Origin of the sequence: Achromobacter marplatensis, assembly GCF_002209535.1 — a bacterium.
GTDB lineage: Bacteria > Pseudomonadota > Gammaproteobacteria > Burkholderiales > Burkholderiaceae_B > Achromobacter > Achromobacter marplatensis.
The window spans coordinates 393,433-495,373 of record NZ_NJIG01000005.1; the positions used below are offsets into that span (position 1 = coordinate 393,433).

The 101,941-nt window shown below is 64.2% G+C and carries 105 protein-coding genes, 2 tRNA genes and 1 pseudogene (1 of these 108 cut by a window edge); 33 read left to right on the forward strand and 75 right to left on the reverse strand.

The features are described from left to right. From bamC to CEY09_RS14755, 4 genes are all read right to left on the reverse strand, one after another. A protein-coding gene (gene bamC / locus CEY09_RS14740) for an outer membrane protein assembly factor BamC (protein WP_088589179.1) crosses the window boundary here: on the reverse strand, positions 1-361 show its beginning. 764 nt of this gene lie to the left of the window's left edge; 361 of the gene's 1,125 nt are visible here — the first part of the coding sequence; the start codon lies at positions 359-361; its stop codon lies off the left edge, out of view. 17 nt (positions 362-378) lie between these two features. Then, a complete protein-coding gene (dapA, locus tag CEY09_RS14745; RefSeq protein WP_006224028.1) occupies positions 379-1,284 on the reverse strand; it encodes a 4-hydroxy-tetrahydrodipicolinate synthase in 906 nt (301 codons plus the stop codon). An 87-nt stretch (positions 1,285-1,371) separates the two neighbouring features. Continuing rightward, complete coding sequence (locus CEY09_RS14750; protein ID WP_088589180.1) at positions 1,372-2,019, reverse strand: site-2 protease family protein; 648 nt, start codon at positions 2,017-2,019, stop codon at positions 1,372-1,374. A gap of 72 nt (positions 2,020-2,091) precedes the next feature. Beyond that, positions 2,092-2,718 carry an L-threonylcarbamoyladenylate synthase gene (locus CEY09_RS14755; protein WP_006224030.1) on the reverse strand — a complete coding sequence of 209 codons (627 nt, stop codon included), beginning with the start codon at positions 2,716-2,718 and terminating at the stop codon, positions 2,092-2,094. A gap of 86 nt (positions 2,719-2,804) precedes the next feature. Here CEY09_RS14755 and ypfJ point away from each other — a divergent pair, with 86 nt between their 5' ends. From ypfJ to CEY09_RS14770, 3 genes are all read left to right on the forward strand, one after another. After that, entirely contained in the window at positions 2,805-3,659 is an 855-nt protein-coding gene (ypfJ, locus tag CEY09_RS14760) for a KPN_02809 family neutral zinc metallopeptidase (protein ID WP_088589181.1), read from the forward strand. 184 nt (positions 3,660-3,843) lie between these two features. Continuing rightward, positions 3,844-4,380 carry a hypothetical protein gene (locus CEY09_RS14765; protein WP_006224032.1) on the forward strand — a complete coding sequence of 179 codons (537 nt, stop codon included), beginning with the start codon at positions 3,844-3,846 and terminating at the stop codon, positions 4,378-4,380. After that, the gene (locus CEY09_RS14770) at positions 4,377-5,141 is read left to right on the forward strand and encodes a DUF1828 domain-containing protein (RefSeq protein WP_006224033.1); all 765 of its coding nucleotides are present in this window, start codon (positions 4,377-4,379) and stop codon (positions 5,139-5,141) included. The genes CEY09_RS14765 and CEY09_RS14770 overlap by 4 nt, the downstream gene beginning before the upstream one ends. Here CEY09_RS14770 and CEY09_RS14775 read toward each other — a convergent pair. The 3 genes from CEY09_RS14775 to CEY09_RS14785 form a co-directional block, all read right to left on the reverse strand. Further along, positions 5,138-5,410 carry a hypothetical protein gene (locus CEY09_RS14775; RefSeq protein ID WP_088589182.1) on the reverse strand — a complete coding sequence of 91 codons (273 nt, stop codon included), beginning with the start codon at positions 5,408-5,410 and terminating at the stop codon, positions 5,138-5,140. The two genes, CEY09_RS14770 and CEY09_RS14775, sit on opposite strands and share 4 nt — an antisense overlap. Positions 5,411-5,631: 221 nt before the next feature. Beyond that, a complete protein-coding gene (locus tag CEY09_RS14780; RefSeq protein ID WP_088589183.1) occupies positions 5,632-6,297 on the reverse strand; it encodes a glycosyltransferase family protein in 666 nt (221 codons plus the stop codon). A 135-nt stretch (positions 6,298-6,432) separates the two neighbouring features. Beyond that, entirely contained in the window at positions 6,433-7,167 is a 735-nt protein-coding gene (locus tag CEY09_RS14785; RefSeq protein WP_088589184.1) for an ArsR/SmtB family transcription factor, read from the reverse strand. Positions 7,168-7,253: 86 nt separating this feature from the next. Here CEY09_RS14785 and CEY09_RS14790 point away from each other — a divergent pair, with 86 nt between their 5' ends. Further along, a complete protein-coding gene (locus CEY09_RS14790; protein WP_088589185.1) occupies positions 7,254-8,525 on the forward strand; it encodes an MFS transporter in 1,272 nt (423 codons plus the stop codon). Here CEY09_RS14790 and CEY09_RS14795 read toward each other — a convergent pair. Together CEY09_RS14795 and CEY09_RS14800 are read right to left on the reverse strand one after the other, a co-directional pair. Further along, positions 8,485-9,117, reverse strand: coding sequence for an FMN-binding negative transcriptional regulator (locus CEY09_RS14795; RefSeq protein WP_088589186.1), 633 nt, complete (start codon positions 9,115-9,117; stop codon positions 8,485-8,487). The two genes, CEY09_RS14790 and CEY09_RS14795, sit on opposite strands and share 41 nt — an antisense overlap. Positions 9,118-9,241: 124 nt before the next feature. Next, the gene (locus CEY09_RS14800) at positions 9,242-9,436 is read right to left on the reverse strand and encodes a hypothetical protein (RefSeq protein ID WP_006224039.1); all 195 of its coding nucleotides are present in this window, start codon (positions 9,434-9,436) and stop codon (positions 9,242-9,244) included. Between the two features lie 219 nt (positions 9,437-9,655). Between CEY09_RS14800 and CEY09_RS14805 the strand changes: the two genes are divergently transcribed. The 5 genes from CEY09_RS14805 (at position 9,656) to CEY09_RS14820 (ending at position 14,079) form a co-directional block, all read left to right on the forward strand. Continuing rightward, on the forward strand, positions 9,656-10,342 hold the full coding sequence (locus tag CEY09_RS14805; RefSeq protein ID WP_035212891.1) for a DUF3313 domain-containing protein: 687 nt from the start codon (positions 9,656-9,658) through the stop codon (positions 10,340-10,342). Positions 10,343-10,588: 246 nt separating this feature from the next. Then, complete coding sequence (locus tag CEY09_RS32300) at positions 10,589-10,756, forward strand: hypothetical protein (RefSeq protein WP_167390079.1); 168 nt, start codon at positions 10,589-10,591, stop codon at positions 10,754-10,756. Next, positions 10,753-11,370 carry a YiiX family permuted papain-like enzyme gene (locus CEY09_RS14810; protein WP_088589187.1) on the forward strand — a complete coding sequence of 206 codons (618 nt, stop codon included), beginning with the start codon at positions 10,753-10,755 and terminating at the stop codon, positions 11,368-11,370. The genes CEY09_RS32300 and CEY09_RS14810 overlap by 4 nt, the downstream gene beginning before the upstream one ends. A 27-nt stretch (positions 11,371-11,397) precedes the next feature. Further along, entirely contained in the window at positions 11,398-12,387 is a 990-nt protein-coding gene (locus CEY09_RS14815; protein ID WP_088589188.1) for an Lnb N-terminal periplasmic domain-containing protein, read from the forward strand. Between the two features lie 9 nt (positions 12,388-12,396). Next, the gene (locus CEY09_RS14820; protein ID WP_088589189.1) at positions 12,397-14,079 is read left to right on the forward strand and encodes a hypothetical protein; all 1,683 of its coding nucleotides are present in this window, start codon (positions 12,397-12,399) and stop codon (positions 14,077-14,079) included. Here CEY09_RS14820 and CEY09_RS14825 read toward each other — a convergent pair. The 25 genes from CEY09_RS14825 to CEY09_RS14940 form a co-directional block, all read right to left on the reverse strand. Next, positions 14,076-14,531, reverse strand: coding sequence for a GGDEF domain-containing protein (locus CEY09_RS14825; RefSeq protein ID WP_234818305.1), 456 nt, complete (start codon positions 14,529-14,531; stop codon positions 14,076-14,078). The genes CEY09_RS14820 and CEY09_RS14825 overlap by 4 nt on opposite strands. Before the next feature lie 59 nt (positions 14,532-14,590). Continuing rightward, complete coding sequence (locus CEY09_RS14830) at positions 14,591-15,055, reverse strand: carboxymuconolactone decarboxylase family protein (protein WP_088589190.1); 465 nt, start codon at positions 15,053-15,055, stop codon at positions 14,591-14,593. A 223-nt stretch (positions 15,056-15,278) separates the two neighbouring features. Beyond that, positions 15,279-15,545, reverse strand: a complete 267-nt coding sequence (locus CEY09_RS14835; protein WP_006224047.1) for a hypothetical protein — start codon at positions 15,543-15,545, stop codon at positions 15,279-15,281. Then, positions 15,529-16,023, reverse strand: coding sequence for a hypothetical protein (locus tag CEY09_RS14840; protein WP_088589191.1), 495 nt, complete (start codon positions 16,021-16,023; stop codon positions 15,529-15,531). Before CEY09_RS14840 ends, CEY09_RS14835 begins: the two co-directional genes overlap by 17 nt. Continuing rightward, entirely contained in the window at positions 16,013-16,468 is a 456-nt protein-coding gene (locus CEY09_RS14845; protein ID WP_088589192.1) for a hypothetical protein, read from the reverse strand. The genes CEY09_RS14840 and CEY09_RS14845 overlap by 11 nt, the downstream gene beginning before the upstream one ends. A gap of 109 nt (positions 16,469-16,577) precedes the next feature. Beyond that, positions 16,578-17,213: a tail fiber assembly protein gene (locus CEY09_RS14850; RefSeq protein WP_158218673.1), complete on the reverse strand. Its 636-nt coding sequence runs from the start codon at positions 17,211-17,213 to the stop codon at positions 16,578-16,580. A gap of 11 nt (positions 17,214-17,224) precedes the next feature. Further along, complete coding sequence (locus CEY09_RS32400) at positions 17,225-19,642, reverse strand: phage tail protein (RefSeq protein WP_208625059.1); 2,418 nt, start codon at positions 19,640-19,642, stop codon at positions 17,225-17,227. Beyond that, positions 19,642-20,307: a baseplate wedge 1 family protein gene (locus CEY09_RS14860; RefSeq protein WP_088589194.1), complete on the reverse strand. Its 666-nt coding sequence runs from the start codon at positions 20,305-20,307 to the stop codon at positions 19,642-19,644. The genes CEY09_RS32400 and CEY09_RS14860 overlap by 1 nt, the downstream gene beginning before the upstream one ends. Next, positions 20,307-21,758, reverse strand: coding sequence for a hypothetical protein (locus tag CEY09_RS14865; protein WP_088589195.1), 1,452 nt, complete (start codon positions 21,756-21,758; stop codon positions 20,307-20,309). The genes CEY09_RS14860 and CEY09_RS14865 overlap by 1 nt, the downstream gene beginning before the upstream one ends. A 27-nt stretch (positions 21,759-21,785) precedes the next feature. Then, positions 21,786-22,154, reverse strand: coding sequence for a contractile injection system sheath initiator (locus CEY09_RS14870; RefSeq protein WP_088589196.1), 369 nt, complete (start codon positions 22,152-22,154; stop codon positions 21,786-21,788). Then, positions 22,154-22,849: a Gp138 family membrane-puncturing spike protein gene (locus CEY09_RS14875; protein WP_088589197.1), complete on the reverse strand. Its 696-nt coding sequence runs from the start codon at positions 22,847-22,849 to the stop codon at positions 22,154-22,156. Before CEY09_RS14875 ends, CEY09_RS14870 begins: the two co-directional genes overlap by 1 nt. Then, complete coding sequence (locus tag CEY09_RS14880) at positions 22,846-23,799, reverse strand: phage protein (protein WP_088589198.1); 954 nt, start codon at positions 23,797-23,799, stop codon at positions 22,846-22,848. Before CEY09_RS14880 ends, CEY09_RS14875 begins: the two co-directional genes overlap by 4 nt. Further along, positions 23,786-24,118 (reverse strand): phage baseplate plug family protein, encoded by a 333-nt coding sequence (locus CEY09_RS14885; protein ID WP_088589199.1) that lies wholly within the window; start codon positions 24,116-24,118, stop codon positions 23,786-23,788. Before CEY09_RS14885 ends, CEY09_RS14880 begins: the two co-directional genes overlap by 14 nt. Continuing rightward, positions 24,115-24,723: a phage baseplate protein gene (locus tag CEY09_RS14890; protein ID WP_088589200.1), complete on the reverse strand. Its 609-nt coding sequence runs from the start codon at positions 24,721-24,723 to the stop codon at positions 24,115-24,117. The genes CEY09_RS14885 and CEY09_RS14890 overlap by 4 nt, the downstream gene beginning before the upstream one ends. Positions 24,724-24,731: 8 nt before the next feature. Continuing rightward, complete coding sequence (locus CEY09_RS14895; protein WP_088589201.1) at positions 24,732-27,059, reverse strand: tape measure protein; 2,328 nt, start codon at positions 27,057-27,059, stop codon at positions 24,732-24,734. A 2-nt stretch (positions 27,060-27,061) separates the two neighbouring features. Continuing rightward, entirely contained in the window at positions 27,062-27,211 is a 150-nt protein-coding gene (locus CEY09_RS32180; RefSeq protein WP_006224060.1) for a hypothetical protein, read from the reverse strand. After that, positions 27,208-27,693 carry a phage tail assembly chaperone gene (locus CEY09_RS14900; RefSeq protein WP_006224061.1) on the reverse strand — a complete coding sequence of 162 codons (486 nt, stop codon included), beginning with the start codon at positions 27,691-27,693 and terminating at the stop codon, positions 27,208-27,210. The genes CEY09_RS32180 and CEY09_RS14900 overlap by 4 nt, the downstream gene beginning before the upstream one ends. Next, positions 27,693-28,121: a phage structural protein gene (locus CEY09_RS14905; RefSeq protein ID WP_006224062.1), complete on the reverse strand. Its 429-nt coding sequence runs from the start codon at positions 28,119-28,121 to the stop codon at positions 27,693-27,695. Before CEY09_RS14905 ends, CEY09_RS14900 begins: the two co-directional genes overlap by 1 nt. Positions 28,122-28,134: 13 nt before the next feature. Continuing rightward, positions 28,135-29,493 carry a DUF3383 family protein gene (locus CEY09_RS14910; protein WP_088589202.1) on the reverse strand — a complete coding sequence of 453 codons (1,359 nt, stop codon included), beginning with the start codon at positions 29,491-29,493 and terminating at the stop codon, positions 28,135-28,137. A gap of 61 nt (positions 29,494-29,554) precedes the next feature. Continuing rightward, a complete protein-coding gene (locus CEY09_RS14915; protein ID WP_088589203.1) occupies positions 29,555-30,079 on the reverse strand; it encodes a phage neck terminator protein in 525 nt (174 codons plus the stop codon). Positions 30,080-30,168: 89 nt separating this feature from the next. Then, positions 30,169-30,450, reverse strand: coding sequence for a hypothetical protein (locus tag CEY09_RS14920; RefSeq protein WP_088589204.1), 282 nt, complete (start codon positions 30,448-30,450; stop codon positions 30,169-30,171). Continuing rightward, entirely contained in the window at positions 30,447-30,839 is a 393-nt protein-coding gene (locus tag CEY09_RS14925; protein WP_088589205.1) for a hypothetical protein, read from the reverse strand. The genes CEY09_RS14920 and CEY09_RS14925 overlap by 4 nt, the downstream gene beginning before the upstream one ends. 80 nt (positions 30,840-30,919) lie before the next feature. Beyond that, entirely contained in the window at positions 30,920-31,603 is a 684-nt protein-coding gene (locus tag CEY09_RS14930; protein ID WP_088589206.1) for a hypothetical protein, read from the reverse strand. Continuing rightward, positions 31,590-32,411 (reverse strand): YdaU family protein, encoded by an 822-nt coding sequence (locus CEY09_RS14935; RefSeq protein ID WP_088589207.1) that lies wholly within the window; start codon positions 32,409-32,411, stop codon positions 31,590-31,592. The genes CEY09_RS14930 and CEY09_RS14935 overlap by 14 nt, the downstream gene beginning before the upstream one ends. Continuing rightward, positions 32,408-32,647 carry a transcriptional regulator gene (locus CEY09_RS14940; RefSeq protein ID WP_088589208.1) on the reverse strand — a complete coding sequence of 80 codons (240 nt, stop codon included), beginning with the start codon at positions 32,645-32,647 and terminating at the stop codon, positions 32,408-32,410. Before CEY09_RS14940 ends, CEY09_RS14935 begins: the two co-directional genes overlap by 4 nt. 71 nt (positions 32,648-32,718) lie before the next feature. On the opposite strand from CEY09_RS14940, the gene CEY09_RS14945 reads away from it, so the two are divergent. Continuing rightward, positions 32,719-33,792, forward strand: coding sequence for a S24 family peptidase (locus CEY09_RS14945; protein ID WP_088589209.1), 1,074 nt, complete (start codon positions 32,719-32,721; stop codon positions 33,790-33,792). A 138-nt stretch (positions 33,793-33,930) separates the two neighbouring features. On the opposite strand, the gene CEY09_RS14950 is transcribed toward CEY09_RS14945, so the two are convergent. Beyond that, positions 33,931-35,295, reverse strand: a complete 1,365-nt coding sequence (locus tag CEY09_RS14950; RefSeq protein ID WP_088589210.1) for a glycosyl hydrolase family 28-related protein — start codon at positions 35,293-35,295, stop codon at positions 33,931-33,933. A gap of 158 nt (positions 35,296-35,453) precedes the next feature. Beyond that, positions 35,454-36,311, reverse strand: coding sequence for a hypothetical protein (locus CEY09_RS31940; protein WP_143219559.1), 858 nt, complete (start codon positions 36,309-36,311; stop codon positions 35,454-35,456). Between the two features lie 372 nt (positions 36,312-36,683). Here CEY09_RS31940 and CEY09_RS14955 point away from each other — a divergent pair, with 372 nt between their 5' ends. Together CEY09_RS14955 and CEY09_RS14960 are read left to right on the forward strand one after the other, a co-directional pair. Then, positions 36,684-37,715, forward strand: a complete 1,032-nt coding sequence (locus tag CEY09_RS14955) for a LexA family transcriptional regulator (protein ID WP_088589211.1) — start codon at positions 36,684-36,686, stop codon at positions 37,713-37,715. A gap of 5 nt (positions 37,716-37,720) precedes the next feature. Continuing rightward, positions 37,721-38,203, forward strand: a complete 483-nt coding sequence (locus CEY09_RS14960) for a hypothetical protein (protein ID WP_088589212.1) — start codon at positions 37,721-37,723, stop codon at positions 38,201-38,203. A gap of 134 nt (positions 38,204-38,337) precedes the next feature. Here CEY09_RS14960 and CEY09_RS14965 read toward each other — a convergent pair. Continuing rightward, positions 38,338-38,413, reverse strand: a tRNA-His gene (locus CEY09_RS14965). Positions 38,414-38,632: 219 nt separating this feature from the next. On the opposite strand from CEY09_RS14965, the gene cls reads away from it, so the two are divergent. Both cls and CEY09_RS14975 read left to right on the forward strand, forming a co-directional pair. Then, positions 38,633-40,090 (forward strand): cardiolipin synthase, encoded by a 1,458-nt coding sequence (gene cls, locus CEY09_RS14970; RefSeq protein ID WP_088589213.1) that lies wholly within the window; start codon positions 38,633-38,635, stop codon positions 40,088-40,090. Between the two features lie 32 nt (positions 40,091-40,122). After that, complete coding sequence (locus tag CEY09_RS14975; RefSeq protein WP_088589214.1) at positions 40,123-41,037, forward strand: LysR family transcriptional regulator; 915 nt, start codon at positions 40,123-40,125, stop codon at positions 41,035-41,037. Here CEY09_RS14975 and CEY09_RS14980 read toward each other — a convergent pair whose 3' ends face one another. The 3 genes from CEY09_RS14980 to CEY09_RS14990 are packed head-to-tail and all read right to left on the reverse strand — an operon-like array spanning position 41,038 to position 44,013. Next, positions 41,038-41,829 (reverse strand): enoyl-CoA hydratase, encoded by a 792-nt coding sequence (locus CEY09_RS14980; RefSeq protein ID WP_088589215.1) that lies wholly within the window; start codon positions 41,827-41,829, stop codon positions 41,038-41,040. It lies immediately after the preceding gene. An 11-nt stretch (positions 41,830-41,840) separates the two neighbouring features. Continuing rightward, positions 41,841-42,812, reverse strand: a complete 972-nt coding sequence (locus CEY09_RS14985; RefSeq protein WP_088589216.1) for a Bug family tripartite tricarboxylate transporter substrate binding protein — start codon at positions 42,810-42,812, stop codon at positions 41,841-41,843. Positions 42,813-42,831: 19 nt separating this feature from the next. After that, positions 42,832-44,013, reverse strand: coding sequence for a CaiB/BaiF CoA transferase family protein (locus CEY09_RS14990; protein WP_088589217.1), 1,182 nt, complete (start codon positions 44,011-44,013; stop codon positions 42,832-42,834). 259 nt (positions 44,014-44,272) lie between these two features. Between CEY09_RS14990 and CEY09_RS14995 the strand changes: the two genes are divergently transcribed. Next, on the forward strand, positions 44,273-45,247 hold the full coding sequence (locus CEY09_RS14995; RefSeq protein WP_088589218.1) for a Bug family tripartite tricarboxylate transporter substrate binding protein: 975 nt from the start codon (positions 44,273-44,275) through the stop codon (positions 45,245-45,247). Between the two features lie 36 nt (positions 45,248-45,283). Here CEY09_RS14995 and CEY09_RS15000 read toward each other — a convergent pair whose 3' ends face one another. The 8 genes and pseudogenes from CEY09_RS15000 to CEY09_RS15030 all read right to left on the reverse strand — a co-directional run bounded on the left by CEY09_RS15000 (position 45,284) and on the right by CEY09_RS15030 (position 53,181). After that, positions 45,284-45,712, reverse strand: a complete 429-nt coding sequence (locus tag CEY09_RS15000; protein WP_088589219.1) for a PaaI family thioesterase — start codon at positions 45,710-45,712, stop codon at positions 45,284-45,286. A gap of 130 nt (positions 45,713-45,842) precedes the next feature. Further along, positions 45,843-47,945 (reverse strand): 3-hydroxyacyl-CoA dehydrogenase NAD-binding domain-containing protein, encoded by a 2,103-nt coding sequence (locus CEY09_RS15005; protein WP_088589220.1) that lies wholly within the window; start codon positions 47,943-47,945, stop codon positions 45,843-45,845. A gap of 24 nt (positions 47,946-47,969) precedes the next feature. Then, the gene (locus tag CEY09_RS32520; RefSeq protein ID WP_272938460.1) at positions 47,970-49,118 is read right to left on the reverse strand and encodes an acyl-CoA dehydrogenase family protein; all 1,149 of its coding nucleotides are present in this window, start codon (positions 49,116-49,118) and stop codon (positions 47,970-47,972) included. Then, a pseudogene (locus tag CEY09_RS32525) lies at positions 49,092-50,282 on the reverse strand (acyl-CoA dehydrogenase family protein); the annotation flags it as partial. The gene CEY09_RS32520 and the pseudogene CEY09_RS32525, both read right to left, overlap by 27 nt. After that, entirely contained in the window at positions 50,272-50,934 is a 663-nt protein-coding gene (locus CEY09_RS15015) for a 3-oxoacid CoA-transferase subunit B (protein WP_088589222.1), read from the reverse strand. The gene CEY09_RS15015 and the pseudogene CEY09_RS32525, both read right to left, overlap by 11 nt. Then, positions 50,931-51,620, reverse strand: coding sequence for a 3-oxoacid CoA-transferase subunit A (locus tag CEY09_RS15020; protein ID WP_377785536.1), 690 nt, complete (start codon positions 51,618-51,620; stop codon positions 50,931-50,933). Before CEY09_RS15020 ends, CEY09_RS15015 begins: the two co-directional genes overlap by 4 nt. Before the next feature lie 8 nt (positions 51,621-51,628). Next, the gene (locus tag CEY09_RS15025) at positions 51,629-52,792 is read right to left on the reverse strand and encodes a thiolase (protein ID WP_088589224.1); all 1,164 of its coding nucleotides are present in this window, start codon (positions 52,790-52,792) and stop codon (positions 51,629-51,631) included. Beyond that, positions 52,789-53,181 carry a Zn-ribbon domain-containing OB-fold protein gene (locus CEY09_RS15030; protein WP_088589225.1) on the reverse strand — a complete coding sequence of 131 codons (393 nt, stop codon included), beginning with the start codon at positions 53,179-53,181 and terminating at the stop codon, positions 52,789-52,791. Before CEY09_RS15030 ends, CEY09_RS15025 begins: the two co-directional genes overlap by 4 nt. A gap of 223 nt (positions 53,182-53,404) precedes the next feature. On the opposite strand from CEY09_RS15030, the gene CEY09_RS15035 reads away from it, so the two are divergent. Beyond that, positions 53,405-54,277 (forward strand): NAD(P)-dependent oxidoreductase, encoded by an 873-nt coding sequence (locus tag CEY09_RS15035; RefSeq protein WP_006221955.1) that lies wholly within the window; start codon positions 53,405-53,407, stop codon positions 54,275-54,277. Between the two features lies 1 nt (position 54,278). On the opposite strand, the gene CEY09_RS15040 is transcribed toward CEY09_RS15035, so the two are convergent. Further along, a complete protein-coding gene (locus tag CEY09_RS15040; protein WP_006221956.1) occupies positions 54,279-55,541 on the reverse strand; it encodes an MFS transporter in 1,263 nt (420 codons plus the stop codon). 341 nt (positions 55,542-55,882) lie between these two features. On the opposite strand from CEY09_RS15040, the gene CEY09_RS15045 reads away from it, so the two are divergent. The 3 genes from CEY09_RS15045 (at position 55,883) to CEY09_RS15055 (ending at position 59,904) form a co-directional block, all read left to right on the forward strand. Further along, positions 55,883-56,401 carry a sigma-70 family RNA polymerase sigma factor gene (locus CEY09_RS15045; protein ID WP_088589287.1) on the forward strand — a complete coding sequence of 173 codons (519 nt, stop codon included), beginning with the start codon at positions 55,883-55,885 and terminating at the stop codon, positions 56,399-56,401. Continuing rightward, on the forward strand, positions 56,398-57,414 hold the full coding sequence (locus tag CEY09_RS15050) for a FecR family protein (RefSeq protein WP_088589226.1): 1,017 nt from the start codon (positions 56,398-56,400) through the stop codon (positions 57,412-57,414). The genes CEY09_RS15045 and CEY09_RS15050 overlap by 4 nt, the downstream gene beginning before the upstream one ends. Before the next feature lie 81 nt (positions 57,415-57,495). Beyond that, positions 57,496-59,904 (forward strand): TonB-dependent siderophore receptor, encoded by a 2,409-nt coding sequence (locus CEY09_RS15055; RefSeq protein WP_088589227.1) that lies wholly within the window; start codon positions 57,496-57,498, stop codon positions 59,902-59,904. 1 nt (position 59,905) lies between these two features. Here CEY09_RS15055 and CEY09_RS15060 read toward each other — a convergent pair whose 3' ends face one another. The 4 genes from CEY09_RS15060 to CEY09_RS15075 form a co-directional block, all read right to left on the reverse strand. Next, positions 59,906-62,374 (reverse strand): TonB-dependent siderophore receptor, encoded by a 2,469-nt coding sequence (locus CEY09_RS15060; protein ID WP_088589228.1) that lies wholly within the window; start codon positions 62,372-62,374, stop codon positions 59,906-59,908. A 134-nt stretch (positions 62,375-62,508) separates the two neighbouring features. Next, on the reverse strand, positions 62,509-63,450 hold the full coding sequence (locus CEY09_RS15065; protein WP_088589229.1) for a FecR domain-containing protein: 942 nt from the start codon (positions 63,448-63,450) through the stop codon (positions 62,509-62,511). Positions 63,451-63,482: 32 nt separating this feature from the next. After that, positions 63,483-63,986, reverse strand: a complete 504-nt coding sequence (locus tag CEY09_RS15070; RefSeq protein WP_088589230.1) for a sigma-70 family RNA polymerase sigma factor — start codon at positions 63,984-63,986, stop codon at positions 63,483-63,485. 160 nt (positions 63,987-64,146) lie between these two features. Then, a complete protein-coding gene (locus tag CEY09_RS15075) occupies positions 64,147-64,716 on the reverse strand; it encodes a helix-turn-helix domain-containing protein (RefSeq protein WP_088589231.1) in 570 nt (189 codons plus the stop codon). A gap of 38 nt (positions 64,717-64,754) precedes the next feature. Between CEY09_RS15075 and CEY09_RS15080 the strand changes: the two genes are divergently transcribed. Beyond that, entirely contained in the window at positions 64,755-65,642 is an 888-nt protein-coding gene (locus CEY09_RS15080; RefSeq protein ID WP_088589288.1) for a DMT family transporter, read from the forward strand. 16 nt (positions 65,643-65,658) lie between these two features. On the opposite strand, the gene CEY09_RS15085 is transcribed toward CEY09_RS15080, so the two are convergent. After that, a complete protein-coding gene (locus CEY09_RS15085) occupies positions 65,659-66,315 on the reverse strand; it encodes a GntR family transcriptional regulator (protein WP_006221965.1) in 657 nt (218 codons plus the stop codon). A 216-nt stretch (positions 66,316-66,531) separates the two neighbouring features. Between CEY09_RS15085 and CEY09_RS15090 the strand changes: the two genes are divergently transcribed. Both CEY09_RS15090 and ggt read left to right on the forward strand, forming a co-directional pair. Beyond that, positions 66,532-67,515, forward strand: a complete 984-nt coding sequence (locus CEY09_RS15090; RefSeq protein WP_088589232.1) for a Bug family tripartite tricarboxylate transporter substrate binding protein — start codon at positions 66,532-66,534, stop codon at positions 67,513-67,515. Between the two features lie 24 nt (positions 67,516-67,539). Beyond that, positions 67,540-69,135: a gamma-glutamyltransferase gene (ggt, locus tag CEY09_RS15095; protein ID WP_088589233.1), complete on the forward strand. Its 1,596-nt coding sequence runs from the start codon at positions 67,540-67,542 to the stop codon at positions 69,133-69,135. Between the two features lie 13 nt (positions 69,136-69,148). Here ggt and CEY09_RS15100 read toward each other — a convergent pair whose 3' ends face one another. Then, a complete protein-coding gene (locus CEY09_RS15100) occupies positions 69,149-69,850 on the reverse strand; it encodes a response regulator (protein ID WP_088589289.1) in 702 nt (233 codons plus the stop codon). 131 nt (positions 69,851-69,981) lie between these two features. On the opposite strand from CEY09_RS15100, the gene CEY09_RS15105 reads away from it, so the two are divergent. Further along, positions 69,982-70,398: an Hpt domain-containing protein gene (locus CEY09_RS15105; RefSeq protein ID WP_088589234.1), complete on the forward strand. Its 417-nt coding sequence runs from the start codon at positions 69,982-69,984 to the stop codon at positions 70,396-70,398. Here the strand turns inward: CEY09_RS15105 and CEY09_RS15110 are convergent. Both CEY09_RS15110 and CEY09_RS15115 read right to left on the reverse strand, forming a co-directional pair. Further along, the gene (locus tag CEY09_RS15110; protein ID WP_088589235.1) at positions 70,395-71,330 is read right to left on the reverse strand and encodes a dihydrodipicolinate synthase family protein; all 936 of its coding nucleotides are present in this window, start codon (positions 71,328-71,330) and stop codon (positions 70,395-70,397) included. The two genes, CEY09_RS15105 and CEY09_RS15110, sit on opposite strands and share 4 nt — an antisense overlap. Before the next feature lie 31 nt (positions 71,331-71,361). Beyond that, positions 71,362-72,147, reverse strand: coding sequence for an SDR family oxidoreductase (locus CEY09_RS15115; RefSeq protein ID WP_088589236.1), 786 nt, complete (start codon positions 72,145-72,147; stop codon positions 71,362-71,364). Positions 72,148-72,372: 225 nt separating this feature from the next. On the opposite strand from CEY09_RS15115, the gene CEY09_RS15120 reads away from it, so the two are divergent. Further along, a complete protein-coding gene (locus CEY09_RS15120; protein ID WP_088589237.1) occupies positions 72,373-73,281 on the forward strand; it encodes a LysR substrate-binding domain-containing protein in 909 nt (302 codons plus the stop codon). A 9-nt stretch (positions 73,282-73,290) separates the two neighbouring features. Here the strand turns inward: CEY09_RS15120 and paoC are convergent, their stop codons facing one another. Genes paoC through paoA form a run of 3 tightly spaced genes read right to left on the reverse strand, consistent with a single transcriptional unit; the run spans position 73,291 to position 77,085 of the window. Beyond that, the gene (gene paoC, locus CEY09_RS15125; protein WP_088589238.1) at positions 73,291-75,492 is read right to left on the reverse strand and encodes an aldehyde oxidoreductase molybdenum-binding subunit PaoC; all 2,202 of its coding nucleotides are present in this window, start codon (positions 75,490-75,492) and stop codon (positions 73,291-73,293) included. 4 nt (positions 75,493-75,496) lie between these two features. Next, positions 75,497-76,447: an FAD binding domain-containing protein gene (locus CEY09_RS15130; RefSeq protein ID WP_088589239.1), complete on the reverse strand. Its 951-nt coding sequence runs from the start codon at positions 76,445-76,447 to the stop codon at positions 75,497-75,499. Continuing rightward, a complete protein-coding gene (gene paoA, locus CEY09_RS15135; protein WP_088589240.1) occupies positions 76,444-77,085 on the reverse strand; it encodes an aldehyde dehydrogenase iron-sulfur subunit PaoA in 642 nt (213 codons plus the stop codon). The genes CEY09_RS15130 and paoA overlap by 4 nt, the downstream gene beginning before the upstream one ends. A 259-nt stretch (positions 77,086-77,344) precedes the next feature. Between paoA and CEY09_RS15140 the strand changes: the two genes are divergently transcribed. Then, on the forward strand, positions 77,345-78,301 hold the full coding sequence (locus CEY09_RS15140; protein ID WP_088589241.1) for a glycosyltransferase family 9 protein: 957 nt from the start codon (positions 77,345-77,347) through the stop codon (positions 78,299-78,301). After that, positions 78,276-79,394 (forward strand): glycosyltransferase family 4 protein, encoded by a 1,119-nt coding sequence (locus CEY09_RS15145; RefSeq protein ID WP_088589242.1) that lies wholly within the window; start codon positions 78,276-78,278, stop codon positions 79,392-79,394. The genes CEY09_RS15140 and CEY09_RS15145 overlap by 26 nt, the downstream gene beginning before the upstream one ends. Positions 79,395-80,241: 847 nt before the next feature. On the opposite strand, the gene CEY09_RS15155 is transcribed toward CEY09_RS15145, so the two are convergent. Beyond that, the gene (locus CEY09_RS15155) at positions 80,242-80,739 is read right to left on the reverse strand and encodes a low affinity iron permease family protein (RefSeq protein ID WP_088589290.1); all 498 of its coding nucleotides are present in this window, start codon (positions 80,737-80,739) and stop codon (positions 80,242-80,244) included. Positions 80,740-80,895: 156 nt separating this feature from the next. Between CEY09_RS15155 and CEY09_RS15160 the strand changes: the two genes are divergently transcribed. The 4 genes from CEY09_RS15160 to CEY09_RS15175 all read left to right on the forward strand — a co-directional run bounded on the left by CEY09_RS15160 (position 80,896) and on the right by CEY09_RS15175 (position 82,169). After that, positions 80,896-81,132: a CrpP-related protein gene (locus CEY09_RS15160; RefSeq protein WP_006221985.1), complete on the forward strand. Its 237-nt coding sequence runs from the start codon at positions 80,896-80,898 to the stop codon at positions 81,130-81,132. 88 nt (positions 81,133-81,220) lie between these two features. Then, positions 81,221-81,499 carry a hypothetical protein gene (locus tag CEY09_RS15165; protein WP_088589243.1) on the forward strand — a complete coding sequence of 93 codons (279 nt, stop codon included), beginning with the start codon at positions 81,221-81,223 and terminating at the stop codon, positions 81,497-81,499. Positions 81,500-81,619: 120 nt separating this feature from the next. Further along, positions 81,620-81,865, forward strand: a complete 246-nt coding sequence (locus CEY09_RS15170; RefSeq protein WP_088589244.1) for a hypothetical protein — start codon at positions 81,620-81,622, stop codon at positions 81,863-81,865. Between the two features lie 64 nt (positions 81,866-81,929). After that, positions 81,930-82,169: a hypothetical protein gene (locus CEY09_RS15175; protein ID WP_088589245.1), complete on the forward strand. Its 240-nt coding sequence runs from the start codon at positions 81,930-81,932 to the stop codon at positions 82,167-82,169. Positions 82,170-82,292: 123 nt separating this feature from the next. Here CEY09_RS15175 and CEY09_RS15180 read toward each other — a convergent pair whose 3' ends face one another. The 7 genes from CEY09_RS15180 to CEY09_RS32750 form a co-directional block, all read right to left on the reverse strand. Beyond that, complete coding sequence (locus tag CEY09_RS15180; RefSeq protein ID WP_174544694.1) at positions 82,293-82,496, reverse strand: cold-shock protein; 204 nt, start codon at positions 82,494-82,496, stop codon at positions 82,293-82,295. A gap of 167 nt (positions 82,497-82,663) precedes the next feature. Next, entirely contained in the window at positions 82,664-84,196 is a 1,533-nt protein-coding gene (locus CEY09_RS15185) for a M81 family metallopeptidase (protein ID WP_088589246.1), read from the reverse strand. A gap of 107 nt (positions 84,197-84,303) precedes the next feature. Continuing rightward, positions 84,304-85,965, reverse strand: a complete 1,662-nt coding sequence (locus CEY09_RS15190; protein WP_088589247.1) for a dipeptide ABC transporter ATP-binding protein — start codon at positions 85,963-85,965, stop codon at positions 84,304-84,306. Positions 85,966-85,990: 25 nt separating this feature from the next. Then, positions 85,991-86,893, reverse strand: coding sequence for an ABC transporter permease (locus CEY09_RS15195; RefSeq protein WP_377785533.1), 903 nt, complete (start codon positions 86,891-86,893; stop codon positions 85,991-85,993). A 13-nt stretch (positions 86,894-86,906) separates the two neighbouring features. Next, positions 86,907-87,848, reverse strand: coding sequence for an ABC transporter permease (locus CEY09_RS15200; protein WP_088589249.1), 942 nt, complete (start codon positions 87,846-87,848; stop codon positions 86,907-86,909). A 7-nt stretch (positions 87,849-87,855) separates the two neighbouring features. Beyond that, positions 87,856-89,454 (reverse strand): ABC transporter substrate-binding protein, encoded by a 1,599-nt coding sequence (locus CEY09_RS15205; protein ID WP_088589250.1) that lies wholly within the window; start codon positions 89,452-89,454, stop codon positions 87,856-87,858. Positions 89,455-89,490: 36 nt separating this feature from the next. After that, positions 89,491-91,998: a nitrilase-related carbon-nitrogen hydrolase gene (locus tag CEY09_RS32750; protein WP_208625060.1), complete on the reverse strand. Its 2,508-nt coding sequence runs from the start codon at positions 91,996-91,998 to the stop codon at positions 89,491-89,493. On the opposite strand from CEY09_RS32750, the gene CEY09_RS15215 reads away from it, so the two are divergent. Further along, positions 91,980-92,987 carry a LysR family transcriptional regulator gene (locus tag CEY09_RS15215; protein WP_234818306.1) on the forward strand — a complete coding sequence of 336 codons (1,008 nt, stop codon included), beginning with the start codon at positions 91,980-91,982 and terminating at the stop codon, positions 92,985-92,987. The genes CEY09_RS32750 and CEY09_RS15215 overlap by 19 nt on opposite strands. Before the next feature lie 62 nt (positions 92,988-93,049). Here CEY09_RS15215 and CEY09_RS15220 read toward each other — a convergent pair. From CEY09_RS15220 to CEY09_RS15250, 7 genes are all read right to left on the reverse strand, one after another. Beyond that, positions 93,050-93,126, reverse strand: a tRNA-Arg gene (locus CEY09_RS15220). 82 nt (positions 93,127-93,208) lie between these two features. Then, positions 93,209-93,793: a helix-turn-helix domain-containing protein gene (locus CEY09_RS15225; protein WP_006221996.1), complete on the reverse strand. Its 585-nt coding sequence runs from the start codon at positions 93,791-93,793 to the stop codon at positions 93,209-93,211. Between the two features lie 13 nt (positions 93,794-93,806). Next, positions 93,807-95,099 (reverse strand): NAD(P)/FAD-dependent oxidoreductase, encoded by a 1,293-nt coding sequence (locus CEY09_RS15230; protein WP_088589252.1) that lies wholly within the window; start codon positions 95,097-95,099, stop codon positions 93,807-93,809. A gap of 16 nt (positions 95,100-95,115) precedes the next feature. Further along, positions 95,116-95,805: an amino acid ABC transporter permease gene (locus CEY09_RS15235; protein ID WP_088589253.1), complete on the reverse strand. Its 690-nt coding sequence runs from the start codon at positions 95,803-95,805 to the stop codon at positions 95,116-95,118. A gap of 2 nt (positions 95,806-95,807) precedes the next feature. Continuing rightward, positions 95,808-96,500 carry an amino acid ABC transporter permease gene (locus CEY09_RS15240; RefSeq protein ID WP_088589254.1) on the reverse strand — a complete coding sequence of 231 codons (693 nt, stop codon included), beginning with the start codon at positions 96,498-96,500 and terminating at the stop codon, positions 95,808-95,810. 71 nt (positions 96,501-96,571) lie between these two features. Next, positions 96,572-97,363: an ABC transporter substrate-binding protein gene (locus tag CEY09_RS15245; protein WP_006222000.1), complete on the reverse strand. Its 792-nt coding sequence runs from the start codon at positions 97,361-97,363 to the stop codon at positions 96,572-96,574. Between the two features lie 106 nt (positions 97,364-97,469). Further along, positions 97,470-98,219 (reverse strand): amino acid ABC transporter ATP-binding protein, encoded by a 750-nt coding sequence (locus tag CEY09_RS15250; protein ID WP_088589255.1) that lies wholly within the window; start codon positions 98,217-98,219, stop codon positions 97,470-97,472. 195 nt (positions 98,220-98,414) lie between these two features. On the opposite strand from CEY09_RS15250, the gene amaB reads away from it, so the two are divergent. Next, entirely contained in the window at positions 98,415-99,917 is a 1,503-nt protein-coding gene (gene amaB, locus CEY09_RS15255) for an L-piperidine-6-carboxylate dehydrogenase (protein WP_088589256.1), read from the forward strand. A gap of 221 nt (positions 99,918-100,138) precedes the next feature. After that, positions 100,139-101,431 (forward strand): phospholipase A, encoded by a 1,293-nt coding sequence (locus CEY09_RS15260; protein WP_088589257.1) that lies wholly within the window; start codon positions 100,139-100,141, stop codon positions 101,429-101,431. Positions 101,432-101,941: the final 510 nt, after the last annotated feature.

Here is a 101,941-nt window from a genome sequence, read left to right on the forward strand (position 1 = left end):
GACGCGGGAAGACGTCTTCGGGAGCACGGTCCACGACCAGCCAGCGCAGGTCGCCGTCACGCTCGACACGCATGTCCTGGCGGCCGGGAAGCACGTTGCTGGACTTCGGGGCGCTGGCTTGCGCCTGGCCCTGTTGCTGGAACTGCGAGTACGTCGTCGAGCCCGAAGCGGGCGCGCGGTAACGCGGATCGCTGTTGGCCTGAGTCAGATCCGGCGGGATGCTCAGAGGCTCTCCCCGCTGGGTGACGGCGCTCTTGTAGTTGACGGATTCTTCATTGCCCAGGAATTGGTTGACCTCGCTGCAGCCGGCCAACAACACCACAGACATCAATGCCGACAAACCGGCATGACGCTTGTTCATACGTATCCTCACGATATTTAGAGCAGGCCCGTTTCCTGGAGCGCGCGACGCACGACTTCGTGGTTCTGCGTGCCCAGTTCAACCAGCGGAAGCCGGTAGCCCAGTGCGCTACGGCCCATTTCGGCCAACGCCCACTTGACGGGGATGGGATTGGCTTCAACAAACAAAGCCTTGTTCAGACGCGCCAGGTACGCGTTAAGTTCACGGACCTTCGGTACGTCGCCAGCCAGCGCGGCAGCGCACAGGTCGCGCATGAGCTTGGGGGCCACGTTGGCGGTCACGGAGATGTTGCCGCGCGCACCCAGCAGGATCAGGGCGGCAGCCGTGGGATCGTCCCCGCTGAACACCTGGAAGCTTGCCGGCGCTTCGCGCAGCAGGAGGCCGCCGCGGGCGATATCTCCGGTGGCGTCCTTGATGCCGATGATGCCGGGCACCTGCGCCAGGCGCAGAACCGTGTCGTTGCTCATGTCGGCAACGGTGCGGCCCGGCACGTTGTACAGGATCGTCGGCAGATCGACGGCTTCCGCGATGGTGCGGAAGTGGCGATACAGGCCCTCTTGCGAAGGCTTGTTGTAATAGGGAACGACCGACAGGCCGGCCTGTGCGCCGACTGCCTTGGCATGGCGCGTCAGGTGAATGGCTTCGTCGGTGGAGTTGGCGCCCACGCCAGCAATGACCGGAATGCGGCCAGCGGCATGTTCAACCGCGACGCGGATCAATTCCGCGTGCTCTTCCATCGAGACAGTGGGTGACTCCCCGGTGGTGCCCACCACCACCAGCGCGTCGGTTCCTTCCTGGACGTGCCAGTCGATCAAAGACCGGTAGGCAGCGTAATCCAGGCTGCCATCGGGCTGCATGGGAGTGACCAGGGCCACCAAGCTGCCCTGGAAATTAACGCCTGCGGCGGTTGCAGGGGATGCCATAAATGTAGGGCTCCAACGCCCCACGGCAGGATGCCTCAGGGCCAGAATCAATGAAACCGCTGAGTTTAACGGAAATTGGCCGAAATCCTACAGAAACCACTGAACGATAGTCGTTCCAAATTCGTACACCGGACGCATCAGAAGCCAAAGCACATCGGTGACCAGAAGGACGATGACGATCATCAAGCCGTAGGGCTCGATTTTCGAGTATTGCCAGGCCAGGCGGTTCGGCAGCAGGCTGAACAGGATGCGTCCCCCATCCAGCGGCAGGATCGGCAGCAGGTTCAGCGCCATCAGCACCAGGTTGATGTTCACGCCGGCCACGCCCATCTGGAACCAGAAAGATTCCTGCATGCCGGATTCCAGCATCAGGCGCAGCGAAAACGCCCAGAGAATCGCCATCAGCAGGTTGGCCGCGGGGCCGGCCAGCGCCACCCACAACATGTCGCGCTTGGGACGGCGCAAGCGGCCGAAATCCACCGGCACGGGTTTGGCCCAGCCGAACAGCATGCCCGGGCTGCCCAGCAGCTTGGATGCCAGCAGGATGACGACGGGCACCAGCAAGGTCCCGACGGGATCGATGTGGCGCATCGGATTCAGGCTGACGCGGCCGGCCTGGAAGGCCGTGGGGTCGCCGAACATTCGTGCCACGTAGCCGTGCGCGGCTTCGTGCAAGGTGATGGCGAAGATGATCGGGATCGCGTAGACCGCAATGGTTTGGATGATGTCGTTCATGGCGAGCCGGATTGTAGATGAGCCACGTGCCGGCAGGGGCCGGCACGCAAGGCACTACGGTGGGGGATTGATTCAGGCAAGGCCAAGCGTGGCCGGGTCGCCACGACCCACGCGCACGACCACCGGATCATCGCTGGTCAGGTCGATCACTGTGGTCGGCGATTGCGGGCAGGCGCCCGCGTCGATGATGGCGGCCAGATCGTGGTCGTAGCGTTCGCGGATGTCTTCGGCGTCATTCAACGCTTGCGTATCGTCTTTGGGGATCAGCGTGGTGGAAAGCAACGGCGCGCCCACTTGCTCGAGCAGGCCCAGCATAACCGCATGATCCGGCACGCGGATGCCGATGGTCTTGCGCGACGGGTGCGACACACGCCGCGGCACTTCCTTGGTGGCTTCCAGGATGAAGGTCCAGGGGCCGGGCGTCGCGGCCTTCAACAAGCGGTATTGCTTGTTGTCCACGCGGGCGAAGTGGCCGATTTCAGCCAGGTCGCGGCACAACAGTGTCAGATGGTGTCTTTCGTCCAGGCCGCGTAACCGGCGCAGGCCGTCCGCGGCGTCCTTGTCGTCCAGACGCGCGACGACGGCGTAGCTGGAATCGGTGGGTACGGCTACAAGGCCTCCATCGTTCAGCCATTGGGCTGCCTGCTTGAGCAGGCGAGGTTGAGGATTCGCAGGATGAATAGATAAATACAAGGCCATGGGATTATCCTAACACTCTTGAATGCCGCCCAACATGGCGCGGCGATGCAAAATGGCGGGAACGCCGACCCGCCCGGAGAAACAGTATGCGCCTCGATGACTCGCGTGAAAGCGACAATGTGGAAGACCGACGTGCCAGTGGTCCACGTATCGGCGGCCGTGGAACCATCGGCATCGGTACGATAGTACTTGCCTTGGTGGCCATGTACTTTGGCGTGGATCCCAACGTGGTCCTGCAAATGGCCGAAGGGCCGCCCCAGACGCAGCAGCAGTCGCCCGCCAGCCGGCCGCCGGTCGACGACCCGCAGGCGCGCTTTGTCGCCAAGGTGCTGGGCGAAACCGAAGACACCTGGAGCGCGATCTTCCAGAAGGATTTGAACCGCCAGTACGTCGCGCCCAAGCTCGTGCTGTTCCGCGGTGCCACGCCCACGGCCTGCGGCACGGGCCAATCCGCGATGGGCCCCTTCTACTGCCCCGGCGACAGCAAGGTCTATATCGACCTGGCCTTCTTCGACGAATTGCAGAACAAGTTCAAGGCGCCGGGCGACTTCGCCCAGGCCTATGTGATTGCGCATGAAGTGGGACACCACGTGCAGCATCTGCTGGGCATTTCGGACCAGGTCGACCAGCTGCGCCGCCGCAATCCGGCGCAAGCCAATGCGCTGTCGGTGCGGGTGGAACTGCAGGCCGACTGCTTTGCCGGCCTGTGGGCGCAACGCGCCAACGCCGCGCGCAACATCCTGGAAGGCGGCGACGTCGAAGAAGCGCTGGCCGCGGCCACAGCCATCGGCGACGACCGGCTGCAAAAGCAGGCCCAGGGCTATGCCGTGCCGGACTCCTTCACGCACGGTTCCTCTGCCCAGCGCGTGCGCTGGTTCAAGCGGGGACTGGAAAGCGGCAACATCAAGCAATGCGACACGTTCGCAGCCAGCTCGCTCTGATCCGCCACTGACCCGTTTTCACGCGCGGACCCTTTAGCTGTATGGATATACAGCTAAAGGGTCCGCACCGTCTTCATCTTGTAAGATTACGCCCCCTCGCCCTGTTGCGCGCATGAGTTCCCTGCGCCCTTGGCGAGCGGCGCAGCGCATCCGTAGCGCAATTCCAAGACCCTAGATCAGTTCCATGGCCAACAAGTTCGAACCGTTAATCACCGTTGATGAGGTGCAAGAGATCCTTGCCGAACCCAAGGAAACCGTAAAACCGATCTCCTGGATCCCGAAGCCCGCCGCCAACAACATCCAGTGGATGGAGTTCGCCAGCGCGTGCAAGGTCAAGGGCGAAGTGCGCGACGACGTGATTTTCCGCGTGATCTACCGCGGGGCGCGCACCGCGGTACACGGCCAGGCCACGATCTTCCTGACGGAAGCGTTCTGTGCCAGTCTTTTCGTCGGCCCGCATCGGGTGTTTGGCGTGGATACGGATGACTCCTTCCACACCAGCCTGGTGGGCGTGGGCCGACCGCAGTACCGCAAGCCGCTTGCGGACCGCAGCCATGAACATATCTGGGTGGACGAAGGCGAAGGCTATGCCGAACCCATCGTGCCCGCCCTGCACAATATCGGCGCGCTGATGCAGTACTTCCTGCCGCGGGCGAACCTGACGCTTGCCGGCGGATTTGCGCATCCCCTCAAAGGCCGCCAAATCGAACTGATCCTATGAGCAATTTTCTGGAAGCCTCCGGCTGGACCGTCCTGCCGGCCGGTGAACACGCCATCCGCGCGGTGTCCCCCATGACCCTGGGGCTGGACGGCCAGCACGCCGCCTTTTTCATCGCGCACCCTGACGACACGTCGTTCTACCTGACCGACGCCTGTGAGACCTCGATGCACGCGTCCAGCTACGGCATCGACGTGGGGGCCAAGCGCATCGACCTGCTGAACGAAACGCCTGGCGTGAGCCTGGCGCACTTCGACCGTGACGGCGCCATCGTCGCCTCGGGCCCCAATGAACAGCTGCAGGAAGCCTTGTGGGACGCGGTGAAACTGGCCATGGCCCTGTCGTTCCAATGCGCCAAGTGGATGCCCCGATTCAGCCAGTTGCGCTTTCGCGCCCAGGTCGGCCGCGCGCTGGCTGAAGGCGTGGGCCCCAACCGCATGGTCAAGGGCGCGCGCGCCAAAGGCAGCAGCGGACATACGGCTGATTTCGCGTTCGCCGTCCGCGCGGCGGGCAGCACGGCGCTGACCTACATCGAACCGATCGCGCTCAAGGCCGGCAAGAAGATGGATTGGACGCAGGTCTACCAGACCCACGGCAAGATGTCGGACGTGAAGATGGCGGATGCGCGCAATTCGCGCATGGTCATCCTGGAAGACGGCGCGTCGGCAGAGGAATTCAAGAAGGCCGTGACCATCCTGGAACAGTCCGCAACCGTGCAGACGCTGGCCAAGACGCGGGACTGGCGGGAAGTCTTTTCCGGCTAGGACGGCATGTTCGTCAGGCCGTCGACGATCTCGCGGCCATGCAATATGGCCGCGTGCACGGCCTCTCGCGGACTGAAGACGAAGCCGCCTTCGGCGAAACGGGGAACCGGGTATTCGTCGCCGCCTTCCAGCACGGCGCCTGCCTGAACCACCATTACCGATGCGACGAATACGGGGCCGCTGGGCAGCGCCGGAATCTCAGTGTCCGCGCCCCGGGACACCTTGGCCGTCAGCCGGTATCCCTTGTAGATCAAGTTGTTTTGATGCACTTCGGATGCCCTCTTTCTGCGATCGAGCATACCTCGCCTGTCCATGACAGTTCAGATATGTTTTGTAACCCAGGCAGAAAATAGAAACATTGTTGCAGCACAACAAGTGCGTCCCCGATTCTCGAATAGCAAGAAAGCCGACGGCTGACCGGCCGCAACGGCAAGCCTGATGCGGCCCGCAGCCCGGCGCGGCGAATACGCCGCACCGCCCAGCCGCTGATTTACGGGGATTTCCCTAAGTCCTGTTGCGAAAGCGCATCTTCGGACGGAGTCATGCCTGTTGCCTGCATGTATTCGGGCAAGGTCCAGCCCCGACCAAGCAGGAACATCCGGGTATGCAGGTCCTCCAGGACCTGGGGCCGCACGTCAGCCCCGAGATAACGCAATTGCTTGCGCCGCAGATCGACGTGACCCAGCTCGTAATACCGCGCCAGCCCCATCCAGAGCCGGTGCGCACCGGTGGATTGGCGGGCGCCGCTGAAGATGCACAGCCCCGCATCCAGCCCCCACCGGTACACCGCGGTAGCCAGGCCCATGCCTTGATAGGCGGCGGCATATTTGGAGTGCGGGGCGCGCACGTACGGATCTGCCCGCCTGCCCACTTCGATCAGCCGGTTGAACACCGTGTAGCCCGCCACCCGGTCCCGCCGCACATCCACCACATACACGTAGTACTCGCCGTCGGCTTCGCGATAGCGAAGCACGATGCCAGGGATGTCGGTCTTGACCTCCGGCAGTCCGTGCAAGCGATCCAAAGGGCGATGCATCCGATCGTGTATGGCATCGAGTTCTTTCTCCACGTCTTGCGGAGCATGATTGACGTCGATGCGAAGTTCCGTCACGAAACGCGAGAAGGAACGGAATGCGTGCAGTGCCAACGTAGGCAAGGCCACCTCCTGTACAGGGTTGATTAACGAGCGTTGATGAACGAAAAAAAAGCCGCATTCGCGGCTGGGAATGGATGTGTTCGAAGTGCCGTCTACAAGACGGAACCTTGATGGCGCAGCAGGGACGATTTGAGGCTATGCCGCGGCATGCGTGCCCTCCTGCCAGCCGCCGGCCGCCTGCGCGTCGGCCTTGCCGAAAAAGGCCGGAAACTGCTGCGTGCCCTTGCGCGTGACCGCCAGCGCGCGCGAATCCAGGTCCTTGGTGATCCAGCCGCGCTGCACCAGCGCGTCCAGCAAGGCCGCGCCCAGCGCGCCCCCCAGATGCGAACGGCGCTCGCTCCAGTCCAGGCAAGCGCACGCGAAACGCCGGCGGCGCTGCCGCGCCTGCGCGGCGTCCACGCCGATTTGCGCCAGCGACGCTTCGCCCAGCGGGGTCAACGCGTAGTCGCGGCCATCGGCCACCAACCATTGGCGCGCCAGCATGGCGTCATGGATACGAACGGCAAGCGTGCCGGCCATGTGGTCGTAGCAGGTCCGGGCCTCGCGCAGCGCGGAGGGCGTATTGGGTTTGAACGGCACACGTTCGGCGCCCGCCACGACAAGCAGGGCCTCCAGTGCATGCGCGACCTCGCTGTTGGCCAGCCGGAAGTAGCGGTGCTTGCCCTGCACCGCCATATCGACCAGCCCTTGCTCGCGCAGCCGCTGGAAATGGCTGCTGGCCGTAGAGGCGCCGATGTCGGCGGCCGCGGCCAGTTCAGTCGCCGTGCGGGCACGGCCATCCAGCAGCAGGCAGAGCATGCGCGCGCGGGCCGGGTCGGCGATGGCGCCCGCTACCCCGGAGAGATTGATGTCGGCGAACTCGGATTCCATGATTCGCTGCAGACCAAAGTGTTGTGTGCAAGACCTAAGCATACTGCGACTCATCCCGATAAGACACCGGACTCGTCCCAAATCCCATGCCTGCTGCCCACTCCTTCTTCGGCTGGAAAGTCCTTGCCGCCACATTCACGCTGGCCATCTTTGGCTGGGGCGTCGGCTTTTACGGCCCGCCCGTGTTCCTGCATGCCGTGGTGCAACGCACCGGCTGGAGCGTGGCGCTGGTGTCCGGCGCCGTCACCCTGCACTTTCTGGCGGGCACGGTGGTGGTCGCCAACCTGCCCCGCCTGTATCGCCGCGCCGGCGTCCCACAAACCACGTTCGGCGGGGCCGTGCTGCTGGCGCTGGGGGTCGCGGGCTGGGCCGTGGCCCAAGCGCCGTGGCAGTTGTACGCCGCGGCGGTGGTGAGCGGCATGGGTTGGGTGGCCTTGGGCGCGGCGGCGGTCAACGCGCTGATCGCACCGTGGTTCGTGCGGCGGCGGCCCGCCGCGCTGGGCATGGCCTATAACGGCGCCAGCGTGGGCGGCATCGTATTTTCGCCGCTGTGGGTGTTCCTGATCGCGCAGGCCGGCTTCGCGCAGGCCGCGCTGTGGGTGGGGGTAGTGATGGTGGGCGTGATCGCGGTGCTGTCCCGCAAGGTGTTCGCCGTCACGCCGCAGCAACTGGGGCAATTGGCCGACGGCGACGGTGCGGCAGCGCCGGCATCGGTGGCGGCGACCGCCCTGCCCCGCGTGGGAAACCTATGGCGCGATCGCGCCTTCCTGACGCTGTCCGGCGGCATGGCACTGGGGCTGTTCGCGCAGATCGGGTTGATCGCGCATCTGTTGTCGCTGCTGGCGCCGCTGCTGGGCGCCCAGATGGCGGGCGTGGCGATGGGCGTGGCCACCGCGGCCGCCATCGCGGGCCGCACGCTGGTGGGATGGCTGATGCCCCAGGGCGCAGACCGCCGCAAAGTGGCCTGCCTGGCCTACGCAATCCAGATCTGCGGATCGCTCACGCTGATGCTGGCCCCAGACCATGGCTGGGCGATATGGCTCGGCGTGGTGTTGTTCGGATCGGGCATCGGCAACGCCACATCGTTGCCGCCTCTGATCGCGCAAACGGAATTCGCGCGCGAGGACACGATGCGTGTGGTGCCCTTGATCGTCGCGCTGTCGCAAGGCGCCTACGCCTTCGCCCCGGCGCTGTTCGGCCTGCTGCGCGCCGTACTGGACGGGACAGGGCAGTCGATGGTGGGCTTCCTGGCGACGGCCGCCTTGTTGCAAGCGGCCGCCATCGTCTGCTTTGCCGCCGGGCTGGGCGTCGCCGCCTTCAGGCCAGCCCGCCCCGCCGCGCCACCAGTCCTGCCATGACGGCGTTGCCTCCCTCGCTGGCCAGGCCCTCGGCCACCCCTTGCCGGTCGGCCGCCGTGCGGTTCTGGCTGACCTTCCATTTGCCTTCGATGCGCGAGATCGGGATTTCGACGCCGATGATGGCGCGCATCTGCGCGGCAATGAAATCGGGCGGCGCCTGATCTACGCTCCAGGGCTGCGTGCGCGCCTTTTCCTGGCTGTCCGTCAGGGCTTCAAGCTGGGCGCGCAACCATGCCGGGTCATCCTGGATCACCGGGGTGCCCCAGACGTGCACCGCCACGAAATTCCACGTCGGCACCACTTTGTGGGTTTCCGCCTTCGTGGCGTACCAGGACGGCGTGATGTAGGCCTGCGCCCCGTGGAACGCCACCAGACATTCCTGGCCCGCCGCCAGTTGCGCCAGTTGCGGGTTGGCACGCGCCACGTGCAGCCGCAGCACGCCGTGCGGGCCTTCGGGATAGAGCAGACAGGGGATGTGGTTGGCCATCAGCCCGCCCTCCCCGCTGGTCATGATGACGCCCAGCGGATGGGCGCGGATGAAGTCGTGCTGGATGGCAAGATCGTCTTCACGGAAAGCGGACGGCAGATACATGATGGGGCGCTAGGAAGGCGTAGAAAAACACAACATACCGCCTTCGTGGCCCCATGCACAGGGCCATCGGAATTGTGTTTTATGGAGCCAGCCAAGCCGTTCCGGCAAACCCGCGAACGCCGATCTACCGTCGGACGCGCTCATAGGCCTGATTCATGCGGTCGCGCGCCTCGGTTTCCCGCGCGTACGCGAGGTCGTAGCTCTCCAGGCACCCCTGCGTGGGGTTCGGCCATTTGATCGCGGCGATCGCTGCGGTGAGCTCGTCGCGGGCGCGCTGCCATTCCTTGACTGCGGCATACCATTCCTTGGCGGTGTCCATAGTTTCCTCCCTATGTGCACGCCTTCCATCGTAGTCCTGGCGCCGCCTGCGCGAACGCGCCGTCGCCACGGAAAAAAGGATGAGCTCCATTTCCCGAGAGGGTTTACCCAAACGCCGCCGGCGCCGCCGCCGCAGATTCCTGCGCCACCGGGCGGGAACCGGCAGATAATCGACAAACGCGTCGGCACGGTTGCCGTCACTGCCTGGAAAGGAACGATCATGATCTCTCGATTGACCTTGGCCGCTGGCTGCGTCGCCATCGCCCTGGCGGGCTGTACCAACCTGCCGCGCGCGCAGGACTACTCCACCTCGCTGGGCGAGGATCAGACGCAGCTTCAGCCCGACCCGAGCTGGAGCGCCGGCCGCATCTGGACCCGCCCGGGCCCGCCGATCGGCAGCGTGTACGAGAAAAAGCTCATCCTCGAACCGATGACCTACATTGCCGGTGACCGCCCGGACGACCTGGAATTCAAGGACAACGCGGCGTTACGCGAGCGTGTGCTGGCCTACATGAACGAGGCCGTACGACGCGAATTTTCGGAAGCAGGCTATCAATTGCTGAATGCCCCCGCACCTCATGCGCTGCGCATCCGCGCGGCGATCACGGGCACGTTCAAGAACGACCGAGACCCCCGGGCGATGGAGTACATTCCGATCGGCTACGTGATCGGGCAGACCGCCAAGGCCGCCGGCTACCGCGATGAATCGGCGCGGCTGCTCATCGAGGCTTCGGTGCGCGACGCCAACACCAACGAGCTCCTGATCGCGTCGCTGGGCACCGTCACCGGCAGCAATCTTCCGCCGGACCGCAAGCCCACGGCAGACGACGTGCGCACGGCGATCGACGATTGGGCGCGCCAGGTGCGCCTGCAGTTCGACCGCAATTGGCAGGGCGCAACACCCTGAACGGCAAAGCGCGCCGCGCCGCCACGCCGGATCCGCGATAACATGCGCCGCCGCGTCACGCGGTTGCGAGGCTTGCGGGAACCGAAAGGGCAATCACCGCAAGCGGGGAACATTCCGGCCGCCCGTGCGGTCCAATCCCCGAAATTTTTACTTAAAAATCACGATGTGATGAATATTGACGTCAACCCTCACTTACTCACGGCCACGGCTAATGCTACTGTTCCGCCTGTGCAAGGAGTACATGCAATGGATCAGAAAACGAAGCCCTGGGCTTTTCCCAAACCCCATCCGGAAAATACCCCACGTGGTGAGCGCAACAAGCAGGAGTTCGACGCTCCGACCGAAACCCCGAAGCCTGCGCCTAAACCGCGTAGCAAAAAAGAACCGCCGGCCGCCAGCCGGGCGCGTTCATGACACTGTCTGCCTGGTCACGCGCCGCCGTCCTGGCAGCGCTGTCCTTGCTTTCCCTGGCCGCCGTGGCCGCCCCCGATGTGCAGACCGGCGACCTGGTATTCCAGCAATCCCGGTCAGCGCAAAGCCTGGCCATCCAGCAAGCCACCCACTCCCCCTACAGCCACATGGGCATGATCGTGACGCGTCAGGGCCGCCCCTACGTGCTGGAGGCGGCTTCCCGCGTCAGCTACACGCCGTTGGACCAATGGGCGGCGCAAGGGGAACGCGGCCACTACGTCGTCAAGCGCCTGCGTGACGCTTCGACGCTGACACCCGCCGTGCGCGAACAGCTGGCAACCGCGGGCGCCGCCTATGTGGGCAAGCCTTATGACCTGGTGTTCGCCTGGTCGGACGACCGGATCTATTGTTCGGAACTTGTCTGGAAGATCTACCAGCGCACGCTGGGCCTGGAAATCGGAGCGCTTGCGCCGCTGAAGGGCTTTGACTTGAGCTCGCCCGCCGTGCAGGCCAAGATGCAGGAACGCTACGGCCGCGACATCCCCTGGGATGAGCCGATCATCTCGCCCGCGGCCATGTACGATTCAGACTTGCTGACAACGGTCGCCGACCGCTGAGCCCTCTCTGGAGCGCGCCGGACCCCCATGGCTGCTTCCCTTCTGATTGGCATCGCCATCGCGCTGGTTGCAGCCTGGGGCGCACTCGCGCTGTGGATACGCGCGCCCTTGCCTCGCGCCGCACGCGCTGCGCTGACGATAGGCTGGCTGGCCTTGGCGCTTGCCGCCATCGCCGCACTGGTCTGGCTGGACTGGCAGCCTGCTGCCTACGGATTCGCCGCGGCGGTCGTGGCGTTGCTGGTGTGGTGGCACACCATCCGGCCGTCCAATGACCGCGACTGGATTCCGGAAGTGGCGCGGCAGACGCACGGCGAGGTCGACGGCAACCGCGTCACCCTGCACAACGTGCGCAACTTCGCGTGGCGATCCCGCACCGACTTCACGCCCCGCTGGGAAACGCGGCATTACGCGCTGGACGAACTGCAATCCGTGGATGTGGCGCTGTCTTACTGGAACCGCCCCGCCATCGCCCACGCCCTGGTGTCTTTCGGATTCGGCCACGAGCGCTACGTGGTGTTCTCGGTGGAGATCCGGCGCAAGCAAGGCGACAAGTTTTCAGAGATCGGCGGCTTCTTCAAACAGTACGAACTGAGCGTCATTGCCTCCACCGAGGAAGACAGCCTGCGCGTACGCACGAATGTGCGTGGCGAAGACGGGTATCTGTACCGCGTCAACATGCCGTTGGAGGCCGCGCGGTCGCTATTCATGGCGTATGTGGACAGCGCCAACCGGCTGCGGGACACGCCGCGTTTCTATCACACGCTGACCGCCAACTGCACCACCATCGTGTTCCAGATGGCCCGGCGCATCGTGCCGGGCCTGCCGCTGGATTACCGGCAACTGGTATCGGGCTACCTGCCGGAATATCTTTACGGCCTGGATGTGCTGCAGGGCGCGGACAACGTCGGGCAATACCGCCGGCTGGGCCGCTATACGGACCGGGCGCGTGCCAGTGGAATACCCACGGCGTTTTCGCGGACTATCCGGCAAGGCGTGCCAGGCATAGAATCTTCGTAAGTGCTTGCAATGACCACCATCATGGATCCCACGCTGCGTGGCAGCGGAAAAATCACCGGCGTGTTCTTCAACGCGAACAAGGACGTGGTGGCCGTCGCCTCGGAATTCCCCTTGTTGGCCAACCCGCGCGCCCGCGCCGCCTACGGGGGCCGGACGCTGCGCTACCGCGTTGCGCTTTACCGGTGCGACAGCCTTGTCCCTTTCGCCGCGTTCGACGACCTGGCGTTTCCCGTCAACGACGTCGGCTTTCATCCCAGCGGCACGTCTGTGGTGATCGGCGCCGGCAGCTATGACGGCGGTTACCTCTTCGAAGGCGATCTGGTGGTCTGGGACTGGCAAAGGCCACGCGGCAGGCGCCTGTTCAACAATGTCCCAGAAGTCAGGCGCTGCCGTTTTGACGCCGCCGGAGACAAGATCGAAGCCTGGGTGCGCCCTTGGGACGAAGAGTGGGGCGCGCCGGACGACAAGCCCGACGCAGCATTCGACACCTTGCTCGTCGTCCGCGCAGACGCGCCTGGCACGGCCGCCGCCCCGCGTTATCCCGTAGACCTGGAGCTTGATGCCGCAGCCATCGCCCCGCGCATTGAGCCGGCGGCCGATTCGCGCACGCCGCAGGCACGCCTCATGGAATGGTTCGGGCTGGACGCCTGGACCGAACGGGGCGCCATCAGGGACATCGCCTGGCTCGACGACGACCGCATCGCCGTCGTACACGATGCCTGTCAACTTGAGATCTACCGAAGCGACGGCGAACGCCTTGCCGCGTACGCCGGCCCCGGCCACGGCGCTGAACTCCTCCGGTGCCCGGGCCTGCTCGTGCACGTCGTGCAGACGTCCGACCATCCGGGTACTTTCGGCCGGCAGGATTCCCGGCTGTACGCCCTGACGAAAGATGGGCTGCATCTGACTCGCGCCTACGACGGCGAACTCACCTTTTCCAGCACGCCTCAAGGCGCGCTGCTGGGGCGCCAGAACCGCTTTCATCTTGCAGGCACGCGGGCGCAGGATGTCCTGCTGGAGGTGACTACCGGTGAGGAACGCCGGCTGGATCTGGGCCATTACGACTGCTTCAACCACTACATCGGCATACGCGACGCCCCCTGCTTATTCATGCTGCAGGGCACGCCGGCCAGCTCGCACGAACACAAGTATCTGTGCATCGTCCAGACTAATGGCAGCGTGCGCCGGCTTTGGCCCTTGCTGAAAGCGGACCGCACGCCGGCCAGCCATGCGATGGAACTCTGCGGCTGCTACGTCGACGACGCGCAAGGCGCCGGCGTGATCGTGTCCGGCAAACACTACGCGCCCCAAGCTGGCAACGAGTACACGGGATTCCTCTACCGCAAGCCGCTGGAACGCGACCGCGAGCTGTGGCGCCAGCCTACCCGCGCATCGGCCAGCGCCATCGTCCCTATGCCAGAGGCCGGCCTGATCGCGGCGGCCTTCCTGGATGGCAGCTTGCAGCTGATCGACGCGCAAACAGGCGCGTTGCGGCTGGACGCCAAGGTGCGCGTGGATGGACTGCCCACCCTGATCTTCGCGCTGGATGCCGCCGGCGACAGGCTGGCGGTGGGCACGGTGGATGGCCGCATCGCCATCGTGAATGCCAGCGCGCTATGCGCCAGCGCCACCGACGCTAGACCCGCGCCGCTGCGCACCGTGGATCTGGACGCGGACCTGCGCGCCTCTTAGCCCGCCCAGGCCACCACTTTGTCCCGCCCGGACGTCTTGGCCTGATACAAGGCCTGATCCGCGCACTTCAAAACCGTGTCCGGGTCATTCCCATCGTCCGGCCAGCGGGCGGCTCCGATCGAGACGGTGACATGGCCCACGCCGCCCAGCATCGCGTGCGCGCGGGTGGCCTCGCGGATCCTTTCGGCCACGGCGCTTGCCGCGTCAGCCGATGCGCCCGGCATCAGCACCAGGAACTCCTCGCCGCCCACGCGGCAACAGGCGTCCTCCGCCCGGACGCTGCCACGCATGATGTCCGCCAGCGCCATCAAGACCTGGTCGCCGGCCGCATGGCCAAAGGTATCGTTGACCTGCTTGAAATGGTCCAGGTCCAGCGCCAGAACCGCAAAGGGCTGACGGGACGCCATCAGCCGGGCGAGTTCGCTGGTGACGCCCGAAGGCGGATCAACCACCAGAACTCGCTTGGCCCGAAAAAAACAACAGCGAGGACTTCGATGCCGTGGGCGTGGAATTACACCCTGCCCGCAGCGGCGGTCGCAGCCGGCGTGGCGCGGAACGAGATGCCCAGGCGATTGAACGCGTTCATCAGCCCGATCGCGTAGGTCAGGTCGGCAAGCTCCTTGTCGCTGAACTCGGCCGCGGCCGCGGCATAGTCTTCGTCGGGAACACCGGTTTCCGACACGCGTGTGACGGTCTCCGCCCAAGCCAGCGCGGCGCGTTCACGGCCGCTGAACACGGCGCCCGCCTCGTGCCAGACGGGCACGAGCACCAGCTTGTCGACGGTCAGTCCCGATTTGACCAGGTCGCGGGAATGCATGTCGATGCAATAGGCGCAGCCATTGATCTGGGATACCCGCAAATAGACCAGGTCGATTAGCGTTTTAGGAAGCCCGCATTTCTGCAGGTAGACATAGACGCCGCCAAAGGCTTTGTAACCGTCGGGGGAGGCATTGGCGTAATCAAGGCGGGAGGTCATGGTGGGGTCCTGATAGATGAATTTGGAGCCTCAATAGTGCACCGTCTTGGCCTATACATATAGAGCCATAATCGACAATAACGACTAGACCATGAATCAACGCTCCGCGCACAGGGCACGCCAAGTGGCATTCCCATCCCGGATCTGCCGACGGATATCGGCGGGCGTGGCGTCGACCTGGCCCGCATCGGCGAAATAGACCGGTCTTGCATGGTCGCAGTATTCAACGCCGACCCGGGCCGGCGCCACGCACCCAGTCACGCTTAAGCTCATCAGCAATAGCGGCATCATCCATGCGCGCCGTCTGGCCTTGTACATCCCTTGCCTCCTTGCGGGCACGATCGGCCTGCCTGGTAATACTCGCATCGCGTTCTTGGCGCTCGTCTTCTCGCCCGGCACCTCGCCCGCGCAGATACGCCGCGACCAGCAGAATGACCGCCCCGCTCGCGGCAATTACTCCAGCCTTAAAGCGGTTAAGCCAGTCGCGCATGTTCACCCTCCACCCCTGCAGCGGCCCGGGCGTAGAGCGCCGGCCACGTCCGCGGATGCGGCTTCCCTGGACGCCAGGTCCGCAGATAGAGCTCCCACGCGGCTTGTGCATCGCCGAACGGCGGCAGACGCTGGGCATCGGTCCACAGCAACAGGCGCGCGAAAGCGCAAGCGAGTACATCGTCCGCCTCCAACGCCGCGTAGACGGCCGCCGTCACCGGCGCCACCCCGCGCAGAGCGCACATCCTGCTTGCCTCATCCCGGCTGGCGGAATGCGTCAGCACGCCGCGCACACCTCCGCCCTGTTCGAACTGCCAGAATCCGCGCGCCGGGCCCCCGATCTGACGCCGGTGCAGAAAGCGGCTTTCCTGCAGGCCGATGGCCAGCAGCATGACACGCGCCTCGGGTGTGTCCATCCGCGGCGGCAGCAACGCCAGTGCCGGGTTGATGGCATTCCGCGTGAGCACGTCAAGATCCATGGCCGTCTCCACCGCCCTGCCGCAAACCCAGCACTTTGGCGCGTACTTCCGCCAACCACGCCAGCACGCCCTTTTGCCGTATGCTTGCCATCCACCGCATATAGGCGCCCAACACCCACCAAGCGGGCAGTCCCGCCAGCAGCATGCTGGGGCCAAGCACGTAGAACTTTGCAAGCAAGGCGTCATCGCTGCCGGCGCCGTGATGCGCCAGCCAGGTCATGGCTTGCATCAGCCCAGGCTTCCAGGCAATGACGGCGCCGGCCAGCGCGGGCCCGAACAGGAACGAACACGCAACGGTGGACACGGTACGCACGGTGAATTCCCTGACCGTGCGCGGCGGCATGATAAGCAGGCCGAGCATGGCGGTAATCGCCGCGGGAATGCCGTACGCCATGGCGACCTTCAAGGCCGCGAGGCCTCCTAGGCTGGTTGAGCCAGGTTCCATTTTGAGGGTACTCCTGTGTAGCGTATGCAGGATGACCTCCTGTAGGGACGGAAAAAAGCCCGCGTTATGCGGGCGGGTGGTACGACACGTCGCGGACGAAATGGATCATTCAACCTGGCTGGGCTGGCCAACTGGCAGTCGGTTCCGCAGGATCGATGCGCGACAGTTCCACGCGATAGCGCCTCCATCGCTGCAGCAAGTCCAGTTCTTCTGGCGTGGCGATATTCAGGCTTTGGGCATCTTGCAGCAGGAGAATCTGCTGAGACGCGTAAGCCAGCTTTCCCGCCCGTTCATCCGCCCGCTGGCGCGTCATATCAGCGGCAAGCAACGACTCATCTGCAATCCAGGCCGAGCCACTCCAGACATTCCATTCATTGGGGCGCGCCTGGAGCGTCAACCATTCTGGAAACGGGCCAATGCCCTCATATCGTTGTCCGTTGATCTCCGCGCCAAGGTGGTACGGCTGACCATCAGTGACAGAGTAAAGCGTGCGCTGCCGAAGATCTTCCACGCTTGTCCAACCTCCGCCTTCGGCGGGGCGATAAAGCCGGCCCCGCTCCATCGAGCTCGGAGGGGCGCGGTCTATAGCTCCCCCCGGAATCAGATAGTGCCCGGGCTTATCGAGGGGAGAAAGATCAGCCATGACCGGACCCACAAAATAGCCTTGCGCATCCAATTGAGACACTCGCTTTTGCAACCCGAATTTCTCCATCATTGCCTCTTCGTTCATTTCACTCGCCTTCATAGCGTCTCCGTTCAGTATTTGATGCATGCCAAAAGGGCAATATTCCGCGGTCGCGATTCATTACCTCCGTCGTACTGGATGGTAATGTTCGTCTTGCTGCTGAAGGTATTTGGAATAATAGGGTCGTCTATCGAGAAGTGACTGGCATTGCCGAGCCCGCGGTCAATGTCCACAGTGTTCAACGGCACCTGATAATTCAGTTGATGCATATGCCCAGGGTCTACGACGCCGTGAACGTGCGCCAAATTCTGGCTGCCCTGAAACGTTCCCAACAAACGGCTCGCATCTCCACCACGGCCGTCATCCCATCCTCGAAGAAATTCTGCGCGCAAGTCGGGAAGCGTAAAAGTGGTAGTCCCGTTACCCGCACCCCAAGTTGTGCCAATGGAGGTAAAGAGGTCAGCGTAGGTTGTGCGTGAAACAGTCGCTCCATTCGCCTTCAGCCAGCCAGTGGGGGCTGTCGCACGCCCAAAATAGGCAATCATGCCGGCCCACGCGTTGATGGGGTTACTGTCGACGGTCACGACTTCTTTCCACGCTGACCATGTGCCGTTGTAGCAACCACGGCTATAGATTGCACCCGTGTTGTAGACGGTGTACTTCTGTGTCGAAATCTGGGTTCCGCCAGATTCCACCAGAAGCGTTCCCGCCAGGGAAACAGGATAGTTGCGCGCCGATGTGGCGTTGGCATTCGCGAACTGACCGTAGAAGCCCGAAGCCACCACAGCGTTCAAATCCAGAGTACCCAGCGGGTTATCAGCACCAAGACCAAATGCATTACCCACCGTCAGAATCCGACCAGGTGTGGCGTCGTTCGGCGCAGCCTGCGTATCCAGTTCATGGGAATGACTCGTCCCCGTCACGGCATTGGCCGTTGCCGCGGTCAGCCGAGAAGGCGTGCCGAGCGACAGCGTACGATTCGCAGCCAATGTGCCGCCTCCGCTCAGTCCGTTCCCGGCAACAAGGGACACTGCCGCGTTGGCCTTCAAATTCATCGCGTCCTGCAACCCATTGACGCGTGCGATGTCCGCGCGCCCAAACGCCAAATTCCCGGCTGCCAACGTTTGCGACACGGTTTCAAATGCCGTAACCGGCTCAACCTTCCAGCCGACACCCCATGCCGCGACCGTCGCGCCGGCCGTGTTGTACTTGGCCAGGACTTCGGACACGGTCACGCTAGGGTACGACCAGGACTTGGTCGTATCGCCCAGCCAGATGCACAGGTTTCCCGCCGCGTCCGATCCGAACCGGACCGGAAGGTCGGAAACCACGTTCCCCGCCAGCACCGTCGCGCCGCATCGCCCCCACGCCTTCGTCGTCTGGACGTAACCGTGAATCAGCACGGATACCGGTGGCACACCGTCCAGATACTCGAATATGTCGACGCGAAGGCGCAGCATCGTGTTCGCCCCGACTGCGGCCGCGGGCAACGTGATCTTCATCGCGCCAGCAACCGTTCCAGTGTGAGTGGAATATCCGCCGCCGTCAGGCAACAACACATGCGCCGTGCGCGCCGACGACGCGTTCACGCCATACTGCGCGCCGATCGTCGCCCCCGTGCCCAGCAGCACCGGACCGCTGACGTCGCCGCCCGCCTTCGGCAAGGCCTGAATATCCTCCAGCACCTGCACCGGCGTGCGTGACAACAACGCCCCGGTGCCAGCGCCGGTCAAATAGGCCCCGGCCGCCACCGTCGCCACGCCCGTGCCGCCGCGCGCCACGGGCAAGGTTCCGGCATTCGCCTTCGACACATCCAGCGCCGTCACGTTAAGCGCCACATTGCCAGATCCGTCGAAGGCCACCCCGCCCGCCGTTGCGCCGCCCGTGACCGAGAAGGTGCGTGCAGTGGCTAGTTTGGTCGCGGTCGACGCGTTGCCAATGGCGGCTTCTCCAGCCGCCGACACGCGTCCTTTCGCATCCACCGTGAAGGTCGGGACCGCGTTGGCGTTGCCGTAGCTGCCCGCCGTGACGCCACTCGGGCTTAGCGTCAGGCCCAACGACAAGTTGGCGGAGCCGTCGAACGATCCGGAGCCCGTCGCGTCGCCCGAGGTGGCGATGGTTCGAGCGGTCGCCAATTTCTGCGCCGCGCCCGCCGTCAGCGTCGAGGCCGTCCCCGACAAGCGCGCCACCGGCACCGTGCCGGTTTTCAGGTTTGTCGCGTTCAGGTTCTGTTGCGCGTAGCTCAGCGCATCAATACCCGTCGCCGCCAGCGGCCGGCCCGTCACCGCGGCAAGGCCATCGAGCTGCTTGTACAGCCACGCCAGGCGTTCATCGGTCGTTTGCTGGACCTTGTTGAACTGTTCGACGGAAGGCGGAACGGATCCGATGAACGACCAACCCGTCTTGTATTGCAGGTCGGTAATGCCTTCGGTCAGGCCGTTTTGCGCCCAAGTCGATTTGAAGAGGTCGAAGAAAGTAGGGTCTGCCATCAGTAGATACCTCGCGCCAGCACGCCGACGCCAAAGCCAAAGAAACCTTGCTCGCGGAAGCCGAAAGGCTTCTCGGTCGAGCCGGTGATGAGTTGCACGCCGACGCCGGCGGCTTGGGGGACCCACTTGTAGGGGTTTGCCATCAGTGGGTCGTTGGGACCGGGAATCCGGCTGACCCAGATCCGTATCTTTGCGTTGCCCGCGTTCTGCACGACCACGCGGCTCACATCGAAGATCGGCTTCAGCGAACTTGCGATCTCCGGGGCCGTGCCATGCCCATTGTTCAGGGCGATCTTCCAGTACAGCAACTTGCGGTACTCGGCATCGAGTAGTGTGGTGGACCCGGCGACGGCTCGCTCGTTGGCCCGGCGAAAGCGCGCGTCGCCAAAACCACCGACATTCGGTTGCCCCTGGAATCCGAAGAAGCGGATATAGATCGCCTCGTCGAGGACGCGAGGCAGGCCCACGATCTCGCCGATGCCGTCGAGTTGTCTGCCGACGGCCGTGTCCAGCCAGCGGTCTTCGTAAAGCGCGCGCAACGCGCCTTGCAGCCCTTCGGCCGGCTTCAGCAGGGCTTTGACCAACGCCTCCAACCGCCGCTTCGTCTGGAACTGGCCGAGCCAGTGGCCCCATGCGACCTGCCCATGGTCTTGAGTCAGATCCATCAGGTCACCTCGATGCGCGACAGGTCGAAGGCCGCGACCTGGAAGTCCTGAATCGCGACGTTCGCGGCGCGATAGTCGGCAGGACTTGGCGTGAACGCCGGGTTCGCGGAAAACGCCAGTTTCAGATCGACTGACGCCAGGCCAGGCGTACGATAGATCGCGCCGTAGAGCCGTTGCAGAATGACGTCCTCGCCAATGCTGGAGGCCTCGCCCACGGCCACCAGATCCTCGGCGATCCGTTGGAAACCGTCCGGCGGAAACGCTTGCTCCGACGGCGGCAGCAACGTCGTGGCGCAGCCCACCCACAAGTACACGCGTTCTGGCCGGTCAAAGCGGATGACCTGATCCGCGCCGTCTTCATCCTTGACCACCACCCGCTGCCGGCCATGCGTATCGATGCCCGCCGCCACCACGCGGAAGATGGCGTTCGCCACCTCGTCGTCCAGGCCGCCATCGGCGACCACATGCACGCTATGCGGCGGCCGGCCCAGCTCATCCGGCGTATCGGCGCTGTTCATGAACACCTTCACGGTGCGCACGCCGGCCACGCGGTCCCGGACGTTGGGCCCAATGCTGGGCAATGTCGCCGCTCCCAGGCGGAACAGGCCGGTGGGATACCGCGCGCGCAGCTCGGCCGCGCTTTCCGCCAACCGCCCCGCCACGCCGGCCTGAAGGTTGCTCACCGCCGCCCAGCCGTCGATCTGCGTGACGATGGCATCCAGATCCCCCTGCGCAGCGCCTTCCGTCGACGCGCCTGCCGTCACCACCAGGCCAGGCGATCCCAGACGGACCAACGCCAGGTTGGCGGACCACGTGAAGGCCGCTGCCGTTCGGCCGTCCGTGTGAATGCGCACTGCGGCGCCATCGCTCGATACGGCCAAGCCACTGCGTGTCAGGGCGGTCACCAGCCCGGCCAGGATCTGCGGCAGATTCGTCGTCGCGCCAGTCGCGTAGGAATAGGAAATGCCATCGATCGACACGCTGTACGTCACCAGCGGAACGACGGAAGGTTGAAGGACCACATCCGCCGCGGCGCCGGCCAGGATCTGCGTGGTGCTTTCCAGGGCCCAGAGATTCTGGCTGACACGGTGCCGCACCAGGGCGCCCGCCGGGACCGTGGCGCCGGGGGTGCCGTAAAGCACCACATACGCCTGCGACGGCTCGTCGCGGTAGCGCGACACCCCGGTGAACGACACCGATCGGTCCAGGGACACCCCAGTCGCCGACCCGGGGTACATCGCGTAGTAGACGCCTTCCGCCTGCTCCCACAACGTCGCTTCGCGCTCCGCAAACGTATCGATCAGCAGACCGGTAATGCTGTCCGGGCGGGTTTCCACCGCGCCATTGAAGCCGGCGGATTGCATGCGGGCGCGCAGGTCCGCCACGATCTCCTGGCGGATTTCGGGCAGGCGCGGGCGTACGAACCCGTCCGGTGTGACACCGTAGGCCATAGGTACCTCAAGAAAAAAAAGTAGGGGTTAAGACTGGCGCAGTTCGACGACGCGTTCGAGCCGTCCCGCCGCCGTGTCCACGTCATACGCGACGCGCAATACGCGCAGTTGGCGTTCGATCTGCAGATCAAGGCCCCGCACACGCGCGACGCCCGGCACAGCACGGATCCGGGCGCGGAAGACGGCTTCGATGCCGGCCCGGTCCGGCGCCTTCACTAGCACGTCCTCGAAGTACGGAACGCCAAATGTGGTGTCCAGGAACCACTCGCCCAGGAACGCCAGCAAGGTAGTTTTGATCTGCTGCGCGATGCGGTCTGCGCCCTCCACGAAGGCGGTGCGGCCGAGCAGGTCCAGATCCAGATCGTGGTCGGCGGATAGAGCAAGGTCCAGAGTCATCAGACAGGGTTCTCCGTTATGCCGCCGGCATAAGCGTGGCGATGCGTGTCGCCGATGTTCTTGCCGTTATGGGTGATGGCGCCGCCTTCGTAGGCCACGCCGCCCCGGATCCGCATGGACGCGCCGCCTTCGCCTCCCTCGCCCGCCATGCCTTGCGTGTACAGAAGGGGCCCATTGATCGTGACGGGCGTGTTGAACGTGGCTTGATCGGCCTGCACGGTCCAGGTCTTGACCTGAAACGTCAGATCGCCGGCCGGCGAGAGCTTCAACGTCCCCGGGCCGTATTGAATGCTGACGTTTTGCGTATCAGCGGCCATCGTTCCGGGGCGCAACAAGGGCGTAGCGAAGGCATCGGACAGATCGAATTGCCTGGGGTCGTCCGGCGGGCCGTTGTCGCCCGCCAGCCAGTTTTCCAGCGCGCGGGCGGAAAACGACAGCTTGATCGCGTCGCCCGCCCTCAACGGCACCGAAATCAGCGCTTGCGCGCCCTTCACGTCGCCCACCGGCCAGCACACCGGCACACGCACCACCTGCGGCGGGGGCAAGACATCGCCATTGGCCAGGCGCTTGGCAAGCGTGGGCCTCGCCGTCACGAATATTCCGTCATAGGCGACGACTTCCCCGGGAAGCGTCGTGTAGACGTCGGCCAGTTCCGTCGCAATGATGCGGCGGATCAGGGTGACTGCATTGCTCATTTCTGTTCCTTCTTCTTGGGCGGTGCATTGCGATCGACCAGGCTCAACTCTGTTTGCCAATCTCCGCCCTCGCTGTCGCCCTTATGGTGCACGGTCTCAACACGCTGAAACGCCTCGACCGTCCGGCTTTCCAGCTTGACCAGGTCGCCGGGGCTGATCGTCGGCAGCAACAGCGACGTCACCTTCCAGCCAGCACGCTGCTGGCTGCCAATGGCCGGTTGGGCGCTGGAAACCGCACCCTGCCCCGGTGGAGACCCGGCCCCGTTCCCGTTGGTCGGACGCTTGGATCGCGCCTTCTCATTGGCCGCTTCACGTGTGCGCTCAGGACGTCCCAGCAATCCGGTGTCCAGCGCCAGCACGACAGCTTGCCGCCGCGTGGTGCCCAGCCGTTGGACGACTTGCAGCTGCTGGTTCTGGATGGACCATTCCAGGCCCGTGCCCTGCGTGACCTTGTGCAGCGCCGTGCGCGCGGCGCCGTAGAAGGAAAAGCCCTGCTCCCATCGCCGGTCGGGCACGTCATCCGCTATCACGAGCGGCAGGCCCATCTGGCGCGCGATGTCGCGGATGATGGCGCTGGCCTGGGCCCCGGGGCCCAGGCCGATCGACACCGCCGTGTCGCGAACCTCGGTATAGCCGTCCTTGACCGTCAACTCGGTCAAAACGTCTGGCTGCTCGAATCGGGTATAGGCGAACACGACACTACCCGATGCCATCAGCAAAGCGCCGCCCTCTTCCGCATAGCCCGCGTACAGCACGCAGCGCAGGCCGGGCTCCTCCAAAGCCCGGCGCGTGTCCGCCGCCAGGTTGTAGAGGGTGATCTTGGCGTCGTTGGGCTCTTCCTCGGCATTTTTCGCGATGTCGAACGTGATGCGGATGGGAGGCACGATCTCCAGTCCCTGGCCACCGCCCTTGCCGACAAGCAGTCGGTAGACCCGATCAAACCTGGCCATCGGCCACCTCCTGGGCATCCACGTAAATCAAGGCGACTTCGCCTGACGGCAGCGCATCGCGACTGATGGTGTCGCGCCGGTCCGGCGCCAGCGCAACCATCTCCCCGGCGGGCACCGTCAGATGCCGGTAACCCGCCAGCAACGGTGAGCCTGGCACCACGGCGATGCCGGCCACGATCAGCTCGTTGTAGGCGTTTTCGATCGACAGCGCCCACAGTTCCGCCTCGCTGTTCCACGACAGGCGCAGGAAGTAGGTGACGCCGTCCAGCTCGACTTCGGTGAGGCTGTCGTTGACGTCAGGAATGGGGATTTGGATCATGCTGAAAGTATCGGTTTGTTGTTGATGCCATTGCGCTGCGTCGGGCTGACGGGCGTTCCGTTGGCCTTTCCGGCATTCGTCTTGGTCGTGCCGGCCTTGCCGGTGGCGCTGCCGGATGTCTTTTCCGGCGGAATGTCAGCCTGGCGCAACGTCACCTTGCGGATCCGCTTGAAACCCGCGGAAATCTCGAACCGGTCGCCCCCTCCGTTGCTGCGCCCGATGGAGCAGCTCTCCATCACGAAATCAACATAGACATCCAGGCCGGTCGCGATGGTGACGGGCAGGCGATCGGCATGAATCTTGCGCAACGCGTCCTTCGCGCTGATCAGCTTCGATCGGCCAGCGCCTGCTGACGCGCCGCCCAAACCACGACCACGCGGGTTCAAGCCACCCAGCAACGTGATGTCGGCGGCTGTCACCCATCCATCCAGTGTCAGTTGTTCCGACTCCTGGACCACATGGTCCGTCACAGGGGAGCCGTCTTCCACCGCATACGAGGTCGCCCGGCTGTTGAGCGTGGTCTTCTCGCTCAACAGCGCATCCAGCGCCACCGTGCCAATGCTGCTGCCGCCGTTCCAGCCAAAGATCATGGAAACAAAGTTCATCACTGCTCCTAGCCACGGGCCTCGACGGTCGGCGTCAAATCAAAAGTCTGGGCCCAGGTGTTCATGCTGCGCTGGGTGCCGATATCCACGCCCCGCGTCACCGCCTCACGCACGACCAGGGGGTCTGCATGCGCCACGTTGACGACGATATCGTTGCTGTTCTGATACATGAGCGCCCCGCGACCGGCACTCGGGCCCGGCCCGACCACACTGGCAGGGGGAATGGACGGGATCTGCACGCCGCTTGCCACCCCCAACCATGCCGGCGGCATATCAGGCTGGGCGCCCCGCCCATCCATCACGGACGCCTGGTCGTCAGACTTCATCCAATCAGGCAGCAGGTCCTTGAACCACGTTTTCGCGGCCTTGAGCTTGTCCAGCACCCATGTCTCGATCGCACCACCGATCTCCTTGATCGTGGCGATCATTCGCTCCCCCATGCCCGAGAAGAACGTCCATAGGCCGTTGAACGCGCCAAGCCAATGCGAGATCGCGCCGTCCCAATCTCCGGTGAAGGCCGCGATCACGCCTTTGACGAGGTCCACCCAGAAATTCCAGATCGCCGCGATATATGCCATCACCGGCCCCAGGAAGGAGTCGTTCGCCATCGCCATCAGCTCGCCCCAGGATGCCGCGATGTACGCCTTGATCACATCCCAGTTATCCCAGATCTGCCAGAGGGCCAGCGCGAGCAGGCTGACCGCCGAGATGATCCGGCCAATGGGGGTCATGGCGAACGCGTTCCACAAGTACGGAATCACCGTCCGCGCCAGGAACATCAGTCCGTTCCACAGCATGGGAATCACTGTCTGCGCCACGTACATCAACCCGTTCCATAGCATCGGCACGACGGTCGTCGCCAGATACATGAACGCGTTCCACAGCATCGGCACCGCCGTCTTGGCAAGGAACAGGATCACACTGCAGACAGGAGACAGGATCCGCCACAGCCCGAAGGCCAGCACGGCGATTGCCGCGAACTGCTGGATCCATGGCCCCAACGCCTGCGCGGCGCCGCCCAGCAAATCCTTCACATAGGCAACCGCGGCCAGTACAGCGTCGAGTTCGACCTGCCATTGCTCCACGCCGCCGATCCAGCCTCCCAACACGGAGTCGGCGCCTCCGAGCCAGTTGGCGATATCCTCCCCAATCAGATAAATCGTGGCCAACACCCCGGCCATGCGCAGGATCGGCGCCACCGATCGCGCCCACACCGACAGCATCTGCATCGCACCCGCTGGCCCGCGGCGCATTGACATCGCCGCATCCAACCCTAGCGCGACGCGTGTCGCAGCAAGCAGCGACTGCGCGAGTCCGCCCGACAGAACCGTGGCGCGACGGAGCCAGGCCCCCAACGACACCAGTCCCAGGCTCGCCCCCGCCAACGCAAGCAGTTTGACCACGGTGGAAATGTTGTCCGCCAGGTACTGGATAGACACTGTCACCGCCTGCAGTGCGGAGCGGCCGCCGGGCAGTGTCTCGCCAAAGTAGCGCTGCAGGGCATCGTTGAAGACCGTCATCGCTCCCGTGATGGATGCCGGCGCGGCCTCGATCTCCGCGCGCATCCGTGGCAACTGCGATTGCAGCGCGGGCAATGCGCGGTCGGCGGTGACCTGACCGCCCTGGACTTGCTCGCGGAGTTGGCTGCGGTTGACGTCCAGCCCGGCGGCCAGCGCGTCCTGCATGCGCCGGGGCAACGTGTTGTATTCGTCCAGGCCAAGCTTGTCCTGCTCGATCATCTTCAACAGCGCCGCGACGGCGCCGCCGCGATCCTGGGCCGGGGTACCCGACAAGGCCATGCTCAACGCCAAGGACTCGGTGAGGCCGGCCGCATCCTGGCCGGCGCGGCCCTGGTCTTCCAAGACCTGCCGCGTACGCGTGTAAGTCCCGACGTTCTCCGCATATGGCGTTCGGGTTGTGCGCGAGACGCGCGCGACCTCGCGGTCGGCCTCGGCATACTGCGCCTCGCCCCCTGCCGCTTGCCTCAGCCGCCACTGCGTCTGCACCCAGGCGTCGATATCGCTCAAGATCCGTTTGAGCGGGGCGTCGCCCAGCGTCAGCTGGACGACACCCCGCAGGCCGCCCGACGCCGTGGCGTGCTGCTGCGCAACAGATTGGCCTTGCCGTGGCGACTGGAGCATGGCATACCCGGCCTGCTGCGTGTTCTGCATGCTGGCAAACGCGCTCGAGAATGCGCGGCGTATCGCCACGCTTGCCTGGGCGCTTGCGTTCACCATGGCGGCCAGCATCTGCTCGAAAGCCTGCTGATACGCCTTCAACCCCGAATCGTCCACCTGGTAGCGCAGCAGCGTCACCAGCTCTCGTACAACGGTCATCGTTACCTCGCCTTTCGTTCTGCCGCAATCTGTGCGGCCTCCTGGGCGTCCATCAGCGCATTCAGCTTCAGGATGTCCAGGAAGTCGACGTCGCCGCGTTTAACGGCGTCCAGACTGACATGGCGGGCCAGGATGGGCCGCCAGATGATCAACTCTCGTTCGAAGCCTGCGTCGAACCGCCCGACAGGCTCGCCAGCTTCGCGCGGGCCGGACCAAAGCGGCCGGCCCAGCGCACCAAAGGGCCGGCGAAGTTGTGCTCAAGAATGTGGAAGAGCAGTTCCAGAATTTCGGCGTAGTCGGCGAACGCCAGGCCTCGATGCGCGGACGTCAGCTTCTGCGGCTCACGGCCGGCCAGCTCGAAACTGACCAGTTCCGGATCGATCAGGCGTTCGGCCCAACTGGCCAGGGCGTCGCCACCCAGCCTGGCCGACAGTTCGCGAAAGGCCTGCAGCATCGCCTTCTCGTCCCGTTCCCCCGCCGCGCCGTCGCCGCCGAAAACGGCGGTCAGCATGGAACCGGCCGCAGGCAGCGCTTCCTTTTGCAGATCGCCCAGCAGCTTCAGTTGACGGAAGGGGTCGAACCGGGAGATCCGGAAGACCGTGGAGCCGATGGCCACCTCTTTGACGGCGCTCATCAGGTATTGCCCCCGATCACGTTGATGGCCGGGCCGGTTTCGATCGTCCACTCGCGGCTGCCGACCTTGGCGCCGTAGCCGGCATCCGGCGTCTTGACGATCCAGGCCGAATCCGACGCATGCAGCGACGTGCCGCGCAGGTCGGTCACAGAAATCGGCACGGCGCCGTTGCCGTCGGTTGCCCGGTCGGCCTGATGCAGCGCGGTCAGTGCCGCATTGCTGGCGCTGGTCTGCATCAGCGTCAGCGTGATGCGCAGCCGGGAATCGCGCGACATCGCGCGCGCCACCTCGCCATCGACGCCGACCACGGAGGCGATGCCTTCACCGATTTCGGTCACAGTGACAAAGGTGTCTTCGGCCAGGCCGGAGATGGGCAGCGCGCCCATCACGATCTTCACCTGGTTGGGTGCGTAGGTTTTGACGGACATGGATAGGCCCCGATTACAGTTGTTGGTAGGTGAGGTTGCCCTTGATCTCGGCAACATGGATGGCGCCCGCCAGGCGGGCGCTGAACGTCAGGTCGCGCAGGATGCGGTTGGCCTTGTCGTTGGAGGAAACACTGGCAGCACGCGGCACGTTGATCACGAAGCCGGGAATCTTGCGGCCGGCCTCGTCGATCTCGTCGGGCGCGACCAGGCCGCGGCTCTGGCCCAGCAACAGTGCCTGGCGGATGCCATTGACCAGAATCTGGATGCCCACGTCGGTGTAGGGCACCTTGCCGTTGGCGTTGATCAATTGCGACGCCACGTTGATCTTCACCTGCTCGGCCAGCCAGTCGCGGCCGCGGATCACGTCGATCCATTCGCCGGCGGCGACCTTGCCGTTCTGGGTGACCGCGAAGTTGCGCATCTGCTCGAACGTATTGGCGTTCTTCGCGTGGGCTGCCAGCGCCTGGGATTCGCTCAGGTTGTCGTAGGTGACGCCCGAGAGCCGCGTGTTCGCCCACGTTTCGCCGCCGGGATAGAAGGTGAAGCGGTTGGCAGTGACCGCGGCTTCCAGCGCTTCGGCGCGAGCCTGCCCGTGGAACCAGACATGCGTCCGGAAGTATTGCTTCTGCTGGCACTTCGAGGCGATGTCGCTGGAGACGGCAGCATCGATGATGCCGGCCTGGTCGCTGGACACACCGAACAGGCGCTCGTTGGATTCGACCCATTCGGCGGCGTCCAGCACGTCGGCTTCAACGCGGCTGGCCAGGGCCACGCCATACCAGTCGCCGTTCTCGCGCAGGCAGGCATTCAGCGCGGCGGACGGGGTTTCGGTGCTCTCGGGCGCCGACAACTGCAGGTTGCCCTTGACGGCGATGGCGACCGCTTGCCCCGCTTGCTTGGCGGTGACCGACACTTCGGCACCGACGGCCGTCGCGGTTGCCGGCGCATTGGTCTGGCCGATAGCCGTGACCAGGGCGGTGGCGATCGTCTGCGGCGTGCTGTCGGCCAAGCCCGTGGCAGACACGTCAGCGCTTTGCACCACGCCGTTCGCGTCGCGCCACGACAGCGTGACCACGTAGTCCGATGCGGTGGCGCGCGTCACCGTCACGCGCGAGGCATCCACCTGGCGGCGGCCGACAAAAACGCGGGCGACGGTCGGGATCTGCTTGAAGGCATCGCGTACCGCGACGTACAGGGGGTCGGTCGGCGCAATGCCCATGTCGAGCAATTCGCCCGCCTCGGTCACTGCCAGGACGCGGTTGACGGCCAGCGCATGCGCGCCGAGGATCAGGATGTCAGAGAAATTCTGCTCCTTGATCGCCGTGGTGTTCAGCGAGATCGCCACATTGACGATCCGGTCGATTTTTGCCATTTGCGGCTCCAAAAAAAAGCCGCCCGAAGGCGGCAGCACAACGTTAGGAAGACCGGGGACGCTACGGCGCCGTCACGATCTCCGCGGAGAAAGGGGTTTGCAGGGAAGGCTGGAGCCCTCCCGTCGTGGTGAGGGTGCCAGTCACCGTTTCGATGACGCCCACGAAATCGACATAGGTCTGCGCATAGCGGATGCCTAGCTCGCGCACGCCTAGCCGCTCGCTGGCAGCGCCGGCACTTTCGCGCGGTACCCGCTGCAGGCGGCCGGCGTCGAACAATGCCAGGGCCAGGGCTTCGGCCCGTTCCTCGTAGACGGGGTGGCGCAAGGTCAAGCCAATCTTGTCCAGCACGTCGTAGGCGGCCGCGCCGACACTGCGCAGTTCGACGGTGGCATCGCGGTGATCATGAACGGGCTGGTTGCCGTTATCGTGGACCATGCCTTCTTCGGCCGGACCCGCCTCTACCCACCGCACCGCCATCGCGATGTAAGGCGGCAAGGCGCCAGGCTCCACCTGGTCGGAAGGGATGACGGGAACACCGCCCGCGGCGGCCGTCACCAGTGTCAGAATTGCGTTCTCGGGCGTCATGGCGGCCTCGGTGATGGATCGGAAAAAACAAAGCCCGCGAACCGTGGAGGTTGGCGGGCTGCATTTCGTGTGGGCGCAATGCCCCGCGGCTATTGTCTCAAATCCGGTCCTAAATGGCGCGTGTTTTTCTGAAGTGCGTGTCCCAATTCCGACCATGCATACGTGGCGGACTTCGTATTACCGCCGCAGCGCTGCACGTGGCCCGCATCCAGCAAATGATCCAGCACACGGCGGGCGCCTCGGCGCATGGCCTCTTGCGACGCAGGCGCCAGAGGAATGCCGCGGCTGACATGGCGCAGGATCTCCGCCATCCTGAATTCCCGTCCCGGATACGCGGCCAACAGATCAATGACCTCGTGCGCGTACTTCATTTGAACGCCCTCCATACCTGCTGCTTGAAACTTCCCAGCGCCACCTTGTAGTACGGCAGCGTGATGCCGATAACGCGGGACGCCTTGTCCTGACGCAAATGCGCGGGCAGGTCGCCGTATTCCGCACGGCGCGTGTATTCCGCCTGGATGATGCGACGCTCGGCCAGCGGCAGCGCTTCGTACAGGGCATGCACCTTGCACGCGCGCTCATGGTTCACCGGAATGCGTATGGGCTCGTCGTCGTCATCGTGGCCGGGCTGCGGCGGAAACTCGCACACGTCCGGCATTGCTTGCGCCATCCGACGCGGGCCTGGCCAATCGCCTTCCCACTGCGACCGCATCCAGTTGCGGATCTCGTCTTCCACCCAACGTGGCAATCCTTCTTCCATTCCACACCTCGTCTCAATTCCATTGATGCCAATTCGGGCGAGCCCTTCTCGCATACGCCGCCCGGATACGAATCGCTTGCTCATGGGGTCTGCGGATGGGAGGTGCCTTTGGCGACCGTCAGCATTTCCGCGATCGCTTTCGTGGGATGTCCTCCCATTGCGATCCGCGCTTCCCATCGATCGATCCACTCGCGATGCGACCGGCTGCGGGGCTCCAGCAGCTGCCCCGCGCCCATCGCCCTGAGTGCGGCCTCGGCTTGGGCGCGCGTGGCCAGGGTCTGGCCTGGCGCGGGCAACGCCGCACGCGGCGGCGGAATTTCTGGCCATGCCCCCTTGCCCAGTTCTTCAGACAACGTCCTTTCCCAGCGCACCTTCATCGACCCGTAGTTGCTGTTCAGAAGATCCACCGTGCTGACACCCACTGCCGCCCAATAAACGGCGGGATGCGACCAGCAGCCGCTTTCGCCCCGACGCCGCGCCGACATGCCACGCACGGCCTCGTGATAGGCCACTTCCGGCGTCAACCACGGGCAACACAGCTTCAGGAACTCCGGCAGCGTCGGCGGCCACTCCCGCGCCAGGCACGCCATCAAGCCGCGCCTGACCTGCGGCTCGTCAAGCCCTGCCAATTTCTGGTTCCAAGAGTCTTTCAGCTCGCGCGGCGTCAGGCCTTCCCACTGCTGCGCGAACTTCGCGCCGTAGAGCAGGTGCATTTCACGAACGACCAGTGCCCCCAGCCCCGCCGATGCGTCAGCGACTTGCATCGATCACTCCCATGTCGATCTCGTTGCGAGCATGACTTTCAGCCAGCACGCTACGCAGCTCCGACGACCAATCCGCCCGCTGCCGCGCCCGGTTGGCGGGCGCGGCACGAGCGGTATCACGCGGCGGGAACAGGCCCAGGTAACCGCTGGCAATGCTGTGGGCGATAACGGCGTGCGGAGCAATGCCGTCAGCCCGGTAACCCGCAAGTTGCTGCAGCTGACGCCGCGCGCCCTCCTCCGTTATCGGTTTCTTGCGGTCTTTTCGATCGGCTACCCAACTTCTCCAGTCCGCGGGATCTAGCCATTCAGGCAACGCAATCGCCGCGGCGTCAAATCCGGCTCTGCGAGGGCACGGCGTTGGAACGGATTCTTGCTGGCTTCTGGTTTCTGGTTCTAGTTCTGGTTCCTGGTTAGTTGCGTCGACGTTCAACGGATGTTGAACAGCCTCGGCGCCCACGCCGATCTTGCGGTGCTGCGCCTGCCGTGCCCGCTTTGCGGCGCTAGCCTTGCCTGCGACGGACTTCGCCTCCTTGTTGCCGTGATAGCGGGCGATCTCCGCGTCGCAGCGGGCATGCCTCCAGCCGTGCTCCGTTGCAGCAAAAAACTCGTTCAATACTTGGGAGACGGCGGCCTGTTCCTCATCGGACCGCGCGATCAGCAAACGGCACAGCTTGTCGACGTCCCGGGACAAGGGGGCCTCCGTGTCGTAATAGAGTTCGATCAAGTCGCGGTACACGCTGCGTTCAATACGCGTGAGGTGACGGGTCGCGCTGTTGAAATCGCCAATGTGGTGGGGGTAATAGTTCATCGCGCCTTTGTCCCTTCGGCCAGCTCAGGCCAGATTCGGATGCAGTCGGCGGGACGCAGGTCGCGCCGGGTGACCACGCCGCAGGTGGCTTGCTCGATCAGGGCGCAATGCTTGACCGGGACGGGCCTGCGGCCCGTGCGCCACTGATAGATCAGCGCGGGGGATACCCCCACGCGTCGAGCGAGCGCCGCAGCGGTGAGCGCCCCCTCCCGGTTGAAATAATCATGTAGCTTCATCACTAAAACTATAGCGATGCTACAGTTTATAAGCAAGCCATGCTATAGTTTTATTTGAATAGCATTGCTATATGAAAATGTGGACGATCGAAGAGGAAGCCGCCGCCCTGCGCGCACGCTTTGAAGGCGTGAACCGCGCGGCATTCGCTCGCGACCACGAGGTCAAGGGCGGCCAGGCGATGATTTATCAGCACATCACTGGTCGGCGTCCCATTGGCATCGAGGCCGCAATGGCTTATGCCGAAGGCTTCGGCTGCACACTCGCCGCGATCAGCCCGCGCCTGGCCCTCGAAGCCCAAAAGGCAGCGTCGCTATCGACGGCCGCCCCCCTTCCCCCGCCGGCTGCAGACGTGGCATGGCCTTTTCCGTCGGTACCCGCATCACTGGTTAGAGGCCTGGCCGACGATCAGCTCAAGCGCCTGGAAGGCGCGTTGCTGCTCGCACTGGGCCAGATGGGCGTGAAGGCCAAGGGATCGTCCGCGCAGTCCAAGGCTCAGCAAGCCAAACGCGGCACCGTCATGAACATCGACGCCGTCGCAGACGAATTCCCGATGGCGCCGGTCGCTGCTGCCCCATGGGATCCTGATGGTCTTACCACCCATCAGGCTGATCGCGCCCAAGCCTTGCGCATCAGCACGGCGGCCAACGTCGGCCACGTCGCCAACGCCGGCTACTCCGCCAACGACCAGGAATTCATGCCCATCCCTGAACTGGATGTGCGCCTGGCCGCCGGCCGGCTTGGCATTGAGAACTACCACGAGACCGAGATCGGCGAAATCTTGCTGCGCCGCTCATTCCTGGAATCGTTCAAGCTGCCGCTCAGCCGCATGAAAATCGTTTATGCGCAGGGCGACAGCATGGAACCCGTCATCCGCAATGGCGGCCCCATGCTGTTCTTCGAAGATCCCGTCACCGACCCGCGCGAGATCGACCCGCGTACGGTGTACGCGATCAACCACGGTGGCAAGATGATCGTGAAGTGCATCGCGCGCGAACGCGAAGGCGGATGGCTGGCCAAATCGCTGAACCCCGCTTACGCGCCCTTCCCGCTGGAAAAGGAAGACGGATGCGAAGTGCGCATCGTCGGACGGATCCTGTGGTCGCCCTATGATCTGCGCAATGGCGTGGATGAGCGGCTGCTGTAGACATCCTGTGGTTTGACGCCAGCGCCATTCTCCTGTCAAGGCGACATAAGGGACTGCCTTCTACCTCACCCACGTTTTATTGGCAACGATTCAACAACAGACACCTAGGTGTCTGTTGTTGAATGAGCTGTTGCCGTGTTAGAAAAGCTCCTCGACCAACAGCGAGCCATCGGTTACGCGCGCAATATTCCCATCGCTACTGGCGAACATCACGCTGGCAGTATAGGTGCCACCACTTGGCACATCAAAGAGTGCGTCTGAGTCAATCGACTGCAAATACAGGTGATAGGGAATCTCGCGCATCGTGCTTTGATGAGGAACTCCGTTCAAAGCCAAAATGAATTTGGCGGTACCCGTACTAAGCTTGCCCACTCGACCAGAGAATCGGGCACGAAGCTTGGCACCGGGCTTTACATTCGAAAGAACAACGGAAAACGGCCCGGCTGGAACATAGGAGGTGCTTGCCGTATCTACGGCCGTATCTACAAGCGTCTTTTGTACAACATCGCGGGTACGCCACACACGCTTCCCCTGGACGATCTCAACGCCGGAATGCGACCTCACACTTACATAAGGCATAACGGGAAGAGGGGCTCCATCACCTTCTTGAAAAATGGTGAAGGTATTTCCCAGAGACCCGGAGATGCCTCCGACCGGATTGCTCGCGCCGATGTTCTGGAATACGTTCTCCATGGGAAACCGGGTATCTCCGGACCACGGCTGAAAAAACACCGACCAACCGTAAGAGGGAGCCCCGCCCGGAATCACCTGCAAACCCTGAAACGTATTATTGTCTGCACCATGCAGATAAATTCCGCTCGAAAGCGCCGACCCTCCGTAGAAAAAGACTCCACCAATAAAATCGTTATTTGCAGAATCAGGCTGCCCCGTCAGAGACTTTGTTTCGAGAACACCGGAAGTCAGCATTATCCCCTGCGCATTGACGTTTGCAGGTAGTACCGCATAGCAATGAAGGAAAGTGTTATTACCACATCCGTACGCGCAAGCGGGCGGAAACTGAGACCTAGTGGTCAAAACATACCCGGCCTTGGTGTATGCCTTAGCCATCACCGCGGTAAAAAAACTATCTGCAACGTGATTCACGAGTAGGCCAATCCCCGCCTTCTTATTGCAATTCAGCATCATTTGTTCAATGCCCATTGCATGGAGTGGGCCCGCGAGATAGACAACGGCGGCATTGTCACTGGCCGGACCATCATACAAGATCTCGGTTGCTCCCCTTTGCTGTACAAAATCCTGACCATCGTGACTTCCGAAACCCTCGCCGACGAGCCGAATTCGGTGATCCCGAGTGGAAACATGGGTATCTGCGCCATCACCAATGACGATAGACTGGCTGATACGGAATAGGCCCCGGCCAAAATTGACGATCCCTCCTCCTAGCTGATCTGCTGCAGCTATCGCCGCCATGATTGCAGGAAAGCTGTCGGCAGCACCTGTGGGGTCAGCCCCAAAATCCAGAACATTGATTGAATCACTCATAAAACGACCCTCACCATTTTCGAGCAGGTTTTATACGAGCCTATCGAATTCGTCTCGACGAATTAATAGAATCTCCCTGATCTGTTTATCCGCCACTTGGGAACTCTTCAGGCTCATCTAGATGCGACGTATAGGCGCACGCAGCTAAACATCACTCTTCAAGGTGTGATCGTCTTCTGATACCAATAGATGTCCCACAGACTCGGGGCAGGCCGACTGCTCCCCTGCGAAGTGGCCGCCCCGAAATACAATTGATATGCCGGAAGCCACGGATTGATGTTTCCATAAGAATTTCTAAGAAATGCCGCAAACGCATTCCAACTTTTCCCGGTGTCCGCCGATGTCACGTTGTCTACCGCTTCCCATGTACCCGAACCCATGGAACCCCACTTCATTCGATAGACATCGAGCCGGCCTTCATCATTTAGCCGATTCGTGACCATGTATACCTTGTCGGTGGTGGCGTCATATCCGAAGTCGGCTGCAGTAATGAACCCACCGTAGACGCCTTGCTCAGAAATCTGGTATTGGTAGTCCAGGTTCAAACCATTGGGAGAATGAAACAGATGATAGTGCTGGGGCCCACCCGCCGTCTCTTGACGTAGCACAAACAGCCAGACAGCTGCCCCCCCTGTTCCATTAATGGCAACTTGATGGCCAATCCCATAGGCTTGACCATAGTTCTCGCGATAAATGGGCGTGGGATGCTTGACCCAGTGAATCTTGTCATTAGAAAAGGCAACACCAACCCCGTTATTGACCCCCCCATTTGATCCATCATTCGTGCCGGTGTAGTACATAGCGTATTGGTAATGTGTTGCGCTGCCCAGCGGATAGATGAAATCGCCTTTAACCACACTCGGATCGCATGTATGCGCCGAATCCCAACCATTGCTGCCCTGATTACCGGGCTGCAAAACGTTCTGAATCGACCCATAGGTCGGCCCTGAAACATCGATGTTTTGATAATAGATATTGTCGGCATTATTGCCCGACCCACACCACCATATATCCATGGAATTCCCTTCCCGGATTACTGCCGGTGCATAGTCGTATCCAGAGCGCTGAAAAAGCACCCCAGATTGCGACGGGGGCTGCGCGAGCGCTGCCACGCACGGAACCAGGAGGGTTACGTACGCCAAGATATTTCGTGCGAATTTCATAAATTCCTCATTTCACGTTGATATTGAGTTGACTCTTCACGCATTGGCCAGGGTGCCGCGTCAAGGACGCTTCCCACCCATCGCCTTTGCGGCTTCGGCTTGCGTCCTGACCGTGGGCCCCTACATGTTGAAAAAAGGCCTCGTTTCAGTGGGCAGTTCATTTAATCGCAATTGCGCTTAAAATTCAAGCGCCATTGCGCTTGCTTCAGGTATCACAATTGCGATATGAAAGCTTTAAAAGACCGCCTTGTAGAAGCAAGGACTGAATCAGGCCTGTCCCAAGCTCAGCTAGCGAAAGCCGTGGGCGCAGGGCAGTCAACCATCGCGAGCATCGAAAACGGCCGAAACAAGGGGTCTTCCCTGTTCCTTGACTTGGCGCGCGCGCTGAATGTGAACGTGGAATGGCTCGTGGACGGCACAGGATCCAAACGAGACACTGTGAGTTCCCTGCAGACCGATCATCGGAAGATCGCATCGGCTTGGCCCTTTCCCGACATTTCCGAAGAAGATGTCCGGGCGCTGCCTAAAGCGCATATCAACGCGCTACAGGGTGCGCTGGCCCTGGCTATTGCTCAACTGAAACTGGGTGTGAAGATTTCGACGCACGTGACCATGATGCGCGGAGGACAACCAGCCAACGGCACTGCACCTGACGAATTCCCAATGACTGCTACACGTCATGACAATCCATGGGAAGGCGGCACAACGACCAGATACGAGGAGAGCCTCCTGCAGTTGCACATCAGCCGGACCCCTAAAGTCGGCCATGTGCCCAAGGCCGGCTATTCAGCGGACGATCAGGACCTTTTGCCCGTTCCTGAGTTGGACGTGCGGCTGGCTGCCGGGGAGTTGGGCATTGAGAACTATGAGGAAACGGCGATCGGAGAGATCCTATTCCGCCGCTCATTCCTGGAATCGTTCAAGCTGCCGCTCAGCCGCATGAAAATCGTTTATGCGCAGGGCGACAGCATGGAACCCGTCATCCGCAATGGCGGCCCCATGCTGTTCTTCGAAGACCCCGTCACCGACCCGCGCGAGATCGACCCGCGTACGGTGTACGCGATCAACCACGGAGGGAAGATGATCGTGAAGTGCATCGCGCGCGAACGCGAAGGCGGATGGCTGGCCAAATCGCTGAATCCCGCTTACGCGCCCTTTCCGCTGGAAAAGGAAGACGGATGCGAGGTGCGCATCGTCGGACGGATCCTGTGGTCACCCTATGATCTGCGCAATGGCGTGGATGAGCGGCTGCTGTAGACCCCATGCGCATCTGGACGCAACTCGCACTGAGCGCCGCGATCGCGACGGTGTCCATGCCGGCAGCGGCGGATTGCATGTCGCCTTGGAAAGCGTTTTTCAGCTGCGATATCGTAAATTCCGATGCCCATGCGGAATTCTGCAAACTCGATGATCCCGGCGCCTATCCGGCGCTGAAGGAAGGCTATTACACCTATACCCGAGGCATCGGTCCGGCCGAATTGCGCTTTGAAACCGACAACGTCCTGGAGTCATTCAAAGAGAACGCGTTCAGCCCGACGCAGGCCGTCGCGGCATTCGGATACGTGCGCGGAACGTACGTGTACGCATTCTTCGCCACCGAAGACAGGAAAGGCGGCTTCCCCCACGCAGAGATCCGGGTCTACAACACGGTGGGGAAATTCATGGATAAAACCAAAGGCAATGAATCTGAACGGCTGGTCTGCAGTCCGGATAGCATCCGAACGATTGATTCATTTCTTGGGTAGCCGGTAATGCCCGGGCGCCGGAGCGCGGCACACCCGCGGCCCAACGAATTAGAAGGCGCAAAAGCATTATTAGAATTTTTCTTGCGCACAAAAGAAAAAAGCCGCTCTAGGCGGCTGATTTCTAAGGAATTCTTTGGGGTGGCTGATGGGGCTCGAACCCACGACAACTGGAATCACAATCCAGGACTCTACCAACTGAGCTACAGCCACCTCTGGTACTGCTTGGTGTTACTTTTCGGGCACCACTTTCGCAGCGCTTTTTCTTCTGCCGCCGCGCTTCAGAAAGAAGCTCAACAACGAAGAGGCCGAACTATAGCACACTTTTTCGGCCCGTCAAACGCCCTGCCCCCAATTTCACTTGCCTGACTGTCACAGCTTGCTATCCTTCCGCATGGTTCCCACTTGGAGGCCGTCTTTTACGCCGTCGCTATGGATCGCATACACGCAATTTTGATCGATTACTGGCCCCATCTGGTTTTTGCCATCAGCATCGTGGCGGGCACGGGCGCGGCGGTGCATGCCGCGATGACCAAGCAGGACGTGCGGGCGGCCATCGGCTGGGTCGGGGTGGCGTTGTTCTCGCCGTTGTTCGGTGCCCTGTTCTATTTCGTAGCGGGCATCAACCGGATCCGCAAGACGCGGCTGTCGCAGCAGCGCGACGAAGCGATGGTGGTGGATGCCGAGCAGGTCGAGACCTTGCCCGTGGACGTGGCGCCCATTTCGGGGCCGCAGTTTGCGTCCCTGAAAGTGCTGGGCGACCGCGTCAGCCGTTTCCGGCTGTTGGGCGGCAACGCGGTGCGGCCGCTTGCCGGTGGCGACGAAACTTACCCGGCCATGCTGCAGGCCATCCGCGACGCGCGTCACGCCGTGGCGATGCAAAGCTACATCTTCGACAACGACGCGATCGGGCGCGAGCTGGCGCAGGCGCTGATCGAAGCCCGCGAGCGCGGCGTCGAGGTGCGGGTGCTGATCGACGCCATCGGCTCCAAGTATTCGCGTCCGCCCATCGTGCGCATGCTGGCGCGCGGCGGGGTGCCGGTGGCGCGCTTCATGACGAACCCGCTGGGCGTGCTGCGCATGCCCTACGCGAATCTGCGCAGCCATCGCAAGGTACTGGTGATCGACGGGCGCGTGGGCTTCACCGGCGGGATGAACGTGCGCGCGGCCTTTGTCAGCGCACTGGCGGGCGACGCCACCAACCGCGACACGCACTTCCGCGTGGAGGGGCCGATCGTGACGCAGCTGATGTCGGTGTTTGCGCACGACTGGAACTTCACGACGCACGAATCCTTGCCCGCCAAGCCCTGGTTCGATCCGCACGCCTTGCCGCCCTCAGGCAACGTGCCGATGCGTTGTGTGCCGTCCGGCCCCGACCGGGCGCTGGGCAGTTCGCACAATATGCTGCTGGGCGCGCTGGCGGTGGCGCAACGCCATGTGCGCATCCAGTCGCCCTACTTCCTGCCCGACCAGACGCTGATCGGGGCCCTGGCGACCGCCGCGCGGCGTGGCATCCATGTGGACATCGTCATCCCGGGCAAGAACAACCTGCGGCTGGTGGACTACGCCATGTCGGCGCAGCTGGACCAGGTGGTGCGCACGGGTTGCCGGGTGTGGCGCGCGCATGGCGCGTTCGACCATTCCAAGCTGATGACGGTGGATGACGCCTGGGCGTATGTGGGCTCGTCCAACCTCGACCCGCGCAGCCTGCGGCTGAATTTCGAGCTGGACACCGAAATCTACGACCCCACGGTTGCCCGCTGGATCGGCGACCGGGTTGACGGGCTGATCGGCCAGGCCAAACGCGTGGCGTTGGAAGACCTGACGCAGGCGCCGTTTGCCAAGCGGCTGCGCAACAAGATCATCTGGCTGGCCACGCCGTATCTGTGACGCGGCAGATGCAACTACGGTAATCTTGCGGCATGCGCTACGAACTCACTGATCTCCGCCTTTTCCTTGCGATTGCCGAGGCAAAAAGCTTGTCGGGCGGGGCCAACACGGTACACCTGACCGCATCCTCCGCCAGTTACCGCCTGAAGAACCTGGAGTTCGCGATGGGCGTGCCGCTGTTCAAGCGCGAGGCGCGCGGCATGGAATTGACGGCGGAAGGTTCGTTTGTGCTGAAGCATGTGCGGTCGCTGCTTGCCGGCGTAGAACGCATGCACGGCGAAGTCAGCGGCTTTGCTAGCGGGCTGAAGGGTAGCGTCAAGCTGTTCGCCAACAGCAGTTCGCTCAACGGGTTCATTGTGCCCAGCCTGAGCCGCTTCCTGTCGGCCAATCCCAACGTGAACATCCTGCTGGAAGAGCGCTCCAGCAACACGATAGAGGCCGCCATCGCCGGCCAGGAAGCGGACATCGGCATCTTTGCCGGCCAGGCGAAGTCCGCCGGCGTGAACGCCATCCGCTACGCGATCGACGAGCTCATCATCGCGGCCCCGCTGAATCATCCCGTGGTGGAGAGTTCGCCGGTGCGCTTCCCGGCGGTGCTGGACCTGGACTTCGTGTGCATGAGCCGGGCCAGCAGCAACTATATCTTCCTGCGCGACATGGCCAAGCTGGCGGGCAAGACGCCCAAGATCCGAATCCATGTGCATACCTTCGACGCCGTGCTGTCCATGGTCGAGGCCGGGGTAGGCGTGTCGCTGGTGCCGCGCAGCATCGCCGCCACCGCGCTACGCGAAAAGCGCATCGCGGCGGTGGCGATCAGCGAGCCTTGGGCGTTGCGCGAACTGACGCTGGTGACGCAAGCCGGCGTGCCACTGTCGCCGTTCGTTGAGCAGGTGGCGGAGTATCTGCTGGACGACCCGATCGTCGCGGCGACACGCGGGTCGGACTGATCAGCCCTTGCGTTCGCGCTTGCTCGCCAGGAATTCGTTCATGAATTTCTGGGGTTCGCCGGTATTGAAGGCCGCGCCGAATTCCGCGACGCTATCCTCGATGGCCTCATCCACCGACATGGTCTCCCAGCGGCGCAGCAGCTTCTTCTGCTGGCGCAACGCCGCCGGTCCGAGCGCCGCGAAGCCTTCGGCCAACTTGCGCACGGCCTGGTCCAGTTCTGCTTGCGGCACGGCTGCATTGACCAGCCCCCAGTCCTGCGCGCGGCGCGCGTCAATCAATTCCCCTGTCAGCAGCATCCACGCGCTGTTGGCCGCGCCGATCAGTTGCGGCATGAGCGCAGCATGGATGACCGACGGGATGCCCACCTTGACTTCAGGCATGCCGAACTGCGCGTGGTCAGCGCAAATGCGCAAGTCGCAGGCCAGCGCGAACTCCAGGCCGCCGCCCAGGCACCAGCCGGGGATGCGGGCGATCACCGGCACTGGGAAATGGCGCACGGCGTTGCAGAGATCGCGCAGGTTCGAGATAAATTTCTGGGCGCTGGGCTCGTCCAGGGCGGCCATTTCCGCGATATCAGCGCCCGCCACGAACGCACGGTCACTGGCGCCGCGCAGCACCAGCACGCGCACCGAGTCGTCTTCGCGCAAGTGGTGAAGCGCCTCGCGCAGGCCGTTGATCACGGGCGTGCTCAGGATGTTCAGCACCCCCGCGTCCTGCATGGTCAAGGTGGCGATGCCGGTCGCGTCGATCTCGGCGCCCGCGTGGGGGAAGGTCAGATTTCTGGTGTTCACATGCGCTCCTCTTATTGCATTTTCTCGAACTTGATGTCCTCGACCACGGTCTTCCAGTGGCCATAGGACTGCGCGATAAGCGCGCCGAATTCATCGCGCGACATCGGGCTGGGTACGGCACCCTGCTTTTCGATGGCGTCAATCGTCGCAGGGTCGGCCAGCGCCTGGCGCACGGCCGCATTCAGTTTGTCCAGCACCGGCGCGGGCGTGCCGGCGGGCGCGGCCAGGCCGAACCACGACGGGTTATTCATGGCGGGCAGGCCGGCTTCGGCGTAGGTCGGCACGTCGGGCAGGACCTTGAGTCGCTGCTTGGCTGCCACAGCCAGCGGGCGGATGCGCTGCCCCTGGATCAGCGGGTAGGACGACGGAATATTGTCGAACACCACCTGGACCTGCCCGGCGACCAGGTCGTTCAATGCGGGCCCCAGGCCCTTGTACGGCACATGCAGCATGCGCGTGCCGGTGGTCTTCATGAACAGTTCGCCATTCATATGGCTCAGCCCACCATTGCCGGACGAGCCGAACGCGTACTTATTGGGGTCGGCCTTCAGCAGCTTCAGGAATGCGGCCAAGTCTTGCGCAGGGAGCGCCGGATTGACCACCAGCACATTGGGCACATCGGCCAGATTGCTGATCGGCGCGAAGTCGCGGACGGGGTCGTAGGCGCTTTTGGCGTAGACGTTGGGGTTGACGGCATGCGAGCTTTCGACCGCCATCACCAGCGTATAGCCGTCGGCGGGCTGCTTGGCGGCGTACGCCGAACCGATGCTGCCGCCCGCACCTGGCTTGTTCTCGATGATGACGGATTGGCCTAGCTGCATGCCCAGCTTGTTGCCGACGACGCGCGCGATGATGTCAGTGGTGCCGCCCACCGCATAAGGCACGACCAGGCGGATCGGCTTGTCCGGATACTCGGCGGCAGCCAGGCCTGGCAAGGCCAAGCTGGCCAGGATGATCGCCAGCGGGAATTTGATAGGTCTCATTGTTGTCTCCTCAGGTCATTCAGATCGTGGCTGAATTCGTCAGCACGGCGTCGGTGTGTTCGCCCAGCAAGGGCGGCGCAGCGCCTAACGCGCTGGCCGGCGTACCCGCCAATAACGGATTGCGCACCAGTCGTACTTCGCCCAACACGGAATGGGTGGTGGTCTGAAGCAGTTCCCGATGCCGGACCTGCGGATGCGCGAAAACTTCGTCCAGCGTGTGGATTGGCCCCCATGGCACGCCAGTGTCGTCGAACGCATCGGTCCAGCGCTGGCGCGGCGCGGCCGCCAGCGCGGCGGCGACCTGCGGACGCAGGCTGTCCATGTTCGCCAGGCGCGCACTGTTGGTGGCATAGCGTGCATCAGCCGCCCATTCAGGGTGCCCGACCACGCCGCAGAATCGCGCGAATTGACCGTCATTGCCGATCGCCAGGATCAGGTGGCCGTCGGCGCAGGCGAAAACCTCGTAAGGCGCGCAGTTCGGATGCGCATTGCCGCTGCGCTTGGGCGCCACGCCCGACACCAGGTAGTTGGCACCCTGGTTGGCATTCAGGGCCACCGCGACGTCCAGCAGGCAGATGTCCAACGGCATGCCCTGCCCGGTGTGGTCGCGCTGGCGCAAGGCGGCCAGTACAGCTGACGTGGCGTACATGCCGGTCATCAGATCCACGACGGCGACCCCTGTGCGCAGCGGGCCGGCGCCAGGTGTACCGTCGGGCTGCCCGGTGTAGCTCATCAACCCGCCCATCCCCTGGAAGACGTAGTCGTATCCGGGCTTTCCGGCCAGCGGACCGGACTGGCCGTAACCCGTGATGGACAGGTAGATCAGACGCGGGTTGACACGGGCAAGCGAGGCGTAGTCCAGCCCGTACTTGCGAAGTCCGCCTGCTTTGTAGTTTTCGACAACGATATCCGCGTCCGCGACCAGCTCTCGAATGCGGGCCGCGCCCGCCTCCGATGCAAAGTCGATCGCGACCGATTGCTTGCCACGATTGCAGGCCATGAAGTACGCCGACATGGACGCGCTGCCGTCGGCCGACCGCAAGTCCGGAGGCCCCCAGCCGCGGGTGTCGTCGCCGCGTTCCGGGTGTTCGATCTTAATGACCTCGGCGCCAAGGTCCGACAGGTTCTGCGTGCACCAGGGGCCCGCGAGGATGCGCGACAAGTCCACGACTTTGACGCCGCGTAAGGCGTTGTGAAGCATAGTGTCTCCGTGATTCAACCGCTTTTTTGAAAATTATGTCAGCGGCCCTGTCCCACGAGGAGTTGAAAGTTTCGAATGCTGCGTTCGCGGGGTTTCAAAGCGGGTTCCCCCCCGGGGAGCACATGCCAGGCTTTAGAAAAGCGCGAACGTTGAGTTCGAATATTTCGGATGGAGTAATGCGTTTGGCACGGCCATACTGGCCCAGCCGAGGCGCATAGGCAGCAGCGCCGCCGGACGATAAGAACCCCTGGAGACAACCATGAACCGCACTATCCTGCGACGCGGCGCGCTGAGCGCGCTGCTTCTCTGCAGCGTCGCCGCCGGCGCCGCTCGCGCCGAGTACCCCGACCATCCCGTCACCGTCGTGGTGGCGTTCGCGCCTGGCGGCATGACGGACATCGTCGCGCGTCTGCTATCGGCCGAATTGGGCAAACGCTTCAAGCAGACCTTCGTGGTCGAGAACAAGCCAGGCGCCGCCGGCCAAATCGGCACCGAACTGGTAGCGCGCCAGAAGAATGACGGTTACACGCTGCTGGTCAGCGCGACGGGCCACGTGATCGGTCCGGCGGTCAATGACCGAGTCCGCTACGACCCCGTCCGCGACTTTGCCCCGATCGGCATCCTGGCACGCGCGCCGAACTTGGTGGTGGTCAATGCCGGCCTGCCGGTCAATACCGTCCCCGAATTTCTTGCATGGGGGAAAGCTCAACCGGGCGTGCCTTACGGCTCGGCGGGTTTTGGGGGGTCGACCCATCTGGGCGGCGAGTGGTTGAAGAAGATCACCGGTGTACCGATGGAGCACGTACCGTACAAGGGTGCGTCGCCTGCCACCAACGCGGTGGTGTCCGGCGAATTGAAGGTGGCCGTGCAGGACGCGATGAGCGTGGCCCCGTTCATCAAGTCGGGCCAGTTGCGGCCGATCGGCGTGGCCAGCGCACAACGCAGCAAACTGTTCCCTGACCTTCCCACGTTCGCGGAATCGGGCGTACCCGGGCTGGACGTCTACACCTGGCTTGGCTTCTATGCGCCGGCGGGCACGGATCCGGCCATTGTGGCCAAGCTGAACCAAGCCACCAACGACATCATGAATTCCCCAGAAATGGTGCAGCGGCTGGCGGGGCAGAACAGCGAACCGCTGGGTCCGATGACGCCGGATCAGGTGACAGCATTCGTCGCCGGCGAGACGGCCAAATGGCGTGATGTGGTCAAGACCACGGGCGTCAAGGTCGAGTAAGCGGCGGGGAGGCGCGCAACGCGCATCCCCGATGTCTTAACCATCCGAGGCGGGCGTCGGCGCGGCGCGTACGGCAAACACCGCATTTGCCTTGAGCATGACGCGGCCCTCTACCTGCAGCAGGCAATTGGCGTAGATCAGCCGCTTGCCCTGCTTGTCGATACGAACGTGCGCTTCCAACCAGTCTCCCGGTGTGACCGGATTCAGGTACTCCACCGACATCTGCACCGTCACCACCGACACTTGCGCCTGTTTGGCGATCGTGAACCCCAGCGCGCTGTCGGCCAGCGTGGCCAGCAGGCCGCCATGGGCGATAGCGTGCATGTTGGTGTGGGCGTGGGCCACTCGCATGGCCAGGACCGAGTCCGCATCGCGCCGGTACAGCGCGCCAAGTTCGGCCAGATGGGTCATGAAGGGACTACTGGGCTGCCAGGGCTCGAAGCCCGAAGGAATAGTGTCTATCATGGACTCACGCGAAAGGATCCGGGGAGGATCCTGAATAAGGTTCGGAGGCGTACGGAATACGCAGCAGTATCGCAAAGAAGGCCGCGGCCGGCATGTAGCCAGCCGCGGCCTTGACCGCTCTGCGGACGGCTTAAAATGTCGCCGCGCCTTCGGCCACCCGTTTTTCCAGCAGTGCGGCGGGCTTCCAATGGTCGCCGTGGGTCTCCCGCAACGCACTGATACTGGCAAGTGTGGCGGGCAGGCCGAGCGTCTGCGCGTAGAACATGGGACCGCCTCGCGCGCCAGGAAACCCGTATCCATGCACGTAGACCACATCCACGTCCGAGGCGCGCTGCGCGATACCCTCGTCGATGATTTTTGCCCCCTCGTTGACCAGCGCCAGCATGCAGCGCTCGACGATTTCTTCGTCGCTGATCGCGCGCCGGACGATGCCGGCCTCGCGCGCGCAGGCCTCGATGATGCCGTCGACCACGGGATCGGGCAGCGGCTGGCGGCTGCCCGGTTCATAGCGGTAGTAGCCCGCCTGTGTCTTCTGCCCGAAACGCCCCAATTCGCAGATGCGGTCCGCCACCTTGGAATACCGCAAATGCGCCGGCCGGCTCGGCGCCAGGCGTTTTCGCGTCGCCCAGTTGATGTCCATACCGGCCAGGTCTGCCATGGCCAACGGCCCCATGGCCATGCCAAAGCGCGTCAGCGCGCCGTCGATCTGCTGCGGGGTGGCGCCCTCTTCAAGCAGGAAGCCGGCTTCGCGCCAATACCCCGTCAACATGCGGTTGCCGACGAAACCCTCGCATACCCCGACCAGCACGGGGATCTTGCCGATTCGCTGCGCCGCCGCCATGCAGGTGGCGATGACATCGGCGCCGGTGCGCGCGCCGCGTACCACCTCCAGGAGCTTCATGACGTTGGCCGGGCTGAAGAAATGCAGGCCGATCACGGCCTCGGGCCGCGACGTGCAGGCGGCGATCTCGTCGATGTTCAGGCGAGACGTATTGGTAGCCAGGATCGCCCCTGGCTTGCAGACGGCGTCCAGTTCGCGGAAGACGGCTTGCTTGACGGCCATGTCTTCGAACACGGCCTCGATCACCAGATCGGCCCGGGCCAGATCCTGGATGTCCAGGCTAGGTTGGATGCGCGCCATGCGGGCGGCCACGCCATCCGCGTCAAGCTTACCCTTGGCGGCGGTGATGTTGTAGTTCTTGTGGATCAGCGCAAGGCCACGGTCCAGTGCCGCCCGATCCCGCTCATACAGCGTGACCGCATAACCCGCGTTCGAGAACGCCATGGCGATGCCGCCGCCCATCGTGCCCGCGCCCAGGATGCCGACGTGGTCGACCGCTCCGGCGCGGCCGCCGCCCGCCACGCGCGGGGCTTCCTTCTCGGCGAAAAACAGATGGCGCAGGGCCTTCGAGGCGTCACCGGCGACTAGTTGGTCGAACACCCTGCGCTCTTCGTCCAGGCCAGCGTCGATCGGCAGGCGAGTCGCCGCCTCGACGCAATCTGTCGCGGCCAGTTGGGCTTGCGCATTGCGGGCCTTGGAATTGAGCTTCGCGCGCGCCGCGGCGAAGTCGACGCCGTTGGCGTCCACGTCGCGCCTGCCCGCGACAGGGTGCGGGGCCTCTGCCGCACGGTCCCGGGCGTAGGAGAGAGCCAAATCGATCAGATCTCCCTCCGTGACGGCATCCAGCAAATGTGACTCCAGGCCAGCCGCCGCATCCACCGATGTTCCGGTCTGGATCATCCTTAACGCGGGCGCCACACCGATCAGCCGCGGCAGTCGCTGCGTGCCGCCGCCGCCCGGCACCAGGCCCAGGTTCACTTCCGGCAAGCCCAAGCGTGCGCCGGCCTGCGCGACACGATAATGGCACCCCAGGGCCAGCTCCAGCCCTCCGCCCAAGGCAAAGCCGTGGATGGCAGCAACCACGGGCTTGTCCGAAGCCTCGATCGCGGCGATCACGTCGCGCAACATGGGCTTGGCCACTGCAGCCGGCGTGTTGAACTGGCGGATGTCTGCGCCGCCGCAGAACGCCTTGCCGGCGCCCACGATGACGATGGCGTCGACATCAGCGTCCGCGCGGGCGCGCGCCAGCCCCGCATAAAGGCCGCTGCGCACGGTGTCGCCCAGGCCGTTGACCGGCGGATTGTCCAGGTACATCACTGCGATCCGCCCATGCAGCGCATAGCGGACCGTGCTGGACACGGCATCGGCGAATGAAGGAACAGTGAGGGTCATGTAGGCTCCTTGCGGCGACGCGGCTTACGCCTGCGCCAGCCGCTGATAACGATTGAGATGGTAGCGGGTGTCGCCCAGCGAGTATTCGATCGCCAACAGGCGCTTGACGTAATGGCCCACGGGCAACTCGTCAGTCATGCCCATGCCTCCATGCAGCTGGATGCTCTGCTGGCTGATGTACCGCGCGGCCTCGCCGCAGCGGGCCTTGGCGGCCGAGGCCAGGCGGCCGCGCAGCCGTGTATCGGCCGGATCCGCGCGGGCGGCCGTCCAGGTCAGCGAACGCGCCTGCTCCAATGCCAGCAACATGTCGACCAACCGGTGCTGCACCGCCTGGAAACCACTGAGCGCCCGGCCGAACTGGCGACGCGCGTCGGCATAGTCGCGGGTCGCGTCAAACAGCGCCTGCATGGCGCCCAGCGCTTCGGCGCACAAGGCGATCCGCGTCATGTCCGCCGCCTGCTCCAAGGCGGCTCCAGCGACGCCCAGCCGCGCGTCTTCAGAAACGCGGCACGCGCTGAACACGATGTCCGCGTAGCTGCGCCCATCTACGCCCACCGCCCCCTGACGGGTGACTCCGGGAATGACGCCCCGATCCCCGGCTTCGATCAGGAACAGGGCGACGTCGCGGCCCTCGCGCGCCGCGACCAGCAGCTGCCTTGCCCCGGCCCCGAACGGGACGCGGCGTTTGACGCCGTTCAGTATCCAGCCGTCGCCCTGGCGCTCGGCCACGACACCGTCGCCATCAAGCAACCAATCCGACTGCGGCCCTGCGAGGGCCAGCACGGGCGCAGCAGCGCCCTGGGCGATGCCGGCAAGCATGCGTTGGACCGCAGCGCCATCCGGCATTAGCGCCAGCAGTTGGCCGCACAGCAACGCGCTGACGTCATAGGGTTCGGTCACCAGATGGCGGCCGAACTGCTGCATCACCACGCAAAGGTCGGTCAGCCCGGCATCCATGCCGCCCGACGATCCAGGCAGGCCCAATCCCAGCAAGCCCATCTCGGCGAAGGCGCGCCAATGCAGCGAGGCCGCCGGGTCTGCGTCAGCGGGCGGCGGTGTCCGGCCGGCGGGCACGGGGTATTCCCGTTGCAGATAGCGCCCCACGGCGTCATCCAGCGCCCGCTCGTCGTCGTTGTAATCGTCAGGCAGGCCCAGCCCAAGCTTGGCGATAATATCCTTCTGAACTTCGTCCGTGCCGCCATAGATGGAAATCTTGCGCAGGTTCAGATAGAAACCGGGCATCGCCTCCAGTTCTTCTTCGACGGTCGGATCGCCTTGCGCATAGTCCCGCTCCAAGGCCTGGGATTGATAGGCCAGTGCGTTTGACCCCGCGGTGTCGACCAGGGCCTCGCTGATGCGCTGCGCCAACGTGGAACCCAGGAATTTCAGTATCGACGCTTCGGCGCCATGGCCAGCGCCGCGCTGATCGCGTGCGATCAATCGCAGATTGGTCTGCTCCAGGGCTAGCGTGTCGATTTCCAGCTGCGCCATCCGATGCGCGAATACAGGATCGTCAGCCAGAGGCAAGCCATCGACCACACGCTGCGCCGCCAGCCTTTGGAGATGGCCCAGTTCGCGTTTTGCGCGACCGACCCTCGCCGCGCCAAAGCGTTCATGGGACAGCAGGTACTTCGCATACGTCCAGCCGCGATCCACCTCGCCCACCAGATGCGACGCGGGCACCACCACATCATCCAGGAAGACCTCGTTGATCTCTTCACCGCCGTCCAGCGTCCGGATCGGACGCAGCGATACCCCGGGGCTGCGCATGTCGATCAGCAGGAAGGAAATGCCTGCTTGCGCCTTGGCCTCTGAATTGGTGCGCGCCAGGCAGAACATCATGTCGGCGTATTGCGCATAGGTCGTCCAGGTCTTCTGGCCGTTGACGACGAAGTTGTCTCCCTCGCGCCGCGCCCGGGTCGTTAGCGATGCAAGGTCCGAGCCCGCGCCCGGTTCGGAATACCCCTGGCACCACCAGTCTTGCCCGCTCAAGATGCGCGGCAGGAAATGGCTTTTTTGCCACGCCGAGCCATAGGCCATGATGACGGGCGCCACCATCCGCAACCCGAAGGGCACGGTTTCGGGCGCGCCGGCCAGCGCGCACTCTTCATCGAACAGATTGCGCTGCTCAATGTCCCATGCCGCGCCGCCGTACTCGGCCGGGCAGTTCGGCGCAACCCAGCCACGCGCGTGAAGGATTCGGTGCCAACGCAGGAAATCCCCCTTGTCCAGGCGCTGGTGGTCCAACACTTTGCGCCGTAGGTCCGCGGGAAGCTCGTCACGCAGAAAGGCGCGGACCTCGTCGCGGAATGCGGCCATGTCCGTATCAACCCGCATCGTTCACATCCTGAGCAAAGCGCAGCGGCGCGTCGGTGACGGCCTGCAAGGCTTCCCGAGACAGGCCCGGCGCCATGCTGCGCACCATAAACCCATCAGGTGTCACATCCAGCGTGGCCAGATCCGTATACACGCGGTCAACGCAAGCCGCGCCGGTCAGCGGCAGGTCACACACGCGGCGCAAACGGGAACTGCCGTCACGCGTCGTGTGTTCCATCAGCACATGGACGCGCTTGGCGCCCACGGCCAGATCCATGGCTCCGCCCACCGCGGCGGCCACCCCAGGCTGGCCCAGCGACCAATTCGCCAGGTCGCCGTTTTCCGACACCTGATAGGCTCCCAGGATGCAGTAGTCAAGATGGCCGCCGCGCATTATTGCGAAGGAGTCCGCGTGATTGAAGAAGCTGCCGCCGGACGCCATGGCGACGTTCTGCTTGGCCGCATTGGTCAGGTCAGGGTCGACCGGATCGTCCCCCGAGCGCGCCCTCATGCCGAGGATGCCGTTCTCGCTATGCACGATGACGCCGTTCTCGGGCGTCCAATAGTCCAACGCCATGACGGGCATGCCAATGCCCAAGTTGACATAGGAGCCGGCCGGGATGTCGGCGGCGGCGCGGCGCGCAATGTCCGCGCGTGAGAATCGTTGGATCATTGCAGGGCTCCGGTCAACTGGGCGTCGGGGATGCGCAGCACACGCTGCACGAAGATGCCAGGGGTGACGATGTGTTCCGGGTCCAATCCGCCAACTTCGGCCAGCGCATGCACCTGGACGATGGCGGTCGCCGACGCCATGCACATCAATGGTCCGAAGTTGCGCCCTGCTTTGCGGTAGACCAGATTGCCCAGCGGGTCCGCGCGATAAGCTTTAACCAGCGCGTAGTCGGCGTGCAAGGGCTCTTCGAACACGTAACCGACGCCTTTGATGACGCGTGTCTCTTTGTCTTGTGCCAGCAGCGTGCCATATCCAGTCGGCGTGAAAAAGCCGCCCAACCCGGAGCCAGCGGCGCGCAGCCGCTCGGCCAGCGTGCCCTGTGGCACGCACTCGTAGTCGATCAGGCCTTCGGCATAGGCCGATTCAAACGCCTGGGACTCCGCGCCGCGCGGGTATGAGGCAATCAGTTTTCGCACCCGTCCCAGCCCGATCAGGCGGGCCAAGCCGCTCTCGCGGCTGCCGCTGTTGTTGCACACTACCGTGAGATCCCGCGCGCCCTGCTCTACCAGCGCGTCCAACAGTTCCACGGGCTGGCCAGACAGGCCGAAGCCGCTGACCAGAACCGTGGCGCCATCGGGAATATCCGCCACGGCCTGCGCGGCGCAATGGACCGTCTTGTTCATCAGTGTTTCCATCACAAAGTATGGGAAAGAATGGCCGTAGCCTGGCTGGACAACACGCCTCCGTTGCCGTGCACTAGCGCGACGTCGGCCTTCGGGACTTGGCGTGCACCCGCCTCGCGGCGCAGTTGCCCCACGGCTTCGATCACCAGGAAAATGCTGTACATGCCGGGGTGCGTGAACGACAGGCCGCCGCCGTTGGTGTTCATGGGCAGGTCGCCGCCCGGTTCAATCCGGCCACCGCCGATGAAGGCGCCCCCCTCGCCTTTGGCGCAGAAGCCCAGGTCTTCGAGGAAAAGGATGGGGTTGATGGTGAAGGCGTCGTACAGCTCGACCAGATCAATGTCGGCTGGCGTCAGGCCGGCTTCAGCGAAGGCGGCTCGCCCCGAATCCACTGCGGGTGTGACCGTGACGTCAGGCATGGAGGAGATCTGCCGGTGCCAATGGGCATGGCCGGTGCCCAGCACGTAGACCGGACGCGGATGCAGATCACGGGCGCGCTCCGCGCGCGTCACGACGAAGGCGCCCGCGCCGTCGGTCACCAGGCAGCAATCGCGCACGGTCAGGGGGTCCGAAATCATCTTCGCGCCCAGCACGTCGTCGATTGTCAGTGGCCCGCGCAGGAAAGCATCCGGATTCAGCTGCGCCCACTTGCGTGCGGCCACCGCGACTTCAGCCAGCTGGCGCCGCGTGGTGCCGTACTGGTGCATGTGGCGAGCAGCGGCCAGCGCATAGCTGGTCACCGGGTTGAATGGCTTGTAGGGATGCTCGTAGGGCTGAGGGTCCAGCGCCGCGCGCATCTGATTGATCTGCGTGCTGCTGGGCGCGCTGCGAGGGTTGGCGCCGTAACACACCAGCACGTGGTCGCACTGTCCGGCTTCGATGGCCATGGCCGCGATCTTCAGGTCGGCGATGAACGACGATCCGCCAAACATCGTACTGTCGGAAAAGCGCGGCCGGATGCCCAGGTATTCAGACATCCGCATCACCCACCAAGGCGAGGTGAGGCTGGATGTGATGATGCCGTCGATGTCCTGCATCTTCAGCCCACTGGCAGCCACGGCGCGGGATGCCGCCTGCGCGATGATTTCCTGCTCAGTGCGCCCGCCGCAGTCGCCCAGCCCGGCCATGCCGGTGCCCAGGACCGCGATCGCACCGCGATAGCTTCGACCGCTCATGCCTGTTCCCCAGATTGGGGGACGAACACCAGCAACGGTTCACCGTCGACGGCATCGATTCGAGCCTGTACGGTCATTCCGATGCGCACCGCGTCAGGCGGCACGTCGACCACACGGCTCATCAAGCGCGGGCCTTCGGCCAGATCGACAAGGCACACCGTGTAATCACCGGCTTTGCTGCGGACGATGGTGGTGGAATAGACCTCGCCCAGCCCGCTGGGTTCGGTCCAGTGCAAGGCATCGGCACCGCAATGGGGGCAGACTACCCTGGGGTAAAAATGGTGCCGGGCGCAAACCTGGCATTGCGGGATCGCGAAGCGGCCCTGCGCGAGCTGTTCGAAATAGTGGCGCTCGGCGCTGGCGGCCGGCTCGGTTTCATTGTGCGGCATGCTGATCGTATCCACCCCGGAAGGCGGATGTCTCCGTTATAGGTCGTTGTCCGTCCGGCATGGCTCGGGACGTGAAACGATTTTAGGAATGGGGCTCGCCACTGACCATCCGAAAGATTCGAAGGCATCATTCGACGTATTCGAAGCGCCCGTCGGCCGCTCCGGAAGACGGAGTAAGATTTACAGCACAACAAATCCCTACACATGGCAGGAGCAGTGGAAGATGGCGAAAGTCGGCATGGTTGGAATCGGCCTCATGGGCCACGGCATTGCAAGCAATCTGGTCAAGCACGGTCACACCCTGACCGTCCTGGAACACCCGGGCAATCAGCCCCTGGATACGTTGAAGGCCGCTGGCGCGACCAGCGTGGACAGCGGCGCTGCGCTGGCTGCCCAGTCGGACGTGATCATCCTGTGCGTGACAGGCAGTCCGCAGGTGGAAGCGGTACTGCTGTCCGAGGGCGGCGTGCTGGAAGGCCTGCGTCCCGGCACCGTGATCATCGACTGCTCGACGGCCATCCCCTCGTCCACCGTGAAGGTGGCGCAGGCCGTGACGGAATCCGGCGGGCGCTTCCTGGACGCGCCGATGACGCGCACGCCGAAGGAAGCCGCCGAAGGCCGGCTGAACCTGCTGGTGGGCGGCGACGCGGCCTTGTTTGAAGAATGCAAGCCGATCCTGGCCTGCTTTGCCGAGAACATCACGCACGCGGGTCCGATCGGTGCCGGCCACCGCATGAAGCTGCTGCACAACTACGTGTCGCTGGGCGTGGTGGCCTTGTTGTCGGAAGCGGCCGCCTGCGCACTGCGTTCGGATATCGACCCTGCCGTGTTCGCCGATGTGCTGGCCAAGGGCGGCGGCGGCGGCGTGGCGCTGGAACGCATCAAGCCGTATCTGCTGGAGCAGGACCCGTCGTCGCTGCGCTTTTTCATGTCGAACGCGCAGAAGGACTTGTCCTACTACAACACGATGGCGGCGGAAGCCGGCGCGGTGCGTGAGATCGGCGCCGCCGTGCAGCACACCTTCGACCAGGCCGTCACGCAGGGCGGCGGTGACCGCTACGTGCCCGAACTGGTCTCGCTGCTGAAAGACCGCTGATTCAGCGTCCCACGGCTGCCGGCGCGCGCGCAAGGCCGCGCCCCGGCAGCCGGAGCGAAATCGCCGCGGCCAGCAGCAGCAACACGCCAGCCGATCCGAAGGCGACCCAATGCGTGTGGAACGTATCGAACGCCCACCCGCCCAGCCACGAACTGATCATGCCGCCTACCTGGTGGCCTAGATACGTCAGGCCATACAGCACGCCGACGAGACGGATGCCGTAGACGTCGGCAAGAATCGCCGACGACAAGGCGATGCTGCCCGCCCAGACGATGCCGCCGATCGTGGCTGCGGCATAAAGCTCCCAGTGCGCGCCCACCATGACCAGTGCAAAGAACCCCAGCCCTCGCACCAGATAGATCGCCGCCAGGATGTTGCGGCGCTCGACCTGGTCCGACATGCGACCCAGCACTAGCGTGCTGAAGATGGCGACCAGACCAATCAGCCCGATGCCCAGCGAACTCGTGGTGGCGTCAAAGCCATGGTCCATCAGCATCGGCATGCCGTGCGTGCCCAGCAGGTTCATGCTGTAGCCACAGGCGAACAACCCCAGCGCCACTTGCCAGAACGGCAACGTGCGCAAGGCATCGCGCACGTTCGGCGCAGGGCCGCGGGCGGCGGGCTTGGCGGACGACTTGTTGTCGATGATCTGATGCGGCAGCAGGTCAGTGTGTTCGGGCGCGGTGTCGCGCATGATGAAGAGCGCGACCGGTACGGTCAGCAAGGCGAACAGCACGGCAAAGGCCAGCAGTGTTTCCTGCCAGCCCACGGCTTCGATCGCGAATGTCAGAGTGGGCGTCATCAGGGCGATGCCTGCCATCGATCCGGTCGACAGGAAGAACAGCGCCATGCCGCGCTGGCGGGTGAACCAGCGGCTGATGACGGGGGTCAGCGCCACGGGGCTGGTGAACGCCAGCCCGACGGACAGCGCTACGCCGAATGACAGCAGGAATTCGAGGGGGCCCCGGGCGAACACCGTCCACAAGGAAGACGCCACGACAATGGCGGTGCCGGTCAGCAGCACAAAGCGGGTGCCGCGCGTGCTGACCAGGTAGCCAGCCAGCGGCATGGCCAAGCCATAGCACAGCATGCCGATCGCGACGATGCCCGATAGCAGGCTGCGCGAAAATCCCAGCCCGTCCGCCATTGGCAGGAAGAACGGCCCGATGCCCATGCGCAGGCCGACCGTCAACAGGGTGAGTACCGCGGCGGCGCCGACGATGTTCCAGCCGAAATACCAGCCGCCCGACTCTTGCTTGTCCAAGTGCTTCTCCTCGATGTCTTCTTATGGCCGTTCATGCGCCAGGGCTTACAGACACCGCAGGGGAGGCGCGGAAAGAATCCGCTATCGACACGGGTGGGAAGGGCGAGGCGTGAATCGGCTTGTTCTTGCCGGCGGAGAAAGCCGCCGGAGGCGACATATTACTCCTGGCTATAAGCTACCAATACGCATACCACCCTTGCCCGCCGGGAATTCCGGTTCGGTCAGCGGACACTTTGGCGCGACTCGCAAATTTCAGCGAAGCAAATATAATTGATATCGATTTTCATTCATAAGCTACCCGAGGGGTGGCCTTTCGTCATTCCGGCCACCGCGCGTTCTTCATGCCTTCGGCAACCTCCCACCCCGATTCCGAGCTGCACGCCTGGTACGTCGACCACGGCGGCTGGCTGCTGGCTTGGCTGAAGAAAAAGCTGGGCTGCCCGCACAATGCGGCGGACATGGCGCACGACACCTTTGCCCGTATCCTGGCATCGCGCGACGCGCTGGCCGCGGTGCGCGAACCGCGCGCCTTCCTGTCGGTGACCGCCAGCCGGCTCATCATTGACCAGGCCCGCCGCCGCCAAGTGGAAGAGGCCTATCTGGCCGAGCTGAGCCTGGCCATGGCCGATCACCCGGGCGCGCCCTCGCCCGAACAGATCCTCATGACGTCGCAGGCGTTGGTCCAGATCAGCGCCATCCTGGAAGGCCTGGCGGAACGTCCGCGCCAGGCCTTTTTGCTGCATTACCTGGATGGCGACACGCATGCCGAGATTGCCGCCAAGCTGGGCGTGACCGACCGCATGGTGCGCAAATACCTGGTGTCCGCGCTGCTGCATTGCCACGACGCGGTGGACGCATGAGCGCCGCCGGCTCCCAGGACATCGCGCGCGAAGCGGCCCAATGGCTGATGCGCCTGACCGAAGACGACGCCAGCCCGGCCGACCGCGACCGCTTGCGTGCAGGCTTCGATGCCTGGAAGCGCCAAGACCCGCGCCACGACGCCGCGGCGCGGCGAATGGAAGCCGTGCTGACGCAATTGGGCGCATTGCGCGACGAGGCCGCCGGACAGACCACGCCTTTGCATGCGGGCCTGAAGGCCGGCTGGGCAGGCGGCAGGCGGCGCCGCATCCGGCGCGTGGCGGCCACCCTGGCGCTGGCGGCGGCACTGGCCACGCCGCTGGCCGTGTTCCTGCATTTCTATCCGTCGTCCTATCTGTTGGCGGATATGCGCAGCGGTGCCGGCCAATGGCAGACGCATGTGCTGGCCGATCAGAGCCGCGTGACCCTGGAGCCGGGCACGGCGGTCAACCTGCATTTCGACCCGCAGCGCCGCGAAGTGGAATTGGTGCGCGGCGATATCCTGGTTGAAGTCGCCCATGACGCGGCGCGGCCTTTCGTGGTGCGCACCACGCAAGGCAGCGTGCGTGCGCTGGGCACCCGCTTCGTCGTCAGCGCGGAATCCGGCGTGACGGTGCTGAGCATGCTGGAGTCCAAGGTGCTGGCCACCGCCCGCGATGACACCGCCCCGGACCATGCCCGGCAGGTGCAGGCCGGCGAGCAGGTGCGCATCACCGCCCAAGGCGTGGGCGCGCCGCAGCCGCTGGACGCCGCCGCCGTCGAAGACGCCTGGAAATACCGGCGCCTGGTCGTGCAGGACAAGCCGCTGGCCGATGTACTGGAACTACTGGGTCGCTACCGCAGCGGCCTCCTGCGCGTAGACCGCGACGCGCTGGCCGGCCTGCAGGTCAATGCCGTCCTGCCGCTGGACGATCCCGACCGCGCCCTGCAGCTGCTGGCCAGCAGCTTCCCCATCCGGGTGCGCACGTTGACGCCCTGGGTCGTCATCGTGGATCGGGCTGGGCCGGGCCGATAGCGTTCGCTTTTGCGGCGGAGTTCCGCTTTTCCGATCTGGTGCGTCATAGCAATCAGGACACTCACGCACACGGAACTTTCCATGCCCCTGCCGACTTTGAATCTCCGCTACACCCCGCTGGCCTTCAGCCTGCTGCTGGCCACCTTGGGCGCGGCCGCCGCCCTGCCCGCCCATGCCCAACAGCAGACCGATGCCGCGATCCCGTTCGACATTGCCGCCGGCCCACTGGCTCCGGCCTTGAACCGCTATGCGCAGCAGGCCGGCGTGGCGATTTCCGTGGACGCCAGCCGCATCCAGGGCTTGACCACCAACGGGCTGAACGGACGCTACCGCGTCGATGAGGGCTTCCGCGTGCTGCTGGCCGGCAGCGGATTTACTGCCGCGCGCAGTGCGGGCGGCTACGTGCTGGTGGCCGCGCCGGTGCCCGGGACGACTACGCTGCCTGCCGTGCGCGTCAGCGGCCAGAGCGTACCGGGCGCGCTGGACCCGACATCGGGCCTGCTGGCCTCGACCAGTTCCAGCGCCACCAAGACGGACACGCCGCTGATCGAGACGCCGCAGTCGGTGTCGGTCGTGACGCGCGAACAGATCGACGAACAAAAGCCCCGCAGCGTGACGGAAGCGCTGCGCTACACGCCCGGCGCCTTCACGGGCCTGGTCGGCGCCGCCGACCGCTACGACTATGTGGCGCTGCGAGGCTTCATCGAGAACAGCACGGACAACACCATCTACGACGGCCTGAAGCTGCTGAGCGATTCCGGCACCTTCAGCTCGATCCAGATCGATCCCTACTTCGTCGAGCGCATCGACGTGTTCCGCGGGCCCTCTTCCGTACTGTTCGGCCGCAGCGCCCCCGGCGGTCTGGTACAGCTGACCAGCAAGCGCCCGCTGTTCGATCCGTACCGCTCGGTGGAGGTGTCCTATGGCACGCAGGGCCAGAAGAGCGCCGGCTTCGACGTCGCCGGCCCCGTGGACGATAACGGCAAGGTGGCCTATCGCGTCACCGGCCTGGGCCGCTCCACCGACACCCAGTTCGACAATACGCGCGAAGAGCGCTATGCGATCGCCCCGCAGGTAATGTTCAACTTCACGCCGGACACCAGCCTGCTGCTTCAAGCCTATCTGCAGCGTGACCCCAGCGGCGGCTTCCACAGTGGCGTGCCGGCGGACGCCAGCATCACCAACGACCATGCGGGCCAGCGCATCTCGCGCCATTTCGTGGATTCCGATCCCGACAACAACGAATTCAAGCGCAACGAGCGCATCTTCAGCTATCAGTTCGACCACCGCTTCAACGACCGCTGGACGTTCCGCCAGAACGCGCGGTATGTCTCGTCCGACGTCGCGCTCAAGCAGGTCTACGGCTACGGCTGGGCCAACGGCACGGAGCTGAACCGCTATTACTCGGGCGCCGATGAATCGCTCAACGCGTTTGCCATCGACAACCAGTTGCAAGGCAAGTTCGAGACCGGCGCGGTCAAGCACACCGTGCTGCTGGGCCTGGACTACCAGAACCGCCACGCCGACGGCCGATGGGATTCCGGCTCGGCGTCCAACCTGAACGCCTTCCATCCCGACTATGCCAATGGCAATGTGCAGATCACCAGCCGCACCTTCTTCGACCGCCGCCTGGAGCAGACCGGCTTCTACCTGCAAGACCAGTTGGCCTATGACCGCTGGCGCCTGACCCTGAGCGGCCGCCAGGACGAAGTCCGCACGACCGAATCCAGCCGCACTGGCGACTACGCGTCCAAGCAGAGCTGGAGCGGATCCAAGTTCACCAAGCGCGCGGGCCTGGTGTACCTGTTCGACAACGGCGTGTCGCCCTACGTCAGCTATAGCGAGTCCTTCAACCCCAATGCCTACACGGACCAGCAAGGCAACCTGCTGCCGCCCACGCAAAGCAAGCAATACGAAGCGGGCGTGAAGTTCCAGCCACCCGGCACCGAGAACATGGTGACGCTGGCCGCCTTCGACCTGACGCAGGACAACGTGGCCAACCGCGTGCTGGCGCAGACCTACTACACGCCGGCGGGCAAGGTGCGGTCGCGCGGGATCGAACTGGAAGGCAAGGCGCGCCTGACCGACAACTTCACCATGCTGGCCGCCTACACCTTCACCGCGATGACCTACCGCGAATCCACCGAAGGTCTGACCGGCAACACGCCGTACCAGGCGCCGCGCCACATGGCGTCTCTGTGGGGCGACTACCAGTTTGACTCCGGACTGGGCGTGGGCGCCGGCGTGCGCTACGTGGGCACAAGCTGGGCCGACAGCGCCAACACACTGAAGGTGCCGGCCTACACGCTGGTAGACCTGTCGGTGCGCTACGACCTGGGCCGGCTGTCCTCGTCGCTCAAGGGGATGAGCGTGCGCGTGGCCGCCAACAACCTGCTGGACAAGACCTACGTGGCGTCATGCGCCAGCCTCAACTACTGCTACTACGGCGAAGAACGCAATGTCGTGGCAACGTTGAAATACGAGTTCTAAGCTACCAGCGATAGCGCGCCGTCATCACCAGAGTGCGCTCGGCGCCGCGGTAGCACTCGCCCATGTAGCAGATCGAGTAGTAGTCGCGGTTGAACAGGTTCGTGGCGTTCAGCGCCAGGCGCCACGGCCCGGTCTCGTAGTGCACCACGGCGTCGACCAGGGCCACGCCGGGCTCGCTGGAGGTGTTGTGCTCGTCGTTCTGGCGCCGGCCGGTATAGCGCACCCCCGCGCCCGCACCCAGGCCCTGGGCCAAGGTGTAGTCCAGCCACAGGGCCGCGGTGTGCTTGGGCACCCCCACCGGGATCTTGCCGACCTCTAATGGATCCCCGCTGCTGCGCACCTCCATGTCCAGATAGGTGTAGGACGCGGCGACGTTCAGGCCGCGCAGCAGTTCGCCCTTTGCTTCGAGTTCGATGCCGCGGGCGCGCTGCTTGCCGGTCTGGCGCTGTTCGTCGGTGATGGGGTTGTAGCTGACGATGTTGGTCTTGTTCAGGTCGAACACGGCCAGCGTGTACAGGCTGCGCGAACCCGCCGGCTGGTACTTGACGCCCACTTCCACCTGTTTGCCGCGGCTGGGCTTGAAGGCGTTGTTGTCCGCGTCCACGCCGCTGTTGGGTACGAACGATTCCGAATAGCTGATGTAAGGCGCCAGGCCGTTGTCCGCCAGGTAGGTCAGGCCGGCGCGGCCGCTGAAGGCGTTGTCCGTTTGCTTTTGGCTGGTGCTGTGCAGGCGGTCGTTCGTGGTGGAGGTGACCCGGTCCTGCCGCCCGCCCAGCGTCACGATCCAGTGGTCATCCAGCTTGATCTGGTCTTGCAGATACAGGCCGGCCTGGCGGATCGTCTGGCGGTAGTCGGCCAGCGGATTGGTGGGCGTGGCGATGGGCACGCCATAGATGGGGTTGAGCAGGTCCAGGTCGGGCGCCGGGCCGATGTAGCGGTTGGCCTTGGCGCGTTGTTCGCTCCAGTCGAACCCCATCAGCACGGTGTGCTCGGTGCCCCACAGCCGCAGATTGCCCTGCATCTGGGTATCCACCACGGATTGGCTCAGCGGGTCGTCCCAGGTGCGGGCAACGCGGGATATCGCCGTGACGTCTTCATTGACTTCGTCCGTCCAGATCACCCGCCGGTCCATCGACAGGTGGCTATAGCGGAAGTTCTGGCGGAAGGTCCAGGCATCGTTGAAGCGGTGTTCCAGCAGGTAGCCGATCGATGCCTGCTCGCTGCGCATGCGGCTGAAGCCCGGGTCGCCCATCTTCACATCGGTGAGCTTGTAGTCCTTGGCGAAATAGTAGGGATCTTCGCCGGTCTTGTTCTTGATGTACTCGGCCAGCAACGTCACCGACGTGGCCGCGCTGGGCTGCCAGCGCAACGAAGGCGCCAGATACAGGCGCTTGCGGTTGATCTTGTCGCCATTGGGGTATTTGTCCTGGTCATCACTGTCCAGCCCCAGTCCTACCAGCCGGTAGCTGAGCGTGTCGTCCTGGCCGAAGGCGTCGCCCAGGTCGAAGGCCAACTGCTTGCGATCGTAGCTGCCGTACTGCACCGCCACCTCGCGGATGCGTTCGCCGGTGGGCCGCTTGCTGATGCGATTGAGCACGCCGCCGGCGTCACCCTGGCCGAAGGTCATCGACGACGGACCGCGCAGCACTTCGATGCGTTCCAGGCCGTAGGGTTCGGTGGAGTACCGGGTGACGCCGGTCGGCGTCTGCGCCAGGCCGTCGCGGAACGACACGTAGTAGGTCGAGAAACCGCGCAGGTTGATGTATTCCCAGCCGCGGTTGTCGGGGCCGTAGGTATTGCCGGATACGCCCGGGGTGTATTGCACGGCGTCCATCACATCCAGCGCGCCCCGCGCTTCCATTTCGTCGCGGCCGACCACCGAGACGGACTGCGGCACTTCCAGGATTGGCGTGTCGGTCTTGGTGGCGGTGGCCGTGCGGCTGGCGGCGTAGCCGGGCACCGCGCTGAAGGCTGTTTCGCCGGTGACGGTGACGGCGGGCAGCGTGGTGACGCTGGCCGCGGGCGCCTCGCGCAGCACGTAGTTGCCGCCGCCGCGGTGGCGTGCTTCCAGTCCGCTGCCGGCCAGCAGATAGGCCAGGCCGGCGTCCACGGCGTAGCTGCCCCGGATGCCGGCGGACTGGCGGCCACGGGTCTGGTCGGCGTTGAACGACAGGGTGATGTCGGCGGCGGCGGCGTAGCGGCTCAGCGTAACGTCCAGCGGACCGGCGGGAATGTCGTAGCTACGCGCCGCAGGCGCGGACTGGGCCCGCGCGGCGGGCGCCAGGGGGCCGACGGCCCAGGCGGACCACACGGCGGCGGCAAGCAGGACGGGCAACAGGCGCGGTGCAGCCAGGGCGCCCGTCAGGCGGCGAGTCTTACCGGCAACGGCGTGGCGCCCAGGGCGGGCTTCAGAACGGGATGGCGAGCGGGGTTCGGAACGGAAATCGGCGGCTTGCGGCTTGCGGGACACGGCGGCTCTCATAGGCAGGACGGAACATGCCGCAAGGTCCCAGGCAGGGTTGGCAGACCCTGGACCAGGCGGCCCTATCTGGTAGGCCGGACGAGAACGGGAAAGAGCAACCCCACGACGAAAATATTTTTGGGTCAGCGCGGCACGACGCGCACCCAATAGCGGGTGCGGGTGCGCAGCGCCACGGGCAGCGAGGCGGCCACGTTTTCCAGCACCGCGTCGGTATCGGCCAGGCGGAAGGCGCCCGACAGGCGCAGGTGAGCCACCGCCGGATCGCAGGTGAGGCTGCCGCTGCGGTAGCGCGCCAGCTCGGCGATGAAGTCGCCCAGTGGCTGGTCGATGGCGACCAGCCGGCCGTCGACCCAGGCCGCCTGCGACTGAAGCACGGGCTGGGGCGCCGCGGCGGCACGCGCCGTCAACAGGCTTTGCTGGCCCGCCGACAGGCGCAGGGGCGCAGCGCCCGGATCGGCGGGCTGCAGCAGCACGGCGTCCTGGAAGACCGCGACCCGGGTGGCGTCCTCGTCGCTGCGTACCGAAAAGCGCGTCCCCAGCGCGCGCACGCTGCCGTCCGACGTCAGCACCTCGAACGGCCGGCGGCCGGCGTTGTCGGGCGCGGTCTGCACCAGCACCTCGCCCTGGTACAGGCGCAGCAGCCGGCGTTCGGACCCGTAGTCGACATCGACGGCTGAACCGGTATTCAGATAGAGCATGCCGCCGTCGGGCAGCGTCACCGTGCGCCGCTCGCCGGTGGCGGTACGCAGCCCCGCGGTCAGCACCCGCCAGGGCGATGTGCTGTACAGGCCCAGCGCCGCGCCGCCCCCGGCCAGCAGGGCCAGGGCCAACAGGCGTCGGCGCTGCTGCTGGCGGGCGGCTTGCAGGGTAGGCAGCAACACGTCGCCGGGCACGCTGCCCAGCCGCTCTTGCAAGTCCAGCATGCGCGCCCAGGCCTGACGATGGCGAGCGTCGGCGTCCAGCCAACGGCCCCAACCGGCGCGCGTCGCCTCGTCGGCATCGACGTCCTGCAAGGCCACGTACCAGCGCGCGGCTGCCTCCAGCGCTTCTGCGTAAACCGTCATGGATCAATCCGTTGCAGCACGGCAGGAAGCCCCTAGTCCGCGGCCAGCAGCAGGCACTGCGTCAGCGCGCGCACCATGTGCTTTTTGATGGTGGTCACGGACACGCCCAACTTGGCGCCGGCCTGGGCGTAGGTCAGTTCCTCGAACTGCACCAACAGGAAGATCGCGCGGGTGCGCGGCCCCAGCTTGTCCAGCATGCGGTCGATGGCCAGCACGGTTTCCAGCACGATGGCGCGCGCCTCGGGCGAGATGGCGACCGGTTCGGGCCGCGCGGCCAGGGTTTCCAGATAGGCACGTTCGATGGCTTGGCGGCGGTAGGCGTCGGTCACCAGCCCGCGGGCGATGGTGGCGAGGTATTCGCGCGGACGCAGGATGGCTTCGACGTTACGGTTGGCCAGTACGCGTAGGAAAGTATCCTGCGCCAGGTCGGCGGCGTTGTCGCGATTGCCAAGCTTGCGTCGCAGCATGCCCACCAGCCAGGGGTGGTGGTCGCTGTACAGCGCTTCGAGAGAGAGGGCGGGAGCCTGGTCTGACATGGGACGGACTTGACGCCCATGCAACCGAGCGACTTAAGAATGAATATTATTCTCGATTCTAGCCGACAGGCCCGCCGCCGTGGCACAGGAAAAATCGGGCCGTTGCGGCAAACCCACGGCCGGCCGGGAGAGCCCCGCCGGGTGCCGGTACTGCACCGCGCTATCTCAATACATTGCGCACGAAGCGCAGCGGCGCGTCACCGTCATTGCGATAGGAATACGGCTGGGCGCTGCTGTAGATGGCGAAGTCGTTGGTCTGCACTTGCTGCACCACGCCCGACAATTCCAGCCGCAGCGTGCCTTCCATGACGTAGACCATCTCGTGCCAGCCTGGCGGATCGGGCTCAGCCACGTATGTCTCGCCCGGCGCCAGCACCCACAGCCACAACTGCGCCTCGCAGCTGGCCGGGGCAGCGCCCAGCAGCACGGCCTGGCTGCCGGGGCGCTTGCCGCGCCAAGCGCGGGCCTCGATGCGACGCCGTTCGCGCGCCGGGTCGCTGACCAGATCCACGAAACCCACCCCCAGCGCATGCGCCAGCTTGTCCAGGCTGGACAGGCTGATGTTGGCCGTGCCGGCCTCCAGCCCCGCGATCATGCGGCGGCTGATGCCCGAGGCGTCGGCCAGCGCCGTCTGGCTCAGGTCCGCCGCCTTGCGCAGCCGCTTCAGATTGGCCCCGACGTGCGTGAGGACATCGCTCTCGGAATTAGTAATGTGCAGTATATTGCTCAAATTAGTGACACCTGATATCTGCCGTGAAGCCCAAATCGATGTTCGCCCTGACGCGCCAGGAAATCGCCCTGGTGCTGGTCACCATGCTGTGGGGAAGCACGTTCCTCATTATCCATATCGCCATGCAGCATAGCGGACCGCTGTTCTTCGTTGGCGTGCGTTTCACCATTGCCGGCCTGGTGACGATGCTGCTGTTCCGCAAGCACATGATGGGCATCACCCGATTCGAGATCGGCGCGGGCGTCGCCATCGGCTGCGCATTGTTCCTGGGGTACTACCTGCAAACGCACGGCCTGCGCACCATCACCAGCAGCCAGTCGGCCTTTATCACGGCCCTGTACGTGCCGATTGTGCCGCTGCTGCAATGGGCGGTGCTGAAGCGCCCGCCGGGCTTGATGAGCTGGATAGGCGTGGCGCTGGCCTTCACGGGACTGATCCTGCTGGCAGGCCCCGAAGCGGGTTCGCTCAACTTCAGCCCCGGCGAGGTCGCCACCCTGGCCGGCGCGGTGGCGATCGCCGCCGAGATCATCCTGATCGGCATGTTCGCCAAGCGCGTGGACAGCCGCCGCGTGACCGCGGTGCAGTTGTTGACCGCTGGCCTGGTCTCGTTTGCGCTGATGCCGGTGCTGGGCGAAGGCGTGCCCAAGTTTTCATGGCTGTGGGCCGGCGCCGCCATCGGGCTGGGGCTGGCCAGCGCAATTATCCAGCTGACCATGAACTGGGCGCAGAAATCCGTATCGCCCACCCGCGCCACGGTCATCTACGCGGGCGAGCCGGTCTGGGGCGGCATCGTCGGGCGCCTGGCGGGCGACCGGCTGCCGGCGCTGGCGCTGGTGGGCGCCGCGTTGATCGTGGCTGGCGTGCTTGCCAGCGAAATCAAGTTCCGCCGGAAAAAATCCGTAAACACCCGGTTGAACGAAGCCTGATACGGAGCGGCCTCGGTCAGGCCGCCTGCTCCAGGAATGCCTGCAGGGCGGGAACCGTATTCAGCACGTGCTGGCGCATCGCCGCCTCGCACTTGTCCGGATCGCGCGTTTGCAGCGCATCGATCAGTTCCTGGTGCGATTCGCGCACGCGCAGTACGCGGCCGGGCTGGGCCGCCCATAGACGCATATAGGGTTCCACCACGGAATGCAGTTCGGAGATCTGGCGCAGCAGCCGCGGCTGCTGGCAAAAGCCGCACAGGTATTCGTGGAATTCGCGGTGCGCAGTCGTCCAGTCCAGATAGTCGCCGGAGCCCTGCTCCAGCTGGTCCAGCAGGCTGGACAAGCGGCGGACGTGTTCGGCATTCATGTGCAGCACGGCGTTGCGCATCGCCAAGCCTTCCAGCACCGAGCGCATCTCAAATACTTCCAGCATTTCCTGCTGGTTCAGGCCGCGCACCACCGCGCCGCGATTGGCGCGGATTTCCACCAGGCCTTCAGACGCCAGCCGGCGCAAGGCGCCCCGAACAGGCATGCGGCTGGTGCCGATTTCGCTGGCGACCACGTCCGGCACGAGGCGCTGGCCGGGCGCATAGCGGCCCAGCCGGATCTCGCGCTGCAAATGCAGGTACGCCTCGTCTTCGGCGCTGATCGCTGTCTTCTGAAATTGCAGCATCGTCGTCCCCAGGGCTTGGAAAGCCGCAATGATAGATAAACGCAAAAATAACACAAACTGGATCCAGTGATCCATGGATGCAAACACCAATAGGCCGGAATGGCCCCTTCCCGTTTAATCGTCCTGGCCGGGCGCTGTCGTGCGCCCTACGCGCTGGAACGGGCATCAGACCCGCCCGGCGGCACTCGTTTTCCATAACGCGATCAAGGGGAATCCATGAAATTTCGTCTCATCCGGACGCTGGCCGGCGCCGCCGCCGTGGCCTTCGCGGCCCAGGCCGGCGCGCAGACAGCCGCCGCCACCGATTGGCCGCAACATCCGGTACGCATCGTCGTGCCCTTCCAGGCCGGATCCGCGACCGACCTGATTTCGCGCCAGCTGGGCGCCGCGCTGGCCACCGAACTTGGACAGCCCTTCGTCGTGGAAGCCCGTCCGGGCGCCGCGGCCGCGATCGGCAGCGCCTCGGTAGCGCGCTCGGCGCCGGACGGCTACACGCTGCTGATGGGTGGTCCCGCCGCCGTCGTTACCAACCGCTTCCTGCAGAAACGCCTGGCCTATGACCCGGACGCCTTCGCGCTGGTGTCCATGGTGGCCTACACGCCGAACATCCTGTTGGCCAATCCGCAGCAGCCCTTCAAGACGCTGCCTGAGATGGTCGCGTACGCCCGCGCCAACCCGGGCAAGCTGACGTATGCCTCGTTCGGCACCGGCACCACCTCGCACATGGCGGGCGAAATGCTGAAGTCCATCGCCGGCATCGATATCCTGCACGTGCCGTACAAGGGCGCGGGCGAAGCCATTCCGGCCCTGCTGTCCGGCCAGGTGTCGATGTACTTCGACACCATCATGACCGGCCTGCCCCAGGTCAAGAGCGGTTCGTTGCTGGCCCTGGGCATGTCGAATTCGCAGCGCTCGTCGCTGGCCCCGGACATTCCCACCATCGCGGAACAAGGCTATGCCGGCTACGACATCGCCCCGTGGTACGGGCTGGTCGCGCCTGAAGGCACGCCCGCGCCGATCCTCGACAAACTGAACCGCGCCGTGAACAAGGTGCTGGCCGACCCCGCGTTGCGCGGTAAGCTCGCCGAAGCCGGCGCCGAACCGCGCGGCGGCAGCCGCGAGGAGTTCGCCGCCTTCATCAAGGCCGAAATCCCGCGCACCAAGCAGTTGATCGACCAAGCCGGCATCACCCCGCAGTAATCCTTTCTACGAGTTCCAGCATCCATGTCCTCCCCCTTCGATTGGTCTTTTCCGTACGCTTCCCGAAAAATGCCGGTCCTGGCCGCCAATGCGGTCGCGACCAGCCAGCCGCTGGCCGCGCAGGCGGGACTACGCATGCTGCTGGCCGGTGGCAATGCCGTTGACAGCGCCATTGCCACCGCGATCGCCCTGACCGTCGTCGAACCCGTCATGAACGGAATCGGCGGCGACATGTTCGCGCTGGTCTGGCATGACGGCCGCCTGCATGGCTTGAACTCCAGCGGTTGTGCGCCGGCCGCATGGACGCCCGAATACTTCAACGGCCGCGACGCCATGCCCGGCACTGGCTGGGGCACCGTCACCGTGCCCGGCCAGGTAGCGGGCTGGAAGGCTTTGTCCGAGCGCTTCGGCAAGCTGCCGTTCGCCAAGCTGTTCGAACCCGCCATCGCCTACGCCGAAGAGGGTTTTGCCGTATCGCCCACCATTGCGCGCCAATGGGCCACTCAAGCGCCCAAGCTGGCGCACGAGCCCGGTTTTGCCGACGCCTTCCTGCCGCAAGGCCGCGCGCCGCAAGCCGGCGAATGGTGGCGCTTTCCCGCCCAGGCCAAGACCCTGCGCGAGATCGCCGAAAGCGGCGGCGACAGCTTCTATCGCGGCGAACTCGCCCGCAAGATCACGGACTTTGCCAGCCAGACGGGTGGCGCGCTAAGCGCCGCCGATCTGGCCGAGCACCGCCCCGAATGGGTCGCCCCCATCTCGCAATCGTTCCGCGACGTCGAGCTGCATGAGATTCCGCCCAACGGCCAGGGCATTTCCGCGCTGATGGCTCTCGGCATGCTTGAACAGTTCGATCTGGAAGGCATGGGCCGCGACAGCGCCGACTACTACCACGTCAGCATCGAAGCGATGAAGCTGGCGTTCGCGGACCTGCACCACCATGTGGCGGACCCGCGCCATATGCGCACAGACGCCCGCGCGCTGCTTGACCGCGCTTACCTGGCCGAGCGCGCGCGCCTGATCTCGATGGACCGCGCCAGCGTGCCCACCGCGGGCACGCCTGCCACCGGCGGCACGGTCTACCTGACCGCCGCGGATGCCAACGGCACCATGGTGTCCTTCATCCAGTCCAACTATCACGGCTTCGGCTCGGGGGTGGTCGTGCCCGGCACGGGCATCAGCCTGCACAACCGGGGCTTGAATTTCGTGCTCACGCCGGGCCACGCCAACCAGGTAGCGCCGCGCAAGAAACCCATGCACACGATCATTCCCGCGTTCGTCACGCGCGGCGGCCAGCCGCTGATGTCGTTCGGCGTGATGGGCGGATCGATGCAGGCGCAGGGCCATCTGCAGATGGTGACGCGACTGGCCGCGTTCGGCCAAAACCCGCAGGCCATGAGCGATGCGCCGCGCTTCCGCGTGGAAAAGGGCCCGGTCGTCAATGTGGAATCGCACCTGCCGGCAGACGTGGTGGAGGCGCTGCGCGCCCGCGGCCACAACGTGGCGGTGGCGCCTGTAGACAGCCTGGAGTTCGGGTCGGCCCAGTTGATCTGCCGCCTGCCGCAGGGCGGTTATATGGCGGCCTCAGACTCGCGCCGCGATGGGCAGGCAGTAGGTTTCTAAGCAGGCAGGGGTTTCACGTACTGCGCCAGGCGGTCGGGTCTGGCTCGGTAAACGCTTGAAGCCCGGCTTCGCCCTGAGAGGCTTTAGCGGCGTCGGCGCCATACAGGATCAGGTCGGCGTCGCGTTCGATACCCAGCTTTTTCATGGCGTTTCTTTTCTGCGAGCTGACCGTCTGCACGCTACGGTGGGACTGTTGCGCAATTTCGGTCACCGTCGCCCCCGCACAGAGCAACCGGACGATCTCGGCCTCGCGCCGGGTCAGCTGCAGGCTTCCTATCGTGGACGACTCATTGACGATCATTCCTTGGATCTTGGGCGAGTAGTAGGTCTTTCCCTGGTACACGGCATGGACTGCGTTGACGATGTGGCTGGTGGGATCAGACTTGCTCAATACACAAACCTTGCCGTGCCCCAGCAAGGCCCGGATCAGCGTTGGGGTATCGATCATGGTCAGCACCGCGATACGCAGATCGGGATACCGCCGCCGCAGCAAGGCAAACAAGGCGAGCCCATCGCCATACTTGCCGCCCGGCATGGTGTAGTCGGACACCACCACATCGCACGGCTGCGCGTCAAGCTGGGCGATCAGGCTAGTGGAATTCTTGGCGCATCCGATAACGTCGATTGCCGGATCCAGGCCTAGCTCGTAACTGATGCCCAGGGCCACTGCGGGGTGATCGTCGGCAACGATGACGCGAATATATCGTGATGGCATATGAAGGATGACTCGCATGGGGGGGTCGCCGTAGGGGAAATACTTTTCGGCATACAGCACATAGTGCTGTCGTATCTTCAACAAAAAAATAGGAAGAGTACGAAAGTCACTATGCGGCACAATGGCTTTGCATGAGCCAGACATCCCTTCCCCGCGACACGCCCTTCCCCACCCGACCCGCGCGCCACGCGCAACGGTTGCGTGTGCTGGTCGACTTGACCTCTGCTGATCCTGCGCGCATCCATGAGTTGGCGCACGCCTTCAGCACCGTCAACAACGAGGACATCCTGCAAGTCCGCACGTTGCAGGCGAACCGAGACTGGACCGGGCTGGGCGTACTTGCCCACCGCATCAAGGGCGCCGCCCAGATGACGGACGACACCCAGCTAAGCGCGCTTTGCGCTGCGCTGGAACTGCTATGCGCCGATCCTGCCGCAGCCGCATCGGCCCTTGATGACTATACCCAGCGCCTGGAAATCGCCCTGGAGGAATTCGGCGAGTCCTTTCGCCGAATCGCCCAGGACGCGCAAAACGCAGAAGACGCCTAGACCAGGTCTTTGGCGCGCGGATCGTGCTTGGCCAGGCGGGCCAGCAGATGGTCCACCTCGGCCTTCGCCGCGGGCGTCAGGGCGGCGCCCGGGCGGCGCTGCGCGGCGCTGGACAGGATGCCCCGACGCATCATCACGTACTTGCGCACCGCCAGCCCCACCCCCGGTTGCTGCTCGTAGCGCAGCAGCGGCAGGTGCGCATCGAACAGATCATGCGCGGCCTCGCGTTTGCCCTCGCCCACCCATTTGACGAAGTCGCACAGCATGTCGGGAAAGCAATAGCCGGTGTTGGCGCCGTCTGCGCCGCGCGCCATTTCGTAGTCCAGGAACAGACCGTTGTTGCCGCACAGGATCGAGATGTGGCGCATCGCGCCTTCGGCCTCGAAGCGGCGCAGCGCCGAGATCTTTTCCAGCCCGGGCCAGTCTTCGTGCTTGAGCATCACGCACGACGCCGGGTCCGTCACGATGCGCCGGATGACCGACGGCGCCATCTGCACCGAGAACGTCAGCGGGTAGTCCTGCAGCACGAACGGCACGTCGTCGCCAATGGCCTCGACCGCCTGGTGGTAGTAGGTGACGATCTGGTCGTCGGTGCGCAGCGTGTTCGGCGGCGCGATCATCACGCCGGCGGCTCCCAGGTCCATCACGGCGCGCGTCAGCGAGCGCATGGAGGCGAAGCCCGGCGCCGACACGCCCACCACGATGGGCATGCCACCGGCCTTGCCGATCACTTGCGAAGCGATGTCCAGCGATTCCGCGAAATCCAGCTTCGGCGCTTCGCCTAATTGGCCCAGCACCGTCAGGCCGGTCGCGCCGCAAGACTGGTAGAAGTCCATCATGCGGTCGATCGACGCGTGGTCCACCGCGCCGTCATCGAAGAACGGGGTGGGCGCGATGGGGAAGACGCCCTTGGCGTCGGCAGTCAGTTTCATTTTCAACGTCCTTGAATGTCTTGGCTTGCGATCAGATGCTGGCGATCAGGCCGCCGTCCACGCGGATCGTCGATCCGGTGATGTAGCTGGCGCGCGCGCTGGCCAGGAAGGCCACGGCGTCGCCGTATTCCTTCGGGTCCCCGTAGCGGCCCACCGGAATGCTGCCGGTGCTTTCGCGGCTGACGTCTTCCACGCTGCGCCCTTCGCGCTTGGCGCGCGCCTCGTCCAGGAACGAAATGCGGGCGGTGGCGATGCGGCCCGGCAGCACGATGTTCGACGTGATGCCGTCCTTGCCGACTTCGCGCGCCAGCGTCTTGGACCACCCCACCAGCGACATGCGCAACGCGTTCGAAATGCCCAGGTTGGGAATCGGCGCGATCACGCCGGACGAGGTGCTGGTGATGATCCTGCCCCACTGCCGTTCACGCATGCCGGGCAGCACGCGGTCGGTCAGCTTGATGACGGACAGCACCATCCCTTCGAAGTGCTCGCGCCACAGGTCCGCCGTCTGGCCCGACGAAGGCGTGGGCGGCGGACCGCCCGTGTTGTTGACCAGGATATCGACCGGGCCCACTTGGGCCTCGATCCACGCGACCTGGCTGTCGATCGCGTCCAGTGCGCGCAGGTCCCATTGCATTGGAATGGCAGTCAGCCCTTCCGACTTGATCCTGTCCGCCGTGGCGGTGGCCGCCTCCAGGTTCAGATCCGCCACCACGACACGCGCGCCTTCCTGCGCCAGCGAGGCAGCAATGGCGCCCCCCAGGCCGCCGCCTGCGCCCAGCACCAGCGCGGTCTTGTCCTTGATACCCAAATCCATCGTTACCTCCGTCATTGAACTTGCCAGGACCCGGCAGGCTTCTGCCGTCCTTTGATCTTATTTTCAGTCAGGAAACGGGAGTGTGAAAATGGAAAATACTCAGGCAGATCATTCATTTTTTGAATGATCTACCCCTATCGGCCTCTGCCCAGGCTTTCCGGACAAACATCGGAAGCAGCAGGTGAGCACGGTATAGTGAACCTCTTCCGATCATGCCTCTCCAGAATGAACCCGCGCCGCCTCACCCCGTCCATGTCGCTGCTGCTGGCATTCGAAGCCAGTGCCCGCCATCTCAGCTTCACCCGCGCCGCGACCGAGCTGGCGCTGACGCAAAGCGCCGTCAGCCGGCAAGTGCAGGCCCTTGAGGATCTGCTGGAAGTCGCGCTGTTCCGACGCGAGAAGCGGCGCATTCTGCTGACCGAAGCCGGCATGCGGTATCAGAAGGAACTGGAAGCTGCCCTGCAACGCATCCGCAGCGCGTCGCTGCAGGCGATCTCACACCGGACCGGACGCGGCGCCTTCCATCTGGCTGCGCTGCCCACCTTTACCGCGAAATGGCTGATGCCGAGGTTGAACCGCTTCTATGCGCGGCACCCCGGCATCCTGGTCCACCTGCATTCGCGGGTCACGCGCTTCGACCTGGACCTGGCCGGCATCGACGCCGTGATCGCCGTGGGCGACGGCGACTGGCCCGGGTTGGCGTCTTACCGCTTGATGGATGAACACGTCATCCCGGTAATCAGCCCCGAACTGGCCGCCAGCCACCCGATCCGCCAGCCGGCAGATCTGGCCCAGCACAGCCTGCTTCAGGTGGCGGCCCGCCCCGCGGTGTGGCAACGCTGGTTCGAAGCGCACGGCTTGCCGGTGCGCACCATGCGCTGGGGCGCGCAGTTCGAATTGACCACCCACTTGATCCAGGCGGTGGCCTCGGGTATCGGCATCGGGCTGCTGCCGACGTTCCTGGTGGAAGACGAGTTGCAGCAAGGCGTGCTGGCGCCCGCCATCGACGAAGCCTTCAGCACGGGCGCGGGTTATTTTTTCCTGGCGCCGCCGGACAAGCTTGCGACCCCGCCCGTCGCTGCATTCAGGGACTGGTTGCTGGAGGAAAGCGGCCAGGCGCGTTCCTCCCCTTAGACGATGGGATCACGCCGGTTCCGGCAATCCTGCCAGCAATTTGTCCAAGGTGATCGGGTAGTCACGCACCCGCACGCCCGTGGCGTTGTAGATCGCATTGGCGATCGCCGCGCCCACACCGCACAGGCCCAATTCGCCCACGCCCTTGGCTTTCATGGGCGAGGACATCGGGTCGGTTTCATCCAGGAAGATCACTTCCTGCAAGGGAATGTCGGCATGCACCGGCACCTCGTAGCTGGCCAGGTCGTGATTGACGAAGAAGCCGGCCCGTTGGTCGATGGCGAGTTCTTCCATCAGCGCCGAGCCGATGCCCATCGTCATCGCGCCGATCACCTGGCTGCGGGCTGTTTTGGGGTTGAGGATGCGGCCCGACGCGCAGACAGCCAACATGCGGCGGATACGGGTTTCGCCCGTGGCGGCGTCCACCCCCACTTCGACGAAGTGCGCGCCAAAGGTGGATTGCTGGTAGGTCTTGTCCAGGTCGCCGAATTCAAGCACGTCCTCGGCGACCAGCTCTCCGTCCGAAGCCGCTTGCCGTAACAGCGCCGTCCGGCCGCTGGCTTCCGTCACGGAGCCATCCGCGAACACCGCCCCTTCGGCAGCGAAGCCCAGCTTCGCGAGAACGGCGTCGCGCAGCTTCTGGCAGGCCGCGTACACGCCGGCCGTCGAGCTGTTCGCCCCCCATTGCCCGCCGGATCCGGCAGACACGGGAAACGTCGAATCGCCCAGGCGCACAATGACTTTCGCCAGCGGCACGCCCAGCATCTCGGCTGCGGTCTGGGCGATGATGGTATAGCTGCCCGTGCCGATGTCGGTCATATCGGTTTCCACGATGACCTGCCCTGCCGCGTCCAGCCGCACGCGCGCGGCCGAGTCCGTTACCAGGTTGTTGCGGAAGGCCGCCGCCACGCCCATCCCCACGAGCCAGCGGCCGTCCCGGCGTGAACCCGGGCGCGCGTTGCGTTCCTGCCAGCCGAATTTCTTGGCGCCCATACGCAGGCACTCGACAAGGCGCCGTTGCGAAAACCGGCGTTCGGGCTCCGAAGGGTCTACCTGCGTGTCGTTGCGCACCCGGAATTCAACGGGATCCAGGCCAAGCGCTTCGGCCATCTCGTCCATGGCGATTTCCAGCGCCATCAGTCCTGGCGCCTCACCCGGCGCGCGCATCGCATTACCTTCCGGCAAATCCAGCTCCACCAGGTTCAACGCGGTCAGCCGGTTGGCGCCGGCATACAGCAGGCGCGTCTGCTGGACCGCTTCTTCAGGCTTGCCGTCAGGCAGATCGCCCGACCAACTTTCATGCGCAATCGCGGTGATCTTGCCGTCCTCTGTCGTTCCGATGCGGATACGCTGAATGGTGGCAGGCCGATGCGTCGTGTTGTTGGCAATCAGCGGGCGCGCCAACGCCACCTTGACCGGACGCCGCGCGGCGCGCGCCCCCAACGCCGCCAGCAGCGCGTCGGCGCGCACGAACAGCTTGCCGCCGAATCCGCCGCCGATGTAAGGGGAGATCAGCCGCACCTTGTCCTTCGGCACGCCCAGCGTCTTGGCCACGTCACCGCGTCCCCAGTCGATCATCTGGTTTGAGGTCCACAGCGTCAACGCGTCGCCCTCCCACGCGGCGGTGGAGGCATGCGGCTCCATCATCGCGTGCGTGTGGTCGGGCGTTCGGTAGGTGTGGTCGATGTGGACTGCCGCCCCCGCGTAGGCGCCTTCAAAATCGCCCACCACGTCCGGCTTGGCCAGTTTGCCGGCCTTCTCGGCGGCGTCTTTTTCCGCGGCCAGGTCGAAGGCGCCCGGCGCGCGCTCGTACTGCACCCGGATCAGCCGGCTTGCCGCCCGCGCCTGCTCCAGCGTTTCCGCCACGACCAGCGCGATGGCCTGGTGATAGTGCTGGATGTCGGGACCGCCCAACAGCGTGGCGGTATTCATTTTTCCCTTGCCCAGCTTGCCTGCGTTTTGCGCGGTGACCACCGCCAGCACACCCGGCGCGCGACGCGCCGCCTCGATGTCCATGGCGGCGATCCGACCCTTGGCGATGGCGGCGCCCAGCACGTAGCCGACGGCCGCGTCGCGCACCGCGTCATGGCGCTCGTAGGCGTAGGCGGCCTTGCCCGTCGTCTTCAAGGGGCCGTCGACGCGGTCGACGCCCTGGCCAACGACCTTCAGCTGGTCGATGGGGTTTTGGGTGGCAGGAGTATCGAATTTCATCGCGTCAGGCCCTCGCTTGCGCCAGCACTGCACTCAGGGTTCGCGTCGCCAGCGTCAGCTTGAAGGCGTTATCGGCAGTAGGCGTCGCCCCGGCCAGCAGCCGGCCGGCCACTGACGCTGCCCCGCGAGGCAATTCCGCCTCGGCGGCTTCTACCCGCCATGGCTGCGGCGCCACGCCGCCCAGCGCGATCCGGCCGCTGCCGTCCGGCTGCAGCACCGCCCCCACGGACACCAGCGCGAAGGCAAACGACGCGCGGTCTCGCACTTTCCGATAGAGGTGGACGCCGCCGATGGGCTTAGGCAATGTGACTGCCGTGATGAGCTCGCCGGCATTCAAGGCGTTGTCGATGTGCGGCGAGTTTCCCGGCGGCCGGTAGAAGTCCGCAATCGGAATCACCCGCTGGGCGCCGTCAGGCTTTACGGTCTCGATCTGGGCATCCAACACGCGCATCGCCACCGCCATGTCGCTGGGATGCGTGGCGATACAGGCCTCGCTGGCGCCGATCACGGCCAGTTGGCGGGTCACGCCGCCAATGGCGGAACATCCGCTGCCCGGCGCCCGCTTGTTGCAGGGCATGTTCGTATCGTAGAAATACGGGCAGCGCGTACGCTGCAGCAGATTGCCGGCGGTCGTGGCGCGGTTCCGGATCTGTCCGGAGGCGCCGGCCAGGATGGCGCGCGCCAGCACGCCGTAATCCCGCCGGATCCGCGCATCCGCGGCCAGGTCCGTGTTGCGCACCAGGCTGCCGATCCGCAAGCCGCCCTCCGCGGTCTCGGCAATGTGGTCCAAGTCCAATCCGTTCACATCGATCAGATGCGTGGGGGTTTCCACTTCCAGCTTCATCAGGTCAAGCAGGTTCGTCCCGCCGGCGATGAAACGCGCGCCGCGCACCCGGGCAGCGCTGGCGGCCGCCTCGGCCGGCGTGCGGGCGCGTTCATAGGTGAAGGGCCTCATGCTTTGTCCCCCGCTACCTCGACGATCGCGTCGACGATGTTCGAATAGGCGCCGCATCGGCAGATATTGCCGCTCATGCGCTCACGGATCTCTTCCACGCTGAGTAGCGGACGTTCCGTCAGGCTGGCGCTGACATGGCTGGGAATGCCTTGGGCCACTTCTTCCAGCATGGCGGACGCGGAGCAGATTTGCCCGGGCGTACAGTAGCCGCACTGGTAACCGTCGTGTTTGATGAAAGCGGCCTGCAGCGGATGCAGCGCGGTGGGCGTTCCCAGGCCTTCGATAGTCGTTATTTCGGCCCCGTCGTGCATCACGGCAAGCGTTAAACAGGAATTGACGCGGCGGCCGTCCAGCAACACCGTACAGGCGCCGCACTGCCCGTGGTCGCAGCCCTTTTTCGTGCCGGTCAGTTGTAGATTTTCCCGCAGCGCATCCAGCAACGTCGTGCGCATGTCCAGCGACAGTTCGCGCGCGGTCCCGTTGACACGCAGCGTCACGGTCTCCGCCATCGGCTGCATGTCCCCGTGGGCGGCTTGTTGCGCGCACGCGACCGACGGCGCAGCCATGGCCGTCGCCGAGACCGCGCCCGCCTTCAGCAAGCTACGCCGGGTAATCTTGATTGATAGCGAGTTTTCCAAGGCAGCCCCTTCTTTAATCCGCGACGCGGGCCGTGCCGCGATCCGGCGGGACTGCCAGCAAGCCGCATTCCCGAAGGGCGCGCGCCCCCGCTCGCCTCGCATGCCGGTTCGCCGGCTGGCGCTGAATTGTGTAGTTGTTTAAAGCGCCCCCGCCTCGTTCTTCACACTCCTTAAAGGGATCCGGGAAAATTGCCGTCCGTCTCCCGATACATTGCCCGCCAGCGGTCGCCCGGCCGCAGCGTAAGCAAGGGAGGCCCACGTGTCGGAAATCGTTGTGTATGTCAGAAGCCAGCCGCAACTGGGCGACCAGATCGTCGCCCTGCCGACCCTGTATCAGCTGAAGACGTGGTGGTCATCGAAACGGATCAAGGTGGTTGCCCGGGACGATGTGGGCAGTTTCTACCGGGCGCTGCCCTGGGTCGATGAGTTCGTGCGCGCGACGACGTTCGGCGATTACCTGCGCAGCCTGAAAAAAGAGACCCGGATTTGCGTCAGCCTGCACCACAGCAGCGAACGCTTCGGCCTGATCAATCTGCTGCGGCTGCCGGCGATCCGGCTTGGGTTTCGCAACGCACGCATCAGCGACCTGATCTGGACGCACTGCCACCGCAAGGACACCGCCGAATACATCGGCCTGGCCAATCTGCGCTTGCTGGCCTCGTACCGCCCCTTCGACCTTGAACGCGCGGCGCGCGAGTGCTTCCAGTCTCTGGCGCGCCCGCACCTGCGCGCCGCCCCGCGTGCCGACGTGGTGATGATTCCGGGCGGTGGCGCCGGCGCGTTCAAGCGATGGAGCCTGGCGAACTATGTTCGGCTGGCTGACCGGCTCAAACAGTTGCTGGGCAACGGCACCCGGTTCCTCTACGTACTGGGCCGACAAGAGGCGGCGGAACGGGATGCGCTGGAGGCGATGCGGCGGCCCGACTTTGCCATCGCCTATTGCCGGCCAATACCGGAGCTTAGTGCGGTCATGCTGCAGGCGCGCCTGGTGGTGGCCAATGATTGCGGCCCCTCGCATATCGCGCAGGGCGCCTGCGTGCCGTACGTCGGAATTTTCAACGAACCGAATCCCGAATGGTTCTGGCAGCGGCCCCGCTCAGCCGCGGTCGTTCCGCGCCGCCTCGAGGACGGTATCGACACCATTACGCCCGACGACGTGCTGGGCGCCTGCCGCAAGGTACTGGAGCATCATGCGCATATTGCATACGCTGGCTGAACATGGCTTGGGCGGACTGGAATTCCGCACTTTGGAGCAAGCAAGCTGGCTGCAACGCCACGGTTACGAAGTGGCCATCGCCTCGCCCGCAGGCAGCGCCGTCAGCCGGGAGGCCCGCGCGCGCGCCTTGACGACGGTGGACATCGACTTCAAGCCTGCGTATTCGCCGTCGACCGTCCTGGCGCTGCGGCGCGCCATAAAGGCGCTACGGATCCAGGTCATCGACAGCCACAGCCGCGCCGACGGCAAGACCGCTGCGCTCTGCCGCGACCTGTGCGCGGTCGTCCGGACCCGCCATTTCGCCAAAGCCATGCGCACCTCGCCCCGCCGTCGACTGGAATGGAAGATCGGCTGCGACCACGTCATCGCGACCAGCGACGTCGGTAAACAGGAACTGCTGGCGGCCCGGCTGGTTCCCGAAGACCGGATCAGCGTCGTGGGCGAGTGGGCCGGCGACGACTTCTTTCGGCCAGCCGGCGCGCCCGACGCGCGCTTGCGCATCCGGCGCAATCTGGAGTTGGCCGCCCCCGAGGACGCTTACGTGATCGCGACCGTGGGAATGCTGCGGCGGGAAAAGGGCCAGGCCGATCTGCTGCGCGTGGTGCAACGGCTTCGCAGCCAGGGGGTGCCCGCCGCGGCTCTGGTCGTGGGCATGCCTACCCCCAGCACCAAGCCCTATGCGTACGAACTGTATCGCCTGGCAGTGGATCTGGGCATTACGGAACATGTGGTGTTCGCCGGGCACCGCACGGATGTGCCCGACATGATCCGGGCGGCCGACGTGGTGCTGGTGCCGTCGGCGACGGAAGCCTGGTCGCGCATCGTGCCCGAATCATTCGCGATAGGCCGGCCCGTCGTGGCCAGCGACGTGGGCGGCCTGCCGGAGATCGTCACCCCCGGTCGGACAGGCTGGCTGGCCGCACCCGGTGACGTCGCGGGCTATGCCGATTGCATTATGCAGATCAGAAACGACCCGCGGCAGGCGCAAGCCATCGTGGCCAACGCCAGAGCATTCGCGGAAACGAATTTCCGCTTGGGCGGAAAGATGTTCAGCACGCTGCAGGCATACCGGCGGGCGACGGCAGCGGCCTAGTTCAGGCAGGGATCAGCCACGCACTCCGGTGACGAGCCGGATTTGCCCAACGCCTTTTTCCTGGGCGTTCCGGCAGCCGGACACTGGGGGCTGACGCCATTGCAGAAAAACGTCTTTTCTCATCAACACGATTATTTTTGCCTGGACCGGCGGCGTCACGCAGATTATCTCTTCCATTATTTTTTGCGATGGCCAGACCGCAAGTAAAGAAGCCACAGACACGACCACAGCCCAGTTCAGCATCCTGGATTCGCATTTCTACACGGAGCGCGAAGTGTAGAGAGAGATGCGATTCGCCGTCGCTAGTAAACGCAAATAAAGCAGACAGAAAGTATCTAACTCGTTAACTATATTTCGATTTATTCCGCAATATAGTTTTCCGGGTAATTTCGGCAATGACAATGAACGCGAGGTCGGCGCGTGCGTTCAGCCGATTACCCCCGGATTACGCGTGCGATCCGCATGCAGGCATTTCACTCATTTGGCAAATGCGCGCCGCAACCGCTCCAGTTCGGCAGTATTCAGGCGTTTGGCTTCCTGCTCGGCATAGTTACGTTCTCCCGCATCGTACGATCCCTCGTAAATGCACCGGCTGCGAAGAAACTTGCAGTTGTCGCTGACTACCCGTTCCGACGCTGCACTTGAACCGGTGCCAGGACTGGAGCTGGATGACCCCGGAAGGATCGAAGAACACCCGGCAACGAGTGCGACGAGCACGAGCGCGACACTGCATCGGCTCAACGTATGAATGGACATCTTACTGGCCCTGGATAGCTGCTATAGCCATCTTTATAGCAAGCCCCGGTCCGCAGAGGGGTTCCAAAGGGTAGCGGAAAGCGTTGTTCAGCTATCCGGCGCGCAAAGCCTTGCGGCGTACCCGCAAGCTGCCGCGCACCGTACGGCGGCGTTTACCCGGAACCCGTTCCTCGCGCCCCTTGCGCCGGTGCGACCGCGCGGCAAGCCGGGCGCGCGCCGTGCAGGCCGCCGCCAGCGCCAACAGCTTGTCTTCATCCAGCTGTTCGGCATCGACGAGTCCTTCATCCGCCCCTTTCAGGGCGATCAGCAACTCGTCCAGTTTCAGGTGCAATGCCTGCCCGTCCTTGTTCTGGCTCTGCTGGATCAAAAAGACCATCAGGAACGTAACGATCGTGGTGCCGGTGTTGATCACCAGCTGCCAGGTTTCGGAATAACCGAAAGCGGGGCCGCACGCCGCCCAGATCAACACGGCGATCAATGCGGACCCAAAAGCGATAGGAGAGCCGGCCCACTTGTTGACCTGTGCGGCGAAGTGGTCGAAAAACCGTGAGACGGCATTCATTTTTTTACCCTGCTTTTCTTTTGGCATGCCCATCCCCCTTCAGCGAATGACTGACGCTGAGCAAGTTCCGTACCGAAAGCCCCTGCGGCCATACTAGGCCGCCTAGCACCCCCACACTATTGCGGTGAAGGAATCGGCGGCGCGATACTGATTGCCCATTCATCCACTTTTGGAGTTGCGGCAATGCACGATGACATCCGAAAGCTGGGCGCCCAAGCCGCCCGTGATGGTTTGACCTTGTGGGATTGTCCCTACTATCAGGCAGCGGTCATGCCTGGGCATACCGGTGAATCGATCGTTGAATGGCGCGAAAAGGTCGAGGCCTGGGAAGCCGGCTGGATGGCCGAAACAAAATCCTGGAAACCGCCCGATGGGGTCATCCGGTATGTGCCGCGCGCAACCGAACGACGCCGCCACTAAACCGTGGCAAGGGAGAACCGGGCGCGGGCAACGCCGACATGGCATGCCTCTTGCTGACGCGGGGATCCTTTGAAAACTGGGGATCCCCATGAAAGCCGATGCAAATGCCGAATCCGCCACCCATGACCGCGCTCCTCAATCGCTGGCGCGGCAACTACGGGACATTGATGCGCAGCGTCCCGATTTCCCAGGCGAACACCTGATCGTGTTCGGCCTCGGCGCATGGCTGCTGATGGCAGGGATGCGCCGAGGCACCCTTCTCACCCGTCTGGCCATGACCACCGTGGGCAGCGCCCTGATCGGCAGGGCAGCCAGCGGTACCGGCGGCATCGCACGCGTGGCGCGCGTGCTCAAGAAACTCCCCTGACAAAGCCAACGTTGCGTAACGCCGTCCGTTCCTCGTGTTCGGCACGGCGTTTGCTGTGAGTGTCATCGTGGCGGACCTCCCCCACGACATGCCCCTTCCCGGTAGCCCAAGGAGCAACACATGAACACCTTACCTGCGAGCGATACACCTCCACGGCCGGATAACGACGGCGCACAGCCCGAGCAACACCCGGCAGAAATTCCGCCTTCCAAGCCAAAGCAGGATGCCCCCGGAGAGCACAAAGGCGGTAAAGAAGCACCGTGGCCGCCCGACAGTATCCCGAATCCCATGCCGGGCGTGGATCCGCAGCAGACCCCGGGAATCGACCGGCTGGGTGCGTATGGTCCGTCGGCGGGGTGGCAATGAGGCGCCAATCGCCGGTCTGCCCAGCGGCGCGGGACGATGATTTCGGCAAGGTCCGGCACACGACATGGACCTGACGTGGGATCTTCTTCAATGGCCGGCGATGGCCACGTCCCTGGCCGCCGCCTGGCTCGTAGCATCGCGCGGACAAGGCAAACGCAATGCGGGCTTTTGGGTCTTCTTGCTGAGCAACGTGCTGTGGATCGCCTGGGGGCTGCACGATGATGCCATTGCCCTCATCGCATTGCAGTTGGGGTTGGCGGCGATGAATATCCGTGGGGTGATGAAGAACAAATCCGACGCCTGACCGCAACGGATGGCGCCTGCTTGCCGCCCGCCCCCAAAATCAAAGGGCCGGATCCAATGTTTCAAAGGATCCGGCCCCACAACTGCTACCGACCTGCCCGCCTTGCGGCAAGCAGTTCAGCTCTTAAATCGGTTTGATCATCGTCGCCTGAGGACCTTTCTGTCCTTGGCCGGCGACGAACGACACGCGCTGGTTCTCTTCCAGCGACTTGTGCCCATCACCCTGGATTTCAGAGTAATGCGCGAAGAGGTCTTTACCACCCAGTTCCGGCGAAATAAAGCCGTAGCCCTTGTCGTTGTTGAACCACTTCACGATGCCAGTTTCTATCTTCAATGTATGTCCTAGATGTACAGGGAAAAAATATTCCCGGGGTCACTATGGGTGATTAGCCACCACAAAGATATCGCTGTTTCGAAATGACACATCTGCCGCCTTCTTCAGCGCGACGGGGCGGCGACACGCGCGCAAGCACGACGCCGCCCGTTTCCGGGACCTCAAGCCGATTCCCACTCGCGCGCTCCCGCCCTGAACTGCGCGAAGGTGGGGCCGCCGGGATGCATGCGCAAGCTGTCGCGCAAATTGGTCCAGGGCAAATCCAAAGGATTCATCGGCATCGGTCCCGGGGCAGCGCAAATGAGGATGTCTGCCGCAATGGGCGTGAAATCCGCCCGGAAATGCGTCGTGCTCTTGAGCACCAGGATGTTCTGCTGGGTGGGGTCGATGCCCACGTAGCGGAACATGGCCTGGTCCGCCATCTGCGCTTTATGCGACGCCACGACCACGCGCACTTCGCCAATACGCAAGCAGGCGCTCGGCCCCAGCTCCATGCGAAAGCCGGAGTAGAAGGGGCCGGTTGCGACAAACTTCCCATCGGACAGCCGCTCCACCACGAAATCCGCCTCGAAAGGCGCATCCCCTGGAATCCGCGAGTGGCCGCCCAGCGCGATGCGCACCGTCGCCCCCTCCCCCGCCTGGTGAGCCAGCAAGGCCGCCTGGGGATCCACCATCAGTCCCAATGCGCTGCCCGGCACGTTGTGACGCACGAGTGCGCGCAGAATGGCCGTGGTGTCGGAGTCTCCGCCTGCGCCGGGATTATCCTGCGCGTCGGCAATGACGACCGGTTTATTGGCGCTGGCAGCCAGCTTCGCCGCATGCACCACCGCTTCTTCCGGTGAATACAGCTTGCCCGCAAACGCGGCTTCGGCCGCCTCGACATCGGCTGTCAGCGCATCTGCCGCAGCATCCGCCGCTGACTGCGTGTCGGCATAGGCCCACACGAGCGCGCCACAGTCCGGAAAGTCCGCGGCGGGAAAGCCCATGCAAAACGACATGCTGGACACACCGGCCGCGGCCTCCAGCGTTTCAAGACGCTCGTATAGTCCTTTGGCCGGCATGGCCATCGTGCTTTGCCAGCAGGTCGGCAACAGATACGAGATGCGGCGGGCGGCGACGCAGGGACGCGGCATGCCGTCAAACCGCTTTTGCATGAAGGCAAAGGCGCGGGCGCCCGTGTCAGCCATATCAACGTGGGGATACGTGCGATAGGCGATCAGGGCATCGGCCTCTTTCAACATGCGCTCGGTCACGTTGGCATGCAGGTCCAGGCTGGCGACCAGCGGCACCTCCGGCCCGATCAGCTCGCGCACGCGGCGCAGCACTTCCCCTTCCCCGTCGTCGTAATGCTCGGCCACCATTGCCCCGTGAAGATCAAGATAGACCCCGTCCGCAGGCAGCGCCGCAGCGATGTCTGCAAGCAGGATCGCCACAATGCGCTCGAAGGCATCGCGCGTGACGTGCGCTGAAGGGCTGGCGGCGCACCACAACGTGGGGATCAAGGTGTGCTGGTGTCCACGCGCCGCATCTGCAAAGCCCGCCGCGGGAATATTGGCGCCCTGGATAGCCGGGAAGACGGCTTCGCCGCGCGCCATGCCCGGCCAGCCTCCGCCCAGCATGAAGGCGTCCCAATCTGCCTTGCTTGGTGCAAACGTATTCGTTTCGTGCTGAAAGCCGCCAACAATGATGCGCATCTTGCGCTCCTCTGAAAATGGAAAAACGGTTAGACCACCGACATGTCTGGACGAGGGACCAAGCCTCGATCCGGCTGGCCCTGTGAACTGAATTCTTGGCCAGCGCTTCATGCCGCGCGCAAGGCGCGGAAATTGCGGAAATCCCAATCCCGCCCGGGTGCCGCCTCGATCAGTTCGCGCGTGTAGGCCTGCTGTGGGGCCGTCAACACACGGGCGGCAGGGCCGGACTCCACGACACATCCCTTCTGCATGACAACGATGCTGTCGCAGATCTGGGCCGCCACCCGCAAATCGTGCGTAATGAAGAGGATCGCCACGCCCGTCCGGACCCGGATCTCCTCCAGCAGTTTGAGAACCTGGTCCTGCACCGACACGTCCAGGGCGGAAACCGCCTCATCGGCCACCAGCAGATCCGGCTCCATCACGACGGCGCGCGCAATGCACACGCGTTGACGTTGACCGCCCGAGAACTGGTGGGGATAGCGCTGCATGACGTCGCGCCCAAGACCCACCAGTTCGAGCGCCTGCGCGGCTTTCTCGCGGGCTTCGGCGTTTGCGACGCCAAAGTTGACCAAGCCCTCAATCAGCGAATCGCCCACCTGACGCCGCGGATTCAACGAACGATAGGGATCCTGGAAAATCATCTGTACACGGGTCCGCCGCAGCCGCATCTGGGCACTCGATACCTGCACGATGTCCTCGTCCTTGAGGAAAATGGCGCCCGCGCTCGGCTCGATCAACCTGACGACACAGCGTGCGACAGTCGACTTGCCTGATCCCGATTCGCCCACCACCCCGGCAATTTCACCGCGCCTTACCGTCAGGGCCACGTCTTTGGCTGCCGCGACCACACGCGCTGCGCCAAAAAAAGGCTTCTCTTTGTAGGTCTTGCCCAGTCCGATGATCTCCAGCACTTTCTCCCCGCTGGGCAAGGACCGCTGCTGCGGTACAAGACTGGGCACGGATGACACCAGCATGCGCGTATACGCTTGCGACGGCCGGGCAAGGATCTGATCGCGCGTGCCGGTCTCAACGACGCTGCCTCGATTCATGACCACAATGCGATCGGCAATCTCGGCCACCACCCCGAAATCGTGCGTGATGAACACCACGGCCGTGCGCTGCCGCTCCTGAAGCTCCCGGATCAGTGTCAGGATCTGCTCTTGCGTCGTCACGTCCAGCGCGGTGGTCGGCTCATCCGCGATCAACACCTGCGGCTTCAGGATCAAGGCCATCGCAATCACAATGCGCTGGCGCTGCCCGCCCGACAATTGATGCGGGTAGGCGTTGTAGACCCGCTCGATGTCCGGCAAATGCACCGACTCCAGCATCGCCAATACCTGTTTGCGTCGCTCGGACGCACCCAGGCGGCTGTGCAAGCGCAACACCTCATCAATCTGCCTGCCCACCTTCTGCACGGGATTCAACGCCGTCATGGGCTCTTGAAACACCATGGCGATCCGGGAAGCGCGCAGGGCGCGCAGTCGGTCAGGCGTCGCCTGCAGCACATCATCATTGCCCAGCAGGATACTGCCGGCCGTCGCGGTCAACACGCCCTTGGGCAGCAGTCCCATGGCGGCCAATGAGGTCACGGATTTCCCCGACCCGGATTCGCCCACCACGCACAGGGTTTCGCCGGGATAGACCTCGAACGATATGTTCTCGATCACCGGCCGACGGGCGGCGCCATGGCCGGCTTGCACGGTGAGCGCCGAGATCTTCAGCGCAGGCGCCTGGCCCGTCTCACGATTAGCGGATGTTGTTTTCATAACGTCGTGAATCCTGGGTAAGCCATCAGAAGCGGCGCGAGAATCGCGGATCGAGCGCGTCGCGCAGCGCGTCGCCAAGAATATTCACGCTCAGCACCGTCAACGACAACAAGAGCCCGGGATACAGGATCAGGCCAGGCAGCATCTGGAAGTACACGCGCCCCTCGGCCATCACATTGCCCCAGGACGGCGTTTCCGGCGGAATTCCCGCCCCCAGAAAGCTCAGTACCGACTCCGTCAGAATCGCCGCGGCGAAGATATAGGTGCCTTGCACGATGAGCGGCGCGTAGGTATTGGGCAGCATGTGCCGCAGCACCAGCACCGGTACCCGGGTACCCAGCGACACCGCCGCTTCAACATAGGGCTCGTTGCGGACGGACAGGATGACGCTGCGCACCATACGCGCCACCCGGGGAATCTCCGGAATGGAAATCGCCACCAGCACCGTGAACAGACTGGCCCCTGACAAGGACACCAGCGCAATCGCCAGCAAGATGCCGGGAATGGCCATCACCCCATCCAGAAAGCGCATGATGACGGTGTCGGCAGCCTTGAAGTATCCGGCCAGGATCCCCAGGACCAGGCCGACCAGCAAGCTGGCCACCACCGCGCCCAACCCCACCGCCAACGACACGCGCGCGCCAAAAAGCGTACGCGAGTACACATCGCGGCCATACGCATCGGTGCCCAACCAGTGCTCGGCGGACATCGGCTTGAGGCGGATGGCCGGATCCATCAGCGTGGGATCCACGGTCCCCAACCACGGGGCAAAGATCGTACCGACCAGCAACAAGCTCAATAAGGCGATAGCCAGCATGGCCGGCCAGGCCGACATGGTGGTCTTGAGTTGCCCCAGGATCGAAGACGAGGCGGCGGCCTCGACGACAGGCGCGCCAGGCGCCGGCAAAGATGAAGTCGTAGCAGACATGGCGTGCGCACCTTCAGTAACGAATGCGCGGATCAAGAACGGTGTACGAAAGATCGATCACCAGATTGATTCCGACATAGACCAATGAGAAAAGCAGGATCATGGCTTGGATGACGGGATAATCCCGCGCCAAGACGGCGTCCACGACCAATCGCCCCAGGCCTGGAATGTTGAACACGGTTTCCGTCACCACCACGCCGCCGATGAGCATCGCAATACTCACCCCGATGATCGTCACGATGGGAACGGCGGCATTGCCCAGCGCATGACGCAGCAACACGCCGCTTTCGCGCAGCCCCTTGGCGCGCGCCGTGCGGATGAAGTCTTCCTGCATGACTTCAATCACGCTGCTGCGCACAATGCGTGCGATCAGGGCGACATACACCGTGCTCAGGGCCAGGGTCGGCAGGATCAAGCGCTGCGCGAACTGCCACACCCCTTCGGACATCGGCTGATAGCCCTGCACGGGAAACCAGCCCAGCTGCATTGAAAAGATCAGGATCAACACGTAGCCAATGATGAAGACCGGCACGGAAAATCCGACGACGGAGCCTGCCATGATGGCGCGATCCACCAATTTCCCCTGCCGCCATGCCGCCACGATGCCCAGTGGAATCGCGACCAGCACCGTGAAGACGATGGTCGACAGCGACAGCGCGATGGACGGCCCGATGCGGTCGGCGATCAGACTGGACACCGGCGCATCGGAAATCAACGAGGTGCCCAGATCTCCCTGTGCCAGCCGGCCCACCCAAATCGAAAACTGATCCGGGATGGACTTATCCAGCCCCATGTTCTTGCGTATTTCGTCTATCTGAGCCGAGGTGGCCCCGTCGCCCGCAATGATTGCGGCGGGGTCCCCGGGCGTCAGACGCAACATGGCAAAGACAATGATGGCGACCACCACCAATACCGGAATGACGGAAAACAGGCGCTTCAAAAGAAATCCAGGCATGGCCGACTCACTTACCGGCTTTTTGAAGGTCCCAGAACACGGGAACCGGAGCCACCACCACACCTGTTATTTGCTTGCCCGTGGCAGACAGGTTTGAAAACTGCCCCAGGGGCACGATGACGCCTTCATCGATCACCAGTTCCTGGATCTCGTCGGCCAGGCGCTTGAGCACGGCTGGGTCATTCGTGCGCGCAAACTGTGCGCGGCGCTTTTCGATCTCGGGCACGTCCGGCCAGCCGAACCAGGCGTCCTTGCCATTCGCCGCCACGCCCATGAAGGCAAGCGGGTCCCGAATATCCGGAATCACCGTATACGTGCCGAAGATATTCCATCCCCCCTTGGCAGCCGGTTCGTGAGACGCGCGACGATTGAGCACCGTCTGCCAGTCCATGGACTGCAGATCCACCTTGAAGCCGGCCTTGCGCAGCGATTGCGCCACCACCTGCAGGATGGGCGCCGAACCCGGATTATCCGAAGGCATCAATATCACGACCGGCGTGCCGTCGTACTTGGCCTCTTTCAACAACGCCGCGGCCTTTACCGGGTCGCCCTTCACCAGTTTTTCGGCGCCGATATTGCTTTCATAGGGGCCGCCGCAGCCGAATACGGCGGCGCAGGTCTGGAAGTACTTGGGATTGCCGATCTGCGCCTGCAGCACCTCTTTCTGGTCGACCGCCAGTACCGCGGCTTGCCGAATCAGCTTGTTGTCGAACGGCGGCTGCTCGAAATTGAAGCGGATCTCGGATTGCCCGCCTTGCGAGGTCAGGACGTGCACGTTGATGTCTTTATTGCCCTCCAGCATCGGCAACAGATCGAAGGGCGCTTTTTCGAGGAAATCAATTTCCTTGTTGATCAGCGCATTCACCGCCGTCATCTGATCCGGCATGGTCACCCATTTGACCTTGTCCACCTTGACGACCTTGCCCCCCGCCAGGCCGCTTGCAGGCTCCTTGCGCGGCACATAGTCCGTGTTCTTCACATAGACCACCTGCACGCCCGGCTTGTATTCCTCGGTCACAAAGCGGAAGGGGCCCGAGCCGATAGTCTCCTTGATCGCTTGGGACGGCGGCGTATTGGCGACGCGCTCGGGCATCATGAAGGCAGGGATGGCGCTGGGCTTGGCCAAGGCGCGCACTGCCAGATCCGTGGCCTCGGAAAAGCGCATGACAAAAGTCCTGTCATCGACCGCTTCCATGCCGGACATCATCGAGGCCATCATCTGGCCCATCTTGTCCTGCGACGCCCAACGCTTGATCGACGCAATGCAGTCAGCCGACGTCACCGGCTTGCCGTCATGCCACTTCAGCCCTTCTCGCAAGATGAAGGTGTAGGTCTTGCCATCATCGGAGGCTTTCCAGGACTCCAGCATTTGCGGCTGGATCTTGTTGTCGCCATCCAGGGAGAACAGGGTGTCGTACACCATGTAGCCATGGTTCCGGACGATATAGCCGGTGGTGATCACCGGGTCCAATGAACGCAAGGCGGCATGCATCACCGCCGTCACCGTCTGCGCCTGAACGGGCGCCAATGCGGTGGTGCCGAATACCGCGCTGGCGGTCAGCGCCAGGCGTACCGCCCGCCATGCCATCGATTGCTTTTGTGCCATGTTTTTTTCCCCTTGGTCTAAAAGAATGAAAGCTGCTTAGAAGTAAGTGCGAATGGCTCCCACCACGTCGTACCGCTCGTCCACCATCAGAATGGCCTCCCACTTGTCGAACGTCAGGCACGGGTGGGAAATGCCGAAACACACCATGTCGCCCACGCGCAAGGGCGAATCGACGGGAACGCTCATGTGGCAGTGCTGATCATCCAGGCCAGTTGCGACGTGACCGGGCGACAAGGAGGAAGGCGCCGCGCCGGCTGCGGGTACGGTATCCGTGCCCGGCCTGAACCACCCCATCACGGGGGGCATATGGTCGGGCGAAATATCGCGCTTTCCGAGATTGACGATGACCTTTCCCGACTCCGGCCGGGACTGCACATAGCCCCAGACTTCCAACGCCGGCCGCAAGCCATGCCCCAGGCTGGCAACATCCGGACTGCGATCCTTCAATCGAGCGAAGGCCTCTTTGTAGAGATGCGAATCGTGCGTCAGGTAGCAGCCGCTGCGTGTCAACACCATGTGCTCGCGCGACAAATGCAGCGGGGAAAAGTGCCGTGTCACCAGGTCGTAGAATGACGAGCCGCCGGCACTCAGCAGAATCGGGCCGTCGGCAAACACCTGCTGGGCTTCACACGTCTGCACGGTCGCGATCATGCGGGCAAGGAAGGCGGCGATCTGCGTTTCCACATCCCGGTCGGGCAAGGGCTTGATCAAGCCCTCGAATCCTTCCACCCCACGCAGGGCCAGATAAGGGGACGCCTCCTTCAACGCGGCAATCACCGCTTGCACGCATGCATCGTCCCGGCACCCGGTACGGCCGCCGGCATATCCCACTTCAAGCAACACCTGCAAGGGCCTGCCGATATCGGCCTCGCGGGCGGCCTGTGCCAGGGCTTTCACATGCGCCGCGTCGTCCACCAGACAATAGAAATCGAAGCTCGGATCGTCGCGCAATGCCTGCAGGATGTACGCGACAGACTGTTTGCCGACGAGCTGGTTCGCCAACACAATCCGCTTCGCGCCGAACTGGCGTGCGACCTGGACCTGATGGCAGGTCGCCAACGTGATGCCCCAGGCGCCATCCCGGCGTTGCAGATCAAACAGCTGAGGGCTCATCGTGGTCTTGCCGTGGGGCGCAAAAATCGAGCCACGCTCTTCCAGGAAGCGGCGCATCCAGTCGCTGTTGTGATGCAAGGCGTCTTGCCTGATCACGGCCAGCGGCAGCGGCAAATCTTCGCGCAACACGTTCCATCCCTGCTTGGCAATGTCCTCGAGGGGCACCGCCCCGATCAGGCCCGGCATCCCTTTCACGCAGGCATCAAGGGGGGCATGCGCGCGCGTGGCCACGCTCTTGTTCAAGGCCGGACCCACGCCCTTGCGCTCGACAATCAAGCCGTAGTGCTGCGGCTCGCGATGGCGCGCGAAATCAAAGAATGTCTTGCGGTACACCTTGCTCATGTCCAGATCGCAGCGCGCGGTCACGAGTTCGTCTTCGAGCGTCGTCGCCATTGCCACGATTTCGCCGGAAGGCGCGATGATGGCGCTCTGCCCGATCATCAGGGACCCTTCCTCGCGGCCGCACTTGGCCGTGCCCACGACCCAGGTGCTGTTCTGATATGCCCCTGCCTGCATGGCCAGGTGGTTATGGAAATTGGACAAGCCATCCACCGCGCCGTCGCCGGTGTGGTCATTGGGCGTGTTGTAGCCCAGCACGACAAGCTCCGCGCCTTGCAGGGCCATCACCCGATAGGTTTCGGGCCAGCGCCGGTCATTGCACAAGCACATGCCCACCACGCCGCCAAAGGCGTCCCATACGGGAAAACCCAGATTGCCCGGTTCGAAATAGCGCTTCTCCAGATGCTGGGAGTCGCGGCCGGGCTGCGGCTCCACATGCCCGGGCAAATGGATCTTGCGGTACTTGCCAATGATTTTCCCGTCCGCACCGACCAGAATGGACGTGTTGTAGTGGTGCGTCGTGCCGTCTTCGACGGCCAGCTCCGCATACCCGATGTAGAAGCCAATGCCTAAGGCGCGCGCCTCATCGAACAACGGTTGCGTCTGCGCATTCGGCATTTCCGCCTCGTACCAGGCGTCCAGCTCGGGGCCGCGTTCAATCAGCCAGCGCGGAAAGAAGGTGGTCAGTGCCAGCTCGGGAAAAACCACGAGTTCGCAGCCGCGGGCACTGGCTTGCCGAAGCAATGCGATCAGCCGCTTGACCACCGCTTCCCTGCCCTCTCCCTTGGCAATCGGGCCAAGCTGCGCCGCGCCGATCGTGATGTGCCGTGCCATCTTCGTCTCCGTGAAGTCGACCTGCATGTGGTCGCTGATGGCTGCATAGTCACCTTGATCAGAAGACGATACAAACGACTTATACTGGCCCAGCCCATTAGCGGCACTAATCTCAGGCCAGACAGTCGCCGGGATCGGGCAACGCACAATTTGCTGCACCGCGATGACGTTTTTTTCGCACCGTCTCATGCCAATCCTGCACCACGCTGGGGAATGGCACCCAACTAACGAAGCAGATGATGAAGACGCGTTTCTCACCCTCTCTATTGACTTGGTTGCGCTGCTTCGAGGCCGTTGCGCGCTGCGGCAGCTTTACCCGTGCGGCGCAAGAACTTCACATCACCCAGGGTGCTGTCAGCCAGCAAATCAAGCAGCTTGAAGGTTGGCTTGAAGTGCCCGTGCTCCAGCGACTACCCCGGGAAGTCCTGCTTACCGCGGAAGGCGAACGATTGCATTGCGTGGTCAGCGATGCCTTTCGCTGCATGGATACGGTCATCGGTGAAATCCGCCAGGAACGCATGACCGCACCGATGGAAATGATTTGCGCGCCCTCGTTCGCCATGCGCTGGCTGATGCCCCGCATGGGAGACTTTTTTCGATGCCATCCTGACATACCCCTACGCGTGCAGGCCGAAGTGCAGCCCTTGGACGACAAGCACCCTCCTGGCAAACACATCGACGCCATGATTTGCTTCACGCCCGCGCAGACGGCTCCCGCCAAGGGCGTGGCAATGCTTGATGAATGGATCTTCCCCGTCGCCAGTCCGGAATTCCTGGCAGCGCACCCCGAAATCCTGACCCCTCAGGACCTGCGGCCGAACTTCCTGCTGCATGACGACTCTGCATGGGCGGGAGCACCCGCCCTGATCGAATGGCGCACCTGGCTGGAACATGCCGGCGTGGAGTTGCCGGACCTGCACCTGGGCCAACGCTTTAACTTGTCGCAATTGGCGGTGGGCTCGGCCATGACCGGGCAAGGCATCGCGATGGGACGCGCCGCGATCGTTTTCGAAGACGTGCTGGCAGGCCGTTTGATCGATGTGTTCGGCATCTTCGCGCCGTCACCCGCTTCCTACTTCTTCGCGACCGCGCACCAGCCGTCCGAACAGATCGCCGCGCTGCAGGGGTGGATGCTTGCCGAAGCCGATGAATTCCGCCATCAACGCGATCAGCATTTCGCGCAGCATGCCGCGGTTACCCGCCAGACCCCGTCCATGCGATTGCAGATACTGAACAACCGCAGTTGAGGGGGTGCGCCGCTGGAAATGCGGTGCGCGTATGGCCAAGCCGTTGATTTATCTAGGAAACGTGGCGCGGCAGGAGGGGCTCGAACCCCCGACCCCGGGCTTAGAAGGCCCGTGCTCTATCCAGCTGAGCTACTGCCGCGCAGTCTTTTGACGCCCCGGAAGAGACCCGGGCGCCGCATTTTACCTTGTTGCGGAAAAAGGTGGGCGGGGCGGATGCCGCCCTACTCTTCTTCGATATCCGCGTGCGTCGACACCCAGAGGACGATCGCGTCGTCCTTGCTCAGGCTGATCACCCGGTGCCCCATGCGGCTGTCTATATAGAAGCTTTCGCCCGCCTTCAGCCGGGCCGGTTCGTAGAACTCGGTATACAGCTGCACCTCGCCTTCCAGCACATAGACGAATTCCTCGCCGCGGTGGCGGCTCCAGTCCTGGAATTCGTCGAACGAGCGCGCCTTGACCCGCGTATGGAACGGCATCATGCGCTTGTGCGACAACGCGGTGCACAGCAGGCGGTGGTCGTAATACGGGGTTTCGTACTGGCGCCCTTCGCCCTGGCGGCTGAGACTGCGGCGGCCGGTGCCCATGTGCGCGTCGGACGCCGTGAAGAGTTCGGCCACGTCCAGGTCCAGGCCGGCGGCAATCTTGATCAGGTTGTCATAGGTGGGCGACAGCAGGCTGTTCTCGATTTTAGACAGCGTGGACGCGGCGACGCCGGTGGCCGCCGCCGCCTGCTTCAATGTCCAAGCGCGCGCCTGGCGCAGGGCTCGCAGCCGTTGTGCCAATGCGCTCTGTTTGTTGCCTTGCATCCTGTGTACCTTGTCATGCCCGCGTTGTGCGCTCCCGCCACCAGTCGCGCGCCTGGTAAGACCAATAGGTCAGTTGAACCGCTGCCGTGCCCAGGCTGCCCCCGTTCCATGCCAGTCCGAAGGGTTCGAACAGCTTGTAGCGCTGGGTGTCGCCCGTGATCCCTTCGGCCACGACGCGCCCGCCGATCGACGTGGTGTTCATGCCGTGGCCGCCGAACGCCGTGCAATACCACACGTCCGGCGCCAACAGGCCGATCTGCGGCATCAGGTGCCGGGCGTAGGCCATGCGCCCCGACCATGCGGTCTCGACGCGCAGCCCCTGCAATTGAGGGTAGACGGACAGCAATTCGCGGCGCAGGGACTCGGCCAGATCGGGCGGGTCGTCGACTCGGGTGGTGATTCTACTGCCCCAGCCGATGCGCCCGCCATCCAGCACCCGGTAATAGTTGCCGGCGCGCCGGTCGTCGCCGATGGCCGCGGTGCTGCGGATGGCCTCCCGCACCCGGTCGCCCAGGGGTTCGGTCAGCATGATGTAGGTAGCGATGGGCAGCATCGCCCGACGCAGCGCCGGCACGACGTCGCCCGTGTAGCCGCCGGTGGCCAGCACGACGGTGCTGGCGTCGACCTGCCCGCGCTCGGTCTGCAGGTGTTTGACCGCGCCGTTCAGGGCGGCGCCGATGACCGGGGAATCTTCATGGATGCGTACGCCCAGCCGGGCGCATTCGCGGGCCAGCGCCCGCGCGTAGTTCAGCGGATGAAAATGGAACGAGGCGGGGTCTTCGACACCCTGGTGGTAGACGTCCGACACCAGGCGCTCGCGCACCTGGCTGCGCGTCAGGAAGCGCACGTCGCGGCCGAAGTCGCGGCGCTGGCCATCGCACCACTGGTTCAGCGCATCGGTCGCTTCATAGCGCACCACCCGCAGGCGGCCGTCGACCTTGTGCGCGTCGGCGATGGCCAGGCTGCGGATATTGTCGCGGATGATCTCCACGCCTTCCATGGACAGCCGGTACAGCTGCCGATAATGGTCTTCGCTGACGTGCTTTTTGATGGCGTCGGCGCCGGCCGAGAACGCCGGCGAGACCGATCCGCCGTTGCGGCCCGACGCGCCCCACGCGACGCGCTTGCCTTCCAGCAAGGTGACGTTGCGCCCGCGGCGAGCCAGTTCCAGCGCGGTGGACAGCCCGGCCAGGCCGGCACCGACCACGCAGACGTCCGTGTTGCAGGCGCCCGCCAGCGGCGGATAGTAGGTCGCGCTGTCTGACAGCGTGCGCTTGTAATAGGTGTCGATGTACTCGGAGGCCATGCCGGTGGGGTCCGTGTCAGTGCAGGCTTGCGCCCTGCAAACCACCCGTCAAGCGCTTTTCCAGCCAGTTGGCCAGGCGCAGCAACGGGTAGCAGTAGATGAAATAGATGGCGGCGATCATGCCGTAGATGAACAGCGATTTAGCCGGGAACGTGATGATGAACACCTCGCCTTGCCGGGTCAGTTCCGTGATGCCGACCACCGACAGGATGGCAGTGCTTTTGATCAGCATGACGTAGACGCCGCTCATGGGCTGCACGATCAGGCGCATGGCCTGCGGCAGGATGACCAGCCGCAGGATCTGCAGGGGTCGCAGGCCCAGTGTCATGGCGCCTTCCGTCTGGCCTCGCGGCACGGACTGGATGGCGCCCATGACGATCTCCGCCACGTAGCAGGACGTGTACACGGACAGTGACACGAAGGCCGCGGTACCAGAATCCCAATGCAGCAGTTCGATGCCGGAACTGGGCAGCACGAAGTAGAAGATATAGAGCTGCACCAGGAACGGCGTGCCGCGCAGGATATGAATGTACAGGCCGAGTAACTGGTGGATGGCGCGGATGCGGTAGCTGCGGATCACGCCAATCACGAAGCCCAACAGCGAGCCCGCGATAATGGCCACGAACGAGATCTTCAGCGTCTCCCAGAAGCCTTTCAGCAAGAAAGGCAGCACGACGCCGGCGGTGGAAAGATAGGAATCCAGCATGCTTACCTCGCGTTCCAGGCCGGACCCGCCAGCCAGAGGCTCACGCCTCGGGACAACAACAGCATGACGCCGTAGATGAGCAGATAGCCCGCGGCGATGGTCAGGAAGCTCTCGTTGGGCACGATGCGGTCGCTGTTCATCTGCACGCCGGCTGCCACCAGTTCGAACACGGTGATCAGCGACAGCAGCGAGGTGTCCTTGATCAGCACGGCGGTCTGGCCCAGCAAGGGCGGCAGCGTATTGACGAAGGCCTGCGGCAACACCACGTAGCGCAGCCGCTGCTGATAGTTCATGCCGCAGGCCTTGGCGCCTTCGATCTGGCCGCGCGGCACGGACTCGATGCCCACGCGGATGATTTCGCTCATGTAGGCGGCGTGGTGCAGGGTCATCGCCAGGATGCCCAGCACCATCTCGCTCCAGCCCTTGGCGCCCGGGATAAGCATGGGCACGGAGTAATAGACCAGGTAGATCTGCACCAGCAACGGGGTAGACCGGATGAATTGCACGTAGGCCGCCACGGGGCGCCAGATGGCCGCTTTGGACGACATGTGCAGAAGCGCCAGCGGCACACCGGCCAACACCGACAGCACAAGGCTTGCGCCCGCGGCGATCAGCGTGTTGGCCAGGCCGGTGGCGAATTGGCCCGTGTACTGGCTGACGATGCGCCAGTTGTAGTAATCGATCAGCCAGTCCATGGGCGGTCCGGTCTCCCCGTAGCGATGCTAGAGCCTGTTGACACTAAGAAGCCTTGCGCAGGCCCAAGTGATTAATGGTCTTTCTTCCAGTCGGTGGAGTACCAGTACTTCACCTGCTCGGGCAGCGTGTTGTCCGCGGTCTTCAGCGTTTGCCAGTTGTCCAGCCAGAACTTCAGGCGGAAAGCGTTGGGGCCGACGGCAAAGGCCAGCGGTTCGCGCACCATCACGCCGTCCAGCACGCGCAGGTTGCCGAAGTCGACCAGGAACTGGTTGGCGGTGGACATGGACATGATGCCGGCGTCCAGGCGGCCGCTGGACAGGGCCTGGCCGACCGGGGCGCTGCCGCCCGAAAACTCTTTCATGGTGGCCTTGGGCAGCATCTTCTTGCCCACTTCGGCGTAGGTGCTGGCGCCCAGCACGCCGACGTTCACACCCGCCTTGTCCAGTTCCTCGTACGACTTGTACGGGGAATCCTTGGGCACGACGGCCACGGTTTCGGCATAGAACATCGGCGCCGAGAACAGCACCTGGGCCGCGCGCTGCGGCGTGGGCGTCATGTCGGCTGCCACCATGTCGGCCTTGCCCGACAGCAGCGCGGGCAACAGGCCCTTCCATTCATAGTCTTGCAGGACCAGCTTCACGCCCAGGTCGTCGGCCATGCGCTTGGCCACTTCCACCGCCAGGCCCGTGCGATTGCCCGTCTTGTCCATGAAGCTCATCAGCGGCCCCGAGGTCTGCACCGCCACGCGCAGTTCGCCCCGCTTGATGATGTCGCCCAGTTCATCGGCTTGCGCCGGCAGCGCCACGGTGGCGGCCGCCAGGGCGACGCTGGCCACGCCCAGCCATTGTTTGATTTTCAGCATTTCAATATCCCCTAGAGGTGGATGAAACCTTGTCATTCCGGGCAAAGCATGTGGTGTTGCCGCAAGGCCGGCAGCGCCCGGATTTAGCCGGACCGGCTTGCTTGGACTACAAAATCTTTTCCAGGAAGGCGCGCGTGCGCGGCTCTTTCGGATGACAGAACACCTCGTCGGGCGTGCCCATTTCCACGATGCGGCCCGCATCCATGAAGAGCGCCCGGTCGCCGACGTCGCGCGCGAAGCCCATTTCGTGCGTCACGACGGCCATCGTCATGCCGTCGCGCGCCAGGCCGCGCATCAGTTCCAGGATGCCGCCCACGGTTTCAGGGTCGAGCGCGGACGTTGCTTCGTCGAACAGCATCAATTTGGGGTCCATGGCCAGCGCGCGGGCAATCGCCACGCGCTGCTGCTGGCCGCCGGACAATTGGCTGGGATAGCGCTCGCCGTAATCCCCCATGCCGACACGGCCCAGCAGGTCGCGGGCGTAGCGTTCGGCGTCGGCGCGGCTGCGCCCGCGGACCACGCGCTGGGGTAGCGCAACGTTGTCCAGCGCAGTACGGTGTTGGAACAGGTTGAAGTGCTGGAACACCATGCCGACCTCAGTGCGCCACCGATTGACGTCGGTGGCGGGATCTGTCAGCGACACGCCGTCCACGCGGATGATGCCGCTGTCGATGCTTTCCAGGCCGTTCAGCGTGCGTAGCAAGGTGCTCTTGCCGGAGCCGGAAGGCCCGACCACCACCATGACCTCGCCCCGGTTCAGCTGGCAATCGACGCCGTCCAGCGCCCGATGCGGCGGCTGGCCGTCGCGCTGGAAGGTTTTGGTGACTGCTTGGACATCAAGTAAAGCGTCTGCCACTGATGCACCCCGAAAGAGGTTTTCCAAGCCGGCCCGGGGCGGCCTCCCGAGGGAAGCGGCGCTTAAGCCGGTTAAGAAAAAAAAGTTTCGCAATTCACGCTGGAGTTTCGTATAGTAAATTTTTTTCCAGAATCGCCACTTAGGCATAACCCTTAAGCGAAGACATGGGCTTCGCTGGCAATCCAAGGAACCGGCATGGACACCCCCCAAGACATCCTGCGCGCGCTCGGCCTGAACGCGGCCGCGCTTACCGGCGGCACGCTGACCGCACGCAGCCCGATCGACGGCGCCGAACTGGCCCAGGTGCACGAACACACGGTGGCGCAAGCCCATTCGGCCATCACCCGTGCGCGTCAGGCCAGCCTGGCGTGGCGCGACGTGCCGGCGCCGCGCCGGGGGGAACTGATCCGCCTGCTGGGCGAAACGCTGCGCGAGAACAAGACCGCGCTGGGCCGGCTGGTCAGCCTGGAAGCCGGCAAGATCGTGGCGGAAGGCGAAGGCGAAGTGCAGGAAATGATCGACATCTGCGACTTCGCCGTCGGCCTGTCGCGCCAGCTGTATGGCCTGACCATCGCGTCCGAGCGCCCCGGCCACCGCATGATGGAAACGTGGCATCCGCTGGGCGTGATCGGCGTCATCAGCGCCTTCAACTTCCCCGTGGCGGTGTGGTCCTGGAACGCCGCACTGGCCATCGTCTGCGGCAATGCCGTGGTGTGGAAGCCGTCGGAAAAGACCCCGCTGACCGCCCTGGCCTGCCAGGCGCTCTTCGCCCAGGCGATGCAGCGCTTCGGCGACGCGCCCGCCGGCCTGTCAGAAGTGCTGATCGGCGGCCGTGAAGTCGGCGAAGCGCTGGTGGATTCGCACACGGTGGCGCTGGTCTCGGCCACAGGTTCCACCCGCATGGGCCGCCAGGTGGGCCCGCGCGTGGCGCAACGCTTCGGCCGCGTGCTGCTGGAACTGGGCGGCAACAACGCCATCATCGTCGGCCCCACCGCCGACCTGGACATGGCCGCGCGCGGCATCGTCTTCGGCGCGATCGGCACGGCCGGCCAACGCTGCACCACCACGCGCCGCCTGATCGTGCATGAAAGCGTCGCCGACGCACTGGTCCAACGCCTGCACAAGGCCTACGCCAGCGCCCCCATCGGCAACCCGCTGGACAGCGGCAACCTGGTCGGCCCGCTGATCGACCGCGTGTCGTTCGACGCCATGCAAGACGCCTTGAAGGCCGCGCGCGAGCAAGGCGGCAAGGTCACTGGCGGCGAACGCGTGCTGGCCGATGAATACCCCAACGCCTGGTACGTGCGCCCGGCCATCGCCGAAATGCCCGGCCAGACGGACGTCGTCTGCCACGAGACCTTCGCACCCATCCTGTACGTGATGCGCTACAAGGAATTCACCGATGCGCTGGCGCTGCAGAACGGCGTGCCGCAAGGCCTGTCGTCGGCCATTTTCACCAATGACCTGCGCGAAGCCGAGACCTTCCTGTCGGCATCGGGCTCGGACTGCGGCATCGCCAACGTCAACATCGGCACCTCCGGCGCGGAAATCGGCGGCGCCTTCGGTGGCGAAAAAGAGACGGGCGGCGGCCGCGAATCGGGTTCCGACGCCTGGCGCAACTACATGCGCCGCGCGACCAACACCATCAACTATTCGCGCAACCTGCCGCTGGCGCAGGGCATCAAGTTCGGCGAATAAGCCCCGCAAGGCTTGAAATACAAGGCCCCGCGCATTGTCGACAATGCACGGGGCCTTGTCGCATGCGCGGCGGATAGAGCGGTGCCCGCGCCGCATGCCATGCCATCACCTTCTGATTAACACCCGTTTATTACACCCTCTACATCCGATAAGCCTGCCTTACAAACAGTTTCGGCGCGCGATGCTACATTGCCTCGTCACAAGAAAAACACATTGCGCCCATGTCCCCACGACGTCTCACCGCCCCCTCATTCTCCCTGCGCACCCTGACGGCCATCGTCGCCTTGGGCGCCGCAGGCTCAGCCGCCGCCGGCGTGTCGTACCGCCTGGACCGCCCGTCCGCCGCCCCTGGCGAGACCGTCACCATTGAAGCGGTGTACTTCAATGAAGGCAGCGCGCGCGCCAACTGGGAAGCGCCGCCGGAGCTCGTGCTGCAATGGCGCAGCCAGGACGGCCAGATCGTGCGTAGCCTGGCCAAACTGGCCGGCGACCGCGCCAGCTATAGCGTGCCGGTCAACAATTTCGCGCGCATGGCGTGGACCGCCGTCGTGCCCAGCACCGCGCGCGGCCTGCAAGCTGTCTCCATCGAAGGCCAACCCTCCATGATGGCGCTGGACGCCACCGGCCGCGACAGCGGCACGCTGGCCAGCACGCCCGCGCAAGGCCCCGTGGTGGATGCCCGCAGCGGCCAACCCGTGCCGCCAGCCGCCGTCACCGCCGTCGGCGCCTCGCCCGAAGGCGGCCCCGCACCCAGCGCCGCCGTGGTTCCCACCGTCGCACAACAAACGGCGTTCGACCGGTTCCGCAGCTCGATCTCGGAATACAAGCCCGTCTACTTCGACATCGGCACCCGCGGCCAAACCACCGCCCGCTTCCAGATCAGCGCCAAGTACCGCCTCTTCAGCCCCAGCGGCGACCGCCCGGCGACGTGGGGCGAGAACTTCTACCTGGCCTACACCCAGACCTCGCTGTGGGACCTGCAGGGCGACTCCATGCCCTTCATCGACACCACCTTCAACCCCAGCGCCTTCTGGCTGTCGGACAACATCTGGCAGTCCGCCAACCAGAACTGGCGCTTCGGCATGAACACCGGCGTCGAACACAACTCCAACGGCAAGGACGGCGAAGACTCCCGTTCCCTCAACGACGGCTACATCGAGCCGCGCTTCCACTACCGCTTCGACGGCGGCAGCACCCTGACCTTCGCCCCCAAGGTCAAAGCCTACTTCGCCGTCGCCGACGAAAACCGCGACTACGCCGACTACGCCGGCCGCGTCGACTGGCAACTGCGCTGGGCGCAAGACAACGGCGCCGTCGTGTCGGCGATGTACCGCCAGGGCGACCAGAAACGCCGCACGACCCAGCTGGACTTCGCATGGCCGCTGCAGCGTACGTGGCTGAACATGAACGGGTATCTGCACCTGCAATACTTCAACGGCTACGGCGAAACGCTGCTTGGATACAACCAGCGCAACGAATCGCAGTTCCGGATTGGGTTGTCGTTGGTGCCGTAAGGCAGGCGCGGGGTGATGGGTTACGCGCGATCCGCAATGGATTGCGCGTGACGGGCATATCGCGCTTCACCCATCCTACGGGTTCGTCATATCCACCAATGCGGCGACGTCCCATTCAGGGCGCCCAGTCCGACCACCCCTCCCCCGGACGCATTCAGCATCCGCCCAGCCTTCCCCCCGCAAATGCCCATCGCCCGCCGCCCGCGCGGCAGGCGATGGGCGGCCCTGCAAGATCTTCCGAACTTGCACTGAGGCCCCAACAAGACGCCAAGCACCCCAACCTCCCCCGCTGACGTCAGGCATGAACTGTCAGAGCCCGGGGTGGCGGCGGCCTGGGGGGCGCGGGGAGTCGATAAGCCCGAGGGAATCCGAAGGCAGCCGCCGTAGGCGGCAACGAGATTCTATGGTTTGGGTCAACCTACACCCGGACGCAGTTTCCCGGGATCGAAGGGCTGGCCAGTACGCCAGACTCCGTAAGCGATGCGTAGCAGCTTTCGAGCGATCACAACC

Bases quoted from the DNA above. Each gene is read 5' to 3' on its own strand.
- CEY09_RS15245 (WP_006222000.1), bottom strand. From the start codon at position 97,363: ATGCTGAAAATCAAACAATGGCTGGGCGTGGCCAGCGTCGCCCTGGCG.
- CEY09_RS14865 (WP_088589195.1), bottom strand. From the start codon at position 21,758: ATGGCCTACGGTGTCACACCGGACGGGTTCGTACGCCCGCGCCTGCCC.
- CEY09_RS14860 (WP_088589194.1), bottom strand. From the start codon at position 20,307: ATGGATCTGACTCAAGACCATGGGCAGGTCGCATGGGGCCACTGGCTC.
- CEY09_RS14850 (WP_158218673.1), bottom strand. From the start codon at position 17,213: ATGAAGGCGAGTGAAATGAACGAAGAGGCAATGATGGAGAAATTCGGG.
- CEY09_RS14750 (WP_088589180.1), bottom strand. From the start codon at position 2,019: ATGAACGACATCATCCAAACCATTGCGGTCTACGCGATCCCGATCATC.
- CEY09_RS15070 (WP_088589230.1), bottom strand. From the start codon at position 63,986: ATGTCAGACCAGGCTCCCGCCCTCTCTCTCGAAGCGCTGTACAGCGAC.
- CEY09_RS14870 (WP_088589196.1), bottom strand. From the start codon at position 22,154: ATGACTCTGGACCTTGCTCTATCCGCCGACCACGATCTGGATCTGGAC.
- CEY09_RS15155 (WP_088589290.1), bottom strand. From the start codon at position 80,739: ATGCCAAAAGAAAAGCAGGGTAAAAAAATGAATGCCGTCTCACGGTTT.
- CEY09_RS14840 (WP_088589191.1), bottom strand. From the start codon at position 16,023: ATGGATCTTGACGTGCTCACGCGGAATGCCATCAACCCGGCACTGGCG.
- CEY09_RS14900 (WP_006224061.1), bottom strand. From the start codon at position 27,693: ATGAGCGCCGTCAAAGAGGTGGCCATCGGCTCCACGGTCTTCCGGATC.
- CEY09_RS15120 (WP_088589237.1), top strand. From the start codon at position 72,373: ATGAACCCGCGCCGCCTCACCCCGTCCATGTCGCTGCTGCTGGCATTC.
- CEY09_RS15145 (WP_088589242.1), top strand. From the start codon at position 78,276: ATGCGCATATTGCATACGCTGGCTGAACATGGCTTGGGCGGACTGGAA.
- CEY09_RS14940 (WP_088589208.1), bottom strand. From the start codon at position 32,647: ATGAAGCTACATGATTATTTCAACCGGGAGGGGGCGCTCACCGCTGCG.
- CEY09_RS14765 (WP_006224032.1), top strand. From the start codon at position 3,844: ATGGCCAACAAGTTCGAACCGTTAATCACCGTTGATGAGGTGCAAGAG.
- CEY09_RS14915 (WP_088589203.1), bottom strand. From the start codon at position 30,079: ATGACGCCCGAGAACGCAATTCTGACACTGGTGACGGCCGCCGCGGGC.
- CEY09_RS15055 (WP_088589227.1), top strand. From the start codon at position 57,496: ATGCCCCTGCCGACTTTGAATCTCCGCTACACCCCGCTGGCCTTCAGC.
- CEY09_RS32300 (WP_167390079.1), top strand. From the start codon at position 10,589: ATGGATCAGAAAACGAAGCCCTGGGCTTTTCCCAAACCCCATCCGGAA.
- CEY09_RS15065 (WP_088589229.1), bottom strand. From the start codon at position 63,450: ATGACGGTTTACGCAGAAGCGCTGGAGGCAGCCGCGCGCTGGTACGTG.
- CEY09_RS14975 (WP_088589214.1), top strand. From the start codon at position 40,123: ATGCGCTACGAACTCACTGATCTCCGCCTTTTCCTTGCGATTGCCGAG.
- CEY09_RS14815 (WP_088589188.1), top strand. From the start codon at position 11,398: ATGGCTGCTTCCCTTCTGATTGGCATCGCCATCGCGCTGGTTGCAGCC.
- CEY09_RS14955 (WP_088589211.1), top strand. From the start codon at position 36,684: ATGAAAGCTTTAAAAGACCGCCTTGTAGAAGCAAGGACTGAATCAGGC.
- CEY09_RS14990 (WP_088589217.1), bottom strand. From the start codon at position 44,013: ATGCTTCACAACGCCTTACGCGGCGTCAAAGTCGTGGACTTGTCGCGC.
- CEY09_RS15190 (WP_088589247.1), bottom strand. From the start codon at position 85,965: ATGAAAACAACATCCGCTAATCGTGAGACGGGCCAGGCGCCTGCGCTG.
- ggt (WP_088589233.1), top strand. From the start codon at position 67,540: ATGTCCTCCCCCTTCGATTGGTCTTTTCCGTACGCTTCCCGAAAAATG.
- CEY09_RS14810 (WP_088589187.1), top strand. From the start codon at position 10,753: ATGACACTGTCTGCCTGGTCACGCGCCGCCGTCCTGGCAGCGCTGTCC.
- CEY09_RS15205 (WP_088589250.1), bottom strand. From the start codon at position 89,454: ATGGCACAAAAGCAATCGATGGCATGGCGGGCGGTACGCCTGGCGCTG.
- CEY09_RS15025 (WP_088589224.1), bottom strand. From the start codon at position 52,792: ATGAGCGGTCGAAGCTATCGCGGTGCGATCGCGGTCCTGGGCACCGGC.
- CEY09_RS15000 (WP_088589219.1), bottom strand. From the start codon at position 45,712: ATGATAGACACTATTCCTTCGGGCTTCGAGCCCTGGCAGCCCAGTAGT.
- CEY09_RS15215 (WP_234818306.1), top strand. From the start codon at position 91,980: ATGAAGACGCGTTTCTCACCCTCTCTATTGACTTGGTTGCGCTGCTTC.
- CEY09_RS15030 (WP_088589225.1), bottom strand. From the start codon at position 53,181: ATGCCGCACAATGAAACCGAGCCGGCCGCCAGCGCCGAGCGCCACTAT.
- CEY09_RS14835 (WP_006224047.1), bottom strand. From the start codon at position 15,545: ATGCGCGACTGGCTTAACCGCTTTAAGGCTGGAGTAATTGCCGCGAGC.
- CEY09_RS14995 (WP_088589218.1), top strand. From the start codon at position 44,273: ATGAACCGCACTATCCTGCGACGCGGCGCGCTGAGCGCGCTGCTTCTC.
- cls (WP_088589213.1), top strand. From the start codon at position 38,633: ATGGATCGCATACACGCAATTTTGATCGATTACTGGCCCCATCTGGTT.
- CEY09_RS15260 (WP_088589257.1), top strand. From the start codon at position 100,139: ATGTCCCCACGACGTCTCACCGCCCCCTCATTCTCCCTGCGCACCCTG.
- CEY09_RS15170 (WP_088589244.1), top strand. From the start codon at position 81,620: ATGAACACCTTACCTGCGAGCGATACACCTCCACGGCCGGATAACGAC.
- CEY09_RS15050 (WP_088589226.1), top strand. From the start codon at position 56,398: ATGAGCGCCGCCGGCTCCCAGGACATCGCGCGCGAAGCGGCCCAATGG.
- CEY09_RS14795 (WP_088589186.1), bottom strand. From the start codon at position 9,117: ATGTATCTGCCGTCCGCTTTCCGTGAAGACGATCTTGCCATCCAGCAC.
- CEY09_RS14930 (WP_088589206.1), bottom strand. From the start codon at position 31,603: ATGCAAGTCGCTGACGCATCGGCGGGGCTGGGGGCACTGGTCGTTCGT.
- CEY09_RS15115 (WP_088589236.1), bottom strand. From the start codon at position 72,147: ATGGATTTGGGTATCAAGGACAAGACCGCGCTGGTGCTGGGCGCAGGC.
- CEY09_RS15085 (WP_006221965.1), bottom strand. From the start codon at position 66,315: ATGCTGCAATTTCAGAAGACAGCGATCAGCGCCGAAGACGAGGCGTAC.
- CEY09_RS14845 (WP_088589192.1), bottom strand. From the start codon at position 16,468: ATGGAACCTGGCTCAACCAGCCTAGGAGGCCTCGCGGCCTTGAAGGTC.
- dapA (WP_006224028.1), bottom strand. From the start codon at position 1,284: ATGGCATCCCCTGCAACCGCCGCAGGCGTTAATTTCCAGGGCAGCTTG.
- CEY09_RS15015 (WP_088589222.1), bottom strand. From the start codon at position 50,934: ATGATCCAACGATTCTCACGCGCGGACATTGCGCGCCGCGCCGCCGCC.
- CEY09_RS14950 (WP_088589210.1), bottom strand. From the start codon at position 35,295: ATGAGTGATTCAATCAATGTTCTGGATTTTGGGGCTGACCCCACAGGT.
- CEY09_RS15235 (WP_088589253.1), bottom strand. From the start codon at position 95,805: ATGCTGGATTCCTATCTTTCCACCGCCGGCGTCGTGCTGCCTTTCTTG.
- CEY09_RS15230 (WP_088589252.1), bottom strand. From the start codon at position 95,099: ATGGCCTCCGAGTACATCGACACCTATTACAAGCGCACGCTGTCAGAC.
- CEY09_RS14805 (WP_035212891.1), top strand. From the start codon at position 9,656: ATGATCTCTCGATTGACCTTGGCCGCTGGCTGCGTCGCCATCGCCCTG.
- CEY09_RS15105 (WP_088589234.1), top strand. From the start codon at position 69,982: ATGAGCCAGACATCCCTTCCCCGCGACACGCCCTTCCCCACCCGACCC.
- CEY09_RS14920 (WP_088589204.1), bottom strand. From the start codon at position 30,450: ATGAAGTACGCGCACGAGGTCATTGATCTGTTGGCCGCGTATCCGGGA.
- paoC (WP_088589238.1), bottom strand. From the start codon at position 75,492: ATGAAATTCGATACTCCTGCCACCCAAAACCCCATCGACCAGCTGAAG.
- CEY09_RS14875 (WP_088589197.1), bottom strand. From the start codon at position 22,849: ATGAGCAATGCAGTCACCCTGATCCGCCGCATCATTGCGACGGAACTG.
- CEY09_RS14800 (WP_006224039.1), bottom strand. From the start codon at position 9,436: ATGGACACCGCCAAGGAATGGTATGCCGCAGTCAAGGAATGGCAGCGC.
- CEY09_RS32400 (WP_208625059.1), bottom strand. From the start codon at position 19,642: ATGGCAGACCCTACTTTCTTCGACCTCTTCAAATCGACTTGGGCGCAA.
- CEY09_RS15175 (WP_088589245.1), top strand. From the start codon at position 81,930: ATGGACCTGACGTGGGATCTTCTTCAATGGCCGGCGATGGCCACGTCC.
- CEY09_RS15200 (WP_088589249.1), bottom strand. From the start codon at position 87,848: ATGCCTGGATTTCTTTTGAAGCGCCTGTTTTCCGTCATTCCGGTATTG.
- CEY09_RS14785 (WP_088589184.1), bottom strand. From the start codon at position 7,167: ATGGAATCCGAGTTCGCCGACATCAATCTCTCCGGGGTAGCGGGCGCC.
- CEY09_RS14935 (WP_088589207.1), bottom strand. From the start codon at position 32,411: ATGAACTATTACCCCCACCACATTGGCGATTTCAACAGCGCGACCCGT.
- CEY09_RS15165 (WP_088589243.1), top strand. From the start codon at position 81,221: ATGAAAGCCGATGCAAATGCCGAATCCGCCACCCATGACCGCGCTCCT.
- CEY09_RS15110 (WP_088589235.1), bottom strand. From the start codon at position 71,330: ATGAAACTGACTGCCGACGCCAAGGGCGTCTTCCCCATCGCGCCCACC.
- CEY09_RS14790 (WP_088589185.1), top strand. From the start codon at position 7,254: ATGCCTGCTGCCCACTCCTTCTTCGGCTGGAAAGTCCTTGCCGCCACA.
- CEY09_RS15130 (WP_088589239.1), bottom strand. From the start codon at position 76,447: ATGAGGCCCTTCACCTATGAACGCGCCCGCACGCCGGCCGAGGCGGCC.
- CEY09_RS14945 (WP_088589209.1), top strand. From the start codon at position 32,719: ATGAAAATGTGGACGATCGAAGAGGAAGCCGCCGCCCTGCGCGCACGC.
- CEY09_RS15100 (WP_088589289.1), bottom strand. From the start codon at position 69,850: ATGCCATCACGATATATTCGCGTCATCGTTGCCGACGATCACCCCGCA.
- ypfJ (WP_088589181.1), top strand. From the start codon at position 2,805: ATGCGCCTCGATGACTCGCGTGAAAGCGACAATGTGGAAGACCGACGT.
- CEY09_RS15225 (WP_006221996.1), bottom strand. From the start codon at position 93,793: ATGCAAGGCAACAAACAGAGCGCATTGGCACAACGGCTGCGAGCCCTG.
- CEY09_RS15195 (WP_377785533.1), bottom strand. From the start codon at position 86,893: ATGTCTGCTACGACTTCATCTTTGCCGGCGCCTGGCGCGCCTGTCGTC.
- CEY09_RS14960 (WP_088589212.1), top strand. From the start codon at position 37,721: ATGCGCATCTGGACGCAACTCGCACTGAGCGCCGCGATCGCGACGGTG.
- amaB (WP_088589256.1), top strand. From the start codon at position 98,415: ATGGACACCCCCCAAGACATCCTGCGCGCGCTCGGCCTGAACGCGGCC.
- CEY09_RS14905 (WP_006224062.1), bottom strand. From the start codon at position 28,121: ATGTCCGTCAAAACCTACGCACCCAACCAGGTGAAGATCGTGATGGGC.
- CEY09_RS15240 (WP_088589254.1), bottom strand. From the start codon at position 96,500: ATGGACTGGCTGATCGATTACTACAACTGGCGCATCGTCAGCCAGTAC.
- CEY09_RS15160 (WP_006221985.1), top strand. From the start codon at position 80,896: ATGCACGATGACATCCGAAAGCTGGGCGCCCAAGCCGCCCGTGATGGT.
- CEY09_RS15005 (WP_088589220.1), bottom strand. From the start codon at position 47,945: ATGACCCTCACTGTTCCTTCATTCGCCGATGCCGTGTCCAGCACGGTC.
- CEY09_RS14770 (WP_006224033.1), top strand. From the start codon at position 4,377: ATGAGCAATTTTCTGGAAGCCTCCGGCTGGACCGTCCTGCCGGCCGGT.
- CEY09_RS14755 (WP_006224030.1), bottom strand. From the start codon at position 2,718: ATGGCCTTGTATTTATCTATTCATCCTGCGAATCCTCAACCTCGCCTG.
- CEY09_RS14830 (WP_088589190.1), bottom strand. From the start codon at position 15,055: ATGACCTCCCGCCTTGATTACGCCAATGCCTCCCCCGACGGTTACAAA.
- CEY09_RS15185 (WP_088589246.1), bottom strand. From the start codon at position 84,196: ATGCGCATCATTGTTGGCGGCTTTCAGCACGAAACGAATACGTTTGCA.
- CEY09_RS14985 (WP_088589216.1), bottom strand. From the start codon at position 42,812: ATGAGACCTATCAAATTCCCGCTGGCGATCATCCTGGCCAGCTTGGCC.
- CEY09_RS14895 (WP_088589201.1), bottom strand. From the start codon at position 27,059: ATGACCGTTGTACGAGAGCTGGTGACGCTGCTGCGCTACCAGGTGGAC.
- CEY09_RS31940 (WP_143219559.1), bottom strand. From the start codon at position 36,311: ATGGATATATGGTGGTGTGGGTCGGGCAATAATGCCGACAATATCTAT.
- CEY09_RS14890 (WP_088589200.1), bottom strand. From the start codon at position 24,723: ATGAACTTTGTTTCCATGATCTTTGGCTGGAACGGCGGCAGCAGCATT.
- CEY09_RS15080 (WP_088589288.1), top strand. From the start codon at position 64,755: ATGTTCGCCCTGACGCGCCAGGAAATCGCCCTGGTGCTGGTCACCATG.
- CEY09_RS14880 (WP_088589198.1), bottom strand. From the start codon at position 23,799: ATGGCCAGGTTTGATCGGGTCTACCGACTGCTTGTCGGCAAGGGCGGT.
- CEY09_RS15090 (WP_088589232.1), top strand. From the start codon at position 66,532: ATGAAATTTCGTCTCATCCGGACGCTGGCCGGCGCCGCCGCCGTGGCC.
- CEY09_RS14820 (WP_088589189.1), top strand. From the start codon at position 12,397: ATGACCACCATCATGGATCCCACGCTGCGTGGCAGCGGAAAAATCACC.
- CEY09_RS14910 (WP_088589202.1), bottom strand. From the start codon at position 29,493: ATGGCAAAAATCGACCGGATCGTCAATGTGGCGATCTCGCTGAACACC.
- CEY09_RS14925 (WP_088589205.1), bottom strand. From the start codon at position 30,839: ATGGAAGAAGGATTGCCACGTTGGGTGGAAGACGAGATCCGCAACTGG.
- CEY09_RS14885 (WP_088589199.1), bottom strand. From the start codon at position 24,118: ATGATCCAAATCCCCATTCCTGACGTCAACGACAGCCTCACCGAAGTC.
- CEY09_RS15045 (WP_088589287.1), top strand. From the start codon at position 55,883: ATGCCTTCGGCAACCTCCCACCCCGATTCCGAGCTGCACGCCTGGTAC.
- CEY09_RS15035 (WP_006221955.1), top strand. From the start codon at position 53,405: ATGGCGAAAGTCGGCATGGTTGGAATCGGCCTCATGGGCCACGGCATT.